The sequence below is a fragment of the Hasllibacter sp. MH4015 genome, assembly GCF_020177575.1.
Lineage (GTDB): Bacteria > Pseudomonadota > Alphaproteobacteria > Rhodobacterales > Rhodobacteraceae > Gymnodinialimonas.
Genome location: NZ_JAHTBK010000001.1, coordinates 2,284,454 through 2,396,100 on the forward strand (window position 1 = coordinate 2,284,454; position 111,647 = coordinate 2,396,100).

Below are 111,647 nucleotides of genomic sequence, written 5' to 3' on the forward strand. Positions count from 1 at the left end.
GGGTTGCATCAATCACCTGCGCCAGCGCTTGCGTGATCGGGATATGGGCCAACCGCTTGCGCTTGTTCGTCCTGACACGGAGGCGGCGACCGAGCGGGGTCTGTTCGACGTGGGCCGAGGTCAACTTGATCAGGTCAGCCGGACGCAAGCCGGTTTCACACGCTACGCAGAGAAGGCGAGAAACCCATTCGGGGGCAATCGCATCAAACGCTTCACGGTCAGCTGGAGTCCAGACGATCTCGGAGCGATCCACCTCATAGAGCCGGTGGAGTTTGTGGCAAAAATGCTCGGACAGCTTGCCCTCCTGGACCGCCCAATTGAGGATGCGGACTGCGTGGGTGCCAGCCATGTCGTGTTGCTTGGGCGAGTGCCTCCAAAGCGCCCGCCATTCGTTGACCTCGCCCCTTGCACCACGCTCCTCAAAGATGACGGCAGGCGCATCCTTGAAGTGGTCCGCGAAACGCAGGCCCCACTTGCGAATGTCAGCACGGGATCGCTGGCCTTTCGGCATCGCGGTGCTGGACAGAAAGTCATCCACCAATTGCGGCGTCATGTAATGCGACGGCTTAGGGCGCTCCACCGCATCCGCAAACGCCAGATAGAATGCAGGATCACCCGGTTTACGATGGTCATCCTCCCAAAATTTGGGACCTCCGCGCCATGCGTAAAAATGGAACCGGCTTTTGCCGCTTGCCAAACGCCGCCGAACGCGATGAACGCCTTTGGGCAGATCAGCCGCCATGTCGGTCAGCCTTCCACTTTTCGAGCGGCGTCATATCGGCTTCGCCAGTCTCTGCGTTGCGGCGCGCGGTGATCTTCATTCGGTCGCCGCCCGGTATTGGCGCATCCACTGAGACTTCATCCCACCCGGCTGCAAACGCAGCGTCAAAGGCAGGTGTCAGATCGGATTTGCGAATGACTGCAGGGCGACGTTCCATCTGAGTACTAGTCCTCCGGTCCGATAATGGAGCGCTCAATCTCAGTGTAGTGCGCGATCAGCTTACGGAGTTTGGAGACATTGAACGTCCAGACCTGCCGGACATCGGTGTCATGCATGGACGGAATCTCCCAATCCTCGGGAACCTCAGAAAACGGGCAAGCATACCCGCTCGGTGAAGCGAACCAATCAAAGACGTAGCTGATCTGCTTAACGGAGGGATTTTGCCGTGCGGCTTTCGACACTTCGCAAGCGATGTGACCGGCAGCACGGGCGTTCAACCCATCTTCAAGCAGATCCCGGAATAGCCGAAGGGCAATCATGTCTTTCGGTTTGAAATACCGCGACCGGCCCGGCACCGTCGCGGGTGCGCAGGTAAATGCGCCGGATGCTACATGTTCGTTAAATCGATCACGGTTTAACTGAGCGACCTTACATGCGGCTGCAGTCGTGAGGCGGGGTTCGACCATGATGACCTCCTGATTTTTTCCAGAGGTATATTTGCCTTTGGGAAAAATCAAGAGCTTTTTGGTGTGGAGTTAGTCGCTAACTGCGTCGGCCAATGCGCGAATCTCAAATTGGACGAGCTCACATAGGCGCTCGAGCAACGGCTGGTCTTGGTGATCCGCGATTTCAACTGCACAGGTAGCAAGGCTTTCGATGTGGAGAAGTCGTTCATAGACCGTTTCACCGCGGATGGCAGCGGCATGGGTATCAGCAAGTTTTTGCGACATTGTCGGATTCTCCAAAATTTGTTATGACATTTGCACATGTGCATTTAGCACAAGGATGGACTTATGACAAGCGCACAAGTTCGGGCCGCTCGCGGGCTCTTGAATTGGACGGTTAGAGACCTCGCGGAGCGCGCAAGCGTTCATCGAAACACCGTCACAAACATTGAGACGGGTCGATATTCCGGAAGTGCAGATGCCCTATCGGCCATTCGTTCTGCGATCGAGTCCGCCGGTGTTCAGCTGATCGCGGAAAACGGCGGGGGTGCAGGAGTGAGGTTTAAGAAATGACGAAACGCGAGTTGGAGCGCCGGATCGAAGAGCTCGAAGGCAAGGTCGATGACCTGCAGAGACTAGCCCAAAATGCCGACCTGATCTTGGCCGCGATGGTCGGTCGGCTGGCGCATGAAACAGACGGTCACTTCGACATTGGTGTGCCCGACTCAGTGATTGGGACTGATGAGGATCGTTGGCTCATGGCAGTCATACACGGCTTCAATCGCGCGTCTGAGGGACAGGGCTGAAAAAATCGCGCGCCGCGCCCTTATGGAAAAAGGCCGCGCGCTGTCGGGGTTGTTACGGCACTCACCGACTGAACCGGGATGTTGTGGGCTAAAGATGTGAAAGAAAAAGCCCAAGGCACATCCTGCCTATTTCTCCCAATCAACCATGCGCATGGCCCCTGACACCGCTCCTGGCGGGATGCCTGCCTCTTTCGCCTCGGCAATCGTTTTGACAATCGCGGACAACGCGCGGGCGCGCCCCCCGGCGTCAAAGGCCTGCAGTGGCCGGATCGTGTCGATCTCCACTAGCCCACCGAGTTTGGTGGCTGCCTCCTCGGCCAAGAGCGCGGCGATGGGTTGCAGGGTCCAGATCGCAAGCTGGCGCTGAGCCTCGCGGACTGCCGGGCCAGTAGCCGCACGGTTCACCAGCGAGGGCAGAACGCCATAAGCCATCAGGATACCCTCTCGTGCGGCTGCCAACGTCTCTGCCGTCATACTCTTGGAAAGATCCGGCGAAATCTGGTCCGGGCTCTGGCCGATCTGTGGGTTCATGCCCGCCGCCGTCGCCTGTGCCACGCCCTCGATCACCAGCGTCGAGCCCCGCCGTCCCCGGAACGCATCGCGCATCGACGCCATGTCTTCCGCCCCTGTGTCGGGCAAGGGCACAATCTGCGATCCGAGGGGGGCATTCTCGAATGTCTCGCTGAGCGCAGATTCGACCGCGTAGAGCATCGCCCCGGTCAGGCTGGACCGGCGAAGAGGGGCGGTGCCGATCCACGGGGTCAGGTTGTCGGTTCCGATCCGAAGATGCAACACCTCAGGGGCAAGTGCAGTGACCGTGCGTCCACCTCCCGCCTCGGGGATCGACAGACGATAGGCGCGCGGCTTGCCGTCTTTCGTCGTCACTTCCCAATCGGTTACGGGGACCAAGCCGAGGTCGGTGATCAGATAGACCGCTTCGCCATTCAACGCGACGGCGCGGGCGATCATCGCCATGGTCTGGCGCGTCAACAGGTCGGTACCCGACACATCAGCCATCGCAAAACCCCCTTCCCACAGACTTACGCAGCTTTGCACCGTCGCCGTCAGTTCGGCCACGCCGCGCCGACCACTGATGAAGCTGTCCCGCGCCGCCATGACCTGGGCCGTGTAGCCAGTACCGCTGGACCTTGCCTCTATCGGGCGCAACTTGTTCCTGAGCCATCCGAGCATAATCACCTCCAACGCAGCGCGGCGGGGCGATGCGTCAAGCGGCTCACTACCTCGCCAATGGGTTGCCAGTTCCGGGCTTCGATCTGGGCTTGCGGATACGCGGGTTTCGTGACGGCGCTGATCTCGATCAGGTCAGCCGCATTGATTGTCCGAAGGATCGCGCCCTCGCGCTCCTCGACCTTTTCCCCACCCGGTTGTACCCGGAACCCGGGGGAGAGGCCGCGCACAAGGCCCGCCGCATGGGCACTCAGGAAGTCGCGCACGTAGCTGACTTGGTTCATGTCGGCGCCAATTCTCGCCTCGACCGTCAAAGCCTCATCGGTTTCCGACAGGAAGAGCGTGCCGGCAGACCGCGAGGCAAGCGGCCTGTTAAAGTCGTGGCCGGACAGGAAATGCACATCCTCATCGCGCTCGATACGATCTGCGAATGCGCGCGGAGCAATCACCTCTCGCCGTTCACGCCCCATTGCGCCCGCCTCGGCCAGTACGGTTTCCCGGCCATAGGGAAAGATTGCCCGAAGGCGGGTTTCCCCGCCCTCGGTGCGCAGCTCAAGGCTGCCGATGTGTCCCCCCCAGTACACTACGCGGCTTCCAGTTCGAGGCCGGTCAACAGTTCGAGTTGGGCCGGGCGCGCCACGGTAACATCCATCGTCGCCAACGCCGTGATCCTCAACCCACCGGACTGTGCATCGCTGTAGGGGTCGCGGATCATGTCCACCGCCCCCCATGCGCCCACGAAAATCGGCGCGACACCGCCCGCCGTCGTGGTCAGAAGCGCCGAGGTAGCGGCGGGCGTACCGGACGGGGCGGCAAGCGCGTTGCTTGTCATGGCGATGTTGCTTGCCGGGATGTTCTTCAACAGCCGGTCCCATTCAGACAGGTCCGGCAGTATGGACTGCTTACCTTCCATGTAGTCCCACAGTTCCGGGCGCACCAACGCCCGCACCTGGCCGGGGGCATTGGCCGCATTCGCCGTCATAAACCGGGTCACTCCCGCCCGAAACGCAGCCCATTCCGCCAGCGCATCTACCGCCGTAGACGTGATGCCGTAGGTCGCCGCGCCCGTGATGACACCAAGCGGTTGGCCGTTGGCCCCGGTGCCAAGGAAAACCGCCTGATCCATGGCCGCGCCCATAGCCCCGCTCATGTCGCGCCGCACGGCCTGTTCAAGCGCCGTGCCAGACTGCTTGAGGGTCTTGCGGGTGATGCGCATCTGAATGCCGAGGTTGTGGTCGGGCGACATAGCGCGGTCGGTGGTCGCGTAGGTGGTCGGCCCGGCGACATTCGCCGTCTCGCCGTCCGCCCATCCCGCCGTGACGGCCGAGGTGGTCACAGGCCATTCCACCGCCCCTGAGGCGATGCTGATCATTTGAGCCCCCATGCGCGCCGCCACGCTGTCCGGGAACAGCCGGTCAATGATCGGACGGGTCTGGATCGGGTTCGGAGTGCCACTCGCGACAGTTTCACCGTCCCGTACTTCCAGCGCCTGCCACGGCACGGGGATGCCCCGAAAGCCGCCCTGTTCGCGCAGTTCGGATACGATCTCTGCCGTCTGCCCCTCCAACGAACGACCTTCATCAAGGGCCAGCGCGACCTGGCGCATCTCGAACCCGGCCATGAGATTCACCCATTCCTGGGCGGAGCGGGTTTCCAGTTCCTCGCCCGCATCACGGCGTTCGGTATCTTCCGCGATCAGGGCCGCGCGATAGCGCGTTTCGTTCGAACGATACTCTTCATCGAGTTCGTCCATTTCCTCGACCTCTTCCTCGGTCGGCTTTTCCTTGTTCGCCATCTTCGCGAGTTTCTGGCGGATTTCGCTTTGCCGCCGGGCGATCTTCACAGACTCGAGCATCGTCTATCCTTTCTGCTCAATTGGGTTTTTGCCGGGCCGCTCAAGCGACCCGACTGCATTCCGCCATGCCTGGCGGTCTTCTCGGGGCGGGGGATGCCCGCACTCGATCCGGGTTTTTCGGGAGTGGCACCCTGGGCAGAGCGCCTGCAGGTTGCGCGGGTCGTAGGACAATTCCGGGTGAGTCCTGACCGGTTTGATGTGATCGACCTCGAGCCGCCCGCCGCAGCCACAGGACCGACAACGGTAGCGGTCCCGCTCGAGGATCTCGGCCCGCAGCGCCTTCCAGCGTTTCGTCCGGGTCACCTTTTTCGAGTGCCGTTCGTGATCCTTCCGAACACTCATGGCAGATCATCCGACTTGGCCGTGATCTCAAGGAAGCCGCGGTTGTCCGGCACCTCCTTGATACCGTCGATCTCGAAGGTGACGCCTTCATGGATCAGGCGGTCGGTGCGTTGAATGCTGCGGCCCGTGGCGCTGGCCCGGATCACAAATCGGGTGACCAGGACGTTGTCCCATTCTGCAGCGTTCAAGCGTTCCGCGTCAGACACGTCGCGTCGTTGCGCGAAGATCAGTGGCCCAAAATCCTGCCATCCGCCCATCTGTCCGCCGAAGCCATCGGTACCGATCTGGACGAACCGCCGGACCTGAATGCGCCGGTTCAGGTTTGCCGAGTTCAGAACCATGACATCCTCGCTTTCGTCTGCGGGGCCGCTGCGATGCGCGCGCCTTGGGCAACGGCAAGCACGGACGCCGCCGCTGCGTCGATCCGGCCCGTCGATCGAGCCTTCGCCAGTTTCAGGTTGTTGGCCGGATCGCGGAGACACACCGCGTCCGCGAAAGCAGATCGCAGCAACAGGGACGGGCGGGCTTTGACCAGGCCGTCGAACGCGGCGCGGCGGAACCTTTCGCAATCCTCGCCACCGTCGCGGAAGCCCTGCCCTCGCCAGACGCAGGGAGCGCGGACACCCGCCCGATTCAGCGCCTCGGAAAGTTCAGCCTGCTTGTAGCGATCCATGGTGATCGCAATGACCTGCTGGCCATCGACCTGACGCATGACCTCGGCCAGCCACGGGGCTACGGGCACCGTCTTGTCGCCGAGGACGGTTAACTCGCCCCGCTCCTGCATCTCGACATACCGACCAGCCACGCCATCCGACTGGCCCCGGTCCAACAGGGACGGCATGGTCGGGAAGGTGCCGAGGCATTCAAGCCGCCCGGTCTGGGGCCAGTAGAACGCGGCGGCGGTCATTGAGGCAGAGCCGCCCAGGTCGATGCCGATCACCACCCCGCCTTCACGCGGAGGCAGGATATCGGTCTCGCAATTCAGCCATTCATCGAGCGTGATTAGTAGATCGCGGGCTTCGCCAGACACGCGCTCGTTTCGATTGTAGAGGCGGAAAGACGTGAGGCTCGATCCGCCGCGCGCAATCGCGCGCTTCGCCTGAGCTTTCAGCCATTCCAGCGATCCACCGATGCCGTGCGGTGCGCCGGGGTTAGCGATCAACAGGCTTTCCGCGTCATCGGCGGGCAGGCCCGGCGCGGGCCGATGTTCCTGCACGTAGGAGCCTGGCAAAGGGTCATCGATCCACCGCGAAAACGGATGCGTGTCGTCGCTGGCAGAGGTGCTAATCAGGAAAGCGCGGCCATCCCGCTTGCCGAGGCCGGACAGCAGGGCGTGTTCGAGCTCGTCGCCTCGATCGAGCGCCCAATGGCCGCGCTCGTCCAAGATCGCCATGGTGGGCGCGCCGCCGAGGGCTGACTTGCCATCAGCTGCGATGACGCGAAGGACATGCCCACCGCCGTCACCCTCAAACTCGATTTCAAGGCGCGGCGCACGGCGGTAGATCAGACGGCTTTGAAGATCGGGCGGAAGGGTGGCAGCGAAGCCCGCGACAAAATCCCAGATGATCCGGCCCTGATCCCGCGTCCTGGCAGCGGCAATGATCTCGCGCCGGGGCTGACGGTCCCAGACACCCAAGAGTCCGCCGAGCGCAAGGCCCGCCGTGATAGCCGACTTGCCATTGCCGCGCCCAATGCTGAGAACCGCGTTCGCGGTGTCATCGGCCATCGCGCCTTCAATGAATTGGCGCTGGAAGGGTGCGAGATTCACCGGTTTTCCGGCATTCGGCCCCTCGGGAATTCTGAGGCCATGCATAAAGTGCATAGCTCTTTCCGCCGGGGTCCCGTTTTTCAGTTCAGGCCGTTGCGCGAAAATTGAAAACTCTCCTTCACGCTCCTCTTTGCCTGCCAAAGTCGCGGCATTGGGACCATTACCGAAGAGGTCGCTGTCGTAGCGATCTTGCAATGACTGGGCAGGCGCGCCGACGCGATTGAGTTTCGACCCATCGGCCCTTCGCCACTGTCGATTACCTGTCTTGTCCGCCTGCTTCATCTCGCGTCTTCGTCCACTTGTTTTTCCCAATCTGCCCCACCCCTGCTCACTGGTGAGGGTCGTTGTGACGGTCAGAAAGCGGGTTACTGCGACGAGCATTAAGACCCGTCTCCCGCCCTAACCGTCGCGATCTTGCCTGCTCACCGGAGCCGGGCCGCCGCTTAGGCCAGACCTGCCTTTCCCTCGGCTCGGTCCGCTCTCCCATGTTCACCGCCGCGAGGGTGGCAGTGGGGCCTTAGGGCCTGGAGAGACCGCGTGTGCGGAATAGCTGCCCTTGTGCTGTGGCCCGTTACCCGGTAGCACTGTGATGCGGTGTCCCCGGCTAACCCTTGAAAGCCAGACGCTGCATGAGCCCGCCGTTGCACCGGCGGGCTTTCTGTTTCAGATCACCCCTCAATCACTTGAAAATCGTCGTCTGGCGTTGTGCCCAACTCGGAGACCAGTCGCCGCATGATCTGGGCCTGCTTCGCCGATGGATGCCAGGCAGAGCGCTTTCCTTGCCGGGCGATGGACTGGACAAAGCCCTTAAGCCAATCGTCCGACCCATCTGCCATCACTCGCCGAATGACCTGTGGCCATTGAAGCGTCAGGATCTCATCAAGCTCGCTGTCGGTCATGCCTGCACCCCGCGATACCGCGCGCCCACACGCGCCATGTGGGGAGAGGTGGTCAGGCTCTTGGCGTCCATCGGGGACCGGCCATCGAAGTGCAGCGCAGCTTGATCCATGAGGGCTTGAGCGAGGTCAGGCGGAATGTCAGCTGCGTCATTACCGAACCCCGCCTGATACTCGATCGTCAGTTTCTCAGGGCTGAGGTTGAAGAAATCGGGAGACCAATGGATGTATGGCCTGATGCCGCCCGCAAAGTCGAATGAGGTGGACGCCTCGCCGTCAACGGTTACGGACGGAGTGCCATCATCGGCGACCGGGCCAATGGGGAGGCTCAAACCGCAACCGGGGGCAGGATTGAATACTGTGACCCGGATCGATTGTGTCAGCAGCGCGATCTGCGCAAATTGCTCGATCTCAGCTGCCGCCGTTCGCCCGATGTTCTGGATCGCGTTATCTTCCGCGTTATCCGAGACCCGCAGGTGCAGCTTGAGTTCATCAATGTCGAAAGGCAGTCCAGCGCCTTCTGCTATCCGCTGAACGAGTATCTTCATACCGCCACCTCCATTTCACTGATGTGCTGGAAGAACGCCGCCTGATCTTTGCGGCTCATGGCCTCGAACGATGCAAGAGCGAAGGCTTTGCGCTCGTCGCGGCTGGCACGTACTGCCCACTGCCGCGCTTCATCCATTTCGCCGAGAAATGCGGGCAGTGGGCCGCCAGCCGAACCAATTGCCGCTGCTGCCGCAGCCTGGGCCTGATCCGGGTTCAGGGACCGAAGGGCCGAAAATGCTAGCGAAAGACGTTCGGCCTCAGAGAGGCGGGCGGCAGCTACGATGCTAAAAGCCGCCCAAGCATCAAACGATCCGACCATCAGCGAATAGCCGAGCATCCTCGAAATGCGCTTATGTTCAGAGTCGATGAAGCGGCCAATTTTGGATCGGGGCTTTCCGTTTACATTTGCCCTGTAACCGTTTGATTTTTCGGCACCCTCCGAAGGGTAATGTTTACCGCTTTGTGGTGGGTTTTCAGAGGCATCCGGAGGATTGCAAATCCGTGTACACCGGTTCGATTCCGGTACTCGCCTCCATTTGTTTTCAATAACTTATGATCTGCTCTGCTCATTGGGGTATCACCTCGGGTATCAGTTTCTCGTTCTGTGCCGGTTCTGTTTTTTGCGATTTTCGTTTGGCGGCGGCTTGACGTGCCCGCATGACCTGGCGCGCTTCACCGGCATATTTGATAATCATCTTCTTGGATGTATGGCCGCTGTAGCTGGCAATCTCGTCGTCAGTGCACCCCGCCCAGGCCAGTTCCATGACGCCTCGATAGCGCAACGCGTGCTGATCAAAAGCCATTAGTCCCAGACGCTTACGCTCTTTGACCATGACACGCGCCATCGTGTGATAGCTCATCGCCGAACCATCTGACCGTGTGAGAATGTGCCTTGACGGGTGTGGGGAGAAGCCGAGATCGCTCTTCGCGCGATCCAGCGCAGTTTTTAGCGCCTTGGTGCAAGGCAACTGAAGCGCTTTGCCCGTCTTGTTCTGGCGCAGCTTTAGCGTGTCGCCGTCATAGTCGCCCCATTGGAAGTCCACCCAATCTCCGGGGCGCTGGACGCTGCCTACTCCGATCTCAAAGATCAGGAGCGGTAAAGGTTGACCCTCCTCTCGCATTTTCTTGACCGCCTCATCTGTCCAAGGCAGGTGCGGTTTCTGTCGATCTTTTGGAACTTTGAGTTGCTCGATGTCCGTCGCCGGGTTGTCTTTGCGCCAGCGTTTCCGGATCGCCAGCTTCGACAACATGCTAATCGCGGTCGGGATGTAGTTTGCAAACCGAACCCGGTGGCGGTTCTTGTCCATCGCATCATAGATGTCCGCCTGTGTGAGGCGTGCGACATCCGCCTTGCCAATCTTTCCGACAAGATACTCGAAAACCTCTTCAAGGTCGGCCCGGTAACGCGGGGAATAGTTAGCCCACTTGTCAGTCTGCATCATTTCATCGATGAGCGACGCCCATGAGGTCTTTGAAACGGAAGACTTCCCACTGACAATCTCCCAATACTGGTGGTCGAACGCTGCCGTTCCAACTTCCGCCGTGATGCGCCCTAGATAGATCATCTTGCCATTGATGCATTTGCGGACGTACCACCGCCCTGAAGGGTGCTGCCACAGATACCGCTTTTGGTGCCCTACCACTGGATTCGATCCCACATTTCCGCTCCCTCACCCTTCAATAGCCTCTTCAGGGTTTCGGTATCCCAACGCACGACACCGGGCGCAATCTCGCGACCCGGCGGCAAATGACCGTCATCGACAAGCTTGAGGAACTGCGGCGTCCTCAGATCGAGGAGACGCGCAGCCGTGGTTTCGCTCGCCATCATCGGCGCGGGCGAGCTCATTGCCTTGCCGCTTTCGGCTCAGGTTGTCCGCTCGCACTTGGCGAAGCGGCAGCACGTACCGTGAATTGCGCTAGGTATTTCTCCCAAGCCCCCTGAGGAATCTTTGGATTGCGTCGGCCAGGTGCCGTGTAAACGTGATCCAGCATGTCCTCGCGGATAAGGTAGCGAACGTTAGTCACGGGAATACCGACGCGCTCAGCAAGTTCTTTCGGTGTTTCAAGGAGTTTGGTCATGCGTCACCTATGTCTGCTGCGACCACAAATCAAAGCGAAAGATTCCCTTTTGCTTTCAGAATGAAACAAAAGTACGCTCAACATGTCAGAAACGAGCGCATCGCCACGATTCATGGTCATAACATATATATGTGACCACATTCGTGGTCAATGCAACAAGAATCAAGGTTGCGCATGGCAGACCAAGGCATGGGACACCGCTTATCGGCAGTAAGACGCCAAAAGAAACTGTCTCAAGAAGAGATGGCCGAACGTTTGCAGGTCAGTCGTAGCGCTTACCAGTATTATGAACGCGGCGAGCGCGACCTGCCCGGATCGCTACTTTTGAAGATATTTCAAGAGTTCGAGGCCGATCCGCTTTGGGTGCTGGAAGGCGACAATGAGCCAGGGCTGACCCGGCGCGAACGTGAAATGGCGCAAGCATATCGCAAGGTTGGTATGGCTGTGGAGCATCGGATCAGCGAACGTGGCCTATCGGTACCAGATGAGAAGAAGTGGGACGCAATTGATTTTCTCTTCGCTGAATTCCTCAATCAGGACCCATTGAACACGGACGAAAATGCGCCCGACACGCAAAGAGTAGACCGCGTCCTGGGGCTAGTCGCGTGATGTTCGAGAGTCAGCTGCCGCCAAACGTCCACGTGCTGAAACCGCGCACGATGTCGCTCTCTGATCGGCTTGATCGATTTCTTGAGAGACACGCTCTCACACCGAGCGAAACACCGATCCGGCGCGATCCAACACGACCCAAAGCACCTGGGATCAACGCGATCAGGTGCGCCGCTTGTGAACAGGCGGAGTACCTGACGAGGGATTATTGCCGCTGCGGACACTACCTTCGAGGACAATTGGAGGACGAGTTTCTGGCCTGGGAAACCCAGGTCGTGGAGGAACACGAACGAAAAGCGAAGACCGTGGCGCTTAGTGTGAGAAAGCTCCGCTACCTTAACCTGCTCGGCTTGCCATTCGTTGTCCTTCCGCTTCTATTTCTGGCCTTTTTTTCAGAAAGTCCTTCCTTCACGCCGATGGTCTGGATGGCAGTCGGAATTGCAGTGATGGGCGTCTGCGCAGGACTGGAACAGCGCCTGCAGAAACCCCTTCAAGCCAGCCAGCGCTTTCTCGACACCTACACCCTTGAAACCTTTTTAGAACAACGCGTTTTGCCCCGAAATGTGATTGACCAGTAAATGACATCCGAAGAGCAGATCGGCGAATTCATCGCCCGTTGGAAGCCGTCTGGCGGTAGTGAACACGCCAATTACCAGCTGTTTGTGATCGAACTGACTGAGCTGCTTGGCCTCGAACGCCCATTCCCGGCAACGGATGATGACGCCAACGATCACTACAGGTTCGAACGGCCCGTCACCTTCGCGCATACTCACAAACGCAGCACTGGCTTTGTCGATGTTTATCGCGCGGGTCACTTCATTCTGGAAACCAAACAGGGTGTGAACCAGAAGAAGAACCGCCAAGGAGACCTGACCAAGGGCACCGCTGAACGCAGGCAGAAGCGCACCGGGCATGGCGTTCGCGGCACCGCCGCTTGGGATGACACAATGCTCAAGGCACGCAACCAAGCGGACAATTACGCCCGTGCGGTCGCCAAGGACGACGGCTGGCCGCCATTCCTGATGGTCGTCGATGTTGGCCACGTGATCGAGCTTTACGCCGACTTCTCGAAGCAAGGCCAAGGCTACAACCAATTCCCGGACGGCAATCGCTACCGCATCGCGCTTGATGAGCTTCACGACGAAGACACCCGAGATCTGTTGCGCACGATCTGGACCGCCCCCTACAGCCTAGACCCATCGCTCAAGGCTGCCGAAGTCACTCGCGACATCGCCGTCCATCTGGCCGAATTGGGCAAGAGTTTCGAGGGCCAGGGCCATGACAGCCAGACAGTAGCCAGCTTCCTAATGCGCTGCCTTTTCTCGATGTTTGCCGAGGATGTGGACCTGATCCCGCGTGGAAGCTTCACGGAACTCCTGCGGAAAGTGCGCGGGCATCCGGAACACGCCGAACCCGCGCTCAAGGGGTTGTGGGAGACGATGAACACCGGCGGTTTCTCCCAAGTCCTCATGCAGGACCTCAAACGCTTCAACGGTGGACTGTTCAAAGAGGCCGACGCGCTCCCCCTCAATGACCTGCAACTCGGCCTGCTGATCGAAGCCGCCGAAGCCGACTGGAAACAGGTCGAACCAGCGATTTTCGGCACGCTCCTCGAACGCGCGCTCGACAAACGCCAGCGCCACAAGCTCGGCGCACACTACACGCCGCGCGCCTATGTGCAGCGGCTGGTCACGCCCACGATCATCGAACCCCTGCGCGAGGATTGGCGCGACGTGCAGACCGCCGTCCAGCGCCTAACCGAGGACGGCAAAACCGAAGACGCGCTCAAGCTGGTACGCGCCTTCCATGCCAAGCTTTGCGAAACCACCGTGCTCGACCCCGCCTGCGGCTCGGGCAACTTCCTCTATGTAGCACTTGAGATGATGAAGCGGCTGGAGGGTGAGGTGACATCGCTCATGCACGATTTGGGCGACACGCGGCCCCTGATCACCGTGGACCCACACCAGTTTCTGGGGATCGAGCTAAACCCCTGGGCCGCAAACGTGGCCGAACTGGTGCTGTGGATCGGCTACCTGCAATGGCACTTCCGCACCTATGGCAACGCCGCCCCGTCCGAGCCTGTGCTGCGCGACTTCAAGAACATCCGCCAAGGCGATGCCGTGCTAGAATGGGCGGATCGGACGGAGCGGATGGATGAAGATGGCACGCCGGTCACCCGCTGGGACGGCGTGACCACAATGCGCCATCCCGTGACGGGGGAGGAGGTGCCGGACCCGGACGCGCGCGTGCAGGTCTACGACTATTCCAATCCCAAGGCGACGGTCTGGCCGCGGGCGGATTTCATCGTTGGCAACCCGCCGTTCATCGGGGCCGCGCGCCTGCGCGACAATCTCGGCGACGGCTATGTCGAGGCGCTGTGGAAGGCCTATCCCAAGATGCCGCAAAGCGCCGATCTGGTCATGTTCTGGTGGGAAAAAGCGGCGCTGGCCGCGCGGGCATACAATGCCAAGACCGGCAAAGGCACCCGGCGCTTTGGTCTGATCACCACAAACTCCCTGCGCCAGACCTTCAACCGCCGGGTGCTGGAGCCGCATCTGAACGATCCGAAAAAGCCGCTCTCGCTGCTCTTTGCGATCCCGGATCACCCTTGGGTCGATACGCTTTATGGGGCTGCTGTGCGGATTGCGATGACGGTGGGCGCGGCCGGAAACCGGGCTGGGCGACTGCTGAATTTGGCGACCGAAAGCAAAGAAAAGAGTGAGGCGGATGGGAAGCAGGTGACATTCGATCACGAAATCGGAAAAGTCTTCGCAAACTTGCAGATCGGGGCGGATGTGGCCGGGGCAAAACCGCTGCTCTCAAACGACAGCCTCGCACACATGGGCGTCAAGCTTCATGGAATGGGTTTCGTCGTCAGCAAAGAGGAAGCCAAGAACTTAGGTCTCGGGACGGATCAGCGACTTGGCCGCCACATAAGACCGTTTTTCAATGGGCGGGACCTGGCTCAAGTTCCTCGTGGGATGATGGCGATCGACCTCTTTGGGCTTACTGAAGAACAAGCCAAGGAAGACTTCCCATCAGTTTTTCAGCATGTCTATGACAATGTGAAGCCCGAGCGGGATCAAAACAATCGTGCAACTTACCGAAATAACTGGTGGATTTTCGGCGAGCCGCGAAGCGAGTTGCGACCTGCTATTGAACCGCTCGCGCGCATGATAGCGACAACTCGGACGGCAAAGCATCGTCTCTTTCAGTTTGTCGATAGCTCTTCCATAGCCGAGAGCAAACTCGTGGTAGTGGCGCTCGAGGAGGCTCATTCTTTGGCAATCCTAAGTAGCCGAATTCACGAGGTCTTTTCCCTTGCCGCTGGTGGGTGGCTAGGCTTTGGGAATGACCCGACCTACAACCATTCAGATTGCTTCAATAAGTTCCCCTTCCCCGACCTCACCGACGACCAACGCGCCCGCCTTCGCGCCTTGGGCGAAGACCTCGACGCGCACCGCAAGCGCCAGCAGGCCGCACACCCCAAGCTGACCCTGACACAGATGTACAACGTCCTCGAAAAGCTCCGCGCGGGCGAGACCATCGAGGGCAAGGACCGCGAGATTTAACGATCAGGGCCTGATCGGCATCCTCAAGGACCTGCACGACCAGATCGACGCCGCCGTGGCCGAGGCCTATGGCTGGCCCGAGGACCTGAGCGATGAACACATCCTCTTCCGCCTCGTCGCCCTCAACAAGGAACGTGCCAAGGAGGAGGCGCGCGGCCATATCCGTTGGCTCCGCCCTGACTACCAGAACCCGGAAGGCCGCGTGGCTGCGAAAGGCAAGACCGAGGACATGGACCTGGGCGTCACGGCCAAAGTCGAAAAAGCCCCTTGGCCCAAAACCCTCCCCGACCAGATCGCCGCTGTCCGCGAGGCCCTCACCGAAATGGGCGAAGCCACCCCCGACCAAATCGCCCGCCGCTTCATGCGCGCGCGTACCACAAGCGTGCAGCCGCTCTTGGAGAGCCTGGCCGCGTTGGGGCAAGCGGAGCTTGTTGGAGAAGACCGCTATGCGGCGTGAGGTCGGAAGTGAAAGCTGAGTTCAGCGAGTTTACGTATGGGTTCTCTTTGGTCAACGAGCTGGCCAAGGCCATGTCTCTGTCCGCAGTTCCAATCTTTCCGAGCCTGCTCGAAGAAGGGAAAAAGGGTGGCGGATACGACGCAAAGCTCAAGGGCAAATCGGGCATCATCCTAAACCTGCAGTTCAAACTGTCAGATTGGATGAAAGCATCAAATGCCCGCGAGATCGGCATTCCCGGTCATACCATGACGCTGCCGTACTACCGCTTTGAGATCACCAGTAAGCGCGTCTCGGAACAACAGTCCCTCCTTCTTGCTCTGGAGGCCATCGAGCCGTTCACCTTCTATGCCGCACCGGCTTTCCATACCAATGATGAAATCAACACACATTGGCTTTCAAGCGCTGTCGCCAAGAACTCCGTATATCTAAGGCCCAGCACAGTCGGCGTTCTCCCCGATTTGGATCCTCATCGGGTTTGCTTTGACAAGACGCTGAAATCAGAAGGGAAAGCCTACTTCTTTTCTGAGCCACAAGAAATCGCAATCGATGAATTCGCGGGCTTCGCCGATCACGTTGCGCAGGCAGTGACGGCCTCTACTACCCCGCTCATGGATCGTGTCGATAGCACCCTAGGCCGCTACCGAGAAGCGCTGGCCGATGCCCGACAGCGGGAAAACGAGCGAGCTGCTTTTGTGGATGATGCCATAAGACAACGATCTGACCGAATCCTAGTCGAGGAAGCGCAAGATCGATTGGACCGTCGCCTGGTTCGATTGGACCAAATTCTGGCATCAGATGGCGATCCCGACGCCAGCCAGCGTCTTTGGCAGATGGCGCAAGTTTCAACCAGCCTCTTTGGCGTTCAAACCTTTGCATTGTTTAAGTGATATCCAGCATGACAAGACGATTTGAAATCGACGCAGAAACCCTTCCAGACCTTCCCGGAATGATGTTGGTCACGGTCGAGGCGCTAAAAGACCTCGGCGGGTCCGCGACGATCCAAGAACTCGATGAGAAGGTGATCGAGTTGGAAGGCGTGACCGAAGCCGAACAGGCTTTCACCATGCCCCGCGATGAGAACCGGACGCGGGTGAATTACTACCTCGCCTGGGCGCGGACGTACCTGAAGCGCGGTGATGCGCTGAACAACTCCAAGCGCGGTGTTTGGGCGCTGACCGAGACGGGCTCCGCGATCTCCGACTTGAACGCGACCCAAGCGATCTATGACCTAGTGACGCAGGAAGAGCGCCAGCGCGCGCGCCTGAAGCGCTTGGCTGCAAAGAAGGCTGACGCGGACAAAGGCGAAGAGATCGAGGTGATGGCCGATGACGGCCCTGCGGACGAGGAAGATTGGAAATCGGCTCTTCTGGCGGTTCTGGGCAAGATGACCCCGGACGGGTTCGAACGGCTGGCACAGCGGCTTCTGCGCGAAGCGGGCTTCACGAAAGTCGAAGTGCGCGGCAAGTCGGGTGATGGCGGTATCGATGGTGTGGGGTTCTGCGCGTCAACCTCGTGTCGTTCCAGGTCTACTTTCAATGCAAGCGTTGGAAGGGAAGCGTCGGTTCAAAAGAAATCCGTGACTTCCGAGGGGCCTTGCAGGGCCGCGCAGACAAAGGGCTGTTCATCACCACGGGCATTTTACCAGCCAAGCTTCGGACGAAGCCACGCGCGACGGCGCGATTGCGATTGACCTCATCGACGGTGACCGGCTCTGTGAACTCTTGAAGGAAAACCGGCTGGGCGTGGCTACTGAAATGATCGAACAGGTAAGTATTCATTCTGATTGGTTCGATGGCATTTAACGTTGGCTCTCGCGGAGCGCATCTTGGATCGCGTTTGGAGTTCGCGGGTTCGAATTGCACAGCAAGAACTTGGGCGCAGTAAGAAATTAGAAACCGCGGAGTGCACATGACTATTGAATTGGACTCAGATCGCGCGCTTGAAGAAGAAACTGATGATCGGTTTGGATTTGTGGGCATGGCCAAGCGCCTTGCACCCTCAATCATTGAGGCCTCGAAAGGTGACGGTATGGTCGTGGGGCTGGAAGGTCGGTGGGGGTCAGGAAAAACCTCGCTCCTGAACTTCCTGCGCGACGAGCTGACTGCTGCGGAATCTCAACACATCCACACGATTACTGTTGCCCCTTGGCTAAATGGTGATTCAGCTACATTGGTGATGTCGTTGCTGGGGCCGATTGCGGATGTGCTTGAACAGCGTGAATCGGAACTAGCTGAAACCCAAGGTCTCCTAGGAGAATTCAACCGGAAGAAGGCAAGTGAGGTCGGGGGTTTGATCAGCCTATACGGGCAAAAGACGGCAAGGACATTGGTACCGCTCGCCAGTCTCGCTGGTTACTTTGTGCCCGGAGCTCAAGCTGCCGCCGGGGCGCTAAAAGCCGGTGGTGATGCACTCGGACAGTTTTCAAACCGGGAAGCCACGCCCTCCGAACTGAAGCGGGCAATTGCTGAAAAGATCGAAGCACTAGAAGTTGGATTTGTAGTTATTCTGGACGATCTTGACCGGCTTGAACCCGAGCAGGCCGTCGAAGTTGTTCGGCTTGTGCGCTCTGTTGCCGACTTCCCCAGAGTTGCATATCTTATGTGTTATGATCGCGAAGTCTTGGCGCAAGCCCTAAAAACGGGACTCAAGGTTCAGGATGGTGATTTGTTCCTGCAGAAAATCGTCCAGCTTACCTTCGCCATTCCTCTTCCAGAACCTTTTGATCTCCGAACACAGTTCCGGAACGAAGCGGAAGCCATTTTTGCGGAAGTTACCGGTGCAGCTCCGGACGGCGAACTGCTGGAGGGTTTGGCTTCAGCAGTAGACCGCGAGGGGATGGGGTTGAGCACACCGAGAGAAGTGAAGCTCGCGCTCAACGGCATACGGTTTGTCTATCCCTCCGTAGCAGATGATGTCTATTTCCCAGATTTTTGCCGCCTTCACCTGATCAAGACCACGAACTTCAACCTCTATAAGTGGCTGGAGGAGTATCTGTCGGTCCGTTCCATATTAGTGACGGGTGACGGTTCGATCACAAATGACTCTAAGGCGACAATGGGTACAACCCTTAAGGAGCTTCTGCCATCCGAGGAGATCGGTGCGTCACGCTCGATATGGGCACTAAGGCAATTCGTTCCGGGTGTTCGAACAAATGAAGACCCCTCAAAGCGGGTATTTTCCGAGGTTTCGCTCAGGGAGGCAGGCGACGCGATTGAGCTAAAGCGTCTCGGAAGTCCCCTACACTACCGCTATTACTTTGCCCTGACAGGGCCCAAGACGGTGATGTCCGACCAGGATTTCAACGAGCTCCTTGAGTTTGCGAGATCAGATTTACCCTCTTTGAAGGCGCGCCTCGAACATTACGCTAGAAGCCTTCGCCAATCTGGTAGGACGTGGTTTGAGCATATTCTGGACCGTCTTGATGACGGCCTCGTGTCCAAGTTGGACAAAGAAACGACCGCTGGGATTTTGCTGGCAATGTCCGATACTATGGACTCTGTCATCGCGACCGATAACAAACCGCGCGCATTTGCCTTTTCCGTCAGCAGCACTGCTGTGCGTGTAGCCGAACGTTGCTTGGTTCAGTTGAGAGCCGCCGACCTGGATACCTTTGAAAGGGTCTCAAAAGAGTTGGCTGAAAAGGGCACCTCATTGAACTGGCTTGTTGGCAACTTCCTCAGAGACCAAATGTGGAACCACGGGAGGGTCGGAGATCGGCCAAGCCAGCCAGGACAATGGGTGTTTTCGGATGAGTTCCTTGATGAGCTGCTGAACATCATGCGAGGGCGTCTTTCGTCAAATCAGGTACACGATCAAATCGCTGAAATGCCCGACGTTTCATCATTTCTTTTTGGGTGGCGGGACATATCCGGGGAGGCCGACGCAAGAGAGTGGGTGACCGCAAACAGCGCAACCGATCATGGTTTTCTTACTATCCTAAACCACCTTCGCAGTTGGGCCATGAGCGACTCGGTCTACTACCCCCTACACAGATCATCCATCTCCGCATTCTTCGACCTCGACGAAGCCGTTGAACGACTTGCTTCACTCCACGGAAGTGAACATGATGAGTTGGTTCAAGAGTTGGAGGAAGCAATCGAACAGGCTCGCCATTGAACGAGTACGTTAGTCGTGGCCTATTTTGCCGTTAGGCCATCGCTTGGAGGCGATCAGTACTCAATTATACCCGGGCACATGACGTATCACTTATTGACACATGTATCAATTGATGATACACAATCCGCATGATCCAAAACACCAAGGGCAAACTCGCTGCCAACGCCGTGAAGGGCAAGTACGGCAAAGGCTTCCCGAGTGACTTGGTGAAGCGAACGCGAGCTATGCTTTCGGCGCTGGATGCTGCGGTTGTCGTCGAGGATTTGCGGTTCCCGCCCGGCAACCACCTGGAAGAACTGAAAGGGGATCGGGCTGGGCAACACTCCGTGCGGATCAACGGGCAATGGCGCATCTGCTTTGTCTGGACACCGAACGGCCCCGCCGATGTTGAGATTGTGGACTACCATTGAGAGGATATGCTGATGAGCTTGCTTAAAGACCCAATGCACCCCGGTGAAGTCCTGAAGGAGCTTTACCTCGATCCCCTGGAGATGGGCGCCATTGCGTTTGCCCGGCGTCTGGGCGTGCCTCGGACGCGGATCGAGCGTTTGATAAAGGGCACGACCGGGATCACGCCTGACACGGCACTGCGCCTTGCCCGTGTGTTCAACACGACCCCGGCCTACTGGTTGAATTTGCAGACGAACTATGACATGGCTCGAGCAACGCTGGAGATTGACGTTTCCAATATCGAGCCCTTGGTCGCTGCATAATTAGATAGGCAACATACTAAGCTCGTTCGCCTTCAAAGAACGCTAAAGCCAAGTGTTACTATTTGTAGGAACTGAGTTGTTCAACCTTTGCTCTACAGCCGCATGCATCATCGCGGTATTCCGCAAAAAACCGTCTTGGTCAGAATGGACAGCGGACGAATACTTGTCGGTCACTCCATTCAAGAAATGGCCCAAGACGCTCCCTGCTGCCGCGCCATAAAGATTACCCAGAATACCACCGATTCCAGCGCCAACAATAGACCCTCCCACCCCTAAAACTAGTTTTGTAGTGTTATGAATTCGGGACTTCGCGATCAATTTCTCTTGCTGTTCAAGGCTTGATTGTACTTGGCGAACAGCTCCATCCAGCCTGCTGAGGAACTTTTTTTGCTGCAAGCCATCGTCAAGGAAGTTTGCTTCCACTAATTGTCCGGCAAAAGAGCCAATCTCTTTCCTCAAGGGGGAGTACATTTCGCGAATTTCAAGATAATCCCCTATCCGAAGACTACCAACGTTTTTTGGTATGAGCGTTGGGACCGCAAAGGAAAGAAAAATTGAGTTTCTTTCTTGCCGTCTCTGATCGGACTTATAGACATGGTCCAAGTAGCTTGAACCAGAAAACGTCAATGAAAACAGATCATTCTCAAAGCTCACATCTCGAGCCAATCGCGATACTATGAAATCTACGATTTCTTCGACCATCAGAACAGGTTGCACCTCGATAGGTTGATCATATTCTGGGTGCCAAGCGTACTTTGCGGGCAGAGCAACGCGATTTTCAGTAAGCTCTTCTAAGAGCTCTTCTGACACTTTTTGAGCAGAAATGTACCTCCACCTGTTTGTTTTTCTTGTCGACAGCTTGTTGAGCAATTCCATTTGCTGTGGGGTGTCCCTTAAGACACGTGATCCCCAGTAACCGGTCTCAAACTCGAGGTTGCGAAGGGACCTCATACGCTTGGTTCTTTGGCTGTGCTTTCGAACTAGACGCTCAAAAGCCTGGTCCTCGATTGTCGGTGACCCCCGACCATTTTGGTACCTATGGCTCCATCGTGCTATATGCGGCTCAGGTGCAATAAAATTCACCAACGGATCTTGTTGGTTACGGCCCGATACTTCCAATATTTCTGATACATGTTCCCGTTGACGAACATGCCACTGATCTTCCTCCGGCACCATAAGTCTGACGTCATCATAGAACAGAAGCATCCCGCGTAAATTTTCGACGCTAGGAGTGAAATGCGGGTAATACAAAGCCGAAGAGAAAGGCATTTTCGTCTCTCATTTGATTTCAACTACAGCATGTAACCACTTGCCTTTGATTTTGTCACTCGAAGCGTACCGCCAAAGCTCAACTTGTAAGGCAGCTGCATTGACTAGTTTCGGTCAATCGTGAGTTCAATTGCTGCGGACTTACTGGCGCGGGTTCAAAGATAATTTTCGTTACGAAAGACCGGCTCTCAAATCTGGGCAATCTAATGCCGCAACCCCCTTTCCGCATGCGCCTCCTGGCTGTCTAGCTGTCCCTCGATCTCTCGGCGGCGGCTTTCGCTAAGGTCAAGCTCTGCTGCAAGCTCTCGTTCAGCGTCTTGTAGCTCGCCTCGTCGTTCAGCAATCCGCTCAAGGCCTTCATGGATCCGGCCTGCGAACGAATGAGCAAGGTCACGCAGTCTTTCAAGCCAGCCAGTTCGGTCTCGATCCTGCCGGTCGAGCGTCTCTCCAAGGCGGTCAAATCCTTCGCGGAGGCCTCTGAGGCCGTCACCAACCGCTCGACGCAGGCGAGCAAGTCGCGTTCCAAGGCTGTCAATTGGGTCATCTAATCCTCCTCGATCCGAATGCAGGTGACGTGTCTCCCGCCCATTGTGCAGGTCCTGAGCCGCGTCTTCGATGGGTCCAGGATCAGCCATGTCCCCTCGGGCCGCTCGATCCGTGTCAGGCCCAGTTCCGTCAGTTCCGAGCGCGTCAAATGCACCGTCCAGAAAAAGCTCGCGGCCATCATCGAGGCAATCCACGTCAGCACCATCGCCGCGATCAGCCAGGGTGAGATCGTCAGCCAGAGGCGGATCGACCTCAGCCGCGTCTCGAACAAGCTCGCCGTCTCGGTCTGAAACCGGCGCGTATCGCTCGCGATGGTATGCTGCGCGGCGCCCACAATGTTCTTCAAATCGATCCTGAAGCATTTCAGCTGGGATGAGATCGAGGCGACGTGTTCGGCCCGGATCGTATCGAGCTCCGCGTTCAGCTTCTCGCTCAGCCGGGTCGGCTTGCCAGTCTTCATGAAAAATCTCTCCTTTCAGCCGCCAGCGCTCGCCGGTTTCCGGGTCGCGGGCGGTGATGTAGGCCTTGCCAATGCGCGGCAGGTCGAAGCCTGCGTCAGTGAGGGCATCGATGATGGTGGCGCGGTCGGTGATCATCCCGAGGTCGATCTGGTCCTTTATCCAGGCGTGCAGCTTGTCCCGGCCTTGGGCGCGGGTCGGGGCCTCAATGGTGTCGCGAACGTCCTGTGCGCGCTCCACATCCATCGGGTCAGCCCAGCCGTGACGCTGGTTCATCACATCCCGCAGGCTGTCATAGGCGTCCTGGTAGCCCGGCGGCGCGATGTTGAGGCTCTTACCCGTCGTCAGCTCTAGGCGCGGCGTGCAGAAATGCAGCTCGACCCGGCCTTCGTGGCGATGGCGGACCCAGAGCACCTCATATTGCTCAGGGTCCAGCCCCGCGTAGGCCAACCGCTCGAACTGGTCTATGACCTCGGCCTGCTGATCCTCGGTCGGGTCGTCGCTGTCCGCAAAGCTGATCACGCCCGCGCGGTAGGTCCATTGGTTGCGGCTGGCGTCGATCAGGACCTCGGTGCGGTCGGGGTTGCCACGTAGAACCTCGGGCACCGGCTCGCGGGTGACAATCACCGGCTGGCCGTGGGCATCGCGGATCAGATCGCGATTGTCGTCATAGGCCAGCACGCGCTCGGCCACGAGATAGCCGACCGGCCCCGCACCTGCGCCTTTGCCATTGGGGAAGAACTTGATCAGCACCGCCGCGCCTCATCAAGGAGCGCGGCAAGCTGGCGTTCGATCACCACGATACGACGGGCGACGGTCAGGGTATCGAGGTCTGTGCGCCCGGCCTTCATGGCGTGGTTCAGCCAACGCGCGATCTGGTTGAGGTTGCCGCCGATGCGCCCGACGGCCAGCACAAGCGCCGGATCGACGCGTGGGACGGGCTTGCGGCGACGGGCCTCAGTCAGGCCAAGCGCCTCGCGCAGGAGGGTCGAGGCAGGCAGGCCAGCGGCGTCGGCCTTGGCGCGTAGCTGGGCCTTCTCGGACGCGGTGCAGCGGAAGACGAAGGTCTCGGTGAGCGGCACTTTGGCGGGGGCTATGCCCGCGCCGGTGGGGTTCGAAGGGGAGGCGTGCCGCCCATCGCAAGGTCCCGTGTCATCGGCGCAGCCGTATGACATGGGTCACCTTGCTGTTTGCACTTCGGTGGGATCGGTGGTGCTCATGATCTGTGGCCTGCCGCCTGGATTTGCGCCTGTGTTACCAGCTCAGCGGCCAAGAGCGCATCGACCTGGCCGGGTGTGATGTGACGGCACAGCGGATGGCGATCCGTGACCCAATTCGCCAGGCCAGCCAGCATCTCGGCTTTCACTGCCTTCGTCTGTTCGCGGTTCGTGGCGATGTACTCGACGTGAGTACGCCACCGCGCAGAATTGAACCAATTGTCTGAGAAGCAGACCTTGGACCGGGTGAAGCCCGCACTCTCCGTGGCGTATGCCTTGACGGCTTCGGTCAGGTCTTTGGCGCTGACGCCTTCGTCCAGCGCCGCTCTGATGCGCCTCAGGCAGTCGGCCTTCCCGCGCAAACGGTCGGGCGGATAGGAGGCCAAAATCCTCTCAGCCTCTTCATCCACCGCCACCACGCTATCGCGCGTAGGAGGTTCTTTCATAGGTTCAATGGTAAGGTTCCTGTCCCGGTTTGAGACTACCCCAGTCTCACCTCCGGGACTTTTCCCCCTCTTTTTTGAGACATTTCCCCCCGTCTCAATTTGAGACGCAACCCCATTTGGACCGCGGCCTCTTCCCTCAGGGCGGGCGCTAGGGCCAAGGGTTATATCGAGGTGCAACTCATACTGGTTGGCCCCTCGCCCACCATCACCATCACCGCGAGCATGGCGCGTGACAAGCCCGCATTCCTCCAAGGTCGCCATGCGACGAAACAGAGTTGCACGGCCCATCTCGCATTCATCCGCCAATCGCTGTGCGCTTGGGTTGCACTGGCCGGTTTCTTTGTTGTGAAAATCCGCCAGTTGGATCAGCACAATCTTGGCGGCGGGCTTCAAGCCTTTGACATTCGCGGCCCAGATCAAGGCCATGCCGCTCATGATCTTGGTCCGGCGAAAACAGCAGTATCAGGTTCATACCTTGTTCGGCATATGTCCTGATACCAATTTGGGGCTAAGCGCCTGTTTTCATGTAAAAGGAGACTGGATTGCAAATCCGTGTACACCGGTTCGATTCCGGTACTCGCCTCCATCCCATCCCCCGAACTGCGAGCCGACCTTTGTGCCCGCCGCCACCTTTCGGTCGCGCGGAAAGGGTGTAAAAGGGCGCAAATGTCTCTAGCCGGATGTGCCAAGCCGTGAAAGTCAGCATCATCATCCCCTCGCGGGAACGGGCCTATTACCTGAACGCCGCGATCCAGTCCGTGCTGGATATCGACGATGACGGTATCGAGCTGATCGTGGCCGACAATGCCTCCACCGATAACACGAAAGAGGTGGTGGAGGCTTTCGACGATCCGCGCCTGGTCTATCTGCCGTCGGAAAGGCGCGTGTCGATGCGGGAGAATTTCAACCGCTCCATCCTCGCCAGTTCCGGTGATTACATCATCACGTTCGGCGATGACGACGCGATCGTACCGGGGCAGTTTCCGGCCCTGCGCAAGATCCTGGAGACGCACGAGCCCGACGGCGTGAACTGGTTCAAATCCGGGTATTTCTGGCCCGTGGACGGCTATATGCCCAAACGCGCGGGCTCAATCCGGCTTTATCGCAGCCGGACGTTCAACCGGCCGGTGCCGTATGATCCGGCGGCACAGCTTCCCGCGCTTCTGGCGTGTGAGACCCACAACCTCTTCCCCGCGCCCAACATCTACCACGGCTGCATCTCGCGCGCCTATCTGGAGCGGGTGAAGCCCGGCCCCGACCTCTATTTCGACGGCACGATCCCGGACGTGAACTTCCAGTATCGCGCAATCTTCAACGGTGGGAATTTCCTTGAGGTGCTCCACCCGTTCACGATCAACGGCGCCTCGCCCAAAAGCAACGGACACGCGCAGCTGAACATCCACGGGGCTAAGGGCGCCGAACAGATTGCGCGCATGTTCACCGAAGAAAACCGCGCCGATCCCTACGACGACATCATCGACCATTGCGAGACGATTGACCTGGTGATCTTCGCAACCCTCGAAACCCTGCGCCAGCGCAGCGGGTTCATGGACCATCGCCCCGATTACCAGCGCTGGTATCACTATGCCATGAAGGGCCGCGAACGCCGCCCCGACAAGGCCCCGGAGATCGAGGCGACCCTGCGCGCCCATGCGGAGGCCACTGGCAGCCTTGCGGAATTCGAGGCGCAGGCCGAGGCGGAAATGCCCAAGCGCACCGCGCGGCAGCGGATCAAGAAGGGCCTGGGCGAGATCGGGAATTTCAAGCTGTCATGCGAGCTGAATGGCGAAAACACCATCCTGAATGGCGTGCGCATCGTGGATCACATGCTGGGCGACGCCATGGTCGATGTGACGGACGGCAAGCTCAGCGCCTCGGCCGCCTGGCGCGCGGCCAGATCGCGCGCCAAGGCCTTTGACGGGAGCCTATGACACCCGCTTGAGATAGCCGTCATGGGCGACGGTGATCTGTAGCTTGTCGGCGATATCCTTCTGGATCTCGAATTCCGGGTGCGATTCCAGGTAATCCCAGACCGCCGTCTTCGGATTGTCGCCCTTGCCCCAGGGCCGGTCGGGATAGGCATCGTCATCCATATCCTCGATCAGCGTGTCGAAGACCACGCAATAGCTGCCGACGGAGGTCAGGGGGGCATAGGCCTCCAACTCGGCGCGGACATGGTCGTGGGTGTGGTTGCTGTCGAGGCAGACCAGAACGCGCTCATATCCGGCGGCGGCCTCGTGCACCTGCGCGATGATGTCATCGGCGATGGAGGAGCCTTCGATCATCTGGATACGCGACGCCATGGGATGCGCCTCGATCGCCGTGCGGTTGTGGGCGCGGACGTCGATATCGACCCCCAGAACCTTGCGGTTGGACGCGCGCGGATCAAGCGTCGTACCCGCTTCAATCGCATCGCACATGTCCAGAAGCGCCAGCATGGAGGCGCTGAAGATCAGCGATCCGCCATGGGCGATGCCCATCTCCACGATCAGGTCGGGCTTCACCTCCCAGATCAGCTCCTGCATGGCCATGACGTCCTGAGGGTATTGGATGATCGGGCGGTCCATCCAATGGTAATTGTAGGAATATTCGGCCACGGCGGAGGCGCGCAGGAAGGCAAGGCCCGGCTCGGTCAGGGCTGCGTTCTTCCGCATCTGCGCGACGCGGTTGGGGATGTCGTCTTTGAATTGGCTCATCTGGTTCACCTTCGAATGGCAAGGGGCCGCGACACGCGGTCTATCGGGGGGCGGGCGTTGATGTGTGTACAAGATCGGGCGTGGCTGCCCCACGGGGATGGCGCGGGCCGATGATGATTGGTGGATCGGTCAGGTTGGTGGGCCGCGCGCCGAATTTGAGCAGGTCGCGGCGTCCGTATTGATCGGCGATGCCAAGCGCAAGGTCGCGCACGGAAATCCCATGCCCGGTGGAGATATTGGTGACACCTGTCGCGTCTGAAAACGCATCGCCCACGTAAAGCTCCGCCGCTGCGTCCACGTCGATGAAATCGCGGATCTGGGTGCCTTCGGTCAGCTCCGCCACCGCACCTTTGGCAAGTTGCTGGTGGATATAGGGCGCAAGGCGGCGCGGGTCCTCTCCGGCACCGTGAAGGTAGAAGAGCCGCGCCCACAGGAATTCTGTGCCGCTCTGCTCGAAGAAGGCTTTTAGCGTCAGATAGGCGCTGACCTTGGCCGCAGCATAGGGCGTTTGCGGGTCAAGCGGGCCGTCGGGATAAAGCATTCCGTCCCCGAACGCATATTCGAAACAGGTCCCGGTGCCGACAAACCGGCGCAACCCCGCGGCTACGGCGCCTTGCGCCATGCGCAACGTGCCCGAAAGGCAATCGAGGTTCTTGTCAGAGGTCAGGTACTTTCCCGGCTCCGCATACCACGCCAGGTGCAGGACCATGTCCACGCCATCGAAGGTGTCGGCCCAGAACCCGGCATCCTCGGCGAACAGATCGCCCGTCATCACCGTCTCGTCGGCCAGGGGCACCTCGGCGCCGGGGCGCAGGACACAGCGCGTTGTGCAGTCGCGCCTGGCCAGCGCGCGCATCACGGCCTGGCCCACGAAACCCGACGCGCCTGTGACCAGAACCCGGCTCATCCGTGGATCTTCAACGCAGGCACGGCGGTCACGAAACGGGTGCCCTTCGCCGCAAGATGGGCGTTCTGGGCCATCACCTCATCGCGGATGTTCCACGGAAAAATGACGAGGTAATCGGGGCGGCGGTCGGTCAGCACGTCGGGCGGCAGGATCGGCAGGTGACTGCCCGGCATGAATTGCCCCTGCTTGGCTTCCGCCGCGTCACAGACAAACGTGATCAGGTCCTTGCCGATACCCGCGAAATTCATCAACGTGTTGCCCTTGGCCGCCGCCCCGTATGCCGCCACGGATTTCCCTTCCGCCTTGGCGTCCAGCAGGAAACGCAGCACATCGTCCTTGACCCGTTCGGCGCGGGCCTGGAACTCCGTGTAGAAGGCGGGGCTGCCCATGCCGCGCGCAAGCTCCTCCGCCCGAACCGCGCGCAAGGCATCCGTTTCCGTGTGGCGCGCCTCCGCCCGGCAGGCATAGATCCTGAGCGAGCCGCCATGGGTCGGCAATTCCTCCACATCGAACAAACGGCACCCCGCCGCGTCCATGATCCGGTCGACCGCCAAGAGCGACAGGTAGGAGAAATGCTCGTGATAGATCGTGTCGAACTGGTTGTGCTCCACCAGCCGCATCAAATGCGGGAATTCCAGCGTGATGACGCCCTCGGGCTTCAACACTTCCCGCAGGCCGCGGGTGAAATCGTTGATATCGGGGACATGGGCATAGACGTTGTTGCCTAGGACGAGGTCCGATTTCGGCAAATCGCGCGCCATCTCCTCCCCGAAGAATTCTTGCAGGACGGGGATGCCAAGGCATTTCGCTGTGTCGGCCGTGCTTTTCGTTGGCTCCACCCCCAGGCAAGGAATGCCTGCGGCCACGAAATTCTTCAAAAGGTAGCCGTCGTTGGACGCCACTTCGATCACGTGGCTGTCCGCGTTCAGGCCCAACCGTGCCGTGATCATCTCCACGTAGTCCGCCGCATGGGCCACCCAGCCCTTCGAAGTGGAGGAGAAATAGGCGTAATCGGGTGAAAACAGCGCATCAGCGGCGGCGAAATCCTCCGTCTGCACCAGAAAGCAGGCGGGACAGGTCTTCACGCGCAGCGGAAAGGTCAGCTCCGGGGCCGACAGGGCGTCTTCCGACAGGTAGGCATTCGACGGCGGGGCAAAGCCCAGATCCACGAAGTCGATCGTGAGCGGCGTGGCGCAATGGCGGCAGGCCTGGGTCATAGGGGCGTGATCTCCGCTAGGGCGGGAAGGGCTTCGTCGCGGGGCGACATCCGGGCGGGTGGCAGAGGCCAGTCAATCGACAGGGCCGCATCGAAGGGCGAAATGCCCCCTTCATGGCCCGGCGCGTAGGTTTCGGAGTGCATATATTGCAGCAATGTCTCCGGCAAGACCGCCTGAAACCCGTGGGCAAAACCTTCGGGGATGTAGACCGCGTTCAGCGCCTCGGCGTCCAGCATCAGGGCGGTGGTCTGCCCGAAACTCGCCGATCCCGCGCGCAGATCGACGATTACATCCCATGCCCGCCCGCGCAGGCAGCGCACCAGCTTGACCTCCGCCTGGGGCGCGCGCTGGAAATGCATGCCGCGCAGGGTGCCTTGGGCCAGGTTCATCGACACGTTCATCTGCGGCCAGCTTGAGTTCAGACCGGCCTTGCGGAATTCATCGTCGCAATAGGTCCGCGCGAAATAGCCACGCGCGTCTTCGCGCCGCTCCAACGTGATCTCGAACGCGCCGGACAGGGGCAAGGGCGTCACGTTCATGGCGCGCCGAACTCCGCAATCTGGGCGGCGGTAATCTCTGCCGGTTCCGCGCCCTCATGGACCGCCCGATACCACGCCATCGTCCGGGCAAGGCAGGTGTCGAACGTCCAGCGTGGTGTATAGCCGATGTCCTGCCGTGCCAAAGCGTTCTCAAGGCTCAACAGCCCGGCCTCATGGGGCGCATCGGGGTCTGAGCGGTCTTCCCACCGCCCCGGCCAATGGGCCACGGCGCCCTCAACAAGATCGCGGACCGGGCGCACATCCTGCGGGTCGGGCCCGAAATTATAGGCGGGCGCCAGCGCCGCCCCGCCAAACGCCTGCTCAGCCAGCCGCAAATAGCCCGCCAGCGGCTCCAGCACATGCTGCCACGGGCGTTGTGCGTCGGGATTGCGCACTCCGATCACGTCACCGGCGGCAAGGGCGCGCGCGATATCGGGCACGATCCGGTTCTTTGCCCAGTCGCCGCCGCCGATCACGTTGCCCGCCCGTGCCGCGATCACGCGAACCGGATGGCTGTGGAAGAAGGATTTGCGATAACTCGCAATCGCCAATTCGCAGCCCGCCTTGGAGGCCGAATAGGGATCGTGCCCGCCGAGGCGATCCCCCTCCGAGTACGGTTGCTCGGTCTCCCGGTTCTCATAGACCTTGTCGGTCGTGATCATGATCGCCGCGCAGGGGTGCGTCAGCTGCCGCAGCGCATCGAGCATGTGAACCGTGCCCATCACGTTGGTATCCCACGTCGCCATCGGGTCCTCGTAGGAGGCGAGGACGAGGGGCTGCGCGGCCAGATGAAAGACGACATCCGGCTGCACCTCCGCCACCCGCGCCTCCAGCGCGCCCTTCGTGCGGATGTCGCCGATGCGATGGTCCAGTTTGCCCGCCAATCCCAATTGATCGAAGAGCGCAGGCGTCGTGTCGGGCTCAAGCGCGAACCCGCTGACCTCCGCCCCCAGCTGGATCAGCCACAGCGACAGCCACGACCCTTTGAACCCAGTATGGCCCGTCACCAGAACCCGTTTTCCGGCCCAGAAGCTCATCCGCGCAGCGGATCCCAGACGCGCCACGGCGCGCGGCCTTGCGCCCACAGATCTTCCAACTCGTTCTTGTCGCGCAGCGTGTCCATCGCTTTCCAGAACCCGTCATGGCGCCAGACACTCAACTGCCCATCGGCAGCCAGCCCCTCCAGTGGGCCTTTCTCGAACACCGTATCGTCGCCGCCCAGTCGCGCGAGGATCGACGGCTCGCAGACCATGAAGCCCCCATTGACCCAGCGATTGTCGCCTCGGGGCTTCTCGTGAAAGGCCGTGATCTTCTCGTCCTGGATCGCAAGCGCGCCGAAGCGGCCAGCGGGCTGGATCGCGGTCATCGTCGCCTCGCGCCCCTGCGCCTTGTGGAACGCCACCAACGCGGTGATGTCCACATCCGCAACACCGTCGCCGTAGGTCAGGCAGAACGTATCGTCGAGGTAGGGGGCGACGCGGCGGATACGGCCCCCGGTCTGCGACTGCTCGCCCGTGTCGATCAGCGTGACCTTCCACGGCTCCGCCGCCTGGGAATGCACCTCCACAGAATTGTCGGCCAGGTCAATCGTGACGTCGGACATGTGCATGAAGTAATTGGCGAAGTATTCCTTGATCATGTAGCCCTTGTAGCCACAGCAGATGATGAACTCCGTGATGCCGTGATGGCCATAGAGCTTCATGATGTGCCACAGGATCGGGCGGGCCCCGATCTCGATCATCGGCTTGGGTCTGAGGTGGGACTCTTCGCTGATGCGCGTTCCCAGCCCCCCGGCAAGTATCACCGCTTTCATTTTGCCCTCTTCGACGATGTCGGTCCGGGCATTGGGCTACAACGCACGGACCAATATCACAAGGCGTGGGGCGGGCGCGTCAGGCTCAGCCGATGAACGCCGCCGCCAGCGCCATGAAGAGCGGGATCGACAAGATGGCGACCGGGGTGCCGAGGCCGGTGGACGTGCCGACATAGGCTGACGGGTTGGCTTCCGGCAGGGCGCCGCGCATCGTGGGCGGGCCGGAGATGTCCGAGCTCGATGCCGCCATGATCGACAGAAGCACCACGCCACCCGCGGAGAAACCGGTCAGGTGGTGGGCGATCAGGCCCACGCCGAAGCCCAGCATGCCGTGCACCAGCGGTGCCGCGATCCCGTAGAGAATGTAGGCATGGGCAACCTTCCGCAGCTCCGACAGCCGCGCCCAGGCTTCCATCCCCATGATCAGCATCAGGATCGACAGCAGACCCCGGAAGAGCGGCTCGTAGAAACTGTCATAGACGCTGTCGGGGGCCGCGAAGATGCCGATGGCCAGGCCGATCAACAGCGCGGAGATTGCGGGGCTGCGGAACGTGTCGACCAGGATCGTCTTCACAAGGCCCTTCTCCAGCCCCTCGATCTGCGCAGGCTCCGTCTTGGGCGCGGCATTCATCGCCATGGTCCCGTCGGCGGCGATTTCGGCGTTGGAGGCCCGCCGCGCCACGCTCACCTTGGCCATCACGATCGCCGTGACCAGCGCCGCGATGTCCATGAACGGGTAGAGCGCGCCGATGAAGCCCTCATAGGCGATGTTCTCGTCATCCAGCACCGCCATCCCAGCCGCGAGGGTGGAGGCGGAGACCGCGCCGAACAGGCCCGCCGTGGCCAGCCCGTCGATCTTCGAGACGCCTTTCCAGCGTGCCAGCGTCCGGCTTCCGAGAAGCACGATGAGCACGCCCACGATGGCCGCACCCGCGGCAGGCACCAGAAGCTCCGTCAGATTGGCGTCCCGCACCGAAATGCCCGCGCCAAGGCCGACCTTCAGCAAAAGCAGCATGACGATGAACTTGTAGACAGGTTCCGGCACTTCCAGCTTGCTGCCGAGCGATGCCAACAACATGCCGCCGATCAGGAAGGCGAGCGTCGGCTTCTGCAATTGGTCGATGATCGTGCTGAAGATCGTGACGATGATATCCATGACGGGACCTCTGTTCTGGGACATCCCACGACGTAGCGGATTGCTCTCTGAATAAAAAATACATATATCAGGCGAATTCATTCTATTTATGTGAACGATGGACCAACTCAACTACCACCACCTGCGCTATTTCCACGAGGTTGCCCATGAGGGTCATCTTGGCCGCGCCGCCGCGCGCCTGAACGTCTCGCAATCGGCCCTCTCCACCCAGATCAAGCAATTGGAGGAGCGTCTTGGCCTGCCCCTGTTCGACCGCGTGGGCCGCACGCTTGCCCTGACGGAGGCGGGGCGCATCGCGCTGGCCCATGCCGACCGCATCTTCGGCACGGGGGCGGAGATGCTGGCGACGCTGCGCCGCGATACCTCCACCCACCCGCCGCTGCGCATCGGCGCGCTCTCCACGCTGTCGCGCAATTTCCAGCTGCAATTCCTGCAACCGATCCTGGCAGACGGCGGGCACGAGATTTCCCTGCGGTCCGGCAACACCGCGCGCCTGATGGCGGAGTTGGAGGATCTGACCCTCGACGTCGTGCTGACCACCCAGATCCCCCAGCGCGACGGTGTCGCCTTCGCGGCGCAGCGCATCGCGGAACAATCGGTGCAGATCCACGGGCGACCCGACCTGATGCAGGCCGACACGTTGCGCGGGCTCCTGTCGACCGCGCCCCTGATCCTGCCCACCGACACGATCATCCGAGCGGAGTTCGAGAACCTGGTCGCGCGGCTTGGCATCACCCCCCGCATCGCGGCCAGTGTCGATGACATGGCCATGGTCCGCCTCTTGGCGCGCGAAGGGGCGGGGCTCGCCATCGCCCCGTCCGTGGTTCTGGCGGACGAGATCGCGTCGGGCCGTGTCGTCACCGCGCCCCATGACCTCGACATCGTGGAGCCGTTCTATGCCGTCACCCTGCCCCGCGCGTTCCCCCACCCCGCCCTCGACCAGCTTCTGGCGCGGCACCATCCGGCGCGAGATTGACTTCACCCATGCGACACGCAGTATCGCGCCGAGCCATCGGGTGAGGGACATCGCATGACATTTCTCGGGATCGACATCGGGACCTCCGCGGTGAAGCTCTGCGCCATGGCGGATGATGGCACGGTGCGCGCCGTCAGTGACGCGCCCCTTTCCACCACCCAACCCTTTCCCGGCGCGAGTGAGCAGGACCCCGAGGCCTGGATCGACGCCCTGACGGTCGCGATGCAGGGCCTGCCGGGCGCCATAAGGCGGGACGTGTCCGCCATTGGCCTGTCGGGCCAGATGCATGGGGCCGTCCTTCTGGACGCCGACACCCGCGTGATCCGTCCCGCGATCCTGTGGAATGACGGACGCGCGAGCGCGGAATGTGATGTGATGGAATCCCGGTTGCCCGAAATGGGCCACGTCGCGGGCGTCCCGCCGATGCCGGGCTTCACCGCGCCCAAGCTGATGTGGCTCAAGAGCCATGAGCCCGACACCTATTCGCGGATCGCCACGGTGCTTTTGCCCAAGGATTACGTGGGGTTCCGCCTCCATGGGGCGCACGTCACTGATCCGTCCGATGCGGCGGGCACCTGCTGGTTCGATCAACACGCCCGTGCCTGGTCCCCCGATCTCTGCGCCACTTCCGACACGGACCCGAATTGGATGCCGGAGGTTCGGGACGGATCGGCGATTGCCGGAAGGCTCGATGCCGATATGGCCGAAGCTCTCGGCCTGAGCGCAGGCATTCCCGTGGCCGCCGGGGCCGGTGACGCAGCGGCGGGCGCGGTCGGTATCGGCGCGGTGGACCCGGGCGACGGGTTCCTGTCGCTCGGCACATCGGGGCAACTCTTCGTCACCACCGACGCCTGCCGCCCCAACCCCGCAAGCCGCATCCACGCCTATGCCCACACCCTGCCGGGCCGCTGGTTCCAGATGGCCGCGATGCTCAACGGCGCGCGCCCGATGGCGTGGCTGGCGGAGCTTCTGGGCCGCCCCATCCCCGACCTGCTGGCAGAGGCGGAGGGGGCCGAACCCGGCCCGATCTTCCTTCCCTACCTCACCGGCGAACGCACACCCCATGGCGACGCGGACATCCGGGCCGGGTTCTGGGGCCTGTCCGAAGGCACCACCCAAGGCACCATGATGCGCGCGGTGGTGGAGGCGGTGGCCTTCACTTTCGCCGATGCACTCGCCGCGATGGAGGCGGCCGGAACCCGCCCCGCGCGCCTATTGGCCATTGGCGGCGGCACGCGCAGCGATTTCCTGTTGCAGATGATTGCCGATGTCATGGGCGTGCCCATCGGGCGGTCGGACGGGGCCGATATCGGCCCGGCCCTTGGCGCCGCGCGGCTGGCCCAGATCGCAACCGGTGCGCCGGTCGCGGATGTCGCGGTGAAGCCCGACGTGTCACGTTGGTTCGAGCCCGACGCCACCCGCGCGGGCGCACTGGCACCGCGCCTGGCGGGGTATCGCGCGCTCTACCCCGCCCTCAAATCCGTCTCTGCGGCGATGATTTAGGCGTCGACCTTCAGCACACCGCGCTGGATCTGATCCTCCTCGATCGACTCGAAAAGGGCCTTGAAGTTGCCCTCGCCAAAGCCGTCATCCCCCTTGCGCTGGATGAACTCGAAGAAGATCGGCCCGATCACGGTTTTCGAGAAGATCTGGAGCAGAACCCGCGTCATGCCCCCGTCCACGACCCCTTCGCCGTCGATCAGGATGCCGTGCTTTTGCATCCGGTCCAGCGGCTCCTCGTGGCCCTGCACCCGCTTGTGGCTCATCGCGTAATAGGTGGCGGGCGGCGGCGGCATGAATTCGATGCCGTTGGCGTGGATCTGATCGACGCTGCCATAGATGTCGTTGGTCGCCACGGCGATATGCTGGATGCCCTCGCCCTTGTATTCGTTGAGGTATTCCTCGATCTGGCTGTTCTCGTCCGCGCTCTCGTTGATCGGGATGCGGATCTTGCCGCAGGGGCTGGTCAGCGCGCGCGAAAACAGGCCCGTCTGCTTGCCCTTGATGTCGAAGAAGCGAATTTCGCGGAAGTTGAACGCCTTGGCGTAGAAATCGTACCAGGTGCTCATGTTGCCGCGCATGACGTTGTGGGTCAGGTGGTCGAGGTAGTAGAAGCCCGCGCCCACCGGCTTGGGGTCGACCTCTCCGGTCCAGTCGAACTCGGCGGCATAGGGGCTGCCCGCTTCGCCGTAGGTTTCGACGAAATAGAGCAGCGAGCCACCGATGCCGATCACGGCGGGCACGTCGAGCGTCTTGTCGTCGCCCGTATATTCCTCCGCGCCGTAATCCAGCGCGCATTTCAGTGCGTGCTGCGCATCCACGACACGCCACGCCATCGCGGGCGCACACGGCCCGTGGGCATCGACGAACCGGCCCGCATGGCTGTCGCGTTCGCGGTTGATGATGTAGTTGATGTCGCCCTGCCGATAGACGGAGATGTCGCGCGTCTTGTGCCGCGCTACCTCGGTATATCCCATCGCCTTGAACAGCGTCTCCAGCGCGCCCGGATCGGGATGCGCGAACTCGACGAATTCGAATCCATCGGTGCCAGCGACGTTCAGGTCGTTGATTTCGGCTTTCGGTGCATCATGCGGAAAAGGACCCATGAGGGGAGCCTCCTTGTTACAAGTCGCGCTGACGTGCCCTGACGCGACAAACAAGTACCCGGCCCGCGGGGGTGAGCGTGGCTCAACCAGTCGCATATGTAACAGATTCTCCCGCCCCGATGCAAGATTGTCGTGAACCCCTTCGCCCCCCGCGCGTTGGCCCGGTGATCCGAACCTGAAGGAGAGCTTTCCATGTCCAAGACCCTGTTCATCACCGGCGCATCATCCGGCATCGGTGCCGCCACTGCGCGGGCCGCCATCGCCGCAGGCCACAAGACCTCCCTTGTCGCCCGGTCCGAGGACAAGCTGGCCGAGCTCGTCTCCGAATTGGGGGAGGACAATGCCATCGCCCTGCCCGCCGACGTGACGGATGTGGAAGCGCAGGTCAGCGCGTTCGAGGCCGCCACCACCCGCTTCGGCCGGATCGACGCCGTCTTCGCCAATGCGGGCCTGGGCGCCACCGACAAGGGGACGGAGGGTGGCGACATCGACAATTTCCGCACCATGATCGACGTCAACATCTTCGCCCTGACGGTGACGTGCAAACTGGCGATCCCGCATCTGAAGGACAGCAAGGGCCATCTGCTCCTGACCGGCTCCCGCGCGGGCCATGCGACCCTGCCGGGGTCGGTCTACGGCGCGACCAAATGGTTCGTGCGCGGCTATGCGGAGAACCTGTCGGCGGAACTGGGCGAATACGGGGTGCGCGTGACCAACATCAATCCCGGTATGGTCGACACGCCGTTCTTTGACGAGGAGAAGCCCGATGCCCTGCGGCCCGAGGATATTGCGGATGCCGTCATCTTCGCGCTCGACCGGCCCGCCAATGTCTCCATCCCGTCGATCCAGATCTACCCGATGCGCTAGGGCTCCCGCCGCTCCGGTGCGGTACCGGCATGCGCGGGCCGCTCCGCCCCCATGGCAAGCGACAGCTCTTCCGCCGCCGCCATCACCGCCCCGGCCAAGGGCTGAACCTGGCCGGGGCTGACCCGGCTGGCGGGGCCTGACACGCTGATCCCGGCCACCGCTCCGCCGCTCAGGTCGAAGACCGGGGCCGCGATGCAGCGCATCCCCTCGTTCTTCTCCTCATCGTCGATCGCGTATCCGCGGTCCCGCGTCGCCTCCAGATCTGCGCGCAGATGGGCCGGTTCGGTCAGGGTGCGCTGGGTGAACTGATCCAGCGGTGCCGTCGCGAACAGGCGCGACAGGCGGTCATCGGACATCTGCGCCAGAAGCGCCTTTCCGATCCCCGATGCATGCATGGGCGACAGGGTGCCGGGCGGAAAGAAGGCGCGGATCGTTGCATGGGTCTCCACCTGCCCCACGAACAGGACGTGACTGCCCCGCGCGATGCCGAGATTAGCGGTCTCCCCCGTCTCCTCCATCAGGCGGCGCAGGACCGGGCGCGCGCGGTCCACCAGGGTCGTGCGCCGCAGGTACCGCGCCCCGATCACGAAGGCGCGCGCCCCGATCAGCCAATGCTGCGCGGCACGGTCGAATTCCACCAGCCCCCGCCCCTCCAGCGTCACGAGGATGCGGTAGATCGTGGCCGGCGACTGGCCCAGATTCTCGGCCAGCTCCGACAGGGTCACGCCGCTGGTCTCGCTCAGATGTTCGAACACCTCCATCGCCCGGTCGAGGGATTTGATCGTATTCTGGGCGGTCTTGTCGTCCCAATCCCTGGGCCGCCCCCTGGATCGCCGCGCAGGGCCGGATTCGCTCTTGGCCATGGCCATTCTTCCACAACTTGAAAATCCATTTCATGATATGAAAAAAGATAAGCCGCTGACAAGGGGGCAAAATCTGCACACTTGCGCTTTATGAAAAACGTTTTCAAAAAAATTGCGGTGGGTCGGTGGACACTCTAGATTGCCCTCGATCCAAGAAGGAACCGACACCATGTCCACCCAGAACCCCGTGTTCATCCCCGGCCCGACCAACATGCCCGAGCATCTGCGCCGCGCCTGTGACCTGCCGACGATGGACCACCGCTCCGCCGCATTCGCCGATATCCTGCACCCTGCCCTTGCCGGTGTGAAAGCGGTTCTGAAATCGGACAAGGCCGAGGTCTTCGTCTTCCCCGCGACCGGCACCGCCGGGTGGGAAGCCGCGATCACCAACACGCTCTCGCCCGGTGACACCGTGCTGGCCGCGCGCAACGGCATGTTCTCCCACAAATGGATCGACATGTGCACGCGCCACGGCCTTCACGTGCAGCAGATCGACGTGCCCTGGGGTGAAGGCCTGCCGGTCGATGCCTTTGCGGAGGCATTGGCCGCCGATTCATCGCACAAGATCAAGGCCGTGCTCGCCACCCATAACGAGACTGCCACCGGCGTCGTCTCCGACATCAAAGGGGTCCGGGCCGCGCTCGACGCCGCAAACCACCCCGCACTGTTCTTCGTCGATGGCGTCAGCTCCATCGGCTCGATGAACTTCGAATTCGACGCCTGGGGCGTGGATATCGCCGTCACCGGCTCGCAGAAGGGCTTCATGCTGCCCGCGGGCCTCGCCATCATCGGCGTCTCGCCCAAGGCGATGGCCGCCATTGACGGTGCCACCCTGCCGCGCACCTTCCTCGACATCCGCGATATGGCCAAGGGGTATGAGGCGAACGCCTATCCCTACACGCCCTCGGTGGGTCTGCTGAACGGGCTCAAGATCGGCTCCCAAATGCTGCTCGATGAGGGGCTGGACAATGTCTTCGCCCGCCATGCCCGGATCGCCGATGGCGTCCGCGCCGCCGTCGGTGCCTGGGGGATGGAGCTTTGCGCCGTCTCGCCCGATCTCTACTCCAATACCGTCTCCGCCATTCGCACGCCGGAGGGTTTCGATGCGGGCCGAATCGTGTCCCATGCCGCCGACGCCTATGGCGTGGCCTTCGGCGCAGGCCTGGGCGACGTGGCCGGAAAAGTCTTCCGGATCGGCCATCTGGGGATGCTGACCGACGTTATGGCGCTATCTGGTATCGCGACGGCGGAGATGGTGATGGCCGATCTGGGCCTCGACGTGACGCTCGGTTCGGGCGTTGCGGCGGCGCAGAGCGTCTATCGCGCGGGTCGCACGCAATCGGCCATGGCCGCAGAATAGGAGCAGGATGTGAAAGACATGATCCAAGCCACCGATCTGACATTCGACGATGTCATCGCCGCCCACGAGCGGATCAAACCCTACATCCACCGCACACCGGTCCTGACCTCGACCTACCTTAACGAGCTGACCGGGGCGGAGTTGTTCTTCAAGTGCGAGAACTTCCAGAAAGCCGGCGCCTTCAAGGTACGTGGCGCGTCGAATGCGGTCTTCGGTCTGTCGGATGAGGCCGCGCAGAAGGGCGTCGCCACCCATTCGTCGGGCAATCACGCGCTGTCGCTCAGCTACGCGGCGGGCCGCCGGGGCATTCCCTGTCATGTGGTCATGCCGAAAACCGCACCCCAGGCCAAGAAAGACGCCGTGCGCGGCTATGGCGGGATCATCACCGAATGTGAGCCCTCCACCACGTCGCGCGAAGCCATCTTTGCGGAGGTTCACGAAGCGACCGGTGCCGATTTCGTGCATCCCTACAACGATCCCCGCGTGATTGCCGGGCAGGCTACATGCTCCCGCGAATTGCTGGATCAGGTCGACGGGCTGGATGCCGTGATCGCGCCCATCGGCGGCGGCGGCATGGTCTCGGGTTGTTGCCTGACGTTGTCCAACATCGCGCCCGACGTGGACATTTACGCCGCCGAGCCGGAGCAGGCCGACGACGCCTACCGCAGCTTCAAGGCGGGCCACATCATCGCCGACGACGCACCCGTGACCATCGCCGATGGCCTCAAGGTGCCGCTGAAGGAGAATACCTGGCATTTCGTCTCCAACCACGTGACCGACATCCTCACCGCGTCGGAAAAGGAGATCATCGAGGCCATGAAAATCACCTGGGCACGGATGAAAATCGTGATGGAGCCCTCCTGCGCCGTGCCGCTGGCCACGATCCTGAAGAACCCGGAAGTGTTCCGTGGCCGCCGCGTCGGCGTGATCATCACCGGCGGCAATGTCGATCTGAACAAACTGCCCTGGATGCAGTGACCCAATTGGTGGGCCTCACCCACTCCACATCAACGCAACGCCCGTAGGGTGGGTGAAACCCGCCATCGTGCAGAACCCAAAAGGACCAACGTTATGAAAGACATGGCCCAATTCGCTGACTTTGAGGTCGGCTACGACATTCCCGCCAAGCCCGGCATGAAGGCCGCCGACGTGCAGACGCCTGCCCTCGTGCTCGACCTCGCAGCACTCGAGCGCAACATCAAGAAGATGGGCGATTACGCCAAGGCGCACGGGATGCGCCACCGGGTTCACGGCAAGATGCACAAATCGGTCGACGTGGCGCTCTTGCAGGTCGAGCTGGGCGGCGCCTGTGGCGTCTGCTGCCAGAAAGTCAGCGAGGCCGAGGTCTTCGCCCGCGGCGGTATCAAGGACGTCCTCGTCTCCAACCAGGTCCGCGATCCGCAGAAGATCGACCGGCTTGCCCGCATGCCGAAACTCGGCGCCCGCACCATCTGCTGCGTCGATGACCTGGCCAACGTGGCCGATCTGTCCGAGGCCGCTCAAAAGCATGACACCGAGATCGAATGCCTCGTGGAAATCGACTGCGGCGCGGGTCGCTGCGGCGTGACGACGACCCCCGAAGTCGTGGAAATCGCCAAGGCTATCGACGCGGCGGAGGGCCTGAAATTCGCCGGCATCCAGGCCTACCAGGGCGCGATGCAGCACATGGACAGCTACGACGACCGCAAGGCCAAGATCGACATCGCCGTGGCCCAGGTGAAGGACGCCGTGGACACGCTTAAGGCTGAGGGGCTGGACTGCGACATCGTTGGCGGCGGCGGCACCGGATCGTACTATTTCGAGAGCAATTCGGGCGTCTACAATGAGCTTCAGTGCGGCTCCTACGCCTTCATGGACGCCGATTACGGGCGCATCCTCGACGCCGACGGCAACCGCATCGACCAGGGCGAGTGGGAGAACGCGTTGTTCATCCTCACCTCCGTCATGTCCCACGCCAAGGCCGACAAGGCCATCGTAGATGCGGGCCTCAAGGCGCAATCCGTCGACAGCGGCCTGCCTGTGATCTTCGGGCGGACAGACGTTGAATATGTGAAATGTTCCGACGAACATGGCGTGGTATCCGACCCCGATGGTGTTCTGAAAGTGAATGACAAGCTGCACCTCGTCCCCGGCCATTGCGACCCCACCTGTAACGTCCATGACTGGTATGTGGGTGTCCGCGACGGCGTCGTGGAAACCGTCTGGCCCGTCTCCGCGCGCGGTCGTGCCTACTGATGTCGGACCACACGCTGACAATCGTGCCAGAGGGTCTGATCCCGGACCTTCTGACACGCGATGCCTCCTTCCAAGCGGTGGAGAAGGTCTTCTCCTCCATGGCGGCGGGGGATGCCTACAACTTCCCCGTCGTGCGCGAAGCCATCGGCCATGAAGACGCGCTTTACGGCTTCAAGGGCGGGTTTGACCGCACGGGCCAGGTGCTTGGCCTCAAGGCGGGCGGCTACTGGCCCCACAACCTCGACAAGCGGGGCATCATCAACCACCAATCGACCGTTTTCCTGTTCGACCCCGACACGGGTCGCGTGACGGCGATGGTGGGTGGCAATTACCTCACGGCACTGCGCACCGCCGCCGCGTCGTCGGTCTCCATCAAACACCTCGCCCGCAAGGACGCGAAGGTGATCGGCATGGTCGGCGCGGGCCACCAGGCAACGTTCCAAGTGCGCGCCGCGCTGGAGACCCATGCCTTCGAGAAGGTGATCGGCTGGAATTATCACCCCGAAATGCTGCCCAACCTCGCCAAGGTGGCTGAGGAGGCCGGGCTGCCGTTCGAAGCGGTCGACCTCCCGGGCCTGCACGACGCGGACGTCGTCATCACCATTACGTCCAGCTTCGCCCCGTCCCTCATGGCCGATCACGTCAGCCCCGGCACCCATATCGCCTGCATGGGCACCGATACCAAGGGCAAGCAGGAGGTGGAGGCGGCACTTCTGGCCCGCGCGACCGTGTTCTGTGACGAGGTGGCGCAAAGCACCACCATCGGCGAAGCCCAGCACGCCATCGCCGAAAACCTGCTCGATGCGTCCGACGTGACCCAGATCGGGGCGGTCATCAACGGCACCCATCCGGGCCGCAGCTCCGACGACCAGATCACGCTCTTTGATGGCACGGGCGTCGGCCTACAGGACCTCGCCGTCTCCGCCGCCATCGTCGACGTGGCGCTGGAAAACGGCACGGCCATCCGCGTCCCGATCTGAACCACCGCCTTCAATCCGGCCCAAACGGCGGGCCAATCCACGCATTCGCCCGCCGAAACCCCACATCCACACCGAAATCCGGTGGTTTCCCCCACGTCCCTGCCCCTTCTTGCTTTCCCCCGGGCGATTTCCCCGTCATCCTTGCGCGCAAGGGAGATTTGGGAGGATCACCGACATGACAGACCGCCCGTGGACGGCATTCTATCGCCCCGGCGCCCGGACCGATATCGACGCTCCGGCCTATCGCAACCTCGGTGATCTGATCGGCTCCGTCGCGCAGACCTTCGGCAAGGCACCCGCCTTCACCTGCTGCCTGCCCAACGGCATGAACGGCACGCTCACCTTTGCCCAGGCCGATGAGATGTCGGACGCGCTCGCCGTCTACCTGCGGGAGGTTGCGGGCCTGAACGCGGGCGACCGTGTCGCGGTTCAGATGCCCAATTCGCTCAGCTTTCCCGTCGCCGCCTTCGGCATCCTGAAGGCCGGTTGCATCATCGTGAACGTGAACCCCCTCTACACGGCGGAGGAGATGGCCAAGCAGTTCGAGGATGCAGAACCCCACGCGCTCATCATCGCGGACATGTTCGCCGACAAGGTCACCGCCGCCACCCGCGGCCACCCGATCCCCAACATCATCGTCACCCGTGTTGCCGAATTCCTGCCCGCCATGCCGCGCGGGATCGTGGGATTGGTGCAAAAGCACTGGGACCGCACCGTCAAACCGATCGAGATTGCCCATATCCGCCTGCCCGACGCGCTCCAGGCCGGGCGCACCCATCGCGATACGGAAACCATCGAGGTGGAGAAATACCACCAGAATGTCGATGCCGATGACGTGGCGGTCCTGCAATATACCGGCGGCACCACGGGTGTCAGCAAGGGCGCGATGCTGACCCACCGCAACCTCGTGGTGAACATGGAACAGACGATGGAGCTGATCGAGGGGTTGGAAAAGGGCCGCGAGGTCGCGCTGACCGTCCTGCCGCTCTACCACATCTTCGCCTTCACCGTGAACCTGCTCGGATTTTACTGGCTGGGCGCGCGCAACATCCTGATCCCGAACCCGCGCCCGCTGACGAACCTCAAACGTGCGTTCGAGAATTACAAGATCACCTGGATGAGCGGTGTGAACACGCTTTTCAACGGGCTGACGAACGAGATCTGGTTCCTCGACACGCCACCAAAACACCTGAAATTCGCCTCCGCCGGGGGCATGGCCCTGCAAGCCAGCGTCGCCAAAAGGTGGGAGGAGATTACCGGCAAACCGGTGATCCAGGGCTACGGGCTGACCGAAACCTCGCCCTGCCTGACGTTCGAGCCCCTGGGCAAGGCGCGGGCGGGCAGCATCGGCGTGCCGGTCCCCTCCACCCTCGTCGCCATCATGGATGAGGACGGCAATCCCCTGCCGCCCGGCGAGACCGGAGAGATCGCCGCCAAAGGCCCCCAGATCATGAAGGGCTATTGGCGCAAGCCGGAAGAGACCGCCAAGGTCATGGCGGGCGATTATTTCCTGACCGGTGACATCGGGATCATGGAACCCGACGGCTATATTCGCATCGTCGACCGCAAGAAGGACATGGTCGTCGTGTCCGGCTTCAACGTCTATCCCAACGAGGTTGAGGATGTGCTCGTCACCCATCCCGGCGTGGATGAGGCCGCCGTGATCGGTGTGCCGGACGACGCCACGGGGGAGGCCGTGAAAGCCTTCGTCGTGCTCAAGGACAAATCCGTCACGTCCGACGCCCTGCGCGCGTTCTGCAAGGAACATCTGACCCCCTACAAGGTCCCCAAGCGCGTGGAGTTCCGCGACGAGTTGCCGAAATCGAATGTCGGCAAAATCCTCAGAAAAGACCTGCGCGCGGAAGAGCTTGCGCAGATCGCGGCGGAGTAACGGAAATGGTCGGAGCCTTCGAACAAGCCCTTCTGGCGCTGATGATCTTCGTCATCATGCTCGGCATGGGCGCCTCGCTCACTCCGCGCGATTTTATCCTCGCGCTCAAACGCCCCTACGGCCTCGCCATCGGTGTGATAAGCCAATACGGTTTCATGCCCTTCATCGGCTTCTTGCTGATCACCTTCCTCCCCCTGCCCGAGGCGATTGCCATCGGCGTGCTCATCATGGCCTGTATGCCGGGCGGGACGACCTCCAACATTTTCACCTATTTCTCCAAGGGCAACCTGGCGCTGTCGGTCCTGATGACCGTCACCTCCACCGTGTTCGGCGTGATCCTCATCCCCATCGTGCTGCTGATCTACGCCTCCGCCCTGGATCTGGAGATCCCGAGGGAGAATATCATCGCCACCCTCGTCTTGCTGCTGGTGCCCGTGGCCATCGGCATGACGATGCGCAAGATCAACGCCAATGTCGGTGCGGTGACGGAATTCATGGGTTCCGCGCTGGCGCTGTTCTTCATCCTCTTCATCATGGTCTCCTGGGTGCCGCGCAACTGGCAGTTTCTCGTGACGACGACGCCCGCAACTTACGTCGCGGCGATCGGCTTGGGGCTCTTCGGGATCACCATCGGCTACACCTTTGCCCGCGTCCTGCGTCTGCACCCCCGCAACGCGCGCACCGTAGCGTTGGAGACGGGGATTCAGAACGGCCCCCTTGCCATCGCCATCGTGGCCTTCACCTTCTCCGGCGACCAGGCGCAAAGCTACATGGCCGTGCCCGCGCTCTATTCGCTCTTCATCGTGATCGTGTCGACGCTGGTGACGCTGGTGTTCCGCCGCGCCAACACCGCCGCAGAGCAGAAGCTGCCCGACAGCCTCCTCTGAACCCTCGGGCGCGCGCCGTGACCTGTGTGCGCCCGCCGCCCCTCCCGTCCCTTCACCAATTTCAGCACCCCTCGGTTCAAATCGCCCCGGTCCCGTGCTACCAATCGTGCAAACACCGGCCAAACCGGGACCCGAGGGCGACGTGCAGCATTTGAAGAACAGCTCCAAACACGGTGAAGTCCTCGCCGTGTCGATGATGAAGGACGAAGCGCCGTTCCTTCTGGAATGGTTCGCCCATCACCTCGCCGTGGGCTTCACCGACATCCTCGTCTACACCAACGACTGCTCCGACGGCACCGACGACATGCTCAAACGGTTGGAGGAGCTGGGCCTCGGCCACCACCGCGACAACGTGATCGCCGAGGGGCAGAAGCCGCAACCCTCCGCCCTAAACCACGCCCAGAAGGAGCCGATCGTGCGCAACGCCGATTGGGTCCTCGTCTTCGACGCCGACGAATTCCTTTGCGTCCGCCACCCCTCCGGCAGCGTCGAGGGGATGCTGGACGATACCGTGGCGCAGGGCGCCAACGGCCTCGTCATCACCTGGCGCATCTTCGGCTCTGCCGGCGTGGTCGATTGGTCTCGTGACCCGGTGACGGAGCAATATACCCGCTCCGCGCCCCCACTCTGGAACAAGGGTTGGGGGGTCAAGACGCTCTTCAAGTTCGACCACGACTATTGGAAACTCGGCATCCACCGCCCGTCGATCAAGAACAAGTGGTTGGAGACCGACTTCCCCGACAGCGTCAAATGGCTCAACGGCTCCGGCCGTCCGATGGAGGACTATTTCAAATTCCGCGGCTGGCGCTCCATCCGGCGCACCATCGGATACGATTGGTGCCAGATGAACCATTACGCGGTAAAATCCGTGGACAGCTACGCGGTGCGCAAATTCCGCGGCAACGTGAACAACAAGAAAGACAAGTATAACGCCGATTACTGGTCACTTCAGGACCGCAACGAGGTGGAGGACACCGCCATCCTGCGCCATGCTGAGGACCGCGCGCGCATCGTGGCGGAGCTTCTGAAGGACCCTGTTCTCAACAAACTCCACTTCGCCGCCCTCGACCGAGTGGAGGCGCGCCTTGACGAATACCGCAAGACCGACGCCTACGCGGAGCTTCGTGATGGCCTGATCGAAGCCGGCAAGGTTCCCATCACCCAGGTCGAAGCCAAGCCGCCGCAAGCCCGCGACCCCGCCAAGATCGCCGCCCTGATGAGCCGGGTGGAAAAGACCGTCGCCGACAAACCCAAGGAGGAACGGCGCAACGACAACGTGGCCGGATGGGCCGCCACCGATGGCGATCCCTACGTGCAGGGCGAGATCGACACATCCACTGAGATCGGGCTGGAATGGGTGCCAAATCACGAGATCGACCTGCCCGCCGACCCCCGCGTCTTCTCTCCCGAAAGCATCGACGTGATCCTTCTGGGCCGGTTCGAGCGTCGCCACGCCCGCAAGATCGCGGGTTATCTGGATGGTTGCCCCCGCGTGCTGGAAATCGGCGCTGGCATCGGTTTCATCGGGATGCGCACGATCAAGATCAGCGATGGCCTGACCTACATGGTGCAAGACAGCCGCGCGCCGCTGATCGCCTATGGCAGGGACCTCGCCAAACGCGCGGGGCTCGACGACACCAGCCGCCTGAAATTCACCGATGGCCCGCTGGTGTTCCCCAAGGATGGCGCGGATCAGGCCAGTGGGCTGCAAGCCTATCTCGGCGATTTCAAACCCGACGCGCTCAGGATCGGACGCGCCGCCGACATCCCCGCGAGCCGAATGGCGGGCCTGAAGATGGACAGCGTCCGGCGCATCCTCTTCCCCGTCATCTCCGACGATCAGGCGCAAAGCTACCGCGCCGAATACGGCCCCGTGCTGGCCGATCTCGGCTTTACCGAGGATGCGGAGCGTGTGACCTCCGGCTCCATGCAATTTGATCGCACGACTTGACCCGCTGGGGCTTGGCGGCGGGCCTCCCGCTGGCATAACGTGGCGCGAACCGAAGGGGCGAGCGCGGTGACGGACGATCCAGACAATGACGACGACCTGATCGAAGGCCACGGCATCGTCCTGCGCGCGCGCAACGGCGACGTGATCCGTTACGACCCCTCCGGCCTCGTGATGCGCCTGTCGGACAAGGTGGTGGAAGACATCGCGCTGCGCCTGCCCGGCGCGGACCGGCCCGCCGCACATCCGTCCTCCCCCGGCCACGCCCCTGCCGATGCGCCAGACGGCATCGACGCTTGGGATGCGCGGCAGGATGGCGACTGGCTCCGTTTCACCGCGCGTCTTCCCGGCAAACAGGGGGTGCGCGGCTTCCGGCGGCACGTGGACGGCGGCGACATCATCGCGGAACCGGGCGGCGCGCTTCTGGGCCTGCTTGGCATCGGCGGTGCGCGGGCGGCGCTGGCCTCCCCCGGCGGGTCCACCTTTCCCCAGCACATCCTGGCCCCCGCCGACGATATCGGCGCGGTCGGCCATAACGGCATCGAAGTAGCGCAGGACCGCGACCGGCTCGAACATTTGCGGGAAATGACGCATGAGGCGCTGGCGGCCGAAACCATCCTCGATTGGCGCATGGACGATCACGGGCCGCTGCCGGTCTTCGTCACCCGCGTGGAAACCGACGCCTCCGCGACCGCCGCCGATCTGGCCAAGGGCCGCGCGCTGCAGAACCTGCTCATCGCCGCGCGCAACCTCAAGGCCGCCGCCGATGCAATGGGCCAGAAGGCCAAGGTGCTCGCCGTCACCCTCGATTTCGCGCTTGAGGATCATTCCGACAGTGCCATTGCCTACCGCGACGGGATGCTCTCGGTGATGGAGGCGATCAGCGATGGCTTGTGGAAAATGGGCTTCGACCGCCCGCTCTTCGTGGCGCGGTTTGAGCCCGGCCTGCCCAACATCGCGCCGCAAGCGGCCCTTGAGGGCCAGTGGGAATTGAGCTGGAACCACGGCGACCACCGCCTGATCCATTCTGCGCCCGCCTACATGTTCGCGCTCGACGCCTATGACCGCCCGACCGAAATGGCCCGCCGCCAGCAGGCCGAAATGACCGCCTGCGCCATCGCGGAGGCCGCGACGTGGAAATGCCCCACGCTGCATCTGGCGGAACTGGAGGGCGAGGTCCTCCGGGTCGCCGCCCGGGCAACCGGGCCGCTGCTCATCGACCCCGACGATCCGTTGCAGGCCGGGCCGGGTGCCGGCTTCGCGCTCCTCGGCTGCACCAATGACGCGACCATCAAGCAGGTGGAGATCGCCTCGGACGACCCGCAGACGATCCTCCTCCAACTCTCCAAGTCCCCCAAGGGCAGCGATCTGCGCCTCGCCTATGCCTGCGCCGGTCAGTTTGCGGGTGCTTTGCGCGATGGCTGGCACCTCGACAGCGTCACGGGCGCGCGCCTGCACCGATGGGCCTTACCCGCGAACCTGCCAATCACCCATGGCCGCGCCGATGCTTGAGCTGGACATGCCCCTGCCCCTCGGCGCGCTTTGCGGCGCGCATCCCGATGCGGTGGCCAGCGCGCTCTCGGGCGCCCATTGGTGGCATGGCAGCCCGGCCGCGATGCAGGTGGATCCGGCAAATGGGGCCGTGGACCTCTGGCGGAACCATCTGGGTGGCCCCCCAGCGGAACCGACCGAGCCCAACACGGGCAACGGCCAGTTGGGCGAAATTGGCGACCTCATGGGCCTGCAATGCAAGCCCGGCACCCATTGCGGCCTGGTGGCGGAGGATGTGACCCAGGCTGCCGGCACCACGACCCTCGCCATCCGCTTCTACACCCCGCCGGGCGAGGACGCGCGCACGCTCCTCACGCTCAACGCGCTCCAGACCGGCAATTACCTGTTCCTGTCCGAGACCGCAGGCACGCTCACCATCAAGGATGACAGCGACCTTGTGGAAACGACGCTGCCCTGCCCGCCGCAGGACGCTCCGCGCCTTGCCATCGTGTCACTGTCCGGCGACCATCTTGCCGCCACGCTGGGTCAGGCCCGGACCGACGCCCAGGCCCGCGCGCCCGTGCTCAACGGCCCCGCCAGCCTTTTCATCGGCTGCCGCAACCAGCGTCCGCGCCTGCTCAAGACGCTCGGCGGCGCGCTGATCCTCGATGTCTGGCTCTTCCCCGGCCGCGCACTCCTGCATTCGGACGACGCCGCCGACCGGGCCGCGCTCAACGCCCTCAAGCGCCACCATCTCTGGGCGGAGGGGTAGATGGCCTTTACTGCTGACAGCCTGAAAGACGGCAATATCTGCGTCATCTGGGTTGACGACATGATCGACGTCTTCACCTGGCGCGACACCTTCGGCCTGACGATCCAGACCCCGCATCTCGACCGCCTCATGGCCGAGGGCACGCGCTTTACCAACGCCTACGCCTCCGTCCCGCTCTGCGCGCCGTGCCGGGCGGAACTGGCCACCGGCATCTCCCCCTTCCGCTCCGGCCTCGTCGATCTCAACCGCTTCTGGCGCGACATCTATCCCCCCGAAAAGGCGTGGCAATACGACCTGCGTCGCGCGGGATTCTACAATTTCACCACCGGCAAGGTGGACAGCAATTACAAACCCATGCCCGAGGAATACCGCCGCATCCTCTTTCACGAGGAACCGGCGGCCGAGGACAAGGGCCGCCGCCGCGACGTGCATCATTACCTCGACCGTGGCCCCGGCATCCGCGGCGTGGGCCACCCCTATGATGCAGGCGAACAGGATGACCGCTTCTACGATTTCCACGTCGCCCAGAACGCCATCGACTTCCTCGCCCGCGCCGATTCCGGCAAGCGCAACCTGATCCAGCTCGGCTTCAAGCATCCGCACTACAACCTGATCGCGCCCGACCGCTTCTATCGCCAATACGACCCGGCCCAGATCGTCTGGCCCTCCATCGCCGCGCCGGAGGATTACTTCGGCCCGCAACCCGGGTTTGCAGTCTACGAGGCCGCCTATATCGCCAACGGCGTCTGGACCCCGGAACGCGCGGGCGACCAGGCCTGGCGCGAGGTCGTGCGCGCCTATTTCGCCTGTATCTCCCATGTGGATCACGAGATCGGGCGCTTCATGGACGCGCTCCGCACCTCGCCGCTCGCCGCCAACACAACCGTGATTTTCCTCAGCGACAATGGCTTCAACCTCGGCAACCACGACAGCTTCCACAAGATGAGCCAGTGGGACTCAGCGGCTCACATCCCCCTCGGCATCTGGCACGCGGATATGGACCCGGGCGAGGTCTCCCTCCCCGTTTCGCTGCACAATATCCCGAAGACGATCATGGAACTGGCGGGCCTGCCGCCGCGCCCGGACTGGACGTCGGGCCAATCCCTCCTGCCGCTGATCGACGACAGTTTCGGCACCTATGACCAGACGAAATCCCCCGTCACCTGCGTCTTCGGCACCCTTTCCGTCCGCCCTTCGGTCGAGGGGCTCAGCCAATTCCGCTACTTCCGCTACCCCAACGGCGAAGAGCATATCTATGATCTTGTAGAAGATCCCGGAGAGACCACGAACCTCGTCGACACCGCGCCGCTCGACGCGCTCCGCGATGAATTGGTGCGCGGGTCGCTGGACCTGGGCCTCGACCTGCGCGGCTTCGAAAACCCCGCCGATGGCGTAAACGCCATGATGGCCGTCGACGGCTCCGTCGTGCTGGCCGGGGGCCGGGCGGACAACGATTACTGGGCCTATGGTGCGGATGCCGAAAAGATCGTGGAGGAGAAGGACGGCGGCACCGATACCCTGTGGTACATGGCCGGCCCCGACGATTACATTCTCCATTGCCCTGCAAATATTGAAAAAATCCGCATCGCCACCGTCGTCTCCCGCAAGGAGGAGGCGCCCAAGGACGGCGCCCTGCGGGAGGGCAAGCGCATCCGCATCGTCGCCCATCCCGACAGCCCCATCGAATTCGAAACTTCCGAACGGGTGGAGGTCGACGTGACCGGCTCCACCGGCGATGACGTGATGATCGGCCCCAAGCACGGCTCCGCCACCTTCTACGGCGGCGCGGGCAACGACTTGATGATCGCCAAGTCCAAACAGGCCAACCGCCGCAACGCGTTTTTCGGGGAGGAGGGCAACGACACCCTCCACGGCGGCCCGGGCCGCGATACGCTCGACGGCGGCACCGGCGACGACGTGATCCACGGCTATTCCGGGCGCAACAACATCTATGGCGGCCACGGCAACGACGTGATCCACGACGGAGAGGGGGCAAGCACCATCGACGCGGGGCCGGGCCGGAACGTTCTGGTGCTCGGCGAAGGCGACCACGAGGTGCTGACCGGCTCGGGCGTGACAGAAATCACATCAGAGCCGGGCGCGAAGGTCTTCAAACCGTCCTATGGTGGCGTGACCATTATCAACGGCTGGCGAGCGGACCAGACCTACGACCTCAGCGCCTGGCCGAATGCGCCGACCATCACCCAAACCGGAGACACAATCCGCCTGCGCTGTGGCCTCTCGATCGTCGAGATCAAAGGCGCCCCAGAGGGCACCGATATCACCGCCCAACTCGCGTGATCTGGCCCAACCCGTAGGGCGGGACTCGTCCCGCCGCTCGTAGCTTGGGTGCAACCCACCACTCGCCACCCCAACGTATAGCGCAAAGCCCCGCCATCGACGGGCCTCGGTTCGGCGATCAAGCAGCAGCGCTATGGCAGTTTATACCAGCCAAGCCTTTCTACCTCATGAGCGGAGCATCTAGCTCAACCAAATCGCCGGGCCGTGGGGAGGCCCGACGATAGCGGGGCGGCTCCGCCGCTGTTAACCCGCTGGGTGCGTTGCACGAACCGTAGGGCGGCACTTGTCCCGCCACCCCATTTACGCCGCAATCCCCTGATATTTTCGTGGCAAGAGCAAACGAAGCACGCACACTCATGGCAGAACTCACTGACGTCCTTTGGTCCACATTCGGACTTCTCTACGCCCTTCTGCCATTTGTCACTCTGGCGGCAGGTTTGACTCTCCTTGTTAGGTTCTTAGCCTTGCTCATATTGAATGCAGACGCGGTTCCCCGGCTCATTCGCGGTCACGCCGCGGGAAAAGACCGGAAGCTGATTTTCTCATTTGTCTTTGGATGGGCATTGCTCGCGATGACCCCAGTTCTTGTCTCATGACTGTGCCTGATGTCAGTCAAATCCTGAATGTTGTCGTATTTCTTCTGTTCGTTGGCGGCATCTTGGACGCGTCCCGCACCTATCTCCAAGTATTCAAACGCTATGGCGGGTTTGAAAATTTCCTACCCAGCCACCTCGCCGCCACGCTCTTCAGCTTCTTTCGCTTCGCCTTGTACTTCTTCGCGGCCGCCGTCGTTTTCGCCATCGCCGGACGAATTTAGGCGATGGGGCAAGTTGAAAGCTGATGTCCTGCAAGCCATCCCAAATCCCTAACAAACCCTTAACACCCACACCCCTTTCCCAACAAAACCAATATCTTAACCCCCTTGCTCAACCTTGAGCAGCCCCACCCCCTCCTCCTTCTCCCCTAAAACCCTTTGCCTTGCCGCCCCCAATCGGCGAAAACGGTCCCCAAGCAAGCGCGGGGCACGAACCCCGCCCAACCCGAGCAGCAAACAAAGGCCAGCCCAATGGACCTCTCCCGTCGCCCCGTCGCCTCCCTCTGGATCGGCGAACGCCTGCAATATCTCAACCAGCTCTGCCTGAAATCGCACCTGCGCCACGGCCATCCGGTGACGCTCTACTGCACCGATGAGCTTCAGAACGCGCCCGAAGGGGTGGAGGTGCGCCCGGCCTCCGAGATCATGGAGATCGACATGAAGATCGTGGAGGAGACCTCGGCCTCCTTCCTCTCCAACGTCTTCCGCTACAAGATGATCCAGAAAACCGGCGCGGTCTGGATCGATTGCGACGCCTTCTGCCACGCCCCCTTCCCCGATGAATGGGAGCATATCTACGCCGGCCACGGGATGCGCGGTGCGCTGAATTGCGGCGTCGTGGGCATTCCGCAGACGGGTGAGCTGATGGACCAGTTGCTCGACTATTACGACAACCTTCCCGACTTCCCGCCCTGGTGGAACGACCGCCAGAAGCGCCGCATGGGCCGGCAGGACGAAAAGCTCCCCCTCGCCGTGCGCATCTACAAGACCGAGCGTACCGCGTTCGGCCCCCAGGCCTTCACCCATTTCTGCCGCGCCACGGGCAACATCGACCGCGCCATGACGTCCGATGTCCTCTACCCCGTGCCGTTCCAGCTCAACGACATCTTCTACGACCCTCATGGCCGCGTGGAGGGGTGGTTCACCGACGATACAGTCTCCGTCCACCTCTATACCAACGGCACGAAACCCTGGTGGCGCAAGAACCCGCCACTGGAAAATTCCTATGCCTGGCGCATGTGCCAGGAGGTTGGGATCACGCCGGAGGATGCGTTGGAATGAGCGTCACCGACGCCGCCCCTGACCTTGCGCTGGACTTCGATCCGGCCACGCCCATCGAGTGGACGCCGGAATGGCACAGCGACGTGACGCTTGTGCCGTGGAGTGCAGAGGGCGACCGCGGCGCGCGCCGCTCTGCCGGGCTGTTCGATGCCAAAGGGGCCTTCATGGAGGCCGGGCATTGCTGGCGCTACCCCAGCGGACCGATCACGTTGGAGCCGCAAGCGCCCGAGGTCACGGACAAACCCGAACGCCTGACCGGGCGGTGGCTGTTCGGGGGGCTCTTTTACGGGCATTTCGGCCATTTCCTGTGTGAGACGACCTCCCGCCTCTGGGCGCTGGACCGGCTTGGGCCGATTGCCGGGATCGTGTTCTACCCAAAGCAGAAGCTGACCCATGAGCGCCGCCAATACCGCCACCAGCTCCCCTTCTTCGCGGCCATGGGCCTGACCGAGGACAAGGTGCAGATCCGCGCGCCGCAAAAGCCCGTCATCATCGACCAGATCGCCGTGCCGCCCCCCGGTTTCGGGATCGAGGGCATGATCGAGGGACGCCCGGACTATCGCGCCTTCATGCACGAAAACCTGGGCCGCGGCGTGGCGGCGGGCGGCGCGAGGAAACTCTACATCTCCCGCTCGCGGCTTCCGGCCAAACGCGGCTCCGTCCTATTAGAAACGCTGGTGGAGGAGCGGATGGAGAAGGCGGGCTACGCCATCTTCCACCCCCAGGACCACGACATCGCGGACCAGATCGCCGCCTACAAGGCCGCCACGCATATCGTGTCGCTCGATGCGTCCTCCCTGCACCTGGCCGCGATGGTGGTCCCTGCCGAGACAAAGGTCGCCATCATCAATCGTGGCCCGTCCAACAATATCGAGGATTACATCGCTCAATTCACCCGCTGGCAGGGCCGCGCGCCCACCCGGATCGAGGCGGTGACGGGCTTCTATTTCCCCGAAGGCCACCGCGTGAAAAAACGCGAAACCCATGCGGTGCTTGACCTATGCGCCGTGGGCGCTGCGCTCGCCCAGGCCGGGTTCCTGCCCGCCAAGACCAGATGGACAGCCGCCGCACCGGCCCGGATCAAGGCCGCCGTGGCGGAGACGTCCCAACGGGTCGAAATGCCCCTCGTCCATCATCCGGTAGAAGGCTGAACCGATGGCCAAGCAGCCGATCTGCGCAGTCACCCATGTGCGCCACGAACATGACTTCCTTGAGAAATGGATTGCCCATTATGCACCGATTGTCGGCGGGCGCGAAAACCTCTTCGTGGTGATTGACGGTGACGATTGGGAGCCGAAGGTGGACCTTTCGGGCATCGACACCGAGGTGATCCTCGATGCGCCCCGCCGCCGGATCAAGAACGACCGCTTCATGGCGAAGCTGATGTCGGGCCGCGCCAATGATTTGCGCAAGACCTATGACAACGTGATCCGGGGCGATGTGGACGAATACGTGGTGATCGACCCCGAGGCAGACCTCGATTGGGACGACGCCCTGAAGGAGCAGGTGGAGGCCGGGTACATCTTTGCGCTTGGCTGCGACGTGGTGCAGGGGCCGAAGGAAAAGAAGCCGGTCGACCGCACGAAACCGATCCTGGGTCAGCGCAAATGCGGCTATATCGCGGATCGCTACACCAAGCCTTTTGTGATCAGCCGCTGGAACAATTGGGCGGGCGGGGCCCATCGCCTCATCAACCGCCCGGTGGAGATTTCCAATCATTTCGTCCTGTTCCACATGGCGCTGGCGGATCAGAATATCGCCCAGGAACGCATGGATGCGCGGGGCGGGACCGACCAGCATCGCAGCTTCGTGGGCCACCAGACGGACCGTTTGAACGCCATCGCCGATGATGGCCTCGCCAAGCCCCTGGACTGGGAGGAAGCGCGCAGGATCGGGATGGAGGAATTTCCGGTGGAGCCCGAAGATGGCAGCCCGGCCCCCCGCCCCCGCCCGTCGCGCGACCCGCGCAACCTCGAACAGGGGTTGCCGGTGCGCATCCCCGACCGTTTCTTCGGCCTGACCTGAACGCCATGGGCTTCACCGTTGCCACCATCGCGCGCGAACCCTGGTCGATCCTGAACCGGTTCCTGCGCTGGCATCTGGACCAGGGCGCGGATCGGATCGTGCTCTACCTTGACGATCCCGACGATCCCGCGATCCCGCACTTGCAGGGAGAGCCTCGGATCGACGTGCGCCCCTGCACGCCCGCCTATTGGTCCGCCGCGCGCCTTTCGCCGGATGCCCGCTTCGTGCGCCGTCAACGCCATGTCCTGTCGGAGGCGTATCACGAATTGAGCGATGGTTGGCTTGAGGTCGTCGATGCCGATGAGCTGATGTGGTTCCGCGACCGCCCGATCGGCGACGTGCTGGACGCGCTTCCGGCTGACGCAATGTCGCTGCGGGTGTTGAGTGCGGAGGAGGTGCGCCTGCCCGGCGGGGCGCAGGCTTTCCGCACGCCCATCGACCGGCCCCGCGTCAATGACATCTACGGGGCGGATGCGGATTTGCTGCGCATCCGTTTTGGCCTTGTCTACCACCCCGAGGGCAAGAGCTTTCACCGCGCGGGGCAGAGCGGGCTGAACATGAAGCTGCACTGGGCGCAGGATGCGGACGGCAATCGCACCCCCGGCCCGGTCATGGCGGCGGCGGACCGGGCCTATCTGCTCCACTACGCGGCACCCGATTATGAGGCCTGGCGGGCGAAGGTGGATTGGCGCGCGGGGGCCCACGGATTCTCGCAACCGATGAAGGACCGACTGGCCGAAATCGCCCAAAGCGACGATCCGGAGGCCGGGTATCGCGCCCTCTACGATCGGCTCCACAGCCTGACCGAGGCGCAGGCGGCGATGCTGGAAGAGGCGGGCGGCTTGCTGCGGGATCAACCGCCCCTGCCGGAGCATTAGGTCATGGGCGGGCACACGATCCTCACCATGATGAAGGACGAAGCGCCGTTCCTGCTGCACTGGATCGCCCATCACCGCCTGATCGGATTCGACCGGATCGTCGTCTTCACCAATGATTGTTCCGACGGAACCGACGCGATGCTGGACCGGTTGGCGGAATTGGGGGAGGTCGTGCACCACCGGAATATCCTGAAAGCCGGTGACAAGCCGCAGCCGATGGCCCTGCGCCGGGCGGGCAAGCTGGTGGAGGTGATGGAAAGCGACTGGCTGATCGCGCTGGATGTCGATGAATATTTGTCGATCAAGGCGGGCGATGGAACGCTGCCCGCCCTTCTGGACAACGCGCCCGAGGCGAACGGCTTTGCGCTCACATGGCGGATGATGGGATCGAACGGGCGAACCGACTGGGCGGATTTGCCGGTGACGGAAGCTTATCAAAAGGGCGCGCCGGACCTTTTTCGCAAGGGCTGGGGGGTCAAGACGCTGTTCCGCCCATTTGACAACATGAAGCTTGGCATCCACCGCCCGACCGTGAAGGGCAAGGATAAATCCGCGCTCCACGATCTTCGCTGGGTCAACGGATCGGCCAAGCCCATGACCCGCGCTTTCATGGAAGGGATGTGGCGCTCGTCGCTGGCCACGCTCGGCTATGCCCATGCCGAAATCGCCCATTTCGCCACCCAATCGCACGAGGCGTTCCTGAAACGCGGGGTGCGGGGCAACGTGAACAACAAGGCGGGCAAGTACGACGCCACCTATTACACGATCTTCGACCGGAACGAGGCCCCTCAGACAAACCTGGCCCGGTTCGCTGGGGCGACGCGCACCCGCGTCGTCGAATACCTCTCCGATCCGATCCTCGCCGATCTTGCCGCGCGGGCGGAGGCGTGGCACGCGGCTGCGCTCGACACGCTCCGCAAGGCACCGGATTACGGGGAGAGGATGGCGGCATTGCAAGCCGCAAGCGCGGTCCCGTTCGAGGCGCTGGACGATGTGCTGTTCCCGCAGCCGCTGGCGCCCGCAGGCAAAAGGATCGTCGCCGACATGCAGGCCAAGGGGATGCCGGACCGCCAGATCGCGCGGGCGGTCGCCCAATCGGTCAGCCGGGTCGAAGCGCGGCGGGATGCGGCGGATGCGGCGGAATTGCGGGCGCGCGGCGTGACGCCGGATTACGGGGATTGGCCCTAATTCGCCTTGCCGCCGGGCGGCATCGGCAGCGGCAGGATCGGCACCCCATCCTCGACAAGCGCCTTCGCCTCCTCCGGGCCCGCGGTGCCGTGGATCGCCTTTTCCGGCACATCGCCCAGATGCATCGCCCGCGCCTCTCGCGCGAAATTCGCGCCCACATCGGTCGAATGCTTCTCCACATGGGCTCGCATCGCGCGCAACAGCTCCTCCGCCGGGTGGGTCGGCTGACTGAGGGGTCCGGGCGTCTCCGCCATTGTCGTCACGCCGGTGTCGTCGGGCGCGCTGACCTGCGGGGCCATCATCGCTTTGCGCACGTCCGCCCCGCCGCAGATCGCGCAGGTCACAAGACCCCGTTCGGCCAGGCCATCGAAGGCTTGGGCCGACTGGAACCAACTCTCGAACCGGTGCCCTTGGGCGCATTTAAGCGAATAGCGGATCATGTCATCTGAGGATTTATGCGTTTGCGCGTCTTCATCAAGGCGCCACTAGCGCAGAAGGTCGAGCGTGAACGTCTCCAGGATCTGCTTCAGCTCCGGCTCAGACACCCGCGCGGCCGCCTTTTTCGGGCTCATCCACTTGCGCCGCCGTTCGCCCGCCTCCGGGTATTCGTCGTCCAGACGCTTCACCTCCAGCGCGAAGACGGCGACGATCACCGGCAGCGACAGGTCCTCGTCCAGCCATTTGCTGTAGGAATAGAGCCCGACGCAGCGGTCATGGACCTTGCCGCGCGCGCCCGCCTCCTCAAACGCCTCCTGGGCCGCCGCATCGGCCGGGGCCATGCCTTCGATCGGCCAGCCCTTGGGAATGATCCAGCGCCCCGAATCGCGGGAGGAGACGAGCAAGACCTCGATCCCCTTGGCCCCCTTCTTCTTGGTCTTGGACACCCGGAACGGGATCGCGCCGAATTGGGTCCGCGTCTCGCGCTTGGCCGCGCCCATGGCCAGAACGGGCCGGGGCGGCGTCGATTTGGGAAGGGGTGCGGGCGCTTTCGACTTTGCCATGGCCGCTTCATCGCACGGCGACGCCCCCCTGCGCAATCGTCCCGGCGGATGTTGACCCGACACAACGGGGCGATACCTTTCGCCCCAACCCCAGCCCAAAGGCCGACCGCACGTGACCCAACCATTCTTCCTGGGATCGGAGATCTATCGCGGGTCGAGCTATGGCAAATGGCATCCGCTTCGTGTGCCTCGCGTCTCCACCGTCATGGACCTCAGCCGGGCAATGGGATGGATCGCGCCGGGGCAGTACCTGAACTCGCCCCGCGCCAAACCTGCCGCCCTCCATGTCTGGCACACGCCCGATTACATCGCGGCCCTGCAACAGGCCGAAGCCGATCAAGCCGTCAGCGATGCGGTGCGGGATCGCCACGGGCTCGGCACCATCTCCAACCCGATCTATCCGGAGATGTTTCGCCGCCCCGCCACGGCGGCGGGCGCGTCGCTGCTGGCGGGGGAGCTGCTGCGCGACGTCGGCACGGTCTATCACCCCGGCGGTGGCACCCATCACGGGATGCCGGACCGCGCGGGCGGATTTTGCTACCTCAACGATCCGGTGCTGGCGATGCTGTCGCTGCGTCGGAACGGGGCGCGGCGGATTGCCTATGTGGACATCGACGCGCACCATAGCGACGGCGTGCAGGTCGGCTTCGCGGGTGATCCAGACGCGCTCCTGATTTCCGTCCACGAGGATCGGCGCTGGCCCTTCACCGGGCCGCTTGACGACGATGGCGGCGGCAATTGTCTCAACCTGCCCGTGCCGCGCGCCTTCAACGACACCGAGATGGCGCTGATCCGCGACGCGTTGATCCTGCCCGCCGTGGCGCGGTTCCGCCCGGACGCCATCGTCGTGCAATGTGGGGCCGATGCCGTGACCGAGGACCCGCTCAGCCGGTTGGAGCTGTCGAACAATGCCCATTGGGATGTCGTGCGAGGCCTCATGGCGCTCGGCGCGCCGCGCCTTCTGGTTCTGGGTGGCGGCGGTTACAATCCGTGGTCGGTCGGGCGGCTTTGGGCGGGGGTCTGGGCCACGCTCAACGGTCATTCCATCCCCGACCGCGTCCCTGATGAAGCGGAGGCGGTCCTGCGCGCCTTGACGTGGGAGGGCGCGCGCGCCGGTCGCAATCCGCCCGAGCATTGGTTCACGACGCTCCGCGATCCCGCGCGCCCAGGGTCGATCCGCCGCGCAATCCACGATGCAATCGGCACGCTTGTCACCCGCCCCGCCGCGCTTGGCCTGCCGCGTTGATACCGATCGGCCGGATTTCTCCGATTAAAAGACTCGGGAATTGACATGTCTGAGTGTTTTGGTCAGTTTTATCCTGTCCATCGGAGTGACTCGCACATGACCTACCAGGCTCGCATGACCGAACCAGACAGAACGCCCCCGCCCCTGCCGCGTGACCAGCCGATCTACGATGCCCACAGGCTGATCGGCCCGGACGGCACCGCGCTGATCGTTCTGGACGAAAAGACCTATACCCTGCGCATCACCCGCGCGGGAAAGATGATCCTCACGAAGTAGATCGCGCAGAAAGGCCAGGTATGCCCAAGCCCGTTCCCAGCCCCTGTATCGACGTCTGCAAGTTCCGCCGCGGCGGCCATTGCATCGGCTGCTCAATGACCAAGGCGCAGAAGTCGATGTTCAAGTCGCTCAAGAAACCGGCCCACCAACGGGCCTTTGTCGACATGCTTCTGGCGCAGCAGGACGTGATGGGGAAATTCTCCCACTGGGCACCGGCCTATGCACGCAAATGCCTGAAGAAGGGCACGAAGCCCCCCTTCAAGGTGACGGCGGAAAAGAAAAAGGCGGGCTGAGCCTCAGCGCAAATGCGCGCGGAGCATCCAGGCGAATTTTTCGTGGGTCTGGCCGCGTGCGATGCACAGGTCTTCGGTCAGCGTGTCGCCGTGCTCGGCGGCCAGCGCGCCAGCGGCCCCCAGGGTCGCGGCAAGGGTTTCCTGGGCGGTTTTCAGCGCCTCGATCATCTCGCGATCCTCGGCATGGCCGTCATGTTCGGCCACCTTTGAGCGCGCCACCATCCCCGCCAGCATCCCTTCGGCGTGGCCGTCCAGTGCCTTGATCCGCTCGGCCAGATCATCCTGGGCCACGAAATGATCCTCGTAGATTTCCTGAAACAGCGTGTGCAGCGGACCAAAGGCCATGCCCGTCACGTTCCAGTGGAAATTCTGGGCCAGCATCGTGGCAACGGCGGTTTCTGCGACGGATTGGTTCAGGGCCTCGCAAATCGCGGTTTGCGCATTCGGGCTCAGATCGGCTGCGGGTTGCATCAGGTCTCTCTCCGGCATCTTGGTGAATTCGATGGCTGGCGGCCTGACGGCGGGCTGGCTCTCCGTTCGAAGATAGAGGCGCGGGCCGCGTTGTCTAGACTCATTCTAAAAAGATTTGAGTCAGGCGGCGGCGGAACGGGCGCGGATCGGGTCACTCGCCAATGCCGCGGCAAGCGCGCGGACCAGGAACGCGATTTGGCGGCGCGCATGGCGCGGCACACGGCGCGCCACGAGGAAGGTCACACTGTCCGCATCCCCACGCTCTGCCGCGGCAAGGGCGGCCAGCAGCCAATCCTCGTCAAAGCTGCGCTCCGTCGCGCCCGGTTGGTAGAGGCGCAGGCGGGGCATTCCGTCCAGCCCGTCGAAGGCCCGCAGAAGCGCCGTGGCCACCGCCTCCGCCGCGCGGGTGCGGTCGGCGCTCAGCATGGCGCAGGCCCGGAACAGATCACCGCGCGCCATCACCCGACACCGCGCACCCACCACCCGGATCAGCGCCAGCGGCGGCTGGGTCGCGCCGCCCGGTTGTGGTGGCGAGATCGTCTGGGACGTCTGGATCAGGGCGGCACGTTTCATGGGCGCATTCTTGTCTGACTGTTATTGTCAGGTAAGCGATCTTGCCGGACATGGCAAGGATCACGCGGCCTCAGAACACCAGCAGCCAGATATTGTTGGACGCCGCCTCCGCCAGCAGTAGCACCGCGAAAAGCGCACGCCACGGCAATTCGCGCACCCGCCGCCACAGCACAATGGTCAGCGCCGCGCTTGCCGCGAGTTCCAGCGGCCCGATCCATCGCGCGCCATGGCGGCTGTCCCAATAGCTGAACGGGCTGTCGAATACCCATGTGGACAGGGGCCAGAAATGCGGCCGCCCGTCGCCCGCATGCAGCGGGAAATCAAGCGCGATATGCAGCAGGCCCGCGCCCGCGAAGGCCAGCAGCACGGGCCAGCGCCGCCACAGCGCCACACCTACAAATACGCCCCACAGGATCAACGAATTGTCGATGGCGAAGATGGTCTGCCACGTGTCGGAGAAATAGAGCTGGCCGAAAACGATCTGCGCATCGGTTCCCAGGACCACCAGATGCCAACCCACCAGCAGGTAAAGCGACAGGTCCGGCACCATTGCCCCGCACAATGCCGCCGTCAGCGTCCAGCGCCGGTCGGGCCGCCCGAAGGCGGCGGCCCCGAAGATCAGGTGGGCGGGCGTGTTCACGGCGCAGGCAACGCCCGGTCAAACTGCATGGATCAGTAGAACGCGAACTCGATCCCGAAATTGTGGACGCCCTCGTAGTCGCTGAACACATAGACGTAGAGGTCGCCGGAATAGGTCACGAACCGGGCGGAGTTGTAGGTGTCCTGGGTCTGGTTGGTGGTGAAATAGACCGGCCCCCCAAGCACCCGGATCTCCGCCGTCTGGCCACGGCGGACCGACAGGTAATAACACGTCGCGCCGTAGGAATTGTTCACCGCACCGCCCACAGAATGGACGTAAGCGCCCCGCGGAAACTGCACGTTCTGGCATTGCTGTGCGGTGGCCTGGGCGGCGGCAAGGGTCAGTGCAAGGGTTGTGGCGGTCAGAAGGGGTCGGAACATCGGTGGCCTCATGCAAATCAGCTTCAGGTTGAATCCCACGACCCTACGCGGAAAGGCCGATTCCCTCCAAGCGCCGATGCGGAACCTTGGAAGCGACCGCACGTTGACACGTCGAAGCCACCCCAACGCGAAAGGAATTCTCTCATGTCCCACCATCAATCGGACCATGACACCACCGCCCTCAAGGACGCGCTCTTTGACGGGTTGGAGAATACGCGCGTCGGTATGCTCGGCCTTGCCGGGATGCCGAACCATATGCAGCCCATGACCCATTTCGTGGATCGTGAAGCGCGCAAGCTGCACTTCATCACCGCCCGCGACACCGACCTTGCCAAGAATATCGGCACCGGCCAGGAGGCGCACTTCTGCATCATGGGTGACAAGGGCGGCATCTACGCCTGCATGCGCGGCCAGATCACGCCCAATGCAGACCGCGAGAAACTGGAAGACCTCTGGTCGCCCGCCGCCGCGATGTGGTTCGACGGGGGCATCGACGATCCGCAAGTCCAGCTTCTGACGCTATCGCTCGTCGATGCGCAGGTCTGGACGGTGGATGCCAACGCCCTGAAATTCGGGCTGGAGATGCTCCGCGGCACCCTGGGCGACAAGGACCCGGATCTGGGTGACAGCGGCTTTGTCCGCCTCGCCGCCTGACCGGGCGCGACCCTGCCAAGCAAAAAAGCCCCGCCAGTTCCGGCGGGGCTTTTTCGTTCTGTATGCGGGGTGAGGAATGCATCCCTCCCCACCCACACAAGGCTCAGTCGATCTTGGGCAGGAGCGTATCGAGCGACGCCTTCGCATCGCCGTAGAACATCCGCGTATTGTCCTTGAAGAACAGCGGATTTTCGATCCCGGAATAGCCGGTCCCCTGCCCGCGCTTGCTGACGAAGACCTGCTTGGCCTTCCAGACTTCCAGCACCGGCATCCCCGCGATGGGGGAGTTGGGGTCGTCCTGCGCCGCGGGGTTCACGATGTCGTTGGAGCCGATGACGATGACGACGTCCGTATCGGGGAAGTCCTCGTTGATCTCGTCCATCTCCAGCACGATGTCGTAGGGCACCTTGGCTTCGGCCAGCAGCACGTTCATGTGCCCCGGCAGACGCCCCGCAACGGGGTGGATCGCGAAGCGCACCTCCTTGCCCTGGGCGCGCAGCTTGCGGGTCAGATCCGCCACCGCGCCTTGCGCCTGCGCCACTGCCATGCCGTAGCCCGGTACGATCACCACGCTATCGGCTTCATTCAGCGCCGAGGCGACGCCGTCCGCGTCAATGGCGACCTGTTCGCCCTCCACCGCCATCTGCTCGCCCTTGGCACCGCCGAAGCCGCCCAGGATCACCGACACGAAGCTGCGGTTCATCGCCTTGCACATGATGTAGCTGAGGATCGCACCGGAGGAGCCGACGAGCGCGCCCACCACGATCAACAGATCATTGCCAAGCGAGAAGCCGATCGCCGCCGCTGCCCACCCGGAATAGGAGTTCAGCATGGAGACGACGACGGGCATGTCCGCCCCGCCGATCCCCATGATCAGGTGATAGCCGATGAAGAGCGCAAGAGCCGCCAGCAGAACCAGTGTCCAGCCGCCAGACCCGCTGAGATACATGATCAGCAGGATCACCGACAAAGCCGCCGCCGCCGCGTTCAGCATATGGCCACCGGGCAATTGCTTGGCCGAGGTGTCGATCTTGAACGGCAGCATCGACGAGTTGCCCGAGAGCTTGCCGTATGCCACGACGGAGCCGGTGAACGTCACGGCCCCGATCCAGATGCCAAGGGCCAGTTCGACACGCAGGATGCCGATCTCGACCCCGGTTTTCTTGCCCACAAGCTCCGCGAAATTCGACAAGGTGCCAAGCAGCGCATAGGCCCCATCGCTCAGCGGCCCTTCAGGCTGCGGGAACGGCAGGCCCGCATCAGCAAAGATACCGGCCACGCGCACGATCTCGATATGGGCGTTGAACCCCACGAAGACGGCGGCCAGACCCACAAGGGAATGCATGATCGCCACCAGTTCGGGCATCTGTGTCATCTGCACCCGCGTGGCGAGCTGATAGCCCACCGCCGCGCCGCCCGCGATCAGGATCAGGGAGATGATCCAAAGCCCCGCGCCTGGCCCGATCAGGGTGGCGATAACCGCGATGGCCATACCGGCAATCCCGTACCAGACCGCGCGTTTGGCGCTTTCCTGCCCCGAAAGGCCCCCCAGCGACAGGATGAAGAGAACGGCTGCAACCGCGTAGGCGGCAATGGTGAATCCGAAATCCATCGTCTCAGCCTCCCCTTACGATTTCTGGAACATGGCGAGCATCCGCCGTGTCACGAGGAAGCCACCGAAGATATTGACGGAGGCCATGAAGATCCCAAGCGCGGCAAGGATCGTGATGATGACCGAACTTGATCCGATCTGGATCAACGCGCCCAGGATGATGATCGAGGAGATCGCGTTCGTCACCGCCATCAGCGGCGTGTGCAGCGAATGGGCCACGTTCCAGATCACCTGGAAGCCGATGAAGACCGACAAGATGAACACGATGAAGTGCTGCATGAAGGATGCAGGCGCGATCAGGCCCACGGCAAGCACCAGCACCGCGCCGATCCCGATCAGCGTCACCTGGTTCTTGGTCTGCGCCTTGAAGGCGGCGACCTCGTTGGCGCGCTTCTCCTCTGGCGTCAGTTCCTTAGCGGCGGGTGCCTTGGGCTTGGCCGCGATGGCCGCGACCTTGGGCGGCGGCGGTGGGAACGTGATCTCCTTGTCGAAGACCGCCGTCGCCCCCCGGATCACGTCGTCGTCCATGTTGTGATGGACCACACCGTCCTTTTCGGGCGTCAGGTCGGCCATCATGTGACGGATGTTGTTGCCGTAAAGGGTGGAGGATTGCGCCGCCATCCGGCTGGGGAAATCCGTGTAGCCGATGATCGTGACGCCGTTGTCGGTGACGATCTTCTCGTCCTTGACGGTCAGCTTGCAATTGCCGCCCCGCTCCGCGGCAAGGTCCACGATGACCGAACCGGGTTTCATCGAGGCGACCATATCCTCGGTCCACAATTCCGGCGCGTCGCGGCCCGGGATCAGCGCCGTGGTGATGACGATATCCATGTCCGGCGCCAATTCGCGGAACTTTGCCAGCTGCGCAGCCGCGAATTCCGGGCTGGAGACGGAGGCATAGCCACCGGTCGCCGATCCGTCCTGCTGCTCCTCCTCGAAATCGAGGAAGACGAATTCCGCGCCCATCGATTCGACCTGCTCGGCCACTTCGGGGCGCACGTCGAACGCGTAGGTGATCGCACCGAGGGACGTGGCCGTGCCGATGGCGGCAAGGCCCGCGACACCGGCCCCGACCACAAGGATCTTGGCGGGCGGCACCTTGCCGGCGGCGGTGACCTGGCCCGTGAAGAAACGACCGAAATTGTTGCCCGCTTCGATCACCGCACGGTAACCCGCGATGTTGGCCATGGAGGACAGGGCATCCATCTTCTGCGCGCGGGAGATACGCGGGACCATGTCCATGGCGATCACGTTGGTGCCCGCGGCCTTGGCCTTCTCCATCAGTTTTTCGTTCTGACCGGGATAGAAGAAGCTGATCAGAAGCTGACCCTCGCGCATCTTCTTGGTTTCTGCCGTTGTGGGCGGACGGACCTTGGCGACGACATCGGCCGCTTTCCACAGGGCGGCGGCGGTCTTCACCACCTCGACGCCCGCATCCTTGTAGGCCTGATCCGTGAATCCGGCCGCCGCGCCCGCGCCCGCCTCGATCACGCACTCATATCCCAGCTTCTGAAGCTGAAGCGCGGACTCCGGCGTCATCGCCACCCGCGCTTCCCCGGCTTCCACTTCCTTCGGAGCCCCGATCTTCATCGCTCGTCCCCCATTTTCAACAGCCATTCCCCCGCCCCTTAGCAAGTGCCGCATCGGGGGACAACCTGACATCGCGCAACAAAACAAGGTGTGCGACGGTATGCTCTATGCGCTGGACGCCACGCCACCGGACGCTAGGCTGCACGATAATCGCGAGGAGGGGACGATGGAACATCACGGACGGCATGCATTGGTCACAGGCGGCGGGACGGGGATCGGGCTGGCCATCGCCACTGCGCTGGCGGATGCGGGGGCGGAGGTGACGATCACCGGGCGCGATGCGGAGCGGCTGGAGAAGATTGCCGCCGATCATCCGCGCCTCCACCCGCTTGCCATGGATGTGACCGATGCGGAGGGCGTCCGCGACGGCATCACCCGGGCCGCCGCCGCGCGCGGGCCCGTCGCGATCTGCGTGGCCAATGCGGGCATTGCGGAGCCGCTCTCCTTTCGCAAACAAACGCCCGAGCATTGGCGCCGCACGATGGCAACTAACCTCGACGGTGTGTTCCTGACCTTTCAGGCCGCGATGGAGACCGTTGGTCGGGAGGATTGGGGCCGGATGATCGCCATTTCCTCCATCGCTGGTTTGCGCGGACTGAAGGGCGCGATTGCCTACACCGCCTCCAAACACGGGGTGATCGGCATGATCCGGGGGCTGAGCGAGGAATACATGGGCGGTGCGCTCACCTTCAACGCGATCTGCCCGGGCTATGTCGACACCCCCATCGTGGACCGAAACGCGGCCATGATCGCCGAGCACCAGGGCGTGTCGGAGGAGGAGGCCCGCGGCTACCTTGCCCGCGCCAACCGCCACAAGCGCATGCTGGAACCGGACGAGATTTCGGCCACCGCGCTCTGGCTCTGCTCCGACGCGGCGCGTTCGGTCAACGGTCAGGCGATCCAGATCGCGGGTGGCCATGTAACCTGATCGGGTGGGATTTATCGTGCAAAACCGGGGGCTTGGCGCGCGGATGGCCCGGTCGGTATACCATTGCACATCGCCAACCCATTAAAATCATTGATTTTTCCGGTTTACACATGGGCAGATGTGACTATGTGTGGGCTCAACGTAATTTCGGGATGTCCCGGCCCATGCCCTTGCAAGATCATCCTTTGCGCTATGCGCTCGCCAACGAGTTGCACGCCCGTCCTTTCCCCGCGCTCGACTGCCCCGGACAGGCGGTCTATCTGGCGATCAAACAACCCAAGGAAGCGGCGAAGCGGGACCGCAACCTCGACCGCGCGCATCTTCTGTCGCTGCTGGATCGCTTCGGCGCACAGCATCCCGGCCCCGACGCGACCCATTATTTCGGCAAACTGGGGCGCTTTCACCTGAAATGGGAAAGCCACACGGAGTTCGTGACTTATACCGCGTTTCTCGAAAACGGGGCCGACCGCCCGTTCGATCCCGCCGCCTGGGACGTGTTCCCCGAGGATTGGCTGGACGATGCGCCGGGCGTGCGCATCACGTCCGCCCATATCCGCTATGCGCCCGAGCCATCCGATACGACCAAGATCGGAGAGATGATCGCCGATTGGTTCGTCCCCGAAAGCCTTGCCGTGTCCCACGTGCTCGACCGGACCGCGATCATCGCGGGCGATTTCCGCATCGACAGCCTGGGCCACATGCGGTTCGCCGTCTTCACCAAGCCCGATACCGGCAACCGGCGCATCGGGCGGATTGTGCAGCGGATCTGCGAGATCGAGACCTACAAGTCGATGTCCATGTTGGGCCTGCCGCGGGCGCGCGACATCTCCCGCCGCATGGGGGAAATCGACGAAAGCCTCTCGCGCCTCGTGAAGGACCTGACGGGTGATCTGCGCAAGCCGGACCAGACCCTCGATGCGCTTCTGGCGGCGGCGTCGGAATTGGAGCAATTGCAGACCGAAAGCGCCTTCCGCTTCGGCGCGACCGGCGCCTACGAGGCGCTCGTCAACCAGCGGGTCGAAGTGCTGCGGGAGGAGCGCTTCCAGGGCCGCCAGACCTTCGCGGAATTCATGATGCGCCGCTTCGATCCCGCCATGCGCACGATCAAGGCAACCGAGGCGCGGCTCAGCTCCATGACCGACCGGGCGATCCGGGCGGGTGATCTGCTACGGACGCGGGTCGACGTGGACCGCTCTGCCCAGAACCAGCAATTGCTGGAATCCATGGACGCGCGATCGGACCTGCAATTGCGGCTGCAAAAGACGGTGGAGGGCCTGTCGATCGTGGCGATCAGCTATTACGCGGTAAACCTTGTCGTCTACCTGATCTCCCCCCTGTCGGAGCCGTTGGGATTGCAGGAGACGTGGTTGACGGCCATTGCGGTTCTGCCGACCGTGTTCCTGGTCTGGCTGGTGGTGCGCTCGATCCGGAAGAGCATCGAGAAGTAAGCAATTTCGCCCCGCGCCCTGCGCGGGTCGACCAACCGGGGGGCCAGCCCCCCGGCCCCCCCGAGGTATTTTTCAAGCAAAGAAGGCAGCCGCGCGGTCAGTCCGGGCGCAGCGCCCGGCGCAGGATCTTGCCCGTGGCGGTCATCGGCAACGTGTCGGTGCGGATGATCTTGCGCGGGACGAGATGGGCGGAGACCTTGTCACGGACGAGGGTTTGCAGCGCCGCATCCGAAACCTCCGCGCCCGCGCGCAGGACGACATGGGCCACGACGATTTGCGTGCGGATCGGGTCCGGTTCCCCGACCACGGCGGCCAGCGTCACGTCCGGATGGGTGCAAAGCGCCTGTTCGATTTCCACCGGGCCGATGCGGTAGCCCGCCGATGTGATCACGTCGTCATCGCGGGCATGGAAGGTCAGCTGGCCGTCGGCGCGTATCGTGGCTAGATCGCCGGTGCGCAGCCAGCCATTCACGATCTTCCTCGCCGTCGCCTCGGGTTTGTTCCAGTAGCGCAGCATCATGACCGGGTCGGGGGTGGTGACGCAGATTTCCCCCACCTCCCCCGCTGCAACGGGCCGATCCTCGGGCCCCAGAACCGCGACATCGTGGCCGGGTACGGGCAGGCCCATGGCCCCGGGCGCGCGCGTCATCATGCCGTCACAGGCAGCCACGACAAGGTTCGCCTCGGTCTGGCCGTAGAATTCGTTGATCGGGCACTTGAGTGCACCGTGGCTCCAGTCCAGCAGGTCGGCACCCAGCGCCTCGCCGCCCGATCCGATGGCGCGCAGGCGCAGACCATCCGGCGCGGGCGACTGCCGCAAAAGGCGCAAGGCCGTCGGCGGCAGGAAGGCCCCGGTGACGCCCTCTTCCCGCATCAGGGCATAGGCGGCGGCGGGATCGAATTTCGCGAAGCGGTGAGAGATCAGCGGCACGCCGTAGAAGAGGCTCGGCAGAGCCATATCCATCAGCCCACCGATCCACGCCCAATCCGCCGGGGTCCACGCCACATCGCCCGCTTGCGGAAAGCCGCCATAGGCCAGTTCCACGCAAGGCAGGTGGCCGTAGAGGAACCGATGACCGTGGAGCACGCCCTTCGGATCGCCCGTCGTGCCGGAGGTGTAGATCATCACCGCAGGGTCGTCGCGATCTGTGTCGACCACGGAAACGGATGCCACCTCGGCCATCGCTTCATCAAGCGAGGTTTCTCCCGCCCGGGCCTTGGTCGACAGGATTACGGGCGCATCGGTGACGGCGCGCACCTTGTCCTCCGACGCCGCCTCCACGATCACGGCGCTGGCCCCGCTATCCGACAGGCGGTAGCGCAGGGCATCCTCCCCGAACAACGTGAAAAGCGGGAGGGAGATCGCGCCAAGCTTGAACGCCGCCAGATGCGCCACGAGGACCCGCGGGTTCTGGCCCATGACGATGGCCACCCTGTCGCCCCGTCCCACCCCGCGTCCCGCCAGATGCGCCGCCAGGCTGTCGGAGGCCACTTTCAGGTCGCCGTAGGTCCAAAGCTCGTCCGGCGGGCCGATATGGCGCACGGCGATGCGATCGGGATGGCGACGCGCCCATCTCTCGCAACAGACCTCCGCGATGTTGAGCCGCTCGGGAATGTCCCACGCGAACCCCGCGCGCATCTCCGCCCAGGGTGCAAGCCGTGGGATCAGCCGGTCACTCGGCAATCACGGTCACCGTGGGCAGCCCCGTCAGGTCCAGCCCCAGCGCCTGGAACGCCGCCAGCGACAGGCGGGAGCCCGAGCCGCGTTCGCCCCCCGATGGCCGCGCCGTGACCTCGACCGTCGTGCCGTTGGGTGCCACCACCGTGGCCACCCGTTCCCGGTCCACCAGCGGCGTTTCGATCCAGAGGCCCGGCTGCGTCGCGTCGCCCAGGCTCGCGACGGTAAACCCGCGCACGCTGTCACCCGCCGCCTGGTCGCCCGCCGCGACGGCCGCCGCGCGGGTGGAGCTGTCGGCGGGCGCGATATCTTCGGCCGCCGCTTCGCCCACCACCGCATCGGTGATGACCTCTCCGCTGGCCGGGGCCGTATCGCTGGCCGCATCGCGCGCAAAGGGTCCGCTGCTGCCCGGCCCACTTTCGAACAACCCACCCAAGCCGCCGGAACACCCTGCCAGCGCAAGGATCGCCGCGCCCATCACCACTCGTTTCATCATCGCACCTCAAGACGTTGTCGCCGCGAATCCTAGGCCCGCACCGATGCGTGATCAACCACCCGCTTGTGCGCCCCCGCCGCCACCCCTACTCTTTGCCCATGGACCAGACCGCCCCCCTCATCGACCCGTTCGCCCGCGCGATCACCTACCTGCGGGTCAGCGTGACGGATCGCTGCGATTTCCGCTGCGTCTATTGCATGTCCGAGAACATGCAGTTCCTTCCTAAGAAGGAGCTTCTGACGCTGGAAGAGCTGGACCGAATGTGCTCCACCTTCATCCGCCTGGGCGTGCGCAAGTTGCGCATTACGGGGGGGGAGCCCCTGGTGCGCCGCGGTATCATGACCTTCTTCGACGGCATGAAACGCCACCTCGACGCAGGCACGCTGGACGAGCTGACGCTGACCACCAACGGCTCCCAACTGGCGCGCTTTGCGGAGCCGCTCTATGCCGCGGGCGTGCGGCGCATCAACGTTTCGCTCGATACGATCGACGCGGCGAAATTCGCGGAAATCACCAGATGGGGCCGCCTTCAACAGGTCCTCGACGGTATCGACGCGGCGCAGGAGGCGGGCCTGCGGGTCAAGATCAACGCCGTGGCGTTGAAGGACTTCAACGAGGACGAGCTGTTCACGTTGCAAGATTGGTGCCGCGCCCGCGACATGGACCTGACCTTCATCGAGGTCATGCCGATGGGCGATCTGGGCAACGAGGATCGGCTGGACCAATACTGGTCCCTCAAGGACCTGCGGGCCCGTCTGGCCGAGCGGTTCACCCTGACCGACCTTCCGCTGCGCACCGGCGGCCCGGCCCGCTACGTGCGGTTGGAGGAGACCGGCCAGACCATCGGCTTCATCACGCCGCTCACGCATAATTTTTGCGAAAGCTGCAACCGCGTGCGCCTGACCTGCACGGGGCAGCTCTACATGTGCCTGGGACAAGAGGACATGGCCGACCTTCGTGCGCCGCTGCGCGCGTCGGAGGGCGATGGGTTGCTGGAGGATGCCATTCGCCGGGCGATCAACCTCAAGCCGAAGGGCCACGATTTCGACTATTCCCGGCAGGCCGTGGATGGACAGATGAGCCGTCATATGAGTCATACGGGCGGGTGAACGGTGGTTCGGAGCCCTTCCTGAACGCCAGCTCTATGTCGGAGTGACCGCCGCTATCCCGGCTCGCACCGCAATGGCGAAGGCGTCCAACGCGGCCGGATGTGCCGCCAAGTGCCGTCGCATCGTGCGGGACAATTCGAGCTGAACCCCCGCGCCCGTCTTCGTGCGATTGCAGATATTGGTCTCGTGCAGGCCGGGAAGGCGCTTGTTACGCTCCGCCCCATAGCCCGCCTCTTCCAGGGCCGCTGAAATCGCATTCCCCGCCTCACGCGCGCGCCCGCCGATCCAGACCTTGTCCGTGCCGTCATCGCGGCGCCCGTGGATCGCCACCGCGAGGGAGGATTGTTCCACGATCTCCAGGGCGCGCGGCTCATCAAACTTGTGGGACGTGATGTGGAAATCGCCGAATGCGCCGGGCTGCAACGCCTCGAACGCATAGAAGGACAGGTCGTCACCCGCGATCGCCTCCGCAATCTCCGCCGTCTCCGGCTCGATCGTTCCGCCATGGGGCGCGAGGATCAGCACCGGGCTACCGCGATCCGTCACGCGGATGCGATACTCCACGCCTTCCGTATTCTCGGCGGCCAGTTCCGCGAAGCTCCCGTACCGGTCGACCATCGCTAAACCCCCGTTTCCAAGCCACGATCAGACATACAGCTTGCGCAATTCCTTGAAGATGCGCCCGTCCGTCCGTCGCAGGAACACGATCTCTCCGAAATTGATATCGACCCAATCCGTGCCGTCATCGGTCAGGGGTTCGGAGGCGAAGATGGCCGAGGTCGCCTCCCCCTCCGGGCAGGGATCGACATCGTAGGAGCCGGTATGCGCCTCGAAATTCTTGCCCATCAACAGGTACATCGGCTCAAGCAACATCGACAGCGCCATGTCCCCCTCTCCGTCCGCCTTCGGTCGCAGATCCTTCCAGTCTCCGCTCACCTCGGTGTTCCCGTCCCGGTCGCATCCGTAATTCACGCCGATGATCCGGTCGGGCGCCACGAGGGCGATTTTCAGCTTGGTCAGCGCCGCGAGGTCCAGCTTGTGCATCGCGTCGCGGATAACCTCCAGAAGCCGCTCGAACGCCGTCTGGACATCGTCGTCCCCTTCTCCCTCCAGCAGCGACAGCAGCAGAACGTACAGGAATTCCGTGTCGGTCGTGCCGCGCATCTGCTTGAGATAGGCGTCCTTGCAATGGGGCAGCAATTCCCGCTGCAACCGGCGCCAATGCGGCAGGCCGCCGTTGTGGGCGATGATCCAGGGCGTGCCCTCGTAGGCGAAGGGATGGCAATTCTCGTCGGCCTGCACGACGCTCGCGTCGTAACCCGACGCCCGTACATGGGCGAGCAACGTGCTGGCCGCGAGGCTGGGGATGATCCCGGTGGCATTGTCGTCGTAAAACGCGGCCTTGGGCCGATGGTAGAGCAGCGGCTCGTCGGGTTTTAGCAGGTGATCACCCCAGATGCCGAAGCCCCAGCCCGCCAGTTGCAGATTGGGGTGAAGTTCTGGGTCGAGGCTTTGGTTGATAAGGCTGTTCTCGGGTTCGAGAAGAAGGCTTTCGACCGGAATTTCCGGCCCGATATAGGCAAGGACTCTGCACATGGTCTCACTTCCCGGACGTGTCGGGACGCGGTGCAGGCGAGTGCCATCCGCGTCCGGGCCTCAAACGACCGGAGGGGTCCCCGGCACACGGCATTCGCAACTCAACGCCGGACCCGGCGCGGGGGTTCCGTCCGGTCAAGCCACAGGGGCGTCAGGGCGCAGCGCCTGCCCTCGCACGCTGGACCCGGCCCAGATAATGAGACGCCCAAGAAAGGTTAAGACGGAACGTTTCTTGTCATGAAACCAAAGACTTAACTCTTATGTGCAACCTTGCACGGCCCGCTCTTACGCCGCCGGCATCCGCCGCTCCACGATCTCCGCCCACCAGCTACATCCCGCCGGGATCGCCTCGTCGTTGAAGTTGTATTTCGGGTGGTGGACCATCGCCGTGTCGCCATTGCCGACCAGGATATAGGCCCCGGGCCGCGCGTTGAGCATGAAGGCGAAATCCTCGCCCCCCATCACCAACGGCGCGTCCATGCAATCGCCCGACACTTCGCGGGCCACGTCAGCGGCGAATTCGGTCTGTTCCTCGGAATTGACCATCACAGGATAGCCGCGCACGTAATTCACCTCGGCCCGTCCCCCGAAGGTCGCCGCGATCCCCTCGCAGATCTCCGGCACGCGCTTGTTGGCGAGGTCACGGTTCTCCTCCGACATGGTACGGACGGTGCCGCGCATCGTGACCGTTTCGGGGATCACGTTGAAGGCTTTCGATTCCGTCTCGAATGACGTGACCGAGACGACGATCTGGCTGACCGGATCGGCGTTGCGCGACGCAATCGTCTGAAGGGCGGTGACGGCATGGGCCGCCATGACGGTGGTGTCGATCACCTCCTGCGGTTTGGCCGCGTGCCCGCCAAGGCCCTTGAACGCGACCTCGAACGTGTCGGTGGCCGCAAAGAACGCACCGGACCGGATCGCAAAGCTGCCCACCGGACGCCCGGGCCAATTGTGCATCCCGTAGACCTCGTCGATGCCGAATTTCTCCATCATGCCGTCATCGACCATTTCCTTGCCGCCGCCGCCGCCTTCTTCCGCCGGCTGGAAAATCACCGCAACCGTGCCGTCGAAATTGCGCGTCTCGGCAAGGTATTTCGCGGCCCCCAGAAGCATTGCCGTGTGCCCGTCATGGCCGCAGGCATGCATCGCACCGGGGGTCTTGGAAGCATAATCGAGCCCGGTATCCTCGAACATCGGCAGCGCGTCCATATCGGCCCGCAGGCCAATCGTGCGCCCGGAATTGTTGGATTTGCCCTTGATGATGCCCACAACGCCGGTGCGCCCGATGCCGCCCACAACCTCGTCGCAGCCGAACGCCTTTAGCTTCTCCTCAACAAGGGCGGAGGTGCGGTGCGTCTCAAACAGGATCTCAGGATGCTCGTGGATGTCGCGGCGCCATTCGGTGATTTCAGGCAGCAGCTCCGCAAAGCGGTTCTTGACCGGCATGACTCTCTTCCCCGTATTGAAATCAATCTGGCGGAGGGTGCCATTGCGACCGGGTCCCTTCAAGGGTTCAAATATTCGGACCCGGTCTTAGGCGGCTGCCGTCCGAAAACCGCGCCATGGCAAACCGGCTCAGGTCGTGACCCGGATCGCGGCCCTGCACCATGTCGGCAAGGATACGCCCGAAGGCGGGGCCGATGCCGAACCCGTGGCCGCACATGCCGGTCGCCACGATCAGGCCGGGGCACGCCGCCACATGGTCCACCACCGGCACCACATCCGGCAGCACGTCGATCATTCCGGCCCACGCGATCTGCTGCGGGACCGATCCGACCTTAGGGTACGCCTGCGCGAAACGGCGCTTCACCTCCGCCACTTTCTCCGCGTTGGGGCTGGGGTTGAGGACGCGCATCCGCTCGAATGGACTTTGTTCGTCCGCCCGCCAATGGCGCGGGGTGGAAAACGCATCGGGGTAGCCGCGCGGGGCGGGCGGGCGCAGATGAACGTCGAATTCCCCGGTGAGGGCCAGTGGCAGATAGCGGCGCAGATGGCGCAACGTGTCGGGGCCAAGGAACAATTCCCCGAAGGCGGCGGGCGCCAGCGTGTAGCCGCCATCGTCACGCGGGCGCATCGCCATGCGATCGTCGACGCAGGCGGTGTTGAGGACTTGCGGCAGCGGCCCGGTGGCCAGTGCCGTGGAACGGACGGAGAGTTGCGGGATGTCCACGCCATGCCGCCGCAGGAACAGCGACGACCACGCGCCGCCCGCCAGCACCACCTGTTCGGCCCGCACCCGGCCCAGTTCCGTGACCACGCCCGTCACCCTTCCCCCTTCGCGGTCAAGCGTGCGCACCGCACAGCCTTCCATCACCACCGCGCCTTCGGCTTCCGCCATCCGCGCCAGTTCGGGGACCGCAACCCACGGCTCCGCCTTCATGTCGGTGGGGGTGTGCAGGGCGCCGATCCAAGGACCGTCCGGGTGGCCCAGACGGTCCTGCATCTGCGCCTGGTCCAGCATCACGGAAGATACGCCGTGGGCGCGCGCCCGGTCGATCCACCGCTGGTAGGAGGCCATGTCGCCTTCATCGCGGGCAAGATACGTGACGCCGATCTGCCGTGTACCGAGCTTGCCGCCCGCCTCCGCATCCAGGTCTTGCCACAGCTCCTGCGCCTCAAGCGCGATCGGCACCTCCGCGATGTCGCGGCCCTGCACCCTGATCCAGCCCCAGTTGCGTGACGATTGCTCGCCCGCGACGCGGCCCTTTTCCAATACGACGACCCGCAACCCGGCCCGCGCGGCAAAAAACGCCGTCGTCACGCCGATCACGCCCCCGCCGATCACCGCCAGGTCGACCGCGTCGGGCAAAGGCGATTTCGGGATCGGGGCGCCGTCGGGGCGGAATTGCGGGATCGTGGCGCTCATGCCAGGTCGGACAGCAGCTTTTCCATGAATTGCTCACCCTGCTGAAACTGGGCGATTTCGATGAATTCGTTAGCCTGGTGCGCCTGTGCGATATCGCCGGGACCACAGACCACGGCGGAATAGCCCGCCGCCTGGAACTGCCCGGCCTCGGTCCCGAAGCTGACCACGCCGCTGGAATTGAGGCCGGTCAGGCGGCGCACGATCATCTCCGCCTCTCCGCCATCCTCGGCGCGCAGGCCGGGCACGTCCCATCGGGGATCGACGCGGATTTCCGCCTCTGGCCGGATCGCCTTCATGCCCGCCTCGATCCGCGCGATCTCGGCCAAGATCTTCTTGCGCCACTCCCCCACATCTTCCGTGGGCAGGCAGCGCAACGACAGGACGAAAACGCAATCCTTGGCGGTGATGTTGTGGGCCGTCCCACCCTCGATCATACCGACATGCAGCGTGGAGAAAGGCGGATCGAAGGGGCTGTCCGGATCGGCATTCGCCGCGCTCATCTCGTTTTGCTCGTTGCACCACTGGATCAGGCGCGCGGCTTCCATGATCGCCGAGACGCCGCGATCCTGGAGCGAGGAATGCACCTCGAACCCGCGGAAATGCAGGTCGAAGCCGGTGCCGCCCTTGTGGCCGTTGATGATGCCCATGGAGGTCGGCTCACCGATGATGGCAAGCGAGGCCTTTGGCAAGTGGTCCTGCATCCGCGCGATCATCGGTGGCGCACCAACGCAGCCCACTTCCTCGTCCCGGCTGAGCGCCAGTTGCAAAGGCCGGGTCACGCCGCGGCGCTTGGCCTCCACCAACGCCCAGATCGCAAGCGCATCGAACCCTTTCATGTCGCAGGTGCCGCGCCCGTAAAGCTTGCCGTCCTTCTCCGTCACCCAGAACGGATCACTGTCCCAGTTTTGCCCGTCGACGGGAACCACGTCGGTATGGCCGGACAGGACGACGCCGCCGGCCTCCTCCGGACCGACATGGGCAAAGATCGACGCCTTCTTGCCGCTGTCGTCATAATCGCGCGCCGTGGCGATGCCATGCCCGTCCAGATAGTCGGCCACCCAATCCACAAGCTCCAGGTTGCTGTCGCGGCTCACGGTGGGGAAGCTGACAAGCTTGTTGATCAGATCGCGGGGGGACAGGACCTGCATCGCGTCAATACCCGCTGTCGGTGGTCAGAACGAAATGTCCGCCCTCGAATTCTTCGTATTCCGATGGGGCGGGGTCGTAATCCAGCGGATGGACCGGGGACGCGATGGGTTTGAAATTCAGGTCCTTGTCCGACTTTCGCTGCGCCGGATCGGCCACGGGGACCGCGCTCAACAGTGCCTTCGTATAGGGGTGGCGCGGGTTCTCGAACACCGCCTGGCGCGGCCCCATCTCTACGATCCGGCCAAGATACATGACGCCGACATCGTGGCTGACCCGCTCAACCACCGCCATGTCGTGGGAAATGAAGAGGTAGGACACGCCCAGTTCCGCCTGCAATTCCATCATCAGGTTCAGCACTTCGGCCTGCACCGACACGTCAAGCGCACTCACCGCCTCGTCCGAGATGATGAGCTTGGGGTTGAGCGCCAGCGCGCGGGCAATCGCGACCCGCTGCCGCTGTCCGCCGGACAATTCGTGGGGGTAGCGCTGCATGTAATCGCGGGGCAATTGCACCCGGTCGAACAGGGACGCAACCTTGTCGGTCCGCTCCTGCGCGCTGAACTTGCCGTAATTCACCAACGGCTCGGCCACCTGCACACCCAGGCGCATCTGCGGGTTGAGCGAGGCGAAGGGGTCTTGGAAAATCATCTGCATGTCCTGACGCGCCCGGCGCAGCGCCGATGGCCCCATGGCGCGGACATCCTCGCCATCCAACTCGATCCGGCCCGATTGCGGCTCCACCAGGCGCAGGATCGAGCGCCCGCAGGTGGATTTCCCGCAGCCGGATTCGCCCACAAGGCTGAGCGTGCGGCCGGCATTCAGCCGCAGGGACACGTCCTCAACCGCGTGAACCTGTGCCACCGTGCGCCGCAGCAACCCGCCCCGCACCGCGAAGCGTGTGACCAGGTTGTCTACCTTCAGAAGCAGCTTGTCCGTCCCCTTGATCGGATCGGTTGCCTTGGACTCACGCCCCAGCAGCTTCATCGGCTCCGGCAAGCTCTTGCCGCGCATCTCTCCCAGCTTGGGGACGGCGGCCAGCAGCGCCTTGGTGTAATCGTGTTGCGGATTGGTGAAGATCTGCTCCACCGGGCCTTCTTCGACCTTGCGCCCCCGGAACATCACGATCACCCGGTCGGCCATCTGGGCCACGACCGACATGTCGTGGGTGATGAAAAGGATGCTCGTCCCCGTCTCATTCTTGAGGCGATTGATGAGCGCCAGGATTTCCGCCTGGATCGTCACGTCAAGCGCGGTCGTCGGCTCGTCGGCGATCAGGATACGGGGCTCGCATGCCAGGGCGATCGCGATCACGACCCGCTGGCGCATGCCGCCCGACAATTCGTGGGGGTATTGCTTGAGCCGACGCTCGGCCTCCGGGATACGGACGAGTTTCAGCAGTTCCAGCGCACGCGCACGCGCCGCCTCCCCGCTCATGTTCTTGTGCTTGCGCAGACCCTCGGTCAGTTGCCGCTCGATCGTGAAGACGGGGTTGAGCGCCGTCATCGGCTCCTGGAAGATCATGCCGATGTCGTTGCCGCGGATGTCGCGCATCGTACCGGCACCCTGGCGGGCCAGGTCGATCGGATGCTCGCCATTGTTGTCGAACATCAACTCGCCGCCCGCGATCCGGCCTCCGCCGAATTCCACCAGCCGCATCAGCGACAGGGACGAGACGGACTTGCCCGACCCCGATTCGCCCACGATGCAGACCGTTTCGCCCGGCTGCACGTCGAACGAGACATCCTCGACCCCAACGACGGTACCGTTCTTCGTCTCGAATTCCACCCGGAGGTTGCGCACCTGCGCGATGGGCTTTCCGGGCGCGGTGTCGGCGGGATGATCCAGCATCTGTTCTCTCTTGTACGGGGGCGGACCCGATGACGGTATGGCCCCGCCCGGATGCTGTCAAATTCTACGACTGCCACCAAATTAAGCATGACGCGACGGCAGAAGGCTTGCATTTTCGCGGCGTTAAGCAAACCATGTGCGCATGCGGCCCTGGGCAGGGTGGTTGCTTGCGACCATCCGGAACCGGGGCCAACATCAGACGAGTGAGCACCGGTAAGGTGACTTTGCCAATCAGAGGCAAGAGCGTCCAACAAGGAGAGACATTCAATATGACACGCAAAATTCTTTTGCTCGGAGCGGCCGCAATGGCCATGGCTCCCATGGCGGCCTGGGCCGACGGGCACCTTGCCCGCGGCGGGTCCGGCCATCTCAACATCATCTACTGGCAGGCGCCTTCGACGCTGAACCCGTATCTGTCGGGCGGCACGAAAGAGGTCGAGTCGGCCTCGCTGGTGCTGGAATCGCTCGCACGCTTCGATGACACGGGCGAAATGGTACCGTGGCTCGCCGCCGAGATCCCGACCGTCGAGAATGGCGGTATTTCCGAGGACCTGACCCAGATCACCTGGCAGCTTCAGGAAGGTGTCCTTTGGTCCGACGGCACGCCGCTGACGGCCGCCGACGCCGTGTTCACCTGGCAATATTGCACCGATCCCGAAGGCGGCTGCGCGCAGGCGTCCTATTTCGATGGTGTGGAAGAGATCGTGGCCGTGGATGACACCACGATCCAAATCACCTTCAACGCGCCGACGCCGTTCCCCTATACCGCGCTCGTCGGTTCGGAGAGCCCGATCATCCAGGCCGCGCAATTCGCCGATTGCATGGGCGCCCGCGCCCCGGAATGCACCGAGGCCAACTTCGGCCCCATCGGCACCGGCCCGTTCGTCGTGACCGAATTCCGTCCCAATGACGTGATCGAATTCGTGGCCAACGACAATTACCGCGTGCCGGATCAGCCGCACTTCGCCTCCGTGACCTTCAAGGGTGGCGGCGATGCGACGGCAGCGGCCCGGTCGGTTCTGGAAACCGGCGAGTTCGACTATGCGTGGAACCTTCAGATCGACCCGACGATCCTCGCGCAGATGGAAGCGCAGGGGAACGGCACGGTCGTGACCGCGTTCGGCACCTCGGTCGAGCGTCTGCACCTGAACCAGACCAACCCCGACCCGGCGCTGGGTGATGCCCGCTCCACCGTCGATGGCGGTCCGCACCCCTTCCTGACCAACCCGATCATCGGTCAGGCCATGTCCATGGCCATCGACCGTTCGCTGCTGGTCGAGGTCGGATACGGTGCCGGTGGTCAGCCCACCTGTAACGTCCTGCCCGCGCCCGCGGCCTATGCGTCGACTGCCAATGATGGTTGCCTCGTGCAGGACATCGAAGGCGCCAACGCGCTGCTTGATGAGGCCGGCATCGTCGACACAGACGGCGACGGCATCCGCGAGTATGAAGGCGTGCCGCTGAGTGTGCTTTACCAGACCTCCACCAACGCCGTCCGTCAGGACACCCAGGCGCTGGTGAAGCAGTGGTGGGCCGAGATCGGCATCGACGCGGAGCTTCGCAACATCGACGCATCCGTGTTCTTCGGCGGCGACCCGGCCTCCCCGGACACCTTCCAGAAGTTCTATGCCGACGTGGAGATGTACACCAACAACTTCGCCGGTGTGGACCCGCAGGCCTACATGGCCAACTGGCGTTGCAGCGAGATCCCGGGCCCCGACACCCAGTGGCAGGGCTCCAACATCCAGCGCTTCTGTGACCCGGCCTACGACGCCCTCGTGGACGAGATGGCCATCACCGCAGACCTGGCCGAGCGTGGTCGACTGGCGATGGAGATGAACGACATGATCATGCAGTCGTACTCCATCATCCCGCTGATCCACCGTGGCGGCGTGTCCGCACACGCCAACTCGCTTGGCGGCATCCGCATGTCCGACTGGGATTCGGAGCTGTGGAACATCGCCGAATGGCACCGCATCCCCGAGTGATGTGAGAAAAAGGCCCGCGCGGGGTGTCTCGCGCGGGCCAACCTCTGCACCTGAAACGATGTATTTTCGCCCGGTTCTTTTGACCTTTGGTCTGCAAGCTTGCTTCGCTGTTTTCCCCGAAGCACTTGGAGCCGAGACATGGCAATGCCAGGCAACAGCATGGACGTCATTGGATGATCCAAGAATTTGGATCCCACTATACGAACTTTTGGCTACGGGTGAATGGGTGATGTCCCCAATAAACTACACGGTGCAATTGTCTGAAAACTTCGAACAGGGGCTGTGGACCTTCGAAGACGATAGCTTCGATGGCGCAGTCGTCGAAGTACACCTAGTAAGATGCGAAAACAATTATCCAACTCATGTCTGCAACAGGAATAGTGTTTTCAGCGATAGCAGCCTGGAAAGTACTGGTCCGCGAGGTTATTCGGTGAGCATCCCCGAAGACGGACAGAGAAGCGCAACAGCCATGGTTCCCGATTCAGATTATCCGGCCTTCATGAACGGACGCTGTTCACTCGTTACCGAAGAACTATCCGGGGGCTAGGAAACAATGCTGACCTACACGATCCGCCGTCTGATCCTTGCGATCCCGACGCTGCTGTTCATCAGCTTCATCATCTTCCTGATCGTGAAGCTGTCGCCGTCTGACCCGACGGCGGGTCTGCCGCTCACTATCCCGCCGGAGGTCCGTGAACAGATTCGTGAAAGCCTCGGCGTCAACGATCCGGTCTTCGTTCAGTATTTCAAATGGCTCAAACTGATGATGTGGGATGAGCCGCTGCATCTGATCGACGGCTGGTTCGGGACTGAGATCGCGCCGGAAGGCCCGCGCATCATCTCCTACCAGACCCGTAGCCCGGTGATGGACCTCATCATGCAGCGGATGCCCCAGACGCTCTGGGTTGTCGGCACGTCCTATATCGTTGGTATCCTGATCGCCCTGCCGCTCGGCATCATCTCGGCCTACAAGCAATATTCGATCTTCGACCAGCTTGGCACGTTCATCTCCATGCTCGGCTTCTCGGTGCCCACCTTCTTCACCGGGGTCCTGTTCATCGTGATCTTCTCCACCTGGATCGACCGCGACAGCATCTTCTGGCTGCCATCGGTCTACGACACGACGCTGGAGGTGGTGGATTGGGACACGTTCGTTCTGCAATTCAAGCAGATGATCATGCCGGTCATGGTCCTGGGTCTGTTCAACGCCGCCCAGATCAGCCGCTACATGCGCGCCTCCATGCTCGACAACCTGAACCAGGATTACGTGCGCACGGCGCGGGCCAAGGGCCTGGGCGAGCGGACCGTGGTCCTTGTCCATGTGCTGCGCAATTCGATGATCCCGGTCGTGACCGTCATCGCGCTCAATGTGCCGGCGGTGTTCGGCGGGGCCATCATCACCGAACAGGTCTTCAAGGTGAATGGGATCGGCCAGCTTCTGATCATCGCGATCCAGGCCGGTGACGTGCCGGTGGTGCAGACGGTCAGCTTCATCTTCGCGGTGCTGATCGTTCTCTTCAACCTTCTGGCCGACATCCTGTACGGCGTGCTTGATCCGAGGATTCGCTATGACTGACCCGGACCGACCGAACCAACCCGTTGCCACCTCCGGTGCCACGCCCGCAGGCGCCGCCCCGGTAATGGAACCCGCAACGCTCGCCGATCCCGGCGTCAGCCGGATGATCCAGGAACGCCCGCCGCGCAATCAGTGGTTCGACGTCTGGGACCAGTTCCGCACCCACAAGGGCGCGGTCTTCGGCTTGGGCTTCTTCATCTTCGCGCTGGCCTTCGTTTATCTCGGCCCGCTGATCTGGACTCTCGACAGCCAGTTCATCGACATCCGCGCCCGCAATTCCGGGCATATGTTCGCCTGCCTCGGCGTTGGCGGCGGCTGGTTCAGCGTGGAGGGGTGGACAAGCTGGTTCCGCGACATGCCCGCCTGTTTCTCCGATCCCGTGGAATTCAGCCGCGCCAACCCGATCTATGGACTGAAACTGACCTGGGCGCATCCCCTGGGGGCGGACCAGTTGGGCCGCGACATGCTGGCCCGGCTGATGTTCGGGGGGCAGACCTCCATCGCCGTGGGGCTGACCGCGATGCTGCTGGCGCTGTTCTTCGGCACGTTGATCGGCGTCGTCGCGGGCTATTTCCAGCGCCTCGACGGGCCGCTGATGCGCCTGACGGACCTGTTCCTTGCCATGCCACTGCTGCCGCTCCTGCTGGTCATCATCATGCTGTTCCGCGATCAGCTGCGCTCCGCGTTCGGGCCGGAGGGCGGGATCTTCGTGCTCATCGTCTTCGTGATCGGCCTGACCTCCTGGATGCAGACCGCCCGCGTCGTGCGCGGCGACGTGCTGGCCTTGAAGGAGCGGGAGTTCGTGCTGGCCGCCAAGTCCATCGGCACGAAACCCAGCGCCATGATCATGCGGCACATCCTGCCTAACGTGATGTCGGCCATCATGGTATCCGCCACCCTCGGCATCGCCAACGCGATCATCACCGAAAGCGCGCTGTCTTTCCTGGGCCTCGGCTTTCCGTCTGACTTCCCCACCTGGGGCCGTATCCTCTTTGACGGCACCGATTGGCTCAGCTCCAATCCGGAGCGGGTGATCTGGCCCGGCATCCTGATCTCGCTGACCGTGTTGTCGGTGAACTATATCGGCGATGGCCTGCGCGACGCGCTCGACCCGCGGATCAGGGGACGCTAAGGCGACCTATAGCAACGTCCCCTGCCCGCCCGTGTCGGGATCGGGTTTTTTCGGTCTTGCCTTGGGCGCGGGCCGCGCCACGGCACCCGTAGGTGTAACGCCCAGGCGTCCATCGGCGAATTCCACCTCCAACGCCCCGTGGCCCGCCGCGTCGGCCTTGGTCGTGACAACGCCCTGCCCCGCGCGCACCACCGCATAGCCGCGCCGCAACGTTTCCGTATAGCCGAGGGTCTGGCGCATCCGGTCAAGCGCGCGCAACCGCTCCAGCCGCTGGTGAAGCGTTGCGTTCGCGACCTGGGACAGGCGCTGGGTGGCGGCGCGGAACCGGTCGTCCATCTGCGCCGTGCGGGCCGCAAGGCGCGCCGGGTCCAGCCGCGCGCTCAATCCCGCCAGATCACGGGCACCTTGGCGGATCAGGCTGCTCAAACGCCCCGCACTCAGACCCGCCGCCCTCTGGCCCAAGGCCAGCCTCTTGCTCGCAACCGCGCGGTCCAGTGACGGGTCCAGCCGCGCCGACAGCCGGTCCAGCCCCGCGCGCGCCTCCTGCGTCCGGCCCTTCAGCGCCGGATCAAGGCGCAGCGCCAACAGATCCAGCCGCTGCCGCGCGGCATCCAATAGCGTGTCCGACCGGGGCAACGCCCGGCCCAGATCGGTCAGCCGCTGCCGCCTTGCCTGCAATCCGCCCGTCACCGCGCGGGTCAAGATCCCGTCCTGCTGGCGCACCCAATTCAACATGTCCATGCGCACCGGCACGGCCTTCTCCGCCGCACCGGTGGGCGTCGGCGCCCGGTAATCGCTGGCGTAGTCAATCAGGGTCGTGTCGGTCTCGTGCCCCACGGCGGAGATCAGCGGAATGTCAGATTCCGCCGCCGCGCGCACCACCGCCTCCTCGTTGAACCCCCACAGATCCTCCAGCGAGCCACCGCCCCGCGCCACGATCAGCAGATCCGGGCTCGGCACAGCGCCCCCCGGCGTCAGCGCGTTGAACCCCCTTATCGCATTCGCCACTTCGGGGGCGCATTTCTCCCCCTGCACGGCGACGGGCCAGATCAGCACCTTGCGCGGGAACCGGTCCCTCAGGCGGTGCAGAATGTCCCGGATCACCGCACCGGAGGGCGATGTGACGACGCCAATCACCTCCGGCAGGAACGGCAGGGGCTTCTTGCGCGCATCGTCGAAAAGACCCTCCGCCGCGAGCGCCGCCTTGCGCTTTTCCAGCATCGCCATCAGCGCGCCAACGCCCGCCGGGCGGATATCGTCAATGACCAACTGGTATTTCGATTGGCCGGGGAACGTCGTGATGCGGCCCGTTGCGATCACCTCCATCCCCTCTTCCGGACGGTGGGCCATGCGCGTGGCGACACCCTTCCAGATCACGCCCGCCAGAACGCTGCGATCGTCCTTTAGGTCGAGGTAGATATGACCCGAGCGTGGCAGGCTCAGCCGCCCGATTTCCCCTCTTACCCGAACGTGTGAAAACGCGCCTTCGACCGTCCGCTTCACCGCGCCGGAGATTTCCGAGACGCTGAATTCCGGGGCATTGCCGGGGGTCGCGGCCCCCTCGTCGTCGATCAGGTCATCCATTCAGTCGCCCCCGCATCCACCGCATCCGCCGCCGTCATTGCCGCCACCGCTATCATCGCCGAAAAACCAGGCCGCAAACCCGCCCGAGGTCTTTTTGTCCGCGCTGCCAGACGTGCTTCGATCATCGTTCCCGTCGCGGCGGCCCCGTCCGCCCCGGCTTCCGCCGTCGCCGTTCTCCCCGAACCAGACCTCCCCGTCGCGCTCCATCCGTTCCCGGCGGTTCCGCCGCCGCCTGCGTGGCGTGAGCAATACAAACAGAAACGCCACGCCGGTCACGGCGGTCAGGATCACCAGGATCGGTGTGGGATCGGTCATCACCAGGTACAGGCTGACCAGGAACAGCGCCAGCGTGATGAAAACGGGGGAGGCAACACCCGCCCCCGTCTCGTCCTGCACCAACCGCCTGCGCCGCCGCCGCACGGTCGCATCGTCGCGCCCCCAGATATCCGCCGGCGGCTCGATCCCGAATTCCGCCTCATAAAGCGCCTTGGTGGCGGCGAATTGATCGCGGTAACGCGGCATCTCCTCCTCGCCCGCGCAAGGCTGGTGGTGAACCGGCCTCCCGATCACGTTCGGGCACAGATCCTCCCAATAGTCCCGCGTGAAGGTCAGGTGCATGTGCCACGCGGCATCGATGATCCGGCTTGGCGTGACCTGCCTGTCGCTCACCTGGGTGAGGTAGAGGAAGCGGCGATATTCCTCGATCACGCGCGCGGTGAAGGCCGCGCTCCACCCTTCTGCGCGCGCAAGCTTCACGGAATAGGGCGCGCTGCCATGGCCCTTGTCGAAGGCGAAGTCGGTCAGCCTTGCCCAAAGCTCCGGGTTTCGCATGTTGTGCGCCCCTCATCTGCTCGTTATGCGTTGGCGCAAGCATAGCAGGGAGGTGCGGCCTTTGAACATCCTCATCCTTGGGTCCGGTGGGCGCGAACACAGCCTCGCCTGGGCCGTCTTGCAGAACCCCAAATGCGACCGCCTGATCGTGGCGCCGGGCAATGCCGGGATCGCCCAAATCGCGGATTGTTCAAGCCTGGATGTGGAAAACCCTGCCGCCGTCTGCGAATTCGCGGCGGAAAACTCCATTGATTTCGTGATCGTAGGCCCCGAAGCTCCCCTCGCCGCCGGTGTTGTGGATATGTTGAGGGATGCGGGCTTTCTGGCATTCGGCCCGACGCGGGATGCGGCGCAGCTCGAGGCATCCAAGACTTTCACCAAGGAGGTGTGCGATGCGGCGGGCGCACCCACCGCCGCCTGGGCACGGTTCACCGACGCCGCCACGGCCCGCGCCTATATCCGGGAGCGTGGTGCGCCGATCGTCGTGAAGGCCGATGGCCTCGCCGCCGGCAAAGGTGTGACTGTCGCCATGGACGTGGACGCGGCCCTCGCCGCAATCGACGACATGTTCAGCGGTGCCTTCGGCGCGGCGGGCGCGGAGGTGGTGATCGAGGAGTTCATGGGCGGGGAGGAGGCGTCGTTCTTCGTGCTCTGCGATGGCGAGACTTGCCTGCCCATCGGCACCGCGCAAGACCACAAACGCGCCTTTGACGGGGATGCGGGGCCAAACACCGGCGGCATGGGCGCCTATTCCCCCGCCCCAATCCTGACCCAGGCCCTGCAAGACAAGGCGATGGCCGAGATCATCGAACCGACGATGGCGGAAATGGCCCGGCGCGGCGCGCCCTATACCGGCGTGCTCTATGCCGGATTGATGATCGCGGACGGCCAGCCCCGGCTCGTGGAATACAATGCCCGCTTCGGCGATCCGGAATGCCAGGTGCTGATGATGCGCCTTGGCGGACAGGCCCTCGACCTCATGCTGGCCTGCGCCGAGGGGCGGTTGTCGGACGCGCAGGTCAACTGGGCCGACGACCACGCGATGACCGTGGTGATGGCGGCTAGAGGTTACCCCGGCGCTTACGACAAGGGCAGCGTGATCAAGGGCTTGGGCGAACTTCCGGAGACGTCGTCGGAAATGGTCTTCCACGCCGGGACCACCGCGAAGGACGGCGCGATCACCGCCACCGGTGGCCGCGTGCTGAACGTCACGGCGCGGGGGCCGGACCTGCAATCGGCCCGCGATCTGGCCTATTCCATGGCCGACCGGATCGACTGGCCGGAGGGCTTTTTCCGCAAAGATATCGGCTGGCGGGCGCTGGAATAACCTGCGGGCGCATTTCGCGTGGCCCTGCGAAAAGCAGTCTTCGCGCCAGTCCTCACCGCGCCTCGATCCAGGCCCCGTAATCCGACGCCAGAAGATGGGTCGGTGCCACGTCTTCCTCGATCTCCGCGAAACGTCCGATCGGCTCCCGGAACCAATTGTCGGTCTCGTCATTGTTGACCGTCGATACTTCCCCGATCAGCACGTCACCGCCCTCGCCCCAGAAAGCGTGCCAATCGCCGGGCATCAGCGTCACGCTTTCACCGGGCCGGAACAGCAGCACCTCTCCGGGCTTGAACCGCCGCGCTATCCCGTCGCACATCACCACGCCGCCTGCCTCCGGATCGCAGGACCCGTCGGGGGCGGAGCCGAATAGCTCGATGGCCAAACTCGCCCCGCCGCGGTTGATGATATCCTCCGCTTTCAGATAGTGGCGGTGCATCGGGCTGATCTGATCCTTGTTTGAAATCAACAGCTTCTCCGCATAGCACATGCCGCCACCCGCCTGCAGGTCGCTCAGCCGCCCGTTGCGCAAGGTGAACAGGAACAACCCCAATTCATCGTATTTGCCCTGCCCGTAATCGGTGATGTCCCAGCCAAGCCGCCCCTCGAACACCGCGCGCGCCACGTCGCGCTTCTCCGCCATCTCCTCCGGCGTCCAATAGGCAAAGGGCGGCAGGACAAATCCAAACGACCGGATGAAGTCATCCGCCTCCGCCATAATCTCGTTGATCCGTGACCGTTTCATCCATTCCCCTCCCGCGATGCCCGTCCCAGATCACCCGGCAACACGTCCAAGACAAGTCCCTTTTCCCCGAAACGAACCGAAACCCGCCCTCTTTGCTTCCGAAATACCTCGGGGGGCGCCCTTCAGGGCGCGGGGGCCGCGCCCCCTCCGACCCCTGCCACGAAAACCGCCGGCACTATGGCGCGCCCGCCGAGCGCGCAGCGCGAGGCCCCCGGCGATGGCGCAGCCAGCGCAAGCGCGCACGCGCACCCGGATCCTCAACTCATTGCGCCCCCGCCCCATTCCCTCCTCGCCCGTTCCGGCCCCAACGGCTAAGCTCCCCCCAGCGCAACCGCAAATCGGATCCCTCCATGGAAGAAACCCTCCTCCAGGCCGTCATCTATCTCGGCGCGATGCTGATCGCGGTGCCGATTTCCGTGCGCTTCGGCCTTGGCTCGGTCCTGGGCTACCTTCTGGCGGGCATCGCCATCGGCCCCGTCCTCGGCCTTGTCGGGTCCGAAACACAGGACCTGCAACATTACGCGGAATTCGGTGTCGTCCTGATGCTGTTCCTGATCGGGTTGGAGCTTGATCCCCGCGCGCTGTGGGACATGCGCAAGCGGCTGCTCGGGATGGGCGGCAGCCAGATCGCCCTGTCGATCGTCGTCCTTTCGGGCGGCGCCGCGGTGCTGGGTCTGGCGACACCCCTTGCCTTTGCCGTGGGGATCACGCTCGCCCTGTCCTCCACCGCGATCGTGCTGACGACCCTGACCGAGAAAGGGCTGATGCCCACCCCAGGCGGGCGCGGCGCGTTCTCCGTCCTGCTGACCCAGGATATCGCCGTCATTCCCGCGCTGGCGATCCTGCCGCTTCTGGCCACCGGAGCGGCGATGCGCTTCACCGAGGACGGCTCGATCCACCGCGCGGCGGATGAGGAGCATCACTCCATGTCCCTGGTCGAAGGGCTGCCGGCCTGGGGCGTCACCCTCGTGACGCTCGCCGCCGTGGCGGGGATCATCCTGGCCGGGCGCTACGTGATCCCGCACCTCTTCCGCATCGTTCACACGGCCCGCCTGCGCGAATTGTTCACCATCACCGCGCTGACCATCGTGATCGGCATCGCGGACCTCATGCTGCTGGTCGGCCTCTCCCCCGCCCTCGGCGCGTTCCTCGCCGGGGTCGTGTTGGCCAATTCGGAGTTCCGGCACGAGCTCGAGGCCGATATCGAACCCTTCAAGGGCCTCTTGCTGGGGCTTTTCTTCATCACCGTGGGCGCGGGCATCAATTTCGGCACGCTCTTCGGGATGCCGTTCCTGATCATCGGGCTGACGCTGGCCGTGATGCTGCTCAAGGGGCTTGTGCTTTACGGCATCGCGCGGGTTGCGCGCCTCCAGGGTCGGGACCGGTGGCTCTTTACCCTTGGCCTGGCCCAGGCCGGGGAATTCGGCTTCGTCCTCGTGGCATTCGGGGTGCAGCAGGCGGTTTTCCCCGATCGCATCGCCGAAATCCTGTTGCTTGTCGTGGCGCTGTCGATGCTGCTGACCCCGCTCAGCTTCATCCTTTACGAACGGATCGGCACCCGCTTCACGGAGGAGGCCGATGATGGCCCGCAACACGACGAGATCGACGATGAGGCCCCGGTCATCATCGCGGGCATCGGACGGTTCGGGCAGGTCGTGAACCGCATGGTGCGCGGCGCGGGCTACAAGACCGTTGTGCTCGACGCCAATCTCGACGTGATCCGCCAGATGCGCCGCTTCGGCCTGAAGGGCTTCTTCGGCGATCCGACGCGCCCGGAATTGCTGAAGGCGGCGGGGTTGGAGACGGCCAAGGTCCTCGTGGTGGCGGTCGACAACAAGAAATCCGCGGTGCAGCTTGTGCGCTTCGCCAAGCGACAGCGCCCGGACCTGTCGGTGGTCGCCCGCGCCCATGACCTCTTGCATGTCTATGAACTCTACGAGGCCGGCGCCGACCATATCGTGCGGGAGATGTTCGATGCCTCGCTCCGGGCCGGGCGCTACGTGCTGGAGGATATGGGCCTGACCGATTACGAGGCGCACGAGATGGAGATCGCGTTCTACCGCCACGACCGCCAGAACCTGCGCGCCCTGGCGGAGGTCTGGAAGCCCGGCGTGCCAGTCACGGAAAACGCCGAATACATGCGCCTGACACGAGAGATGAGCGACAATCTCGAAAGCATGCTGGCCACCCAGCTCGACCAGATGGCTGAGGAGGCAGATGGCACCAGCGCCACCGAACGCTCCCGCGGCGATGCCGGGGCGCTGTCGGGGCTGGGGCGCGGCGGCGTGCCGCGCCGCCCCGGCGGATCGGGCGGTTAACCGGGCGGATCAGCCGTCCGCAACGCCCGCTTCCGCGAAGCTCGCCATACCCGAATGGCAGGCCACGGCCCCTTTCAGGATCTGGATCGCCAGGGCCCCGCCCGAGCCTTCGCCCAGACGCAGGCCCAGGTCCAGAAGCGGCGCCTTGCCCAGTTCATGCAACAGCTTGCGGTGCGCCTGTTCGGCGGAGGCATGGCCCGCAATCGCGTGATCCAGCGCACCGGGGACCGCGCGGTCCAGCGTGGCGGCGGCGGCGGTACAGATGAACCCATCGAGGATCACCGGAATCCCCTCCACCCGCGCGCGCGCAATCGCGCCCGCCATGCCCGCCAATTCGCGCCCACCCAGGCAACGCAACGCCTCCAGCGGATCGTCGGCAGCGCCGGGATTGGCCGCCAATCCTTCCGCCGCGACGCGGGACTTCAGGGCCACGCCGTCGGCATCGACGCCGGTGCCCGCGCCCGTCCAATCCTCCGCCGCGCCGCCAAACAGCGCCAGCGCAATCGCCGCGCCCGAGGTCGTGTTGCCGATCCCCATCTCGCCCACGACCAACAAATCGGCCGCGTCGTCGACAGCGTTCCATCCCGTGGCGATGGCAGCCATCACGTCCTCCTCGGACATGGCGGGGCCCTTGGTAAAATCTTCCGTCGGGCGGTCGAGCTCGATCGGGTGGACCGACATGTTGGCGCCTGCCAGATCGCTCAACTGGTTTATCGCCGCCCCACCGGCGGCAAAATTGGCGACCATTTGCACCGTGACCTCGGCCGGAAAGGCGCTGACGCCCTGGGCGGCGATCCCGTGATTGCCCGCAAAGACAAGCACTTGCGGGTCTTCGATCCGGGGTCGCGCATTCCCGCGCCAGGCCGCGTACCAGATCGCGATCTCCTCCAGCCGACCAAGGGCGCCGGGGGGTTTTGTCAGAACGGCATTGCGCGCCTCCGCCGCCTCGCGGGCGGCACGTTCGGGGGCGGCGGCCCTTTTCAGGGCGTCTTTCAGGTCGGCGAGGGTGCGGGGCGTGTCTGTCATGATCTGGGCATCTCTTGCGCAAATGGGTCGCTTTGGTGTTTAGCGGATGGGACGCGCACCGACCTGCGACAGAATTGCCTCTCTGAGGGTGGAAACCGACATGGCCGTGATCGAGCCGCGCGACCTGATCCGCGCCGCCCAACTCCTGACCCGCCTGCCCCTGCCCGGCGGCGACGGCGCGCGCGCGGCAACGGCGTCCTGGGCGTGGCCCATTGTTGGCGCTGTGGTGGCGGCCTTGCAGATCGCGATCGGCGTTGCAGCCCTTGCCGTCCTACCCGCGCCCGTTGCGGCAGGCCTTGCACTGGCCGCGGGGCTGATCGTGACCGGCGCGCTCCATGAGGACGGGCTGGCCGATTGCGCGGACGGGTTCTGGGGCGGACACACGAAGGAACGGCGGCTGGAAATCCTGAAGGACAGCCGCGTGGGCAGCTATGGGGTTCTGGCGATGATCGTGGCGCTCGGGCTCAGATGGGCCTTGCTGACCGCGCTTCTGCCCGTGGCCCCGCTGGCGCTCGTGACCGCGGCGATGCTCAGCCGGGCGGGGATGGCGGCGCTGATGGGCTGGATGGAGTTCGCGCGGGCGAGCGGGCTTGCGGCCCATGTCGGGCGGCCGCCGCTTCTGTCGGTCTCGGTGGGGATCGGCTTGGCGCTCGTGGCTGCCGCGCTGGCAGTGGGCCTCGCGGCGGCCCTCGTCGCCGCGCTTGTCGTCGCATGTACCTGCGCGGGCGTCGCCGCCATCGCCCGGGCCAAGATCGGCGGGCAGACGGGGGACGTGTTGGGCGCGGCGCAGGTCCTGGGCGAAATTGCCGCCCATGCGACCTGCGCCGCGCTGGTTCTCTAGTCAGTCGCGATCAGCAGGCGCCGACGCGGTAGGTGCCGTCACCGTTGGAATAGGCGCACTGACCGGTCTGCGTGTTGCGCGCAACCTGCGTACCGATGGCCGCACCGGCAACGGTCGACAGGATCGTCCACTGCGGGTTGGCGTCGAACGCGCTTGCGACCAGAAGGCCGGCACCGGCGCCGCCCAGAAGGCCGAGGTTGGAGCGGTCCTGCGGCGACAGCGGCTGGCACGCGGAAACCGCAATGGCGGCAATCAGCAACACGGGGGCAAAGATCTTCTTCATAAGGGGTCTTCCTTTCCAGTTCCGGGCCTTCCGGCCCATCGTTAAACGTTCCACGTTTCCCTTGGGTTCCGTACTAGCACAATAAAAAACCCGCCGCGAGGGCGCGGCGGGTCAGGAAACCCGTAACAGGTTTGTGAGCAATTTCCCGCCTTCAAGGCGCGAAAACCGGCAATCTCGGCGCGGAACGATATCCCGGTCGCAGCCGACCTTAAGCCGCGCGCTTGGTCAGGACCTCGCCCACATGGGCGGCCGCCCCGGCCTCGTCGATGCCTTTCACGGCAGCCAATTCGCGGGTCAGACGCTCCAACGCAGCCTCGTAAAGCTGACGCTCGGAATAGCTCTGCTCGCGCTGGTCATCGGCGCGGTGCAGGTCGCGCACCACTTCGGCGATGGAAATCAGATCCCCGGAATTGATCTTCTGCTCGTATTCCTGGGCGCGGCGCGACCACATGGCGCGTTTCACGCGGGCCTTGCCTTTCAGGGTATCGAGCGCCTTGGACACCACCGCCGGATCGCTCAGCGGGCGCATGCCCACCTCGGTCGCCTTGGCGGTCGGCACGCGCAGGGTCATCTTGTCCTTCTCGAACGCGATGACGAAAAGCTCCAGGTTCAGCCCGGCCACTTCCTGCTCCTCGATCGACACGATCTTGCCCACGCCGTGGGCGGGATAGACAACGAAATCATTGGGGCCGAAGGGCATTGCTTTGCGGGCTTTGGTCATGGGCTGTCTTCCTCTTCAGCGCCCCGGTCGGGGCAATATACAGGCGTCAAAAACACCCGCGGCAAGCAAAGGCTCCCCGTTGGCGTTCGTTTCTTCCGTGGATGAGAATTGCGGGGTTTCCCCAGCAGCAGTCCCGAATACGGCATAGACGTTGCCATATACATAGCACGAATCGCACCTGTTTTAAAGTTCGCGCTGCGCCGAAGTGGCTGCGACCCTTAAAAATATGGGCAATGGGCTTCGGTCAGGCAGGCTTACCCATCGGGCAGCCCTGTCCGAATCGGGGGTTTATCCCCCTTCGCCCGGCGATTCGGAGAACAGCTCCATCTTGCCGTCCTTGCCGTCCATTTCCTCGGCGGTGGGCAAGGGATCTTTCTTGGTGATGATCACCGGCCAAAGCTCCGAATACTTCCGGTTGAACTCCACCCACTTTTCCATGTCCGGCTCCGTGTCGGGCCGGATCGCGTCGGCGGGGCATTCGGGTTCGCAGACCCCGCAATCAATGCATTCATCGGGGTGGATGACCAGCATGTTCTCGCCCTCGTAGAAGCAATCGACGGGGCAGACTTCCACGCAATCGGTGTATTTGCAGGCGATGCAGGCGTCGTTGACGATATAGGTCATGGGCGGGTCCGAAACGTTGTATTGGCAGGTCTGCTACGGCAGCGACAGGGGGGATGCAAGGCGGCGAAATCGCCGCGTCACGGGATTGTAAGGTGGGTGTAAACGAAACTGGACAGGTCGCCAAGCGACCCGCGCGTCATTCGCCGTCGCGCCACGCCTCCATATCGCGGCGATCCTTCTTGGTGGGTCTTGGGCCGACACGGGGGGCGACCGGCTCCGCCTCGGGCGTCAGATCGGTATAGAGCGTCTGCGCTTCCGGGGCCGGTCCGCGCCGTTTCGCCAAGCCCTCGATCCGGATCACCCGGATCTGGCGGCCCTGGGCGAAGGTCAGCACATCGCCCGCACTGACCTGCGTCGCGGTTTTGGAGACCTTTTCGCCGTTCACGCGCACCGCACCGTCGCCCACCAGGCGCGCGGCGAGGCTGCGGGTCTTGAAGAACCGCGCCTGCCACAACCATTTGTCGAGGCGATCTTTCGGGGCCGCCTCGCTCAGGTCTTGTCCTTGAGCGCGGCCAGCGCCGCAAAGGGATTGTCGGGATCGACCTTGTCCGATTTCTCGGGCTTGAACGTGTAGGTCTTCGGCTTGGTGTCGCGCTCGCCACCTTGGCGCTTGCCGCCCTTGCCACGGTCGTTGCGCTTGCCGCCGCCCTTGCCGCCCTCGTTGCGCTTGCCCTTGGGCGCGCCGCGTTGTCCACCGTCCTCGCGGCGCGGACGGGCCGCCCCCCGGCCCCGCGGGGCCCAAGTGAAGGTATAGAACACCTCCATCTCCGGCGCTGTGTCTTGCGGGGTGTCGTCGGCGGGCGCGGCGACCGTTTCCGGCGCGGGCTCGCCAACGTCTTCAGCGGCCGGTTCAGGGGCAGGTTCCGGCGCGGCTTCCCTCGCTTCAGCACCTTCGACCGCATCACCGGGAAGATCCTGCAAGAGGGTCTCATCCGCGCCTTCGGGGGCGGTCGATGCCGCGGGCTCCGCACCCTCCTCGGGCTTCGGCGCGGCGTCCGTGGTCTTCGGGGCCTCGGGCGCGGCCTTCACCTTCACCCGCTCGCCCTTTTCGGCCTTGTATCCCAACCCACCCATCAGATCGGCGAATTGCTCCAGCGTCAGGCCCGAGATCGACAGCATGTCCGGGTTCGCTTCGAACCCCGCGCGGCTGTTCTCGTTGCGCAGAAGGTCGGCCAACCGCTCCAGCATGTCGATGCGGATCGCGCGCTGGCCTGCGGGCTTGTATCCCGCCATCGTCGCGTGGCCTTCCGGCGCTGCGGGATCGACGGGGATCGTCACCAGGCCCGGCGGCGGGCTGTCGGGGAAGACGTCGATGCCCTTCCACAGGCCCCACATCACCAGGCGCAACCGGGTCGGCGCGGGCTTCAGCAAGGCAGGCAGGAAGATCGTGTATTGCCCGAATCGGACGCCATGCTTGCGCAACAGGCCGCGCGCCTCTTGGTCCAGCGCCTTCACGTCCTCGGCAATCTCGCCGCGCGGCACGATGCCGAAATTCTCCAGAAGCTGGAACGCCACGCCGCGCGCCAGCCCCGTCACACCTTCGTCGCGCGACATCGCCAGCAACGGCTCGAACTGTGCGGCGATGCGGCGGTCGATGAAATGCTGCAACCGGCGCTGGACCTTCTGGACCACCTCTTCCCCGGCCTCTTCGTCAACGAAGGCCTCGGGCACCGGCTTCATCGCCTCATCGCCCTTGGTCAGCTTGCCCACGGCCAGTTCACCCCACATCAACCCGCCCTGCTCGGTCAGGTCGAACTCGGTGTCCGGCGCGTTGTACATCCGGTCCGCGCGCAGGTGGAATTCCGGCTTCAACGCCGCCAGCGCCGCCTGCTTGAGCGTCTTGGCCTCGTCGGGAGAGGCGGTTTCATCCTGGCGGAAGCGGAATCCCTCGATCCGACCCAGCACCTGGCCCTCAACACTCACTTCACCCTGGTCGTTCACGTCAGCCACAAGGCTCTCCCTCTGCTTCAACCGGCGAAGCAAAACGCTTGTCCGCCGGTCGACAAATCTTTGTGTCAGCGCAGTGTGAAGCGCGTCTGACAGTCGGTCTTCTACGGCACGTGTCTCTCCGCGCCAATGGGCAACATCGTCCACCCACCCGTTCCGCTGCGCCACATAGGTCCAGGTGCGGATATAGGCCAGCCGTTTCGACAAGGTGTCGATATCGCCCTGGGGCCGGTCGATGCGTTTGACCTGCCGGGCCAGCCAATCGTCCGGGACGCGGCGGGTCTCGTGCAGGAATTCGAAGATCCGGCCCAGAAGCTCCGCATGTTCCGCGTGGCTGATGCCCCGAAAATCCGGAATGCGGCAGACATCCCACAACAGCCGCACGGCGCGCGCATCGCCCAAGCGCTCCGCAATCTCGGGGCGTGCGCTGATCGCCTTGAACGCGCCCAGATCATCGGCCTGACGCGCCTTTTGCAGCCATTCGTCCCGGGTACCCTCGTCGAGAGAGGCGATCAGCCGGTCGGCCGATCCGAAATCGAGGTCCGAGTTGCGCCACATGACCTTGCGCACCGGCGCGAAGCGGTGGTTCACAATCGCCTCCGCCACCTGGTCGTCCAGCAGCGGCGCCTCCCCTGTCACCCCGAAGGAGCCGTCGGCGGTATGCCGCCCCGCGCGCCCCGCGATCTGCGCCAACTCGTTGGGCCAAAGGTCGCGCATCTTGCGCCCGTCGAATTTGCGCAGGCCCGAAAACGCCACGTGCTTGATGTCGAGGTTCAGGCCCATCCCGATGGCGTCGGTCGCGACCAGCACGTCCACGTCGCCATTCTGGTACAACTCCACCTGTGCGTTGCGCGTACGTGGGGACAGCGCGCCCATCACCACCGCCGCACCGCCCTTCTGGCGGCGCAGCAATTCGGCGGTGGCATAGAGGTTCTCAACCGAAAACCCCACAATGGCGCTGCGTCCGGGCATCCGGCTTATCTTTTTCGAACCTGCGTACACAAGCTGTGAAAAACGTTCGCGGCGCAGGAATTCCGCCCCCGGCACCAGCGCGGCGATGGCGTTTCGCATCGTATCCGCGCCCATGAACAGCGTCTCGTGCAGGCCGCGGGCATAGAGCAACCGGTCGGTGAAGACATGCCCACGCTCGGGATCGGCGCAAAGCTGGATCTCGTCGATGGCCACGAAATCCGCGCCGTTTTCCAGCGGCATCGCCTCCACCGTGCAGACCCAATATTGGGTGCGCGGCGGGACGATCCGTTCCTCCCCCGTGACCAGAGCCACGACGGACGGCCCCCGGATCGCGACGATCTTGTCATAGACCTCCCGCGCCAGAAGACGCAGCGGCAGGCCGATGACGCCGGTGCGGTGGGCCAGCATCCGGTCGATGGCGTAGTGGGTCTTGCCGGTATTCGTCGGGCCCAGAACGGCGGCAACGCGACCCCGGCCTCCAAGATCCTTCATCGGTCGAATGATCCTTCTTCGCGATCCCGTCGCCCGTCGTCCCGACGCGGCACCTGCGCATCTCCGATCCCGGCGGGGATCCGGTCAGAGCGCCTCTCCCTCAAGCTGCACGCGCAGCCCGTTCAGAAGCCTCAATATGTCCGGCTGGTTGGGATGTATAGCATGGGCCGCCTCGTAGGCTTCCAACGCCTCGTCATACTGTCCCATATCCTCCAGCATGATGCCCATCCCGGCCAAGGCCCCGAAATGGCGCGGTTCCAGGGCAAGGGCGCGCTGCAGATCGGCGATGGCGGGGCCGTACATCTGCTGTTCGAAAAACAGCGTCGCCCGGGTGCTCCAGCCCTCGGCGAAATCCGGCGCATGGTCGACCAACGCGGTCAGATGATCGTAGGCGGCGGCGTAATCCTCCGCATCCAGCGCCTCCTGCCCGCGGCGCAGCAGGTAATCCGCGGTCGCCGACCCCGACAGGGTCCAGCGTTGCATCACGTCGTTTTCCACCACTTCCCAGTTGCGCAGGTCGGGATTCGCCAACCGGTCCAACAGGTCGTCCACGCTCGATTGCGCGACGGCAATTACGGGAATCCCGCAGAAAACTGCCGTAACGAGAATGTTGATGAGGGATCGCTTAATCGTCATGGTCCAAACGTAGCATTCGGGACGCGCAATACTAGATCAAGTCTGCGCGACGACCCCGATGAAAGGGATAAAGGGACCCAAAAACATGAGCAACGCGACCATCGACGCCGCCGTGGCGGCGATTTCCGAGAAACTGGGTGGCCAGGGCTTTGACGGCTCCGCCAAATTCGTGATCGAAGGCGAAGGCGCCGTCATGGTCGATTCCGCCGGCGCCCGCCCCGCCGAGGATGGGGACGAGGCCGAGGTCACGATGACCGCCACGTCCGAGACCTTCCAGGACATCATGTCCGGCGATCAGAACCCCACCGCCGCCTTCATGTCCGGCAAGCTGACGCTGGACGGCGATATGGGCACGGCGATGAAACTGGGCGGCGTGCTCAGCTGATGCTGGAGGCTGCGACCGCGACCGGACTGACCCCCGCCCCCTTCGATGCGGAACTCGCCCGCGGCCCCGCCGGGGCGGAGGCGTGGTGGGTGGAGGCCAGCGATGGCACCCGCCTGCGCTTCGGCGTCTGGCCGGGCGGGGAGGCGGGCACGGTCCTGATGTTCCCCGGTCGCACCGAATACGTGGAAAAATACGGCCTCGTGGCCGAGGATCTGGCAAAGGGCGGCTATACCACCGTCGCATTCGATTGGCGCGGACAAGGCCTGGCCGACCGCCCGCCCCATGATCGCGGTATGGGCCACGTCGAGGATTTTGAGGAATATCAACGGGATGTGAAAGCCTTCGTCGCCGCGATCGAAGCGTTGAGCCTGCCCAAGCCGTGGTACCTGATCGGGCATTCCATGGGCGGATGCATCGGCCTGCGTGCGCTCTATAACGGCCTCGACGTTGCGGCGGCGGCCTTCACCGGGCCGATGTGGGGCCTGCAACTGGCGCCTTTCCTGCAAGCCATCACACCCGCCGTCATGGCGGTCTCCGGCCCGCTTGGCCTGTCGCGGCGCTACGCCCCCACGACCGGCCCTTGGACGCGGATGGACTTCGACGACAACACGCTCACCACCGACCGCGCGCAGTTCGACTACATGTTCGCGCAAACCGACGCCCACCCGGAAATGACCCTGGGCGGCCCGTCCTTTTCGTGGGTGAAGGCGGCCCTTGTCGAAACGGCCGAGCTTATGGCGCTCGACCCGCTGGACCTGCCCGTGACCGCGATTGTCGGCTCCCGCGAGCGGATCGTGGCCGTGGACGCGGTGGAGACGCGGATGGCGTCTTGGCCCGGTGGCAAGTTCGTCTCCGTCGCGGGCGCGGAGCACGAGGTTCTGATGGAAAATCCGGCACGCCGGGGCCAGACCTTCGATGAGATCCTCGGCCTGTTCGCGGCCCATCCCGCCTAGGGCACCGCGCGGACTCCCCGCGATTTGCGCAACACCCCCCTAAACCGGTCTATACACTCGCCCCGATAGCTATCGTTGCGGCCCATCTCAAAAGGTCGCGTTTGCTTGGCACTGGATTCAGGGCAGGCCCCAGACCACTCCCTCATTGGGTGCAGGTCGGCCCCGGATCGGAGCTTTGCGCAAACTCCGCCGCCGGGTCACACCGGTGGACCAAATCGTGTCGCCCCGAAGCGGCGCCGCTTTTCTCATGCCCCGGATAATCCGGTCGCAGCCAGACGGAGGCCCCGGCACCCACCACAGGCCCCGCCCCCTCCCCCGGGGTGCTGCAATCGTGCGCCTAGGCGTCCGTCAGAACACCGTCGTCCAGCCGCACCACGCGGTCCATGCGCGCGGCCAATTCGTGATTGTGGGTCGCGATCAGCGCCGACAGCCCGGTGCCGCGCACCAGGTCCATCAACACGTCGAACACCGTGTCCGATGTTGCGGGGTCAAGGTTGCCGGTCGGCTCATCGGCCAGCAGAAGCGCGGGTTGATTGGCCAGCGCCCGACAAAACGCGACGCGCTGCTGTTCCCCGCCCGACAATTCGCCCGGCCTGTGACCGGCGCGCGCCGCAAGGCCCACGCGCCCCAACAGATCCTCGGCCCGCGCATCGGCCGCCGCACGCGCCACGCCATTGGCCAGTTGCGGCAGCACGATGTTTTCGGCGGCGGAGAATTCCGGCAGCAGGTGATGGAATTGATAGACGAACCCCACCTTCTCGCGCCGCGCATTGGTCCGGGCGGTCTCGGACGTTCCGGTAATGGCCTCGCCCGCAATCGCGACTGCGCCCGCATCGGGCGTGTCAAGCAGGCCGGCTATGTGCAGAAGCGTGGATTTCCCCGCCCCCGATGGCGCGATCAGGCCCACGATCTCGCCCCGTGCGATCCGCGCCGACGCGCCGCGCAGAACCGCGATCTCGTTGGGTTTGCCGCGGTTATAGACCTTCTCGACCGCGTCCAGGTCCAGGGCGACTTCACTCATAGCGCAGCGCCTCCACCGGGTTCATGCGGGCCGCGCGGCGCGCCGGGAAGATCGTGATGATGAAGCTGAGCCCAAGCGACAGCAAGACCGCGCTCATAACATCATCCAGTTCCAGCTTGGCCGGAAGGCTGGAGATCATGCGCACCGACGGGTCCCAGACCCCGCCGCCCGCCACGAAGTTCACGAAGCTGAAGATCGGGTCGATCCAGATCGCGAAGGCACAACCCAACGCCACGCCAAGCAACGTTCCCGCCACCCCGATGCTGGAGCCGCAGATGAAGAAGATGCGCAGGATCGCCCCCTCACTCAGCCCGATGGTGCGCAGGATACCGATGTCGCGCGACTTGTTCTTCACCAGCATGATGAGGCCCGAGACGATGTTCATCGTCGCGATCAGCACGAGGATCGACAGGATGATGAACATGATGTTGTCCTCCATCTGCAACGCCCTCAGGAACGCGCCGGAGCTGTCCTCCCACGTCCAGATCTGCACGTCCCCGCCCGCTTGCAGCAAGGGCAGGACATATTGGCCGATCTCCTCGGGCTCGGTCACCGTGACCTGTACCTCGTCGGCGATGCCGTCGCGGTTGAAATAGGTCTGCGCCTCGTCGAAGGGGATGTAGACGCGGGTGCGGTCGATGTCCCACCGGCCGACCTGGAAGATATAGACGACCTCGTAGGTGCTGACGCGCGGGCTGGTGCCAAACGGCGTGCGCGCCCCGTCGGGGGAGATCAGGCGAATCCGGTCGCCCACGCTCGCGCCCAATTCCCGCGCCACGCCCGATCCGATGGCGATGCCCGGCCCGCCCGGAATGGGCAAGGCGCCGTCGACATCGGGTGTGATTTCCGTGGGCGCCCCGAAAGATTGCAGCGCGCCTTGGGAGAATTCCGGCTCCGCGACCAGCGGCACGGCGGCCAGATCGTCCGGCGCGATGCCGATCACCTCCACCGCCGAATTGCGCCCCGCATAGCTCGACAGGACCTGGCCCCGGATCACGGCAGCGGCATGTTCGACGCCGGCCACGCCGCGCACCGCCTCTGCCACCGCCTCGTAATCCTCCAACGCGCGCTCCAATCGGCCCGCGTCGTTCAGTTCCGCCACGTCATAGACCGCCACATGGGGGTTCGCGCCCAGGATCGTTCCCACGAATTCCGCCCGAAAGCCCGAGCGGACCGACAATGTCGCGATCAGGGCCATTACCGCCAGCGCGATACCGATGAAACTGATCCATGTCATCGCCGACACGCCGCCATCGCTGCGCCGCGCACGCAGGTAGCGCCAGGCGATCAGGAACTCGTAGCCCGAGAACGGTTTGGGGGCGCTCATGCTCAACAACCTTTGTTATTCTTGCCCGCAAGGTGGCCATTTGCGGGGCCAAGTCAACCGCGCGGTCCCCACACGGGCGCGTGATCTGGACTGCTCTGCATCGCGATCTGGACTCACCGCGCGCCAGAAAAGGCGTTGATCCCCCGCCCGGTGTCGCATTTAATCCCTCATGTCGCAAACGGACCATGCGGCACCTCGCTAAAACCAGAGGTCCGACAGGGAGTTTACGAACGTGACATTGTTCAATGCACACAATATCCACCCCGCTGCCCGCGCCTATGCGCAGGAAGTCGCGGACGGCACGATGGGCCGGCGCGAGTTTCTGACCCGCGCCACGGCGCTGGGTGTCACCGCCGCCGGCGCCTATTCGCTGATCGGGGCGACCCCGGCGCGCGCCGATGGCCATATCCAGCAAGGCGGCACGCTGCGCATCCAGCAAGACGTGCGCGCGCTGAAAGATCCGCCCACCTATGACTGGCCGCAAATGGCCAATGTCAGCCGCGGCTGGCTTGAGTATCTCGTGCAATACAACGCCGATGGCGTGTTCGAGCCGCGCCTGCTGGAAAGCTGGGAGGTCAACGACGACGCCACCCAATATCTGCTGAACCTGCGCCAGGGCGTGATGTGGAACGACGGCACGCCGTTCACCGCCGAAGACGTCGCCTACAACTTCACCCGCTGGTGCGATGCCTCGATGGAAGGCAATTCCATGGCCTCGCGCATGGCCGCCCTGATCGAGGGGGAAGCGATCCGCGAAGGCGCCCTGGAAATCGTGGATGAGCATACCGTGCGCCTGAACCTGTCGCGCCCGGACATCACGATCCTGCCCACGATCTCGGATTATGCCTCCGCCATCGTGCAGAATGGCTTCTCCGGCAATCCGGCCGACAATCCCGTGGGCACCGGCCCCTATCGCCTCGTGTCGCTCGAAGTGGGCGTGGGCGCGGTCGTGGAACGCAACCCCGACCACACCTGGTGGGGCGAAGGCACCGGCGCCTTCCTCGACCGCGTGGAATACGTCGATCTTGGCACCGACCAGGCGGCCCATGTCGCGGCGGCCGAAGCCGGTGAGATCGACATGCTCTACGAAACGCTCGGTGATTTCATCGACGTCATGGACGCGATCGGCTGGCAGAAATCCGAAGCGATCTCGGCCAATTCGCTGGTGCTGCGGACCAACCAGTCCGTTGCGCCCTACGACGATGTCCGTGTGCGCCGCGCGCTGGCGCTCGCCACCGACAACGCGGTCCTGATGGAGCTTGGGGTCAACGGCCTCGGCACCGTGGCCGAAAACCACCATGTCTGCCCGATCCACCCGGAATACGCCGATATCGGCCCGGCGGTGCAGGATGTGGCCGCGGCGCAGTCGCTGATGGAGGAAGCCGGTCAGACGGATTTCGAGCATGAGTTGATTTCCATCGACGACAGCTGGCGCCGTCCGACGACCGATGCGCTGGCCGCGCAATTGCGCGATGCGGGCTTCAACGTCACGCGGACGATCTATCCCGGCAACACCTTCTGGAACGACTGGAACAACTACCCGTTCTCGTCCACCGATTGGGGCCACCGCCCCCTCGGCGTCCAGAACCTCACGCTGGCCTATACCAGCGGTGCCGCCTGGAACGAGACGGCGTTTGCCAACGAGGAGTTCGATACGCTCCTCGCAGAAGCCTCCGCCATCGCGGACGCCAATGCACGCTCCGAGGTGATGGCCCAGATCCAGCAGATCATGATCGACGAAGGGGTGGTGATCCAGCCGTTCTGGCGCTCGATCTACCGCCACTACACCGACAACGTGGTGGGCGCGGAAACGCACCCGATCTTCGAGATCCACATCCACAAACTCGGCCTCGCGGCCTGACCTCCGCGATCCGCAGCAAGATTGAAACCGGCGGCAGGGGCGACCTTGCCGCCGGTTTTCCTTTGCCCTTGGGCGCAACCGGCGTACCCTGCGCGGGTCCATCACAGCCCGAGGGGATGACCATGAAGATCGGTGCGTTTTCGATATCTCTGTCCGTGGCGGACCTCGCCCGGTCGCGGGACTTCTACGAGACCCTCGGCTTTTCCGCGATGGGCGGTGATCCGGATCACGGCTACCTCATCATGAAAAACGGCGATGCGCTGATCGGCCTGTTCCAGGGCATGTTCGAGGGCAATCTGCTGACCTTCAATCCCGGCTGGGACCAGGATGCCCGGAACCTCGACGAATTCGACGACGTGCGCGCGATCAAGGCGGCAATCGTCGGCGCGGGCCATGTCGTGGAGCAGGAACAGGGCGGTGCGGACGGCCCGGCCAGCTTCGTCACCCGCGACCCCGACGGCAACGTGATCCTGATCGACCAGCACCGATAGGCCAGCCTCCCATGTTCGACCATACCGGTGTCAATGCCTCCGATTTCGCGCGGTCCAAGGCGTTCTACGACGCGGCCCTCGCCGCCCTCGGCTCCCGTCACCTCTTCACCGTACCGCCAGAATTTACCGACGGCGCGCAAGTCGCGGGATATGGACAGGACCGCCCGCAATTCTGGCTGAGCGAGGACGCGCCCCATATCCCGCCCGTCCACATCGCCTTCGCCGCCCGCTCCCGCGCGCAGGTCGATGCCTTCCACGCCGCCGCACTGGCCGCGGGTGGCACCGACAACGGCAAACCGGGCCTGCGCCCCCATTACCACGACCACTATTACGGGGCCTTCGTGCTCGATCCCGACGGCAACAATATCGAGGCCGTCTGCCACGCGCCCGAGGGCTGAGGACGTGGCGTCAAGCGCCTTGACGCAACACCCGTTTCGCGCGCAAGTGAAGGCCCTGCCGCGCGGAGAGAGAGAGCCATGTTTGAACCAGCCATCACCGGATCGGGCGTTTTCACGCCCGCGCTCAGCATCTCCAACGATGAGCTTGTGGTGGCCTTCAACGCCTATGCCGACCGGTGGAACGCCGAACATGCCGCCGGTATCAAGGCCGGAGAGGTGGAGGCGATGGCCCATTCCTCCTCCGATTTCATCGTCGCGGCATCCGGCATCGAACGCCGCTTCGTGCTCGACAAAAGCGGCATCCTCGATCCCGACGTGATGCATCCCTGGCTGCCGGAGCGGGACATGGATCAACCCGGTTTCATGGCCGAGATGGGCGTGGATGCCTGCCGCAAGGCGCTCGACATGGCCGGCGTGGCGGCGGGCGATGTGGACGCGGTGATCTGTGCCGCCTCGAACCACGAACGCGCCTATCCCGCCATCGCGATCGAGATCCAGCAGGAACTGGGCATTGGCGGCTTCGGCTTCGACATGAACGTCGCGTGTTCGTCCGCCACCTTCGGCATCCAGGCCGCCGCCGACATGGTCCGCTCCGGCTCCATCCGCCGCGCGCTTGTTGTGAACCCCGAGATCTGCTCGGCCCACCTGGAATGGCGCGACCGCGATTGCCACTTCATCTTCGGCGATGTGGCAACGGCGGTCCTGATCGAGCGGGCCGACGACGCGAAGGGCCCCCATTTCGCGATCAAATCCACCCGCTGCGCCACGCAATTCTCCGACAACATCCGCAACAATAACGGGTTCCTGCGCCGCACCCGCCCGGGCCACATGGACGACCGCCGCGACATGCTGTTCATGCAAAACGGGCGCAAGGTCTTCAAGGAAGTGCTGCCCCTGGTTTCCAACCACATCGCGGAGCACATGGCCGATACCGGCGTCCAGGCCGATGACCTCAAGCGCCTCTGGCTGCACCAGGCCAACAAGACCATGAACGATTACATCGGCCGGAAGGTCCTCGGCCGCGTGCCGGAGGCGGGCGAGCAACCCAATATCCTTCAGGATTACGCCAACACGTCCTCGGCGGGCTCCATCATCGCATTCGCGAAATATTCCGATGACCTCTCGCCGGGCGATACCGGCCTGATCTGCTCCTTCGGCGCGGGCTATTCCGTGGGCTCCGTCATCGTGGAACGGGCGGGCTGACCCCGCAAAGCTCGCCTCCGGCAAGCTCGCCCGACCCGGACATCTCCGCCCCCCCCCCGTCTTCCATGTGCCAAAAATATCCCCGGGGAGAGTTTGAGAGGGGCAGGCAGCCCCTCTCATCATATCGAAAACGGGGGGTGCGGGGGGCTTGCCCCCCGCCACCGGCGACGCGCACAAGCGCGGCGCAACCACTGCTCAGGCCGTCATTCCGGGCAATCCAGCGAGAACCGGTTCGGCACCAGCGGTGTGCCGGGCACGTTCTCCGCCGCGGCGCGCACCTCCATCGTGAACGCGCCCTGCCCGCCGTCGGGCAGGATCAGGTCGGTCTCGAACTCGAATGCGTGCCGCCCGCCATCCCCCAACGCCGCTTCCAGGTCAGGGCGATACTGGCCCGCATCGACGCTTGCGATCAATGCCCGGCTGTCCCCGTCGAGCGCAAACACATCCACAATCACCGCGCGGTCCGGCGCGTCCGGGTCCCAGGCCCATCCGGCGATCCAGTCACAATCGGCCCGATCCACGAACCCTTCCTCCGGCGAGAGGTCCACGGGATGCAGCGCGGCAAGCGCCACCATCCCCTCGTGCACCTGTTCCAGCGTGCCGATCACCCCGAAGGTGCGAAAGTCGTAGCGGCCCGCCGGTGCCGGCGCCACGCTGAACACGATGTTCCACTTGTTGGTTTCGTCGAAGGGATTGGAGCTTTCGGAATACAGGATCTGGTAAAGCGCCCCGGGCCGCGCCGTGTAGGCCCCCAGCGCGAATGCGCCATCCTCCGTCGCAAGAATGGCGGGTAGGCCGGAATCGTCCACGAAAGACCACGGCGGGGTCACTTCCATGCTCTCTGTCACGGGCGTCAGGCTGCCGTCGCGCGGATCGAAGCGGTAGCGCGCGGAGAACGCGCCGGTCAGGTAGGCGGTCGGCACCTCCGCGCGCAGCAGGTCATGATCCCCGTGCAAGGTGATCGTGGAATCGAACACGATCACGTTCTCGATCCCCCCGTACCCGATCTGGGTCACCTTCTCGAGCATATCGTCCGAGACCAGTTCCGTGTTCACCGCCTCCAACGTGCCATTGTCGCAAAAGGCGCTCTGCCCCGGCTGGGTCCAGAAGGCGGGACTGATCCGCGTGCTCAGCCGGTTCGCGGCGTCCGAGCAAATCTCATGCACGATCGTGGTGGAGGTCTGGGCAAACAGATCGCTGGCCGATCCCGGCTCCGTCGGGTTCAGGCATTCACCGTGATCGTCCAGGAACCACGCATAGCTGATCTGCCGCCCATGGTCGTAGATGTTGAGGAATTCCATCCCCTGCCACGTGAGCGATCCGACCGCCCCCCCGAACCGGGTCGAGACGCGCAACTCCACCGGGTCGCCATCGACCATGCCGGTGATGACACGCGCATAGCCATCGGGGGGATCGGTGACACAGCCCAATGCGTCGGGGCCATCGGTCAGCGCCGGGTCCAGCGGCTGACCCGCGCCCCGCTGCGCCGCGGTCAGGCCCACGCACCAATCGCCCGTCGTGGCACTTGACAGGCGCGGCAGATCCAGACGCCAATCCACCGCGAAACTGTGGGCCATGTCGCGGGTCCGCTGGCCCAGGATGCCATCGATGGGTCCGGGATCGTAGCCATGGAGGGCGAGGATGCTTTGCACGCAGATCTCGTCGCTCGGATACGTCTCCTGCGCGGCGGCGGGGCCAGTGATCCCAATCAGGCAGGCAAGGACGATCCAAAAAGCCCCCCTGCCGCGCATCACGATGCTCCGGTCGGTGGCACGGCGAGGTACTGGGTGAAGCGCAGGTTAACGGGTCTGCCGTTCGACAATGTTACCAAAGGGTTGGGTATGCGTATCAACCGTGATCACCCCGCTCAACTCCGGCTGTCGGCCTCCAGCCGCAGCTTCATCTCTACCAGCACCTTCTGCAATTCCAGCGTCTCCTCCAGAAGCCGCCGCGCTTCGTTGACGGAGATCACGCCATCCTCGATCGAGGTGTGATATTCCGCCATCAGGATCGCGAACCGCTGGGACAGGGCGATGACATTGGCGTTCACCGACCCCGAATTGTCCCCCCGCATCGCGTTGCGCTTATCCGACCCGTAAGACATCTGCCCGCCATTCAACTCCGCCAAAGCGGCGGTCACATGGGGAAAGGACGACGCCGCCTCCAGTGCCGCCACGGCATCGACGGGCATGAACCGGTCCGTGTGTTCGTCGGCTTCCGAAAAGTATCGCCCCAGCGTCGCCTTGGACCGGCCCGTCAATTCGCAGGCGGCGGCATAGCCCACATCCTTGATCAACCGCTCGGTATGACGCTTGAGGTAGCCCTTGGCCGTCTCGCCGCTCGTGTCACTCATCACATCTGTCCCCATTGGTCCGCGATAGCAAACCCGCTTTGCCCCATGCCGTCAACGTCTTGCCAGCGCCGCTGTCATGGGCCAAACCAAGGGGCATGGCCAAGCTCTATTTCCACTATTCCACCATGAATGCGGGCAAATCGACCCTGCTGTTGCAAGCCTCCTACAATTACATCGAGCGGGGGATGCAGACCTATCTGCTGACCGCGAATTTCGATGACCGTGCGGGCATGGGCAAGATCGGAAGCCGCATCGGGATCGAGGCGGAGGCCGACACCTACACCCAATCCGATGACCTTTACGGCAAGATCGCCGCCCGGCTGGCGGCGGGGCCCTGCGCCTGCGTGCTGATCGACGAGGCGCAGTGGATGACCCGTGACCAGGTCTGGCAACTGGCCCGCGCCGTCGATGACCTGAACGTGCCGGTCATGGCCTACGGGCTGCGCGTCGATTTCCGGGGTGAGCTGTTCCCCGGTTCCGCCGCCCTTCTGGCGCTCGCCGATGAAATGCGCGAGGTCCGCACAATCTGCCATTGCGGCAAGAAGGCCACGATGGTGATCCGCGTCGATGAAAACGGCGATGCGATCCGCGAGGGCGCCCAGATCGAGGTGGGCGGCAACGACCGCTATATCAGCCTGTGCCGCAGGCATTTCCGAGAGGAAATGGGCGATATTCCACGCGCCGGTTGACCGATCGTCGTGAATCGCGTTCGCTGAGAGGATTGTTTTTCTTCCCAATTTTGGAGCAACGCGATGAGTTTTCTGAAGACCCTGGGCCGCATGGCGCGCGGCATGGCCGAACGGCAGGCGGACCGCGCCGTCCACGGGGACCGGCGCCGATCGCTGTCGATTGATCTTTTTTCGGGCGAGCGGACGGAAACGGAACACACCGAGGGCGGCATTCTGAATTCACTGCGGTCCCATCAGGCCGATAGGGACGGGGATGGCCGGTTGAGCATGGCGGAGCGTCGGGCCGCACGGGATGCGCCGCGCGGGATCGGCGACATGATCGCCGATTTGGGTGAAGAGGCGCGGAATTCCGGCGGATTGCGCGCCTTCCTGACCGACAAGATCGAGGATGCCAAGGACGCGTTCGACGGCATCATGGGAGAGGCCGAGGCCAAGATCGTCCTGCGCGCCATGATCCTTGCGGCCAAGGCCGATGGCCATATCGACGCGGACGAACGTGCGGCGATCATGGATCACATGGGTGAGGACGCGACGGAGGACGACCGCGCGTTCCTGACTGCCGAGATCGAAGAGGGGCCGGACCTCGACACGTTCCTGGAAAGCGTGCCGCCCAATCCGGAACTCCGCCGCCAGATCTTTGCCATGTCGCTGCTTGCCATCGACGTCGACACACCGGAGGAGGAGGCCCATATCCGCAAACTCGCGCAAGGCTTGGAGTTGAGCGCGACGGACGTGGAAATGGCGCGGTCGCAAATCGACGGGGCGTGAGTGTCAGGCCGGTGTCGGGCGTGAGGCCCGCGGCGTCAATGCCGGGTGGCGGTTGGCGCAGTCCGTGGGTTGATTTACGGTTAACGCATATTCGTTTTCCGTTTTTTCTCAGTCTCTTAACCCACATGTGCACGCGTGCACGCGACGGCGATCACACCGCGTTCGGCGCGGGTTTGCCCTCGGCCACGGCGATGAGGTTATCCAACGCCATGCGCCCCATATCCTCCCGCACTTCCAGCGCCGCGGTGCCCAGATGCGGCAGCAGCGTCACGTTTTCCATCGCGCGCAACGCCTCGGGGACCAGGGGCTCGAACTCGTAGACGTCCAGCCCCGCCCCCGCGATCCGCCCGACGGAGAGGGCGGCGACCAGCGCAGCCTCGTCCACCACGTCCCCGCGCGAGATATTCACGAAGATCGCGTGGCGCTGCATCATGGCGAATTGCTCGGATCCGATCAGGTGATGGGTCTCCGCCCCGCCGGGGGTCGCAAGAACGACAATATCGGCCCCCGCCAGCGCGGTTTCCATGGGAAGCTGTTCGGCGGGAAAATCCACCGCCTTGGCGGAGCGGTTCACATAGACGATGCGGCAGCCAAAGCCGAAATGGCAGCGCCGGGCGATGGCCTGCCCGATTCGGCCCATGCCGATCACGCAGACCGTCTTGCCCGAGACATGCATCCCCAGCATCTGCACCGGATGCCAGCCGTCCCAGGCGCCCGCGCGCACCATCCGCTCCCCCTCACCGGCGCGGCGCGCGGTCATCAGGATCAGCGTCATGGCGGTGTCTGCCGTGGCATCCGTCACCGCGCCGGGCGTGTTGGAGACCTCGACCCCCGCCTCCCGCGCGGCGGCGGCGTCGATATGGTTGTAGCCGACCCCAAAATTGGCCAGGAGCCCTGTCCGGATCTCTCCGGCCTCCGCGAAGGCATCGGCGGTGAAGGCATCGCCAAGCGTGGGCAGGATCAGGTCGTATGCGCGCAAGGCGGCCACGCATTCCCGGTGATCCATCGGCTGCGTGGTATCGCGGCAGGTTACGTCGAAACACGCCTCGGCTGCCTCCATCACGCTGTCGGGCAAGCGGCGGGATACAAGCAGGGTCAGCACATGCGCTCTCCGTTCGGGACCGCGTGGTCGGGGGAAATCAGCACCACCCCGCCCGACGTGTCATGGAGGCCGAGGACCAGGATTTCCGAGCGCACCGGCCCGATCTGCCGTGGCGGGAAATTCACCACGGCCAGGACCTGTTTTCCGATCAGCGTCTCGGGCGTGTAATGGGCGGTGATCTGGGCGGAGGATTTGCGTTCTCCGATCTCCGCCCCGAAATCGACCCAGAGCTTGATGGCGGGTTTGCGCGCCTCCGGAAACGGCTCGGCGCGGGTCACGGTGCCGACGCGGATGTCGACGTCCATGAATTGATCGAAGGTGATCTCCGCGCTCATTTGCGCAATTCCCGGCTGCGGGCGGTGGCGGCGGCGACGGTGCGGCGGATCAGGGGCGCAAGGCCGCCCTCGCCCATCAGAACCTCCAGCCCCGCTTGGGTCGTGCCATTGGGCGAC

At 63.5% G+C, this 111,647-nt stretch carries 114 protein-coding genes, 1 tRNA gene and 2 pseudogenes (2 of these 117 running past the window's edge); 54 read left to right on the forward strand and 63 right to left on the reverse strand.

Annotation, left to right across the window (positions count from 1 at the left end; translation table 11 throughout):
• From KUW62_RS11710 to KUW62_RS11725, 4 genes are all read right to left on the reverse strand, one after another.
• On the reverse strand, positions 1 to 742 hold the 5' portion of the coding sequence (locus KUW62_RS11710) for a tyrosine-type recombinase/integrase (protein ID WP_224815655.1). It extends 308 nt beyond the left edge of the window; only the first 742 of its 1,050 coding nucleotides appear in the window; it begins with the start codon at positions 740 to 742; the stop codon falls past the left edge of the window.
• Positions 732 to 938 carry a hypothetical protein gene (locus tag KUW62_RS11715; RefSeq protein ID WP_224815656.1) on the reverse strand — a complete coding sequence of 69 codons (207 nt, stop codon included), beginning with the start codon at positions 936 to 938 and terminating at the stop codon, positions 732 to 734. Before KUW62_RS11715 ends, KUW62_RS11710 begins: the two co-directional genes overlap by 11 nt.
• Before the next feature lie 7 nt (positions 939 to 945).
• On the reverse strand, positions 946 to 1,407 hold the full coding sequence (locus KUW62_RS11720) for a hypothetical protein (protein WP_224815657.1): 462 nt from the start codon (positions 1,405 to 1,407) through the stop codon (positions 946 to 948).
• A 69-nt stretch (positions 1,408 to 1,476) separates the two neighbouring features.
• The gene (locus KUW62_RS11725; protein WP_224815658.1) at positions 1,477 to 1,671 is read right to left on the reverse strand and encodes a hypothetical protein; all 195 of its coding nucleotides are present in this window, start codon (positions 1,669 to 1,671) and stop codon (positions 1,477 to 1,479) included.
• Between the two features lie 63 nt (positions 1,672 to 1,734).
• On the opposite strand from KUW62_RS11725, the gene KUW62_RS11730 reads away from it, so the two are divergent.
• Complete coding sequence (locus KUW62_RS11730) at positions 1,735 to 1,959, forward strand: helix-turn-helix transcriptional regulator (protein ID WP_224815659.1); 225 nt, start codon at positions 1,735 to 1,737, stop codon at positions 1,957 to 1,959.
• Positions 1,956 to 2,192, forward strand: coding sequence for a hypothetical protein (locus KUW62_RS11735; RefSeq protein ID WP_224815660.1), 237 nt, complete (start codon positions 1,956 to 1,958; stop codon positions 2,190 to 2,192). Before KUW62_RS11730 ends, KUW62_RS11735 begins: the two co-directional genes overlap by 4 nt.
• Positions 2,193 to 2,318: 126 nt before the next feature.
• Here KUW62_RS11735 and KUW62_RS11740 read toward each other — a convergent pair whose 3' ends face one another.
• The 9 genes from KUW62_RS11740 to KUW62_RS11780 all read right to left on the reverse strand — a co-directional run bounded on the left by KUW62_RS11740 (position 2,319) and on the right by KUW62_RS11780 (position 9,127).
• Positions 2,319 to 3,383 (reverse strand): phage portal protein, encoded by a 1,065-nt coding sequence (locus KUW62_RS11740; RefSeq protein ID WP_224815661.1) that lies wholly within the window; start codon positions 3,381 to 3,383, stop codon positions 2,319 to 2,321.
• 2 nt (positions 3,384 to 3,385) lie between these two features.
• Positions 3,386 to 3,964: an HK97 family phage prohead protease gene (locus KUW62_RS11745; protein WP_224815662.1), complete on the reverse strand. Its 579-nt coding sequence runs from the start codon at positions 3,962 to 3,964 to the stop codon at positions 3,386 to 3,388.
• A complete protein-coding gene (locus KUW62_RS11750) occupies positions 3,964 to 5,235 on the reverse strand; it encodes a phage major capsid protein (RefSeq protein WP_224815663.1) in 1,272 nt (423 codons plus the stop codon). Before KUW62_RS11750 ends, KUW62_RS11745 begins: the two co-directional genes overlap by 1 nt.
• Positions 5,236 to 5,238: 3 nt before the next feature.
• Positions 5,239 to 5,577: an HNH endonuclease gene (locus KUW62_RS11755; RefSeq protein WP_224815664.1), complete on the reverse strand. Its 339-nt coding sequence runs from the start codon at positions 5,575 to 5,577 to the stop codon at positions 5,239 to 5,241.
• Positions 5,574 to 5,918 carry a head-tail adaptor protein gene (locus KUW62_RS11760; RefSeq protein ID WP_224815665.1) on the reverse strand — a complete coding sequence of 115 codons (345 nt, stop codon included), beginning with the start codon at positions 5,916 to 5,918 and terminating at the stop codon, positions 5,574 to 5,576. Before KUW62_RS11760 ends, KUW62_RS11755 begins: the two co-directional genes overlap by 4 nt.
• The gene (locus KUW62_RS11765; RefSeq protein ID WP_224815666.1) at positions 5,909 to 7,345 is read right to left on the reverse strand and encodes a terminase TerL endonuclease subunit; all 1,437 of its coding nucleotides are present in this window, start codon (positions 7,343 to 7,345) and stop codon (positions 5,909 to 5,911) included. Before KUW62_RS11765 ends, KUW62_RS11760 begins: the two co-directional genes overlap by 10 nt.
• A gap of 668 nt (positions 7,346 to 8,013) precedes the next feature.
• Positions 8,014 to 8,244: a hypothetical protein gene (locus KUW62_RS11770; protein WP_224815667.1), complete on the reverse strand. Its 231-nt coding sequence runs from the start codon at positions 8,242 to 8,244 to the stop codon at positions 8,014 to 8,016.
• Positions 8,241 to 8,789, reverse strand: a complete 549-nt coding sequence (locus KUW62_RS11775; RefSeq protein WP_224815668.1) for a hypothetical protein — start codon at positions 8,787 to 8,789, stop codon at positions 8,241 to 8,243. The genes KUW62_RS11770 and KUW62_RS11775 overlap by 4 nt, the downstream gene beginning before the upstream one ends.
• The gene (locus tag KUW62_RS11780; RefSeq protein ID WP_224815669.1) at positions 8,786 to 9,127 is read right to left on the reverse strand and encodes a hypothetical protein; all 342 of its coding nucleotides are present in this window, start codon (positions 9,125 to 9,127) and stop codon (positions 8,786 to 8,788) included. Before KUW62_RS11780 ends, KUW62_RS11775 begins: the two co-directional genes overlap by 4 nt.
• A gap of 127 nt (positions 9,128 to 9,254) precedes the next feature.
• On the opposite strand from KUW62_RS11780, the gene KUW62_RS11785 reads away from it, so the two are divergent.
• Positions 9,255 to 9,325, forward strand: a tRNA-OTHER gene (locus KUW62_RS11785).
• A 31-nt stretch (positions 9,326 to 9,356) separates the two neighbouring features.
• Here the strand turns inward: KUW62_RS11785 and KUW62_RS11790 are convergent.
• The 3 genes from KUW62_RS11790 to KUW62_RS11800 all read right to left on the reverse strand — a co-directional run bounded on the left by KUW62_RS11790 (position 9,357) and on the right by KUW62_RS11800 (position 10,869).
• On the reverse strand, positions 9,357 to 10,355 hold the full coding sequence (locus KUW62_RS11790; protein WP_224815670.1) for a tyrosine-type recombinase/integrase: 999 nt from the start codon (positions 10,353 to 10,355) through the stop codon (positions 9,357 to 9,359).
• A 71-nt stretch (positions 10,356 to 10,426) separates the two neighbouring features.
• Entirely contained in the window at positions 10,427 to 10,636 is a 210-nt protein-coding gene (locus KUW62_RS11795; RefSeq protein ID WP_224815671.1) for a hypothetical protein, read from the reverse strand.
• Complete coding sequence (locus KUW62_RS11800) at positions 10,633 to 10,869, reverse strand: hypothetical protein (RefSeq protein WP_224815672.1); 237 nt, start codon at positions 10,867 to 10,869, stop codon at positions 10,633 to 10,635. The genes KUW62_RS11795 and KUW62_RS11800 overlap by 4 nt, the downstream gene beginning before the upstream one ends.
• A 174-nt stretch (positions 10,870 to 11,043) precedes the next feature.
• Between KUW62_RS11800 and KUW62_RS11805 the strand changes: the two genes are divergently transcribed.
• The 10 genes and pseudogenes from KUW62_RS11805 to KUW62_RS11845 all read left to right on the forward strand — a co-directional run bounded on the left by KUW62_RS11805 (position 11,044) and on the right by KUW62_RS11845 (position 20,336).
• Positions 11,044 to 11,478, forward strand: a complete 435-nt coding sequence (locus KUW62_RS11805; RefSeq protein WP_224815673.1) for a helix-turn-helix domain-containing protein — start codon at positions 11,044 to 11,046, stop codon at positions 11,476 to 11,478.
• A gap of 239 nt (positions 11,479 to 11,717) precedes the next feature.
• Positions 11,718 to 12,056, forward strand: coding sequence for a hypothetical protein (locus KUW62_RS11810; RefSeq protein WP_224815674.1), 339 nt, complete (start codon positions 11,718 to 11,720; stop codon positions 12,054 to 12,056).
• Positions 12,057 to 15,050: a DNA methyltransferase gene (locus KUW62_RS11815; RefSeq protein WP_224815675.1), complete on the forward strand. Its 2,994-nt coding sequence runs from the start codon at positions 12,057 to 12,059 to the stop codon at positions 15,048 to 15,050. It begins immediately after the preceding gene.
• A 55-nt stretch (positions 15,051 to 15,105) separates the two neighbouring features.
• A complete protein-coding gene (locus KUW62_RS11820) occupies positions 15,106 to 15,507 on the forward strand; it encodes an RNA-binding protein (protein WP_224815676.1) in 402 nt (133 codons plus the stop codon).
• A gap of 8 nt (positions 15,508 to 15,515) precedes the next feature.
• Complete coding sequence (locus KUW62_RS11825; RefSeq protein ID WP_224815677.1) at positions 15,516 to 16,394, forward strand: hypothetical protein; 879 nt, start codon at positions 15,516 to 15,518, stop codon at positions 16,392 to 16,394.
• Positions 16,395 to 16,456: 62 nt separating this feature from the next.
• A pseudogene (locus KUW62_RS11830) lies at positions 16,457 to 16,990 on the forward strand (winged helix-turn-helix domain-containing protein); the annotation flags it as partial.
• Positions 16,991 to 17,019: 29 nt separating this feature from the next.
• Entirely contained in the window at positions 17,020 to 17,232 is a 213-nt protein-coding gene (locus tag KUW62_RS19105) for a restriction endonuclease (protein WP_370632884.1), read from the forward strand.
• 183 nt (positions 17,233 to 17,415) lie between these two features.
• Positions 17,416 to 19,623, forward strand: a complete 2,208-nt coding sequence (locus KUW62_RS11835; protein ID WP_224815678.1) for a P-loop NTPase fold protein — start codon at positions 17,416 to 17,418, stop codon at positions 19,621 to 19,623.
• 128 nt (positions 19,624 to 19,751) lie between these two features.
• Positions 19,752 to 20,033 carry a type II toxin-antitoxin system RelE/ParE family toxin gene (locus KUW62_RS11840; RefSeq protein WP_224815679.1) on the forward strand — a complete coding sequence of 94 codons (282 nt, stop codon included), beginning with the start codon at positions 19,752 to 19,754 and terminating at the stop codon, positions 20,031 to 20,033.
• 12 nt (positions 20,034 to 20,045) lie between these two features.
• A complete protein-coding gene (locus tag KUW62_RS11845; RefSeq protein WP_224815680.1) occupies positions 20,046 to 20,336 on the forward strand; it encodes a HigA family addiction module antitoxin in 291 nt (96 codons plus the stop codon).
• Between the two features lie 42 nt (positions 20,337 to 20,378).
• On the opposite strand, the gene KUW62_RS11850 is transcribed toward KUW62_RS11845, so the two are convergent.
• The 5 genes and pseudogenes from KUW62_RS11850 to KUW62_RS11870 all read right to left on the reverse strand — a co-directional run.
• On the reverse strand, positions 20,379 to 21,212 hold the full coding sequence (locus KUW62_RS11850) for a hypothetical protein (protein ID WP_224815681.1): 834 nt from the start codon (positions 21,210 to 21,212) through the stop codon (positions 20,379 to 20,381).
• A gap of 596 nt (positions 21,213 to 21,808) precedes the next feature.
• Positions 21,809 to 23,362, reverse strand: coding sequence for a relaxase/mobilization nuclease domain-containing protein (locus tag KUW62_RS11855; RefSeq protein ID WP_224815682.1), 1,554 nt, complete (start codon positions 23,360 to 23,362; stop codon positions 21,809 to 21,811).
• Entirely contained in the window at positions 23,356 to 23,691 is a 336-nt protein-coding gene (gene mobC / locus KUW62_RS11860; protein WP_224815683.1) for a plasmid mobilization relaxosome protein MobC, read from the reverse strand. The genes KUW62_RS11855 and mobC overlap by 7 nt, the downstream gene beginning before the upstream one ends.
• Before the next feature lie 134 nt (positions 23,692 to 23,825).
• Positions 23,826 to 24,272, reverse strand: a complete 447-nt coding sequence (locus tag KUW62_RS11865; protein WP_224817103.1) for a hypothetical protein — start codon at positions 24,270 to 24,272, stop codon at positions 23,826 to 23,828.
• A 267-nt stretch (positions 24,273 to 24,539) separates the two neighbouring features.
• Positions 24,540 to 24,707: pseudogene (locus KUW62_RS11870) on the reverse strand (helix-turn-helix domain-containing protein); the annotation flags it as partial.
• A gap of 257 nt (positions 24,708 to 24,964) precedes the next feature.
• Here KUW62_RS11870 and KUW62_RS11875 point away from each other — a divergent pair.
• Complete coding sequence (locus tag KUW62_RS11875; protein WP_224815684.1) at positions 24,965 to 26,203, forward strand: glycosyltransferase family 2 protein; 1,239 nt, start codon at positions 24,965 to 24,967, stop codon at positions 26,201 to 26,203.
• Here KUW62_RS11875 and KUW62_RS11880 read toward each other — a convergent pair.
• From KUW62_RS11880 to KUW62_RS11910, 7 genes are all read right to left on the reverse strand, one after another.
• Positions 26,198 to 26,968, reverse strand: coding sequence for a cephalosporin hydroxylase family protein (locus KUW62_RS11880; protein ID WP_224815685.1), 771 nt, complete (start codon positions 26,966 to 26,968; stop codon positions 26,198 to 26,200). The genes KUW62_RS11875 and KUW62_RS11880 overlap by 6 nt on opposite strands.
• A 40-nt stretch (positions 26,969 to 27,008) precedes the next feature.
• Positions 27,009 to 27,875 (reverse strand): NAD(P)-dependent oxidoreductase, encoded by an 867-nt coding sequence (locus tag KUW62_RS11885; protein WP_224815686.1) that lies wholly within the window; start codon positions 27,873 to 27,875, stop codon positions 27,009 to 27,011.
• Positions 27,872 to 29,092 (reverse strand): class I SAM-dependent methyltransferase, encoded by a 1,221-nt coding sequence (locus KUW62_RS11890; protein ID WP_224815687.1) that lies wholly within the window; start codon positions 29,090 to 29,092, stop codon positions 27,872 to 27,874. The genes KUW62_RS11885 and KUW62_RS11890 overlap by 4 nt, the downstream gene beginning before the upstream one ends.
• Complete coding sequence (locus tag KUW62_RS11895; protein ID WP_224815688.1) at positions 29,089 to 29,631, reverse strand: dTDP-4-dehydrorhamnose 3,5-epimerase family protein; 543 nt, start codon at positions 29,629 to 29,631, stop codon at positions 29,089 to 29,091. The genes KUW62_RS11890 and KUW62_RS11895 overlap by 4 nt, the downstream gene beginning before the upstream one ends.
• A complete protein-coding gene (gene rfbG, locus KUW62_RS11900; RefSeq protein WP_224815689.1) occupies positions 29,628 to 30,695 on the reverse strand; it encodes a CDP-glucose 4,6-dehydratase in 1,068 nt (355 codons plus the stop codon). The genes KUW62_RS11895 and rfbG overlap by 4 nt, the downstream gene beginning before the upstream one ends.
• Positions 30,665 to 31,444 (reverse strand): glucose-1-phosphate cytidylyltransferase, encoded by a 780-nt coding sequence (rfbF, locus tag KUW62_RS11905; protein WP_224815690.1) that lies wholly within the window; start codon positions 31,442 to 31,444, stop codon positions 30,665 to 30,667. The genes rfbG and rfbF overlap by 31 nt, the downstream gene beginning before the upstream one ends.
• A gap of 85 nt (positions 31,445 to 31,529) precedes the next feature.
• Positions 31,530 to 32,600, reverse strand: a complete 1,071-nt coding sequence (locus tag KUW62_RS11910) for a sodium-dependent bicarbonate transport family permease (RefSeq protein ID WP_224815691.1) — start codon at positions 32,598 to 32,600, stop codon at positions 31,530 to 31,532.
• A 97-nt stretch (positions 32,601 to 32,697) separates the two neighbouring features.
• On the opposite strand from KUW62_RS11910, the gene KUW62_RS11915 reads away from it, so the two are divergent.
• Complete coding sequence (locus tag KUW62_RS11915) at positions 32,698 to 33,576, forward strand: LysR family transcriptional regulator (RefSeq protein ID WP_224815692.1); 879 nt, start codon at positions 32,698 to 32,700, stop codon at positions 33,574 to 33,576.
• A gap of 54 nt (positions 33,577 to 33,630) precedes the next feature.
• Positions 33,631 to 35,079, forward strand: coding sequence for a xylulokinase (xylB, locus tag KUW62_RS11920; RefSeq protein WP_224815693.1), 1,449 nt, complete (start codon positions 33,631 to 33,633; stop codon positions 35,077 to 35,079).
• On the opposite strand, the gene hppD is transcribed toward xylB, so the two are convergent.
• Positions 35,076 to 36,182: a 4-hydroxyphenylpyruvate dioxygenase gene (hppD, locus tag KUW62_RS11925; RefSeq protein ID WP_224815694.1), complete on the reverse strand. Its 1,107-nt coding sequence runs from the start codon at positions 36,180 to 36,182 to the stop codon at positions 35,076 to 35,078. The two genes, xylB and hppD, sit on opposite strands and share 4 nt — an antisense overlap.
• 192 nt (positions 36,183 to 36,374) lie before the next feature.
• Between hppD and KUW62_RS11930 the strand changes: the two genes are divergently transcribed.
• The gene (locus KUW62_RS11930) at positions 36,375 to 37,049 is read left to right on the forward strand and encodes an SDR family oxidoreductase (RefSeq protein WP_224815695.1); all 675 of its coding nucleotides are present in this window, start codon (positions 36,375 to 36,377) and stop codon (positions 37,047 to 37,049) included.
• Here the strand turns inward: KUW62_RS11930 and bhcR are convergent.
• Entirely contained in the window at positions 37,046 to 37,912 is an 867-nt protein-coding gene (bhcR, locus tag KUW62_RS11935; protein WP_370632885.1) for an HTH-type transcriptional regulator BhcR, read from the reverse strand. The two genes, KUW62_RS11930 and bhcR, sit on opposite strands and share 4 nt — an antisense overlap.
• Positions 37,913 to 38,081: 169 nt before the next feature.
• Here bhcR and bhcA point away from each other — a divergent pair, with 169 nt between their 5' ends.
• The 16 genes from bhcA to KUW62_RS12015 all read left to right on the forward strand — a co-directional run bounded on the left by bhcA (position 38,082) and on the right by KUW62_RS12015 (position 57,744).
• The gene (bhcA, locus tag KUW62_RS11940; RefSeq protein ID WP_224815697.1) at positions 38,082 to 39,272 is read left to right on the forward strand and encodes an L-aspartate--glyoxylate aminotransferase BhcA; all 1,191 of its coding nucleotides are present in this window, start codon (positions 38,082 to 38,084) and stop codon (positions 39,270 to 39,272) included.
• An 18-nt stretch (positions 39,273 to 39,290) separates the two neighbouring features.
• Positions 39,291 to 40,250 (forward strand): beta-hydroxyaspartate dehydratase BhcB, encoded by a 960-nt coding sequence (bhcB, locus tag KUW62_RS11945; protein ID WP_224815698.1) that lies wholly within the window; start codon positions 39,291 to 39,293, stop codon positions 40,248 to 40,250.
• Between the two features lie 93 nt (positions 40,251 to 40,343).
• Entirely contained in the window at positions 40,344 to 41,507 is a 1,164-nt protein-coding gene (bhcC, locus tag KUW62_RS11950) for a 3-hydroxy-D-aspartate aldolase BhcC (protein WP_224815699.1), read from the forward strand.
• Between the two features lie 14 nt (positions 41,508 to 41,521).
• The gene (gene bhcD / locus KUW62_RS11955; RefSeq protein WP_224817104.1) at positions 41,522 to 42,487 is read left to right on the forward strand and encodes an iminosuccinate reductase BhcD; all 966 of its coding nucleotides are present in this window, start codon (positions 41,522 to 41,524) and stop codon (positions 42,485 to 42,487) included.
• A gap of 175 nt (positions 42,488 to 42,662) precedes the next feature.
• On the forward strand, positions 42,663 to 44,378 hold the full coding sequence (locus KUW62_RS11960; RefSeq protein ID WP_224815700.1) for an AMP-binding protein: 1,716 nt from the start codon (positions 42,663 to 42,665) through the stop codon (positions 44,376 to 44,378).
• Between the two features lie 5 nt (positions 44,379 to 44,383).
• On the forward strand, positions 44,384 to 45,265 hold the full coding sequence (locus tag KUW62_RS11965; RefSeq protein WP_224815701.1) for a bile acid:sodium symporter family protein: 882 nt from the start codon (positions 44,384 to 44,386) through the stop codon (positions 45,263 to 45,265).
• Positions 45,266 to 45,359: 94 nt separating this feature from the next.
• Positions 45,360 to 47,216: a glycosyltransferase family 2 protein gene (locus KUW62_RS11970; protein WP_224815702.1), complete on the forward strand. Its 1,857-nt coding sequence runs from the start codon at positions 45,360 to 45,362 to the stop codon at positions 47,214 to 47,216.
• 66 nt (positions 47,217 to 47,282) lie between these two features.
• Positions 47,283 to 48,725 (forward strand): hypothetical protein, encoded by a 1,443-nt coding sequence (locus KUW62_RS11975; protein ID WP_224815703.1) that lies wholly within the window; start codon positions 47,283 to 47,285, stop codon positions 48,723 to 48,725.
• A complete protein-coding gene (locus tag KUW62_RS11980) occupies positions 48,718 to 49,476 on the forward strand; it encodes a hypothetical protein (RefSeq protein WP_224815704.1) in 759 nt (252 codons plus the stop codon). Before KUW62_RS11975 ends, KUW62_RS11980 begins: the two co-directional genes overlap by 8 nt.
• Positions 49,477 to 51,777 (forward strand): sulfatase-like hydrolase/transferase, encoded by a 2,301-nt coding sequence (locus KUW62_RS11985; RefSeq protein ID WP_224815705.1) that lies wholly within the window; start codon positions 49,477 to 49,479, stop codon positions 51,775 to 51,777.
• Between the two features lie 592 nt (positions 51,778 to 52,369).
• Positions 52,370 to 52,594 (forward strand): hypothetical protein, encoded by a 225-nt coding sequence (locus KUW62_RS11990; protein ID WP_224815706.1) that lies wholly within the window; start codon positions 52,370 to 52,372, stop codon positions 52,592 to 52,594.
• Positions 52,595 to 52,843: 249 nt separating this feature from the next.
• Entirely contained in the window at positions 52,844 to 53,653 is an 810-nt protein-coding gene (locus tag KUW62_RS11995; protein ID WP_224815707.1) for a hypothetical protein, read from the forward strand.
• Complete coding sequence (locus KUW62_RS12000; RefSeq protein WP_224815708.1) at positions 53,650 to 54,804, forward strand: DUF563 domain-containing protein; 1,155 nt, start codon at positions 53,650 to 53,652, stop codon at positions 54,802 to 54,804. Before KUW62_RS11995 ends, KUW62_RS12000 begins: the two co-directional genes overlap by 4 nt.
• 4 nt (positions 54,805 to 54,808) lie before the next feature.
• Entirely contained in the window at positions 54,809 to 55,678 is an 870-nt protein-coding gene (locus KUW62_RS12005) for a glycosyltransferase family 2 protein (RefSeq protein ID WP_224815709.1), read from the forward strand.
• 5 nt (positions 55,679 to 55,683) lie between these two features.
• Entirely contained in the window at positions 55,684 to 56,556 is an 873-nt protein-coding gene (locus tag KUW62_RS12010; RefSeq protein ID WP_224815710.1) for a glycosyltransferase family 2 protein, read from the forward strand.
• A gap of 3 nt (positions 56,557 to 56,559) precedes the next feature.
• Positions 56,560 to 57,744: a glycosyltransferase family 2 protein gene (locus tag KUW62_RS12015; protein ID WP_224815711.1), complete on the forward strand. Its 1,185-nt coding sequence runs from the start codon at positions 56,560 to 56,562 to the stop codon at positions 57,742 to 57,744.
• Here the strand turns inward: KUW62_RS12015 and KUW62_RS12020 are convergent.
• On the reverse strand, positions 57,741 to 58,184 hold the full coding sequence (locus tag KUW62_RS12020; RefSeq protein WP_224815712.1) for a DUF1178 family protein: 444 nt from the start codon (positions 58,182 to 58,184) through the stop codon (positions 57,741 to 57,743). The two genes, KUW62_RS12015 and KUW62_RS12020, sit on opposite strands and share 4 nt — an antisense overlap.
• Before the next feature lie 45 nt (positions 58,185 to 58,229).
• Positions 58,230 to 58,745 (reverse strand): NUDIX hydrolase, encoded by a 516-nt coding sequence (locus KUW62_RS12025; protein ID WP_224815713.1) that lies wholly within the window; start codon positions 58,743 to 58,745, stop codon positions 58,230 to 58,232.
• 112 nt (positions 58,746 to 58,857) lie between these two features.
• On the opposite strand from KUW62_RS12025, the gene KUW62_RS12030 reads away from it, so the two are divergent.
• From KUW62_RS12030 to KUW62_RS12040, 3 genes are all read left to right on the forward strand, one after another.
• Positions 58,858 to 59,991: an acetoin utilization protein AcuC gene (locus tag KUW62_RS12030; RefSeq protein ID WP_224815714.1), complete on the forward strand. Its 1,134-nt coding sequence runs from the start codon at positions 58,858 to 58,860 to the stop codon at positions 59,989 to 59,991.
• A gap of 114 nt (positions 59,992 to 60,105) precedes the next feature.
• The gene (gene hemP, locus KUW62_RS12035) at positions 60,106 to 60,267 is read left to right on the forward strand and encodes a hemin uptake protein HemP (RefSeq protein ID WP_224815715.1); all 162 of its coding nucleotides are present in this window, start codon (positions 60,106 to 60,108) and stop codon (positions 60,265 to 60,267) included.
• Between the two features lie 20 nt (positions 60,268 to 60,287).
• The gene (locus KUW62_RS12040) at positions 60,288 to 60,560 is read left to right on the forward strand and encodes a DUF1289 domain-containing protein (protein ID WP_224815716.1); all 273 of its coding nucleotides are present in this window, start codon (positions 60,288 to 60,290) and stop codon (positions 60,558 to 60,560) included.
• Positions 60,561 to 60,563: 3 nt separating this feature from the next.
• Here the strand turns inward: KUW62_RS12040 and KUW62_RS12045 are convergent, their stop codons facing one another.
• The 4 genes from KUW62_RS12045 to KUW62_RS12060 all read right to left on the reverse strand — a co-directional run bounded on the left by KUW62_RS12045 (position 60,564) and on the right by KUW62_RS12060 (position 62,624).
• A complete protein-coding gene (locus KUW62_RS12045; protein WP_224815717.1) occupies positions 60,564 to 61,031 on the reverse strand; it encodes a Dps family protein in 468 nt (155 codons plus the stop codon).
• A gap of 120 nt (positions 61,032 to 61,151) precedes the next feature.
• On the reverse strand, positions 61,152 to 61,604 hold the full coding sequence (locus KUW62_RS12050) for a hypothetical protein (RefSeq protein ID WP_224815718.1): 453 nt from the start codon (positions 61,602 to 61,604) through the stop codon (positions 61,152 to 61,154).
• A gap of 70 nt (positions 61,605 to 61,674) precedes the next feature.
• A complete protein-coding gene (locus KUW62_RS12055; protein ID WP_224815719.1) occupies positions 61,675 to 62,244 on the reverse strand; it encodes a cobalamin biosynthesis protein CobQ in 570 nt (189 codons plus the stop codon).
• A gap of 32 nt (positions 62,245 to 62,276) precedes the next feature.
• Positions 62,277 to 62,624: a hypothetical protein gene (locus tag KUW62_RS12060; RefSeq protein WP_224815720.1), complete on the reverse strand. Its 348-nt coding sequence runs from the start codon at positions 62,622 to 62,624 to the stop codon at positions 62,277 to 62,279.
• A gap of 144 nt (positions 62,625 to 62,768) precedes the next feature.
• On the opposite strand from KUW62_RS12060, the gene KUW62_RS12065 reads away from it, so the two are divergent.
• A complete protein-coding gene (locus KUW62_RS12065) occupies positions 62,769 to 63,278 on the forward strand; it encodes a pyridoxamine 5'-phosphate oxidase family protein (protein WP_224815721.1) in 510 nt (169 codons plus the stop codon).
• 103 nt (positions 63,279 to 63,381) lie between these two features.
• Here KUW62_RS12065 and KUW62_RS12070 read toward each other — a convergent pair whose 3' ends face one another.
• Entirely contained in the window at positions 63,382 to 64,890 is a 1,509-nt protein-coding gene (locus tag KUW62_RS12070) for an NAD(P)(+) transhydrogenase (Re/Si-specific) subunit beta (RefSeq protein ID WP_224815722.1), read from the reverse strand.
• 15 nt (positions 64,891 to 64,905) lie between these two features.
• Positions 64,906 to 66,480 (reverse strand): Re/Si-specific NAD(P)(+) transhydrogenase subunit alpha, encoded by a 1,575-nt coding sequence (locus tag KUW62_RS12075; protein WP_224817105.1) that lies wholly within the window; start codon positions 66,478 to 66,480, stop codon positions 64,906 to 64,908.
• Between the two features lie 166 nt (positions 66,481 to 66,646).
• On the opposite strand from KUW62_RS12075, the gene KUW62_RS12080 reads away from it, so the two are divergent.
• Positions 66,647 to 67,408 carry an SDR family NAD(P)-dependent oxidoreductase gene (locus KUW62_RS12080; protein ID WP_224817106.1) on the forward strand — a complete coding sequence of 254 codons (762 nt, stop codon included), beginning with the start codon at positions 66,647 to 66,649 and terminating at the stop codon, positions 67,406 to 67,408.
• Between the two features lie 164 nt (positions 67,409 to 67,572).
• Positions 67,573 to 68,856 (forward strand): DUF3422 family protein, encoded by a 1,284-nt coding sequence (locus KUW62_RS12085; RefSeq protein ID WP_224815723.1) that lies wholly within the window; start codon positions 67,573 to 67,575, stop codon positions 68,854 to 68,856.
• Positions 68,857 to 68,953: 97 nt separating this feature from the next.
• On the opposite strand, the gene KUW62_RS12090 is transcribed toward KUW62_RS12085, so the two are convergent.
• Both KUW62_RS12090 and KUW62_RS12095 read right to left on the reverse strand, forming a co-directional pair.
• A complete protein-coding gene (locus KUW62_RS12090; RefSeq protein ID WP_224815724.1) occupies positions 68,954 to 70,540 on the reverse strand; it encodes an AMP-binding protein in 1,587 nt (528 codons plus the stop codon).
• Positions 70,530 to 71,027, reverse strand: a complete 498-nt coding sequence (locus KUW62_RS12095; protein ID WP_224815725.1) for a hypothetical protein — start codon at positions 71,025 to 71,027, stop codon at positions 70,530 to 70,532. Before KUW62_RS12095 ends, KUW62_RS12090 begins: the two co-directional genes overlap by 11 nt.
• Before the next feature lie 101 nt (positions 71,028 to 71,128).
• Between KUW62_RS12095 and moaA the strand changes: the two genes are divergently transcribed.
• Positions 71,129 to 72,139 (forward strand): GTP 3',8-cyclase MoaA, encoded by a 1,011-nt coding sequence (moaA, locus tag KUW62_RS12100; protein WP_224815726.1) that lies wholly within the window; start codon positions 71,129 to 71,131, stop codon positions 72,137 to 72,139.
• 33 nt (positions 72,140 to 72,172) lie between these two features.
• Here moaA and KUW62_RS12105 read toward each other — a convergent pair whose 3' ends face one another.
• From KUW62_RS12105 to KUW62_RS12130, 6 genes are all read right to left on the reverse strand, one after another.
• On the reverse strand, positions 72,173 to 72,757 hold the full coding sequence (locus KUW62_RS12105; protein WP_224815727.1) for a poly-gamma-glutamate hydrolase family protein: 585 nt from the start codon (positions 72,755 to 72,757) through the stop codon (positions 72,173 to 72,175).
• Between the two features lie 27 nt (positions 72,758 to 72,784).
• Positions 72,785 to 73,735, reverse strand: a complete 951-nt coding sequence (locus tag KUW62_RS12110; RefSeq protein WP_224815728.1) for a class II glutamine amidotransferase — start codon at positions 73,733 to 73,735, stop codon at positions 72,785 to 72,787.
• A gap of 285 nt (positions 73,736 to 74,020) precedes the next feature.
• A complete protein-coding gene (locus tag KUW62_RS12115) occupies positions 74,021 to 75,184 on the reverse strand; it encodes a M20 aminoacylase family protein (RefSeq protein WP_224815729.1) in 1,164 nt (387 codons plus the stop codon).
• A gap of 67 nt (positions 75,185 to 75,251) precedes the next feature.
• On the reverse strand, positions 75,252 to 76,604 hold the full coding sequence (locus KUW62_RS12120) for an FAD-binding oxidoreductase (RefSeq protein ID WP_224815730.1): 1,353 nt from the start codon (positions 76,602 to 76,604) through the stop codon (positions 75,252 to 75,254).
• Entirely contained in the window at positions 76,601 to 77,752 is a 1,152-nt protein-coding gene (gene argE, locus KUW62_RS12125; RefSeq protein ID WP_224815731.1) for an acetylornithine deacetylase, read from the reverse strand. Before argE ends, KUW62_RS12120 begins: the two co-directional genes overlap by 4 nt.
• Before the next feature lie 4 nt (positions 77,753 to 77,756).
• Positions 77,757 to 79,601, reverse strand: a complete 1,845-nt coding sequence (locus KUW62_RS12130; RefSeq protein ID WP_224815732.1) for an ABC transporter ATP-binding protein — start codon at positions 79,599 to 79,601, stop codon at positions 77,757 to 77,759.
• A 269-nt stretch (positions 79,602 to 79,870) separates the two neighbouring features.
• Between KUW62_RS12130 and KUW62_RS12135 the strand changes: the two genes are divergently transcribed.
• From KUW62_RS12135 to KUW62_RS12145, 3 genes are all read left to right on the forward strand, one after another.
• Positions 79,871 to 81,589, forward strand: coding sequence for a peptide ABC transporter substrate-binding protein (locus tag KUW62_RS12135; protein WP_224815733.1), 1,719 nt, complete (start codon positions 79,871 to 79,873; stop codon positions 81,587 to 81,589).
• 553 nt (positions 81,590 to 82,142) lie between these two features.
• Positions 82,143 to 83,165 (forward strand): ABC transporter permease, encoded by a 1,023-nt coding sequence (locus tag KUW62_RS12140; RefSeq protein WP_224815734.1) that lies wholly within the window; start codon positions 82,143 to 82,145, stop codon positions 83,163 to 83,165.
• Between the two features lie 64 nt (positions 83,166 to 83,229).
• Entirely contained in the window at positions 83,230 to 84,297 is a 1,068-nt protein-coding gene (locus KUW62_RS12145) for an ABC transporter permease (protein WP_224817107.1), read from the forward strand.
• Between the two features lie 6 nt (positions 84,298 to 84,303).
• On the opposite strand, the gene xseA is transcribed toward KUW62_RS12145, so the two are convergent.
• Positions 84,304 to 85,881, reverse strand: coding sequence for an exodeoxyribonuclease VII large subunit (xseA, locus tag KUW62_RS12150; RefSeq protein ID WP_224815735.1), 1,578 nt, complete (start codon positions 85,879 to 85,881; stop codon positions 84,304 to 84,306).
• Positions 85,882 to 86,712 carry a hypothetical protein gene (locus tag KUW62_RS12155; RefSeq protein ID WP_224815736.1) on the reverse strand — a complete coding sequence of 277 codons (831 nt, stop codon included), beginning with the start codon at positions 86,710 to 86,712 and terminating at the stop codon, positions 85,882 to 85,884. It abuts the gene before it with no gap.
• 61 nt (positions 86,713 to 86,773) lie between these two features.
• Here KUW62_RS12155 and purD point away from each other — a divergent pair, with 61 nt between their 5' ends.
• Positions 86,774 to 88,039: a phosphoribosylamine--glycine ligase gene (gene purD / locus KUW62_RS12160; protein ID WP_224815737.1), complete on the forward strand. Its 1,266-nt coding sequence runs from the start codon at positions 86,774 to 86,776 to the stop codon at positions 88,037 to 88,039.
• A 52-nt stretch (positions 88,040 to 88,091) separates the two neighbouring features.
• On the opposite strand, the gene KUW62_RS12165 is transcribed toward purD, so the two are convergent.
• Complete coding sequence (locus KUW62_RS12165; protein WP_224815738.1) at positions 88,092 to 88,784, reverse strand: D-lyxose/D-mannose family sugar isomerase; 693 nt, start codon at positions 88,782 to 88,784, stop codon at positions 88,092 to 88,094.
• Positions 88,785 to 89,134: 350 nt separating this feature from the next.
• Here KUW62_RS12165 and KUW62_RS12170 point away from each other — a divergent pair, with 350 nt between their 5' ends.
• A complete protein-coding gene (locus KUW62_RS12170) occupies positions 89,135 to 91,102 on the forward strand; it encodes a monovalent cation:proton antiporter-2 (CPA2) family protein (protein WP_224815739.1) in 1,968 nt (655 codons plus the stop codon).
• Between the two features lie 9 nt (positions 91,103 to 91,111).
• Here KUW62_RS12170 and cobT read toward each other — a convergent pair whose 3' ends face one another.
• Positions 91,112 to 92,128: a nicotinate-nucleotide--dimethylbenzimidazole phosphoribosyltransferase gene (cobT, locus tag KUW62_RS12175; RefSeq protein ID WP_224815740.1), complete on the reverse strand. Its 1,017-nt coding sequence runs from the start codon at positions 92,126 to 92,128 to the stop codon at positions 91,112 to 91,114.
• Positions 92,129 to 92,228: 100 nt separating this feature from the next.
• On the opposite strand from cobT, the gene KUW62_RS12180 reads away from it, so the two are divergent.
• Positions 92,229 to 92,969 carry an adenosylcobinamide-GDP ribazoletransferase gene (locus tag KUW62_RS12180; protein ID WP_224817108.1) on the forward strand — a complete coding sequence of 247 codons (741 nt, stop codon included), beginning with the start codon at positions 92,229 to 92,231 and terminating at the stop codon, positions 92,967 to 92,969.
• 10 nt (positions 92,970 to 92,979) lie between these two features.
• Here KUW62_RS12180 and KUW62_RS12185 read toward each other — a convergent pair whose 3' ends face one another.
• The 6 genes from KUW62_RS12185 to KUW62_RS12210 form a co-directional block, all read right to left on the reverse strand.
• Positions 92,980 to 93,252, reverse strand: a complete 273-nt coding sequence (locus tag KUW62_RS12185; protein WP_224815741.1) for a glycine zipper 2TM domain-containing protein — start codon at positions 93,250 to 93,252, stop codon at positions 92,980 to 92,982.
• Between the two features lie 208 nt (positions 93,253 to 93,460).
• Positions 93,461 to 93,973: a CarD family transcriptional regulator gene (locus tag KUW62_RS12190; protein WP_224815742.1), complete on the reverse strand. Its 513-nt coding sequence runs from the start codon at positions 93,971 to 93,973 to the stop codon at positions 93,461 to 93,463.
• Positions 93,974 to 94,261: 288 nt separating this feature from the next.
• Positions 94,262 to 94,597, reverse strand: coding sequence for a ferredoxin FdxA (fdxA, locus tag KUW62_RS12195; RefSeq protein WP_224815743.1), 336 nt, complete (start codon positions 94,595 to 94,597; stop codon positions 94,262 to 94,264).
• A gap of 136 nt (positions 94,598 to 94,733) precedes the next feature.
• Positions 94,734 to 95,090 carry an RNA-binding S4 domain-containing protein gene (locus KUW62_RS12200; protein ID WP_224817109.1) on the reverse strand — a complete coding sequence of 119 codons (357 nt, stop codon included), beginning with the start codon at positions 95,088 to 95,090 and terminating at the stop codon, positions 94,734 to 94,736.
• Positions 95,087 to 98,008 carry a helicase-related protein gene (locus KUW62_RS12205; protein WP_224815744.1) on the reverse strand — a complete coding sequence of 974 codons (2,922 nt, stop codon included), beginning with the start codon at positions 98,006 to 98,008 and terminating at the stop codon, positions 95,087 to 95,089. Before KUW62_RS12205 ends, KUW62_RS12200 begins: the two co-directional genes overlap by 4 nt.
• An 84-nt stretch (positions 98,009 to 98,092) precedes the next feature.
• Complete coding sequence (locus tag KUW62_RS12210; RefSeq protein ID WP_224815745.1) at positions 98,093 to 98,644, reverse strand: tetratricopeptide repeat protein; 552 nt, start codon at positions 98,642 to 98,644, stop codon at positions 98,093 to 98,095.
• An 85-nt stretch (positions 98,645 to 98,729) separates the two neighbouring features.
• Here KUW62_RS12210 and KUW62_RS12215 point away from each other — a divergent pair, with 85 nt between their 5' ends.
• Both KUW62_RS12215 and KUW62_RS12220 read left to right on the forward strand, forming a co-directional pair.
• Positions 98,730 to 99,029 carry an SCP2 sterol-binding domain-containing protein gene (locus tag KUW62_RS12215; RefSeq protein WP_224815746.1) on the forward strand — a complete coding sequence of 100 codons (300 nt, stop codon included), beginning with the start codon at positions 98,730 to 98,732 and terminating at the stop codon, positions 99,027 to 99,029.
• Entirely contained in the window at positions 99,029 to 99,982 is a 954-nt protein-coding gene (locus KUW62_RS12220; protein WP_224815747.1) for an alpha/beta hydrolase, read from the forward strand. The genes KUW62_RS12215 and KUW62_RS12220 overlap by 1 nt, the downstream gene beginning before the upstream one ends.
• 337 nt (positions 99,983 to 100,319) lie before the next feature.
• Here KUW62_RS12220 and KUW62_RS12225 read toward each other — a convergent pair whose 3' ends face one another.
• Positions 100,320 to 101,003, reverse strand: a complete 684-nt coding sequence (locus KUW62_RS12225; RefSeq protein ID WP_224815748.1) for an ABC transporter ATP-binding protein — start codon at positions 101,001 to 101,003, stop codon at positions 100,320 to 100,322.
• Entirely contained in the window at positions 100,996 to 102,330 is a 1,335-nt protein-coding gene (locus tag KUW62_RS12230; RefSeq protein ID WP_224815749.1) for an ABC transporter permease, read from the reverse strand. Before KUW62_RS12230 ends, KUW62_RS12225 begins: the two co-directional genes overlap by 8 nt.
• Positions 102,331 to 102,634: 304 nt before the next feature.
• On the opposite strand from KUW62_RS12230, the gene KUW62_RS12235 reads away from it, so the two are divergent.
• From KUW62_RS12235 to KUW62_RS12250, 4 genes are all read left to right on the forward strand, one after another.
• Positions 102,635 to 104,191 (forward strand): ABC transporter substrate-binding protein, encoded by a 1,557-nt coding sequence (locus KUW62_RS12235; RefSeq protein ID WP_224817110.1) that lies wholly within the window; start codon positions 102,635 to 102,637, stop codon positions 104,189 to 104,191.
• A 122-nt stretch (positions 104,192 to 104,313) separates the two neighbouring features.
• Complete coding sequence (locus tag KUW62_RS12240) at positions 104,314 to 104,682, forward strand: VOC family protein (RefSeq protein WP_224815750.1); 369 nt, start codon at positions 104,314 to 104,316, stop codon at positions 104,680 to 104,682.
• A gap of 11 nt (positions 104,683 to 104,693) precedes the next feature.
• On the forward strand, positions 104,694 to 105,080 hold the full coding sequence (locus KUW62_RS12245; RefSeq protein WP_224815751.1) for a VOC family protein: 387 nt from the start codon (positions 104,694 to 104,696) through the stop codon (positions 105,078 to 105,080).
• 78 nt (positions 105,081 to 105,158) lie between these two features.
• The gene (locus tag KUW62_RS12250) at positions 105,159 to 106,283 is read left to right on the forward strand and encodes a beta-ketoacyl-ACP synthase III (RefSeq protein ID WP_224815752.1); all 1,125 of its coding nucleotides are present in this window, start codon (positions 105,159 to 105,161) and stop codon (positions 106,281 to 106,283) included.
• A 203-nt stretch (positions 106,284 to 106,486) separates the two neighbouring features.
• Here KUW62_RS12250 and KUW62_RS12255 read toward each other — a convergent pair whose 3' ends face one another.
• Together KUW62_RS12255 and KUW62_RS12260 are read right to left on the reverse strand one after the other, a co-directional pair.
• Positions 106,487 to 108,034 carry a peptidoglycan-binding protein gene (locus KUW62_RS12255; protein WP_224815753.1) on the reverse strand — a complete coding sequence of 516 codons (1,548 nt, stop codon included), beginning with the start codon at positions 108,032 to 108,034 and terminating at the stop codon, positions 106,487 to 106,489.
• A 116-nt stretch (positions 108,035 to 108,150) separates the two neighbouring features.
• Positions 108,151 to 108,636, reverse strand: a complete 486-nt coding sequence (locus KUW62_RS12260) for a hypothetical protein (RefSeq protein ID WP_224815754.1) — start codon at positions 108,634 to 108,636, stop codon at positions 108,151 to 108,153.
• A gap of 95 nt (positions 108,637 to 108,731) precedes the next feature.
• Between KUW62_RS12260 and KUW62_RS12265 the strand changes: the two genes are divergently transcribed.
• Together KUW62_RS12265 and KUW62_RS12270 are read left to right on the forward strand one after the other, a co-directional pair.
• A complete protein-coding gene (locus tag KUW62_RS12265; RefSeq protein ID WP_224815755.1) occupies positions 108,732 to 109,325 on the forward strand; it encodes a thymidine kinase in 594 nt (197 codons plus the stop codon).
• Between the two features lie 63 nt (positions 109,326 to 109,388).
• Entirely contained in the window at positions 109,389 to 110,093 is a 705-nt protein-coding gene (locus tag KUW62_RS12270) for a DUF533 domain-containing protein (protein WP_224815756.1), read from the forward strand.
• Between the two features lie 151 nt (positions 110,094 to 110,244).
• Here KUW62_RS12270 and KUW62_RS12275 read toward each other — a convergent pair whose 3' ends face one another.
• The 3 genes in view from KUW62_RS12275 to proC are tightly spaced (each overlapping or abutting the next) and all read right to left on the reverse strand, a layout consistent with a single transcriptional unit that may run on beyond the window.
• On the reverse strand, positions 110,245 to 111,192 hold the full coding sequence (locus tag KUW62_RS12275; protein WP_224817111.1) for a D-glycerate dehydrogenase: 948 nt from the start codon (positions 111,190 to 111,192) through the stop codon (positions 110,245 to 110,247).
• On the reverse strand, positions 111,189 to 111,530 hold the full coding sequence (locus tag KUW62_RS12280) for a tRNA-binding protein (RefSeq protein WP_224815757.1): 342 nt from the start codon (positions 111,528 to 111,530) through the stop codon (positions 111,189 to 111,191). Before KUW62_RS12280 ends, KUW62_RS12275 begins: the two co-directional genes overlap by 4 nt.
• A protein-coding gene (gene proC / locus KUW62_RS12285; protein WP_224815758.1) for a pyrroline-5-carboxylate reductase crosses the window boundary here: on the reverse strand, positions 111,527 to 111,647 show its 3' portion. It continues 689 nt past the right edge of the window; 121 of the gene's 810 nt are visible here — the last part of the coding sequence; its start codon lies beyond the right edge, outside the window; the stop codon is at positions 111,527 to 111,529. The genes KUW62_RS12280 and proC overlap by 4 nt, the downstream gene beginning before the upstream one ends.

What these genes read in the sequence shown, in the direction of transcription:
- KUW62_RS11715 (WP_224815656.1), bottom strand. Translation starts at nt 938, where the DNA reads ATGGAACGTCGCCCTGCAGTCATTCGCAAATCCGATCTGACACCTGCC.
- KUW62_RS11720 (WP_224815657.1), bottom strand. Translation starts at nt 1,407, where the DNA reads ATGGTCGAACCCCGCCTCACGACTGCAGCCGCATGTAAGGTCGCTCAG.
- KUW62_RS11725 (WP_224815658.1), bottom strand. Translation starts at nt 1,671, where the DNA reads ATGTCGCAAAAACTTGCTGATACCCATGCCGCTGCCATCCGCGGTGAA.
- KUW62_RS11730 (WP_224815659.1), top strand. Translation starts at nt 1,735, where the DNA reads ATGACAAGCGCACAAGTTCGGGCCGCTCGCGGGCTCTTGAATTGGACG.
- KUW62_RS11735 (WP_224815660.1), top strand. Translation starts at nt 1,956, where the DNA reads ATGACGAAACGCGAGTTGGAGCGCCGGATCGAAGAGCTCGAAGGCAAG.
- KUW62_RS11740 (WP_224815661.1), bottom strand. Translation starts at nt 3,383, where the DNA reads ATGCTCGGATGGCTCAGGAACAAGTTGCGCCCGATAGAGGCAAGGTCC.
- KUW62_RS11750 (WP_224815663.1), bottom strand. Translation starts at nt 5,235, where the DNA reads ATGCTCGAGTCTGTGAAGATCGCCCGGCGGCAAAGCGAAATCCGCCAG.
- KUW62_RS11755 (WP_224815664.1), bottom strand. Translation starts at nt 5,577, where the DNA reads ATGAGTGTTCGGAAGGATCACGAACGGCACTCGAAAAAGGTGACCCGG.
- KUW62_RS11760 (WP_224815665.1), bottom strand. Translation starts at nt 5,918, where the DNA reads ATGGTTCTGAACTCGGCAAACCTGAACCGGCGCATTCAGGTCCGGCGG.
- KUW62_RS11770 (WP_224815667.1), bottom strand. Translation starts at nt 8,244, where the DNA reads ATGACCGACAGCGAGCTTGATGAGATCCTGACGCTTCAATGGCCACAG.
- KUW62_RS11775 (WP_224815668.1), bottom strand. Translation starts at nt 8,789, where the DNA reads ATGAAGATACTCGTTCAGCGGATAGCAGAAGGCGCTGGACTGCCTTTC.
- KUW62_RS11780 (WP_224815669.1), bottom strand. Translation starts at nt 9,127, where the DNA reads ATGCTCGGCTATTCGCTGATGGTCGGATCGTTTGATGCTTGGGCGGCT.
- KUW62_RS11790 (WP_224815670.1), bottom strand. Translation starts at nt 10,355, where the DNA reads ATGATCTATCTAGGGCGCATCACGGCGGAAGTTGGAACGGCAGCGTTC.
- KUW62_RS11795 (WP_224815671.1), bottom strand. Translation starts at nt 10,636, where the DNA reads ATGAGCTCGCCCGCGCCGATGATGGCGAGCGAAACCACGGCTGCGCGT.
- KUW62_RS11800 (WP_224815672.1), bottom strand. Translation starts at nt 10,869, where the DNA reads ATGACCAAACTCCTTGAAACACCGAAAGAACTTGCTGAGCGCGTCGGT.
- KUW62_RS11805 (WP_224815673.1), top strand. Translation starts at nt 11,044, where the DNA reads ATGGCAGACCAAGGCATGGGACACCGCTTATCGGCAGTAAGACGCCAA.
- KUW62_RS11815 (WP_224815675.1), top strand. Translation starts at nt 12,057, where the DNA reads ATGACATCCGAAGAGCAGATCGGCGAATTCATCGCCCGTTGGAAGCCG.
- KUW62_RS11835 (WP_224815678.1), top strand. Translation starts at nt 17,416, where the DNA reads ATGACTATTGAATTGGACTCAGATCGCGCGCTTGAAGAAGAAACTGAT.
- KUW62_RS11840 (WP_224815679.1), top strand. Translation starts at nt 19,752, where the DNA reads ATGATCCAAAACACCAAGGGCAAACTCGCTGCCAACGCCGTGAAGGGC.
- KUW62_RS11845 (WP_224815680.1), top strand. Translation starts at nt 20,046, where the DNA reads ATGAGCTTGCTTAAAGACCCAATGCACCCCGGTGAAGTCCTGAAGGAG.
- KUW62_RS11850 (WP_224815681.1), bottom strand. Translation starts at nt 21,212, where the DNA reads ATGGAATTGCTCAACAAGCTGTCGACAAGAAAAACAAACAGGTGGAGG.
- KUW62_RS11865 (WP_224817103.1), bottom strand. Translation starts at nt 24,272, where the DNA reads ATGAAAGAACCTCCTACGCGCGATAGCGTGGTGGCGGTGGATGAAGAG.
- KUW62_RS11880 (WP_224815685.1), bottom strand. Translation starts at nt 26,968, where the DNA reads ATGAGCCAATTCAAAGACGACATCCCCAACCGCGTCGCGCAGATGCGG.
- KUW62_RS11885 (WP_224815686.1), bottom strand. Translation starts at nt 27,875, where the DNA reads ATGAGCCGGGTTCTGGTCACAGGCGCGTCGGGTTTCGTGGGCCAGGCC.
- KUW62_RS11890 (WP_224815687.1), bottom strand. Translation starts at nt 29,092, where the DNA reads ATGACCCAGGCCTGCCGCCATTGCGCCACGCCGCTCACGATCGACTTC.
- KUW62_RS11895 (WP_224815688.1), bottom strand. Translation starts at nt 29,631, where the DNA reads ATGAACGTGACGCCCTTGCCCCTGTCCGGCGCGTTCGAGATCACGTTG.
- rfbF (WP_224815690.1), bottom strand. Translation starts at nt 31,444, where the DNA reads ATGAAAGCGGTGATACTTGCCGGGGGGCTGGGAACGCGCATCAGCGAA.
- KUW62_RS11910 (WP_224815691.1), bottom strand. Translation starts at nt 32,600, where the DNA reads ATGGATATCATCGTCACGATCTTCAGCACGATCATCGACCAATTGCAG.
- KUW62_RS11915 (WP_224815692.1), top strand. Translation starts at nt 32,698, where the DNA reads ATGGACCAACTCAACTACCACCACCTGCGCTATTTCCACGAGGTTGCC.
- xylB (WP_224815693.1), top strand. Translation starts at nt 33,631, where the DNA reads ATGACATTTCTCGGGATCGACATCGGGACCTCCGCGGTGAAGCTCTGC.
- hppD (WP_224815694.1), bottom strand. Translation starts at nt 36,182, where the DNA reads ATGGGTCCTTTTCCGCATGATGCACCGAAAGCCGAAATCAACGACCTG.
- KUW62_RS11930 (WP_224815695.1), top strand. Translation starts at nt 36,375, where the DNA reads ATGTCCAAGACCCTGTTCATCACCGGCGCATCATCCGGCATCGGTGCC.
- bhcR (WP_370632885.1), bottom strand. Translation starts at nt 37,912, where the DNA reads ATGGCCAAGAGCGAATCCGGCCCTGCGCGGCGATCCAGGGGGCGGCCC.
- bhcA (WP_224815697.1), top strand. Translation starts at nt 38,082, where the DNA reads ATGTCCACCCAGAACCCCGTGTTCATCCCCGGCCCGACCAACATGCCC.
- bhcB (WP_224815698.1), top strand. Translation starts at nt 39,291, where the DNA reads ATGATCCAAGCCACCGATCTGACATTCGACGATGTCATCGCCGCCCAC.
- bhcC (WP_224815699.1), top strand. Translation starts at nt 40,344, where the DNA reads ATGAAAGACATGGCCCAATTCGCTGACTTTGAGGTCGGCTACGACATT.
- KUW62_RS11960 (WP_224815700.1), top strand. Translation starts at nt 42,663, where the DNA reads ATGACAGACCGCCCGTGGACGGCATTCTATCGCCCCGGCGCCCGGACC.
- KUW62_RS11965 (WP_224815701.1), top strand. Translation starts at nt 44,384, where the DNA reads ATGGTCGGAGCCTTCGAACAAGCCCTTCTGGCGCTGATGATCTTCGTC.
- KUW62_RS11980 (WP_224815704.1), top strand. Translation starts at nt 48,718, where the DNA reads ATGCTTGAGCTGGACATGCCCCTGCCCCTCGGCGCGCTTTGCGGCGCG.
- KUW62_RS11985 (WP_224815705.1), top strand. Translation starts at nt 49,477, where the DNA reads ATGGCCTTTACTGCTGACAGCCTGAAAGACGGCAATATCTGCGTCATC.
- KUW62_RS11990 (WP_224815706.1), top strand. Translation starts at nt 52,370, where the DNA reads ATGACTGTGCCTGATGTCAGTCAAATCCTGAATGTTGTCGTATTTCTT.
- KUW62_RS11995 (WP_224815707.1), top strand. Translation starts at nt 52,844, where the DNA reads ATGGACCTCTCCCGTCGCCCCGTCGCCTCCCTCTGGATCGGCGAACGC.
- KUW62_RS12000 (WP_224815708.1), top strand. Translation starts at nt 53,650, where the DNA reads ATGAGCGTCACCGACGCCGCCCCTGACCTTGCGCTGGACTTCGATCCG.
- KUW62_RS12005 (WP_224815709.1), top strand. Translation starts at nt 54,809, where the DNA reads ATGGCCAAGCAGCCGATCTGCGCAGTCACCCATGTGCGCCACGAACAT.
- KUW62_RS12010 (WP_224815710.1), top strand. Translation starts at nt 55,684, where the DNA reads ATGGGCTTCACCGTTGCCACCATCGCGCGCGAACCCTGGTCGATCCTG.
- KUW62_RS12015 (WP_224815711.1), top strand. Translation starts at nt 56,560, where the DNA reads ATGGGCGGGCACACGATCCTCACCATGATGAAGGACGAAGCGCCGTTC.
- KUW62_RS12020 (WP_224815712.1), bottom strand. Translation starts at nt 58,184, where the DNA reads ATGATCCGCTATTCGCTTAAATGCGCCCAAGGGCACCGGTTCGAGAGT.
- KUW62_RS12025 (WP_224815713.1), bottom strand. Translation starts at nt 58,745, where the DNA reads ATGGCAAAGTCGAAAGCGCCCGCACCCCTTCCCAAATCGACGCCGCCC.
- hemP (WP_224815715.1), top strand. Translation starts at nt 60,106, where the DNA reads ATGACCGAACCAGACAGAACGCCCCCGCCCCTGCCGCGTGACCAGCCG.
- KUW62_RS12040 (WP_224815716.1), top strand. Translation starts at nt 60,288, where the DNA reads ATGCCCAAGCCCGTTCCCAGCCCCTGTATCGACGTCTGCAAGTTCCGC.
- KUW62_RS12045 (WP_224815717.1), bottom strand. Translation starts at nt 61,031, where the DNA reads ATGCAACCCGCAGCCGATCTGAGCCCGAATGCGCAAACCGCGATTTGC.
- KUW62_RS12050 (WP_224815718.1), bottom strand. Translation starts at nt 61,604, where the DNA reads ATGAAACGTGCCGCCCTGATCCAGACGTCCCAGACGATCTCGCCACCA.
- KUW62_RS12060 (WP_224815720.1), bottom strand. Translation starts at nt 62,624, where the DNA reads ATGTTCCGACCCCTTCTGACCGCCACAACCCTTGCACTGACCCTTGCC.
- KUW62_RS12065 (WP_224815721.1), top strand. Translation starts at nt 62,769, where the DNA reads ATGTCCCACCATCAATCGGACCATGACACCACCGCCCTCAAGGACGCG.
- KUW62_RS12070 (WP_224815722.1), bottom strand. Translation starts at nt 64,890, where the DNA reads ATGGATTTCGGATTCACCATTGCCGCCTACGCGGTTGCAGCCGTTCTC.
- KUW62_RS12075 (WP_224817105.1), bottom strand. Translation starts at nt 66,480, where the DNA reads ATGAAGATCGGGGCTCCGAAGGAAGTGGAAGCCGGGGAAGCGCGGGTG.
- KUW62_RS12080 (WP_224817106.1), top strand. Translation starts at nt 66,647, where the DNA reads ATGGAACATCACGGACGGCATGCATTGGTCACAGGCGGCGGGACGGGG.
- KUW62_RS12085 (WP_224815723.1), top strand. Translation starts at nt 67,573, where the DNA reads ATGCCCTTGCAAGATCATCCTTTGCGCTATGCGCTCGCCAACGAGTTG.
- KUW62_RS12095 (WP_224815725.1), bottom strand. Translation starts at nt 71,027, where the DNA reads ATGAAACGAGTGGTGATGGGCGCGGCGATCCTTGCGCTGGCAGGGTGT.
- moaA (WP_224815726.1), top strand. Translation starts at nt 71,129, where the DNA reads ATGGACCAGACCGCCCCCCTCATCGACCCGTTCGCCCGCGCGATCACC.
- KUW62_RS12105 (WP_224815727.1), bottom strand. Translation starts at nt 72,757, where the DNA reads ATGGTCGACCGGTACGGGAGCTTCGCGGAACTGGCCGCCGAGAATACG.
- KUW62_RS12110 (WP_224815728.1), bottom strand. Translation starts at nt 73,735, where the DNA reads ATGTGCAGAGTCCTTGCCTATATCGGGCCGGAAATTCCGGTCGAAAGC.
- KUW62_RS12115 (WP_224815729.1), bottom strand. Translation starts at nt 75,184, where the DNA reads ATGCCGGTCAAGAACCGCTTTGCGGAGCTGCTGCCTGAAATCACCGAA.
- KUW62_RS12120 (WP_224815730.1), bottom strand. Translation starts at nt 76,604, where the DNA reads ATGAGCGCCACGATCCCGCAATTCCGCCCCGACGGCGCCCCGATCCCG.
- argE (WP_224815731.1), bottom strand. Translation starts at nt 77,752, where the DNA reads ATGCAGGTCCTGTCCCCCCGCGATCTGATCAACAAGCTTGTCAGCTTC.
- KUW62_RS12130 (WP_224815732.1), bottom strand. Translation starts at nt 79,601, where the DNA reads ATGCTGGATCATCCCGCCGACACCGCGCCCGGAAAGCCCATCGCGCAG.
- KUW62_RS12135 (WP_224815733.1), top strand. Translation starts at nt 79,871, where the DNA reads ATGACACGCAAAATTCTTTTGCTCGGAGCGGCCGCAATGGCCATGGCT.
- KUW62_RS12140 (WP_224815734.1), top strand. Translation starts at nt 82,143, where the DNA reads ATGCTGACCTACACGATCCGCCGTCTGATCCTTGCGATCCCGACGCTG.
- KUW62_RS12145 (WP_224817107.1), top strand. Translation starts at nt 83,230, where the DNA reads ATGGAACCCGCAACGCTCGCCGATCCCGGCGTCAGCCGGATGATCCAG.
- xseA (WP_224815735.1), bottom strand. Translation starts at nt 85,881, where the DNA reads ATGGATGACCTGATCGACGACGAGGGGGCCGCGACCCCCGGCAATGCC.
- KUW62_RS12155 (WP_224815736.1), bottom strand. Translation starts at nt 86,712, where the DNA reads ATGCGAAACCCGGAGCTTTGGGCAAGGCTGACCGACTTCGCCTTCGAC.
- KUW62_RS12165 (WP_224815738.1), bottom strand. Translation starts at nt 88,784, where the DNA reads ATGAAACGGTCACGGATCAACGAGATTATGGCGGAGGCGGATGACTTC.
- KUW62_RS12170 (WP_224815739.1), top strand. Translation starts at nt 89,135, where the DNA reads ATGGAAGAAACCCTCCTCCAGGCCGTCATCTATCTCGGCGCGATGCTG.
- cobT (WP_224815740.1), bottom strand. Translation starts at nt 92,128, where the DNA reads ATGACAGACACGCCCCGCACCCTCGCCGACCTGAAAGACGCCCTGAAA.
- KUW62_RS12180 (WP_224817108.1), top strand. Translation starts at nt 92,229, where the DNA reads ATGGCCGTGATCGAGCCGCGCGACCTGATCCGCGCCGCCCAACTCCTG.
- KUW62_RS12185 (WP_224815741.1), bottom strand. Translation starts at nt 93,252, where the DNA reads ATGAAGAAGATCTTTGCCCCCGTGTTGCTGATTGCCGCCATTGCGGTT.
- KUW62_RS12190 (WP_224815742.1), bottom strand. Translation starts at nt 93,973, where the DNA reads ATGACCAAAGCCCGCAAAGCAATGCCCTTCGGCCCCAATGATTTCGTT.
- fdxA (WP_224815743.1), bottom strand. Translation starts at nt 94,597, where the DNA reads ATGACCTATATCGTCAACGACGCCTGCATCGCCTGCAAATACACCGAT.
- KUW62_RS12205 (WP_224815744.1), bottom strand. Translation starts at nt 98,008, where the DNA reads ATGAAGGATCTTGGAGGCCGGGGTCGCGTTGCCGCCGTTCTGGGCCCG.
- KUW62_RS12210 (WP_224815745.1), bottom strand. Translation starts at nt 98,644, where the DNA reads ATGACGATTAAGCGATCCCTCATCAACATTCTCGTTACGGCAGTTTTC.
- KUW62_RS12215 (WP_224815746.1), top strand. Translation starts at nt 98,730, where the DNA reads ATGAGCAACGCGACCATCGACGCCGCCGTGGCGGCGATTTCCGAGAAA.
- KUW62_RS12220 (WP_224815747.1), top strand. Translation starts at nt 99,029, where the DNA reads ATGCTGGAGGCTGCGACCGCGACCGGACTGACCCCCGCCCCCTTCGAT.
- KUW62_RS12225 (WP_224815748.1), bottom strand. Translation starts at nt 101,003, where the DNA reads ATGAGTGAAGTCGCCCTGGACCTGGACGCGGTCGAGAAGGTCTATAAC.
- KUW62_RS12230 (WP_224815749.1), bottom strand. Translation starts at nt 102,330, where the DNA reads ATGAGCGCCCCCAAACCGTTCTCGGGCTACGAGTTCCTGATCGCCTGG.
- KUW62_RS12235 (WP_224817110.1), top strand. Translation starts at nt 102,635, where the DNA reads ATGGGCCGGCGCGAGTTTCTGACCCGCGCCACGGCGCTGGGTGTCACC.
- KUW62_RS12240 (WP_224815750.1), top strand. Translation starts at nt 104,314, where the DNA reads ATGAAGATCGGTGCGTTTTCGATATCTCTGTCCGTGGCGGACCTCGCC.
- KUW62_RS12245 (WP_224815751.1), top strand. Translation starts at nt 104,694, where the DNA reads ATGTTCGACCATACCGGTGTCAATGCCTCCGATTTCGCGCGGTCCAAG.
- KUW62_RS12250 (WP_224815752.1), top strand. Translation starts at nt 105,159, where the DNA reads ATGTTTGAACCAGCCATCACCGGATCGGGCGTTTTCACGCCCGCGCTC.
- KUW62_RS12255 (WP_224815753.1), bottom strand. Translation starts at nt 108,034, where the DNA reads ATGCGCGGCAGGGGGGCTTTTTGGATCGTCCTTGCCTGCCTGATTGGG.
- KUW62_RS12260 (WP_224815754.1), bottom strand. Translation starts at nt 108,636, where the DNA reads ATGAGTGACACGAGCGGCGAGACGGCCAAGGGCTACCTCAAGCGTCAT.
- KUW62_RS12265 (WP_224815755.1), top strand. Translation starts at nt 108,732, where the DNA reads ATGGCCAAGCTCTATTTCCACTATTCCACCATGAATGCGGGCAAATCG.
- KUW62_RS12270 (WP_224815756.1), top strand. Translation starts at nt 109,389, where the DNA reads ATGAGTTTTCTGAAGACCCTGGGCCGCATGGCGCGCGGCATGGCCGAA.
- KUW62_RS12280 (WP_224815757.1), bottom strand. Translation starts at nt 111,530, where the DNA reads ATGAGCGCGGAGATCACCTTCGATCAATTCATGGACGTCGACATCCGC.